Origin of the sequence: Methanosarcina siciliae T4/M (assembly GCF_000970085.1) — an archaeon.
Classification (GTDB): Archaea; Halobacteriota; Methanosarcinia; order Methanosarcinales; family Methanosarcinaceae; genus Methanosarcina; species Methanosarcina siciliae.
Genome location: NZ_CP009506.1, coordinates 230,686 through 346,028, shown reverse-complemented (window position 1 = coordinate 346,028; position 115,343 = coordinate 230,686). Strand labels below are relative to the sequence as shown.

The 115,343-nt window shown below is 44.8% G+C and carries 104 protein-coding genes, 1 tRNA gene and 1 pseudogene; 59 read left to right on the top strand and 47 right to left on the bottom strand.

From position 1 onward, the window contains the following. Positions 1-207: 207 nt before the first annotated feature. The 5 genes from zupT to MSSIT_RS01585 form a co-directional block, all read right to left on the bottom strand. Positions 208-975 (bottom strand): zinc transporter ZupT, encoded by a 768-nt coding sequence (gene zupT / locus MSSIT_RS01605; RefSeq protein WP_048169454.1) that lies wholly within the window; start codon positions 973-975, stop codon positions 208-210. Positions 976-1,044: 69 nt separating this feature from the next. Further along, positions 1,045-1,434, bottom strand: coding sequence for a hypothetical protein (locus MSSIT_RS22730; protein WP_156158767.1), 390 nt, complete (start codon positions 1,432-1,434; stop codon positions 1,045-1,047). Positions 1,435-1,461: 27 nt separating this feature from the next. Then, positions 1,462-1,866, bottom strand: coding sequence for a DUF2149 domain-containing protein (locus tag MSSIT_RS01595; RefSeq protein WP_048169452.1), 405 nt, complete (start codon positions 1,864-1,866; stop codon positions 1,462-1,464). A gap of 25 nt (positions 1,867-1,891) precedes the next feature. After that, on the bottom strand, positions 1,892-2,521 hold the full coding sequence (locus MSSIT_RS01590) for a MotA/TolQ/ExbB proton channel family protein (RefSeq protein WP_048169451.1): 630 nt from the start codon (positions 2,519-2,521) through the stop codon (positions 1,892-1,894). Next, positions 2,518-3,207, bottom strand: a complete 690-nt coding sequence (locus MSSIT_RS01585; RefSeq protein ID WP_048169448.1) for a DUF2162 domain-containing protein — start codon at positions 3,205-3,207, stop codon at positions 2,518-2,520. Before MSSIT_RS01585 ends, MSSIT_RS01590 begins: the two co-directional genes overlap by 4 nt. Before the next feature lie 582 nt (positions 3,208-3,789). Here MSSIT_RS01585 and MSSIT_RS01580 point away from each other — a divergent pair. After that, positions 3,790-4,305 (top strand): winged helix-turn-helix domain-containing protein, encoded by a 516-nt coding sequence (locus MSSIT_RS01580; protein ID WP_048169446.1) that lies wholly within the window; start codon positions 3,790-3,792, stop codon positions 4,303-4,305. Positions 4,306-4,416: 111 nt separating this feature from the next. Here MSSIT_RS01580 and MSSIT_RS01575 read toward each other — a convergent pair whose 3' ends face one another. The 5 genes from MSSIT_RS01575 to MSSIT_RS01555 all read right to left on the bottom strand — a co-directional run bounded on the left by MSSIT_RS01575 (position 4,417) and on the right by MSSIT_RS01555 (position 8,589). Continuing rightward, positions 4,417-5,100, bottom strand: a complete 684-nt coding sequence (locus MSSIT_RS01575; protein ID WP_048169444.1) for a fibrillarin-like rRNA/tRNA 2'-O-methyltransferase — start codon at positions 5,098-5,100, stop codon at positions 4,417-4,419. Next, positions 5,101-6,111, bottom strand: a complete 1,011-nt coding sequence (locus MSSIT_RS01570) for an NOP5/NOP56 family protein (protein WP_048169441.1) — start codon at positions 6,109-6,111, stop codon at positions 5,101-5,103. Beyond that, complete coding sequence (locus tag MSSIT_RS01565; RefSeq protein WP_048174423.1) at positions 6,108-7,073, bottom strand: beta-ribofuranosylaminobenzene 5'-phosphate synthase; 966 nt, start codon at positions 7,071-7,073, stop codon at positions 6,108-6,110. The genes MSSIT_RS01570 and MSSIT_RS01565 overlap by 4 nt, the downstream gene beginning before the upstream one ends. Before the next feature lie 34 nt (positions 7,074-7,107). Then, complete coding sequence (locus MSSIT_RS01560) at positions 7,108-8,046, bottom strand: DUF2953 domain-containing protein (RefSeq protein WP_048169439.1); 939 nt, start codon at positions 8,044-8,046, stop codon at positions 7,108-7,110. A gap of 102 nt (positions 8,047-8,148) precedes the next feature. Beyond that, entirely contained in the window at positions 8,149-8,589 is a 441-nt protein-coding gene (locus tag MSSIT_RS01555; protein ID WP_048169437.1) for a GerW family sporulation protein, read from the bottom strand. A gap of 702 nt (positions 8,590-9,291) precedes the next feature. Between MSSIT_RS01555 and MSSIT_RS01550 the strand changes: the two genes are divergently transcribed. Next, complete coding sequence (locus tag MSSIT_RS01550; RefSeq protein ID WP_197080364.1) at positions 9,292-11,670, top strand: PGF-pre-PGF domain-containing protein; 2,379 nt, start codon at positions 9,292-9,294, stop codon at positions 11,668-11,670. Positions 11,671-11,674: 4 nt separating this feature from the next. Here MSSIT_RS01550 and MSSIT_RS01545 read toward each other — a convergent pair whose 3' ends face one another. Next, on the bottom strand, positions 11,675-14,050 hold the full coding sequence (locus MSSIT_RS01545; RefSeq protein WP_048169433.1) for an ATP-dependent DNA helicase: 2,376 nt from the start codon (positions 14,048-14,050) through the stop codon (positions 11,675-11,677). 514 nt (positions 14,051-14,564) lie between these two features. Here MSSIT_RS01545 and MSSIT_RS01540 point away from each other — a divergent pair. Further along, positions 14,565-15,965, top strand: coding sequence for an MATE family efflux transporter (locus tag MSSIT_RS01540; protein WP_048169431.1), 1,401 nt, complete (start codon positions 14,565-14,567; stop codon positions 15,963-15,965). A 53-nt stretch (positions 15,966-16,018) separates the two neighbouring features. On the opposite strand, the gene MSSIT_RS01535 is transcribed toward MSSIT_RS01540, so the two are convergent. Then, entirely contained in the window at positions 16,019-16,399 is a 381-nt protein-coding gene (locus tag MSSIT_RS01535; protein WP_048169429.1) for a winged helix-turn-helix transcriptional regulator, read from the bottom strand. 143 nt (positions 16,400-16,542) lie between these two features. Here MSSIT_RS01535 and MSSIT_RS01530 point away from each other — a divergent pair, with 143 nt between their 5' ends. The 11 genes from MSSIT_RS01530 to MSSIT_RS23880 all read left to right on the top strand — a co-directional run bounded on the left by MSSIT_RS01530 (position 16,543) and on the right by MSSIT_RS23880 (position 25,981). After that, on the top strand, positions 16,543-17,100 hold the full coding sequence (locus tag MSSIT_RS01530; protein WP_048169427.1) for a flavodoxin family protein: 558 nt from the start codon (positions 16,543-16,545) through the stop codon (positions 17,098-17,100). 276 nt (positions 17,101-17,376) lie between these two features. Further along, positions 17,377-18,141, top strand: a complete 765-nt coding sequence (locus MSSIT_RS01525) for an epoxyqueuosine reductase (protein WP_048169426.1) — start codon at positions 17,377-17,379, stop codon at positions 18,139-18,141. 109 nt (positions 18,142-18,250) lie between these two features. After that, positions 18,251-18,775, top strand: coding sequence for a nitroreductase family protein (locus MSSIT_RS01520; RefSeq protein WP_048169424.1), 525 nt, complete (start codon positions 18,251-18,253; stop codon positions 18,773-18,775). A gap of 41 nt (positions 18,776-18,816) precedes the next feature. Then, on the top strand, positions 18,817-19,392 hold the full coding sequence (locus MSSIT_RS01515) for a flavodoxin family protein (protein WP_048169422.1): 576 nt from the start codon (positions 18,817-18,819) through the stop codon (positions 19,390-19,392). Between the two features lie 72 nt (positions 19,393-19,464). Beyond that, on the top strand, positions 19,465-20,106 hold the full coding sequence (locus MSSIT_RS01510) for an NAD(P)H-dependent oxidoreductase (protein ID WP_048169420.1): 642 nt from the start codon (positions 19,465-19,467) through the stop codon (positions 20,104-20,106). Between the two features lie 171 nt (positions 20,107-20,277). Continuing rightward, positions 20,278-21,093 (top strand): molybdate ABC transporter substrate-binding protein, encoded by an 816-nt coding sequence (modA, locus tag MSSIT_RS01505; RefSeq protein ID WP_048169418.1) that lies wholly within the window; start codon positions 20,278-20,280, stop codon positions 21,091-21,093. Then, the gene (locus MSSIT_RS01500) at positions 21,081-21,941 is read left to right on the top strand and encodes an ABC transporter permease (RefSeq protein ID WP_197080320.1); all 861 of its coding nucleotides are present in this window, start codon (positions 21,081-21,083) and stop codon (positions 21,939-21,941) included. Before modA ends, MSSIT_RS01500 begins: the two co-directional genes overlap by 13 nt. Next, the gene (locus MSSIT_RS01495) at positions 21,938-22,999 is read left to right on the top strand and encodes an ATP-binding cassette domain-containing protein (protein ID WP_048169417.1); all 1,062 of its coding nucleotides are present in this window, start codon (positions 21,938-21,940) and stop codon (positions 22,997-22,999) included. Before MSSIT_RS01500 ends, MSSIT_RS01495 begins: the two co-directional genes overlap by 4 nt. A gap of 121 nt (positions 23,000-23,120) precedes the next feature. Further along, positions 23,121-23,912 carry a beta/alpha barrel domain-containing protein gene (locus tag MSSIT_RS01490; RefSeq protein ID WP_048169414.1) on the top strand — a complete coding sequence of 264 codons (792 nt, stop codon included), beginning with the start codon at positions 23,121-23,123 and terminating at the stop codon, positions 23,910-23,912. A gap of 25 nt (positions 23,913-23,937) precedes the next feature. After that, positions 23,938-24,843, top strand: coding sequence for a Rossmann-like domain-containing protein (locus tag MSSIT_RS01485; protein ID WP_187151844.1), 906 nt, complete (start codon positions 23,938-23,940; stop codon positions 24,841-24,843). A gap of 580 nt (positions 24,844-25,423) precedes the next feature. Further along, positions 25,424-25,981, top strand: a complete 558-nt coding sequence (locus tag MSSIT_RS23880) for a hypothetical protein (protein WP_052721468.1) — start codon at positions 25,424-25,426, stop codon at positions 25,979-25,981. Between the two features lie 267 nt (positions 25,982-26,248). Here MSSIT_RS23880 and MSSIT_RS01475 read toward each other — a convergent pair whose 3' ends face one another. The 4 genes from MSSIT_RS01475 to MSSIT_RS01460 all read right to left on the bottom strand — a co-directional run bounded on the left by MSSIT_RS01475 (position 26,249) and on the right by MSSIT_RS01460 (position 30,212). After that, positions 26,249-27,103, bottom strand: a complete 855-nt coding sequence (locus MSSIT_RS01475; RefSeq protein WP_048169412.1) for a Cof-type HAD-IIB family hydrolase — start codon at positions 27,101-27,103, stop codon at positions 26,249-26,251. Between the two features lie 130 nt (positions 27,104-27,233). Beyond that, positions 27,234-27,848: a phosphoribosylglycinamide formyltransferase gene (purN, locus tag MSSIT_RS01470; RefSeq protein ID WP_048169410.1), complete on the bottom strand. Its 615-nt coding sequence runs from the start codon at positions 27,846-27,848 to the stop codon at positions 27,234-27,236. Positions 27,849-28,155: 307 nt separating this feature from the next. Next, on the bottom strand, positions 28,156-29,091 hold the full coding sequence (locus MSSIT_RS01465) for a hypothetical protein (RefSeq protein ID WP_048169408.1): 936 nt from the start codon (positions 29,089-29,091) through the stop codon (positions 28,156-28,158). A gap of 116 nt (positions 29,092-29,207) precedes the next feature. Next, positions 29,208-30,212: a hypothetical protein gene (locus tag MSSIT_RS01460; protein WP_048169405.1), complete on the bottom strand. Its 1,005-nt coding sequence runs from the start codon at positions 30,210-30,212 to the stop codon at positions 29,208-29,210. A 612-nt stretch (positions 30,213-30,824) separates the two neighbouring features. Here MSSIT_RS01460 and MSSIT_RS01450 point away from each other — a divergent pair. Both MSSIT_RS01450 and MSSIT_RS01445 read left to right on the top strand, forming a co-directional pair. Next, the gene (locus MSSIT_RS01450) at positions 30,825-31,529 is read left to right on the top strand and encodes a class I SAM-dependent methyltransferase (protein ID WP_048174419.1); all 705 of its coding nucleotides are present in this window, start codon (positions 30,825-30,827) and stop codon (positions 31,527-31,529) included. A gap of 181 nt (positions 31,530-31,710) precedes the next feature. Next, a complete protein-coding gene (locus MSSIT_RS01445) occupies positions 31,711-32,718 on the top strand; it encodes a GNAT family N-acetyltransferase (RefSeq protein ID WP_048174418.1) in 1,008 nt (335 codons plus the stop codon). Positions 32,719-33,469: 751 nt separating this feature from the next. On the opposite strand, the gene MSSIT_RS01435 is transcribed toward MSSIT_RS01445, so the two are convergent. The 7 genes and pseudogenes from MSSIT_RS01435 to MSSIT_RS01405 all read right to left on the bottom strand — a co-directional run bounded on the left by MSSIT_RS01435 (position 33,470) and on the right by MSSIT_RS01405 (position 40,594). Then, complete coding sequence (locus tag MSSIT_RS01435; RefSeq protein ID WP_048169399.1) at positions 33,470-34,219, bottom strand: SIMPL domain-containing protein; 750 nt, start codon at positions 34,217-34,219, stop codon at positions 33,470-33,472. A gap of 418 nt (positions 34,220-34,637) precedes the next feature. Beyond that, on the bottom strand, positions 34,638-35,939 hold the full coding sequence (locus tag MSSIT_RS01430) for a formylmethanofuran dehydrogenase subunit B (protein WP_048169397.1): 1,302 nt from the start codon (positions 35,937-35,939) through the stop codon (positions 34,638-34,640). 2 nt (positions 35,940-35,941) lie between these two features. Next, positions 35,942-36,331, bottom strand: coding sequence for a molybdopterin dinucleotide binding domain-containing protein (locus tag MSSIT_RS01425; protein ID WP_048174417.1), 390 nt, complete (start codon positions 36,329-36,331; stop codon positions 35,942-35,944). Positions 36,332-36,341: 10 nt separating this feature from the next. Continuing rightward, a complete protein-coding gene (locus MSSIT_RS01420; protein ID WP_269430798.1) occupies positions 36,342-37,094 on the bottom strand; it encodes a formylmethanofuran dehydrogenase subunit C in 753 nt (250 codons plus the stop codon). 117 nt (positions 37,095-37,211) lie between these two features. Further along, a pseudogene (locus MSSIT_RS01415) lies at positions 37,212-38,965 on the bottom strand (formylmethanofuran dehydrogenase subunit A). Continuing rightward, positions 38,966-40,006 carry a 4Fe-4S binding protein gene (locus MSSIT_RS01410; protein ID WP_048169394.1) on the bottom strand — a complete coding sequence of 347 codons (1,041 nt, stop codon included), beginning with the start codon at positions 40,004-40,006 and terminating at the stop codon, positions 38,966-38,968. Positions 40,007-40,024: 18 nt separating this feature from the next. Next, on the bottom strand, positions 40,025-40,594 hold the full coding sequence (locus MSSIT_RS01405; protein ID WP_231590329.1) for an FmdE family protein: 570 nt from the start codon (positions 40,592-40,594) through the stop codon (positions 40,025-40,027). A gap of 1,258 nt (positions 40,595-41,852) precedes the next feature. On the opposite strand from MSSIT_RS01405, the gene MSSIT_RS01395 reads away from it, so the two are divergent. The 7 genes from MSSIT_RS01395 to MSSIT_RS01365 all read left to right on the top strand — a co-directional run bounded on the left by MSSIT_RS01395 (position 41,853) and on the right by MSSIT_RS01365 (position 48,637). Further along, positions 41,853-42,620, top strand: a complete 768-nt coding sequence (locus MSSIT_RS01395; RefSeq protein WP_048169388.1) for a class I SAM-dependent methyltransferase — start codon at positions 41,853-41,855, stop codon at positions 42,618-42,620. 28 nt (positions 42,621-42,648) lie between these two features. Continuing rightward, positions 42,649-44,289, top strand: coding sequence for an ABC transporter substrate-binding protein (locus MSSIT_RS01390; RefSeq protein WP_048174416.1), 1,641 nt, complete (start codon positions 42,649-42,651; stop codon positions 44,287-44,289). Positions 44,290-44,415: 126 nt separating this feature from the next. Beyond that, entirely contained in the window at positions 44,416-45,357 is a 942-nt protein-coding gene (locus tag MSSIT_RS01385; protein ID WP_048169386.1) for an ABC transporter permease, read from the top strand. A gap of 49 nt (positions 45,358-45,406) precedes the next feature. Next, positions 45,407-46,264 carry an ABC transporter permease gene (locus tag MSSIT_RS01380; RefSeq protein ID WP_231590327.1) on the top strand — a complete coding sequence of 286 codons (858 nt, stop codon included), beginning with the start codon at positions 45,407-45,409 and terminating at the stop codon, positions 46,262-46,264. Next, entirely contained in the window at positions 46,261-47,196 is a 936-nt protein-coding gene (locus MSSIT_RS01375) for an ABC transporter ATP-binding protein (protein ID WP_048169382.1), read from the top strand. Before MSSIT_RS01380 ends, MSSIT_RS01375 begins: the two co-directional genes overlap by 4 nt. Further along, the gene (locus tag MSSIT_RS01370; RefSeq protein ID WP_052721467.1) at positions 47,172-47,879 is read left to right on the top strand and encodes an ABC transporter ATP-binding protein; all 708 of its coding nucleotides are present in this window, start codon (positions 47,172-47,174) and stop codon (positions 47,877-47,879) included. The genes MSSIT_RS01375 and MSSIT_RS01370 overlap by 25 nt, the downstream gene beginning before the upstream one ends. Beyond that, complete coding sequence (locus tag MSSIT_RS01365; RefSeq protein ID WP_048169380.1) at positions 47,876-48,637, top strand: class I SAM-dependent methyltransferase; 762 nt, start codon at positions 47,876-47,878, stop codon at positions 48,635-48,637. Before MSSIT_RS01370 ends, MSSIT_RS01365 begins: the two co-directional genes overlap by 4 nt. Positions 48,638-48,983: 346 nt before the next feature. Here the strand turns inward: MSSIT_RS01365 and MSSIT_RS01360 are convergent, their stop codons facing one another. The 5 genes from MSSIT_RS01360 to MSSIT_RS01335 all read right to left on the bottom strand — a co-directional run bounded on the left by MSSIT_RS01360 (position 48,984) and on the right by MSSIT_RS01335 (position 54,147). Next, positions 48,984-49,325, bottom strand: a complete 342-nt coding sequence (locus tag MSSIT_RS01360; protein ID WP_048169378.1) for a hypothetical protein — start codon at positions 49,323-49,325, stop codon at positions 48,984-48,986. A gap of 1,335 nt (positions 49,326-50,660) precedes the next feature. Then, positions 50,661-51,041: a hypothetical protein gene (locus MSSIT_RS01350; RefSeq protein ID WP_048169375.1), complete on the bottom strand. Its 381-nt coding sequence runs from the start codon at positions 51,039-51,041 to the stop codon at positions 50,661-50,663. Positions 51,042-51,990: 949 nt separating this feature from the next. Next, a complete protein-coding gene (locus MSSIT_RS01345) occupies positions 51,991-52,674 on the bottom strand; it encodes an archaellin/type IV pilin N-terminal domain-containing protein (RefSeq protein ID WP_048169373.1) in 684 nt (227 codons plus the stop codon). 109 nt (positions 52,675-52,783) lie between these two features. Continuing rightward, positions 52,784-53,644, bottom strand: a complete 861-nt coding sequence (locus MSSIT_RS01340; RefSeq protein ID WP_231590517.1) for a DUF5803 family protein — start codon at positions 53,642-53,644, stop codon at positions 52,784-52,786. Positions 53,645-53,889: 245 nt separating this feature from the next. Beyond that, positions 53,890-54,147, bottom strand: a complete 258-nt coding sequence (locus tag MSSIT_RS01335; RefSeq protein WP_048169370.1) for a hypothetical protein — start codon at positions 54,145-54,147, stop codon at positions 53,890-53,892. A gap of 180 nt (positions 54,148-54,327) precedes the next feature. Here MSSIT_RS01335 and MSSIT_RS01330 point away from each other — a divergent pair, with 180 nt between their 5' ends. Together MSSIT_RS01330 and MSSIT_RS01325 are read left to right on the top strand one after the other, a co-directional pair. Next, complete coding sequence (locus MSSIT_RS01330) at positions 54,328-54,633, top strand: signal recognition particle protein Srp19 (protein ID WP_048174414.1); 306 nt, start codon at positions 54,328-54,330, stop codon at positions 54,631-54,633. A gap of 59 nt (positions 54,634-54,692) precedes the next feature. Continuing rightward, positions 54,693-54,962, top strand: a complete 270-nt coding sequence (locus tag MSSIT_RS01325) for a hypothetical protein (RefSeq protein WP_148704700.1) — start codon at positions 54,693-54,695, stop codon at positions 54,960-54,962. 30 nt (positions 54,963-54,992) lie between these two features. Here MSSIT_RS01325 and MSSIT_RS01320 read toward each other — a convergent pair whose 3' ends face one another. The 3 genes from MSSIT_RS01320 to MSSIT_RS01310 all read right to left on the bottom strand — a co-directional run bounded on the left by MSSIT_RS01320 (position 54,993) and on the right by MSSIT_RS01310 (position 57,124). Next, positions 54,993-55,316, bottom strand: a complete 324-nt coding sequence (locus MSSIT_RS01320; protein ID WP_048169367.1) for a ribonuclease P protein component 4 — start codon at positions 55,314-55,316, stop codon at positions 54,993-54,995. A 92-nt stretch (positions 55,317-55,408) separates the two neighbouring features. After that, on the bottom strand, positions 55,409-56,080 hold the full coding sequence (locus MSSIT_RS01315; RefSeq protein WP_048169365.1) for an MBL fold metallo-hydrolase: 672 nt from the start codon (positions 56,078-56,080) through the stop codon (positions 55,409-55,411). A gap of 270 nt (positions 56,081-56,350) precedes the next feature. After that, the gene (locus MSSIT_RS01310) at positions 56,351-57,124 is read right to left on the bottom strand and encodes a TrmB family transcriptional regulator (RefSeq protein WP_048169363.1); all 774 of its coding nucleotides are present in this window, start codon (positions 57,122-57,124) and stop codon (positions 56,351-56,353) included. A gap of 322 nt (positions 57,125-57,446) precedes the next feature. On the opposite strand from MSSIT_RS01310, the gene MSSIT_RS01305 reads away from it, so the two are divergent. The 3 genes from MSSIT_RS01305 to MSSIT_RS01295 are packed head-to-tail and all read left to right on the top strand — an operon-like array spanning position 57,447 to position 61,901. Beyond that, the gene (locus MSSIT_RS01305; RefSeq protein ID WP_231590320.1) at positions 57,447-59,708 is read left to right on the top strand and encodes an efflux RND transporter permease subunit; all 2,262 of its coding nucleotides are present in this window, start codon (positions 57,447-57,449) and stop codon (positions 59,706-59,708) included. Further along, complete coding sequence (locus tag MSSIT_RS01300; RefSeq protein ID WP_048169359.1) at positions 59,705-60,847, top strand: COG1361 S-layer family protein; 1,143 nt, start codon at positions 59,705-59,707, stop codon at positions 60,845-60,847. Before MSSIT_RS01305 ends, MSSIT_RS01300 begins: the two co-directional genes overlap by 4 nt. Continuing rightward, on the top strand, positions 60,840-61,901 hold the full coding sequence (locus MSSIT_RS01295; RefSeq protein WP_048169356.1) for a COG1361 S-layer family protein: 1,062 nt from the start codon (positions 60,840-60,842) through the stop codon (positions 61,899-61,901). Before MSSIT_RS01300 ends, MSSIT_RS01295 begins: the two co-directional genes overlap by 8 nt. A gap of 167 nt (positions 61,902-62,068) precedes the next feature. Here the strand turns inward: MSSIT_RS01295 and MSSIT_RS01290 are convergent, their stop codons facing one another. The 4 genes from MSSIT_RS01290 to wtpA all read right to left on the bottom strand — a co-directional run bounded on the left by MSSIT_RS01290 (position 62,069) and on the right by wtpA (position 65,714). Then, the gene (locus MSSIT_RS01290; RefSeq protein ID WP_048169354.1) at positions 62,069-62,674 is read right to left on the bottom strand and encodes a TOBE domain-containing protein; all 606 of its coding nucleotides are present in this window, start codon (positions 62,672-62,674) and stop codon (positions 62,069-62,071) included. A gap of 14 nt (positions 62,675-62,688) precedes the next feature. Then, on the bottom strand, positions 62,689-63,735 hold the full coding sequence (locus MSSIT_RS01285; protein WP_048169352.1) for an ATP-binding cassette domain-containing protein: 1,047 nt from the start codon (positions 63,733-63,735) through the stop codon (positions 62,689-62,691). After that, positions 63,722-64,540 carry an ABC transporter permease gene (locus MSSIT_RS01280; RefSeq protein ID WP_048169350.1) on the bottom strand — a complete coding sequence of 273 codons (819 nt, stop codon included), beginning with the start codon at positions 64,538-64,540 and terminating at the stop codon, positions 63,722-63,724. Before MSSIT_RS01280 ends, MSSIT_RS01285 begins: the two co-directional genes overlap by 14 nt. A gap of 115 nt (positions 64,541-64,655) precedes the next feature. After that, a complete protein-coding gene (gene wtpA / locus MSSIT_RS01275) occupies positions 64,656-65,714 on the bottom strand; it encodes a tungstate ABC transporter substrate-binding protein WtpA (RefSeq protein ID WP_048169348.1) in 1,059 nt (352 codons plus the stop codon). A 453-nt stretch (positions 65,715-66,167) separates the two neighbouring features. Between wtpA and MSSIT_RS01270 the strand changes: the two genes are divergently transcribed. Next, positions 66,168-68,087: a sodium:solute symporter family protein gene (locus MSSIT_RS01270; RefSeq protein WP_048169346.1), complete on the top strand. Its 1,920-nt coding sequence runs from the start codon at positions 66,168-66,170 to the stop codon at positions 68,085-68,087. A 219-nt stretch (positions 68,088-68,306) separates the two neighbouring features. Here MSSIT_RS01270 and MSSIT_RS01265 read toward each other — a convergent pair whose 3' ends face one another. Both MSSIT_RS01265 and MSSIT_RS01260 read right to left on the bottom strand, forming a co-directional pair. Further along, the gene (locus tag MSSIT_RS01265; protein WP_048169344.1) at positions 68,307-68,864 is read right to left on the bottom strand and encodes a TATA-box-binding protein; all 558 of its coding nucleotides are present in this window, start codon (positions 68,862-68,864) and stop codon (positions 68,307-68,309) included. Between the two features lie 334 nt (positions 68,865-69,198). Next, on the bottom strand, positions 69,199-70,005 hold the full coding sequence (locus MSSIT_RS01260) for a sugar phosphate isomerase/epimerase family protein (protein WP_048169342.1): 807 nt from the start codon (positions 70,003-70,005) through the stop codon (positions 69,199-69,201). A gap of 780 nt (positions 70,006-70,785) precedes the next feature. On the opposite strand from MSSIT_RS01260, the gene mtrE reads away from it, so the two are divergent. The 9 genes from mtrE to MSSIT_RS01215 all read left to right on the top strand — a co-directional run bounded on the left by mtrE (position 70,786) and on the right by MSSIT_RS01215 (position 78,088). After that, complete coding sequence (gene mtrE / locus MSSIT_RS01255; RefSeq protein WP_048169340.1) at positions 70,786-71,700, top strand: tetrahydromethanopterin S-methyltransferase subunit E; 915 nt, start codon at positions 70,786-70,788, stop codon at positions 71,698-71,700. Then, on the top strand, positions 71,697-72,446 hold the full coding sequence (gene mtrD, locus MSSIT_RS01250; RefSeq protein ID WP_048169338.1) for a tetrahydromethanopterin S-methyltransferase subunit D: 750 nt from the start codon (positions 71,697-71,699) through the stop codon (positions 72,444-72,446). The genes mtrE and mtrD overlap by 4 nt, the downstream gene beginning before the upstream one ends. After that, entirely contained in the window at positions 72,447-73,250 is an 804-nt protein-coding gene (gene mtrC / locus MSSIT_RS01245; protein ID WP_048169336.1) for a tetrahydromethanopterin S-methyltransferase subunit MtrC, read from the top strand. Beyond that, on the top strand, positions 73,247-73,573 hold the full coding sequence (locus MSSIT_RS01240) for a tetrahydromethanopterin S-methyltransferase subunit B (RefSeq protein ID WP_048169334.1): 327 nt from the start codon (positions 73,247-73,249) through the stop codon (positions 73,571-73,573). The genes mtrC and MSSIT_RS01240 overlap by 4 nt, the downstream gene beginning before the upstream one ends. A gap of 1 nt (position 73,574) precedes the next feature. Next, positions 73,575-74,297: a tetrahydromethanopterin S-methyltransferase subunit A gene (mtrA, locus tag MSSIT_RS01235; RefSeq protein ID WP_048169332.1), complete on the top strand. Its 723-nt coding sequence runs from the start codon at positions 73,575-73,577 to the stop codon at positions 74,295-74,297. A gap of 5 nt (positions 74,298-74,302) precedes the next feature. Further along, positions 74,303-74,521, top strand: coding sequence for a tetrahydromethanopterin S-methyltransferase subunit F (locus MSSIT_RS01230; protein ID WP_048169330.1), 219 nt, complete (start codon positions 74,303-74,305; stop codon positions 74,519-74,521). A 17-nt stretch (positions 74,522-74,538) separates the two neighbouring features. Beyond that, entirely contained in the window at positions 74,539-74,760 is a 222-nt protein-coding gene (gene mtrG, locus MSSIT_RS01225) for a tetrahydromethanopterin S-methyltransferase subunit MtrG (RefSeq protein WP_048174413.1), read from the top strand. 12 nt (positions 74,761-74,772) lie between these two features. After that, the gene (gene mtrH, locus MSSIT_RS01220) at positions 74,773-75,723 is read left to right on the top strand and encodes a tetrahydromethanopterin S-methyltransferase subunit H (RefSeq protein WP_048169328.1); all 951 of its coding nucleotides are present in this window, start codon (positions 74,773-74,775) and stop codon (positions 75,721-75,723) included. Positions 75,724-76,957: 1,234 nt separating this feature from the next. Continuing rightward, positions 76,958-78,088 carry a hypothetical protein gene (locus MSSIT_RS01215; protein WP_048169326.1) on the top strand — a complete coding sequence of 377 codons (1,131 nt, stop codon included), beginning with the start codon at positions 76,958-76,960 and terminating at the stop codon, positions 78,086-78,088. A gap of 96 nt (positions 78,089-78,184) precedes the next feature. Here MSSIT_RS01215 and MSSIT_RS01210 read toward each other — a convergent pair whose 3' ends face one another. The 4 genes from MSSIT_RS01210 to MSSIT_RS01195 form a co-directional block, all read right to left on the bottom strand. Next, entirely contained in the window at positions 78,185-79,687 is a 1,503-nt protein-coding gene (locus MSSIT_RS01210) for an RtcB family protein (protein ID WP_048169324.1), read from the bottom strand. A 361-nt stretch (positions 79,688-80,048) separates the two neighbouring features. Beyond that, the gene (locus tag MSSIT_RS01205; RefSeq protein ID WP_048169323.1) at positions 80,049-80,489 is read right to left on the bottom strand and encodes an archease; all 441 of its coding nucleotides are present in this window, start codon (positions 80,487-80,489) and stop codon (positions 80,049-80,051) included. A gap of 27 nt (positions 80,490-80,516) precedes the next feature. Further along, complete coding sequence (locus MSSIT_RS01200; RefSeq protein ID WP_048169321.1) at positions 80,517-81,128, bottom strand: CDP-alcohol phosphatidyltransferase family protein; 612 nt, start codon at positions 81,126-81,128, stop codon at positions 80,517-80,519. 307 nt (positions 81,129-81,435) lie between these two features. After that, positions 81,436-81,996, bottom strand: a complete 561-nt coding sequence (locus MSSIT_RS01195; protein ID WP_048169319.1) for an aldolase — start codon at positions 81,994-81,996, stop codon at positions 81,436-81,438. Positions 81,997-82,176: 180 nt separating this feature from the next. Here MSSIT_RS01195 and MSSIT_RS01190 point away from each other — a divergent pair. Beyond that, positions 82,177-82,250 (top strand) — tRNA-Thr (locus MSSIT_RS01190). Positions 82,251-82,333: 83 nt separating this feature from the next. On the opposite strand, the gene MSSIT_RS01185 is transcribed toward MSSIT_RS01190, so the two are convergent. Then, positions 82,334-82,762 carry a hypothetical protein gene (locus MSSIT_RS01185; RefSeq protein ID WP_052721466.1) on the bottom strand — a complete coding sequence of 143 codons (429 nt, stop codon included), beginning with the start codon at positions 82,760-82,762 and terminating at the stop codon, positions 82,334-82,336. 1,063 nt (positions 82,763-83,825) lie between these two features. Beyond that, positions 83,826-84,005: a hypothetical protein gene (locus MSSIT_RS22725; RefSeq protein ID WP_156158766.1), complete on the bottom strand. Its 180-nt coding sequence runs from the start codon at positions 84,003-84,005 to the stop codon at positions 83,826-83,828. A 262-nt stretch (positions 84,006-84,267) separates the two neighbouring features. On the opposite strand from MSSIT_RS22725, the gene MSSIT_RS01180 reads away from it, so the two are divergent. Further along, positions 84,268-85,164: a right-handed parallel beta-helix repeat-containing protein gene (locus tag MSSIT_RS01180; protein WP_048169316.1), complete on the top strand. Its 897-nt coding sequence runs from the start codon at positions 84,268-84,270 to the stop codon at positions 85,162-85,164. 300 nt (positions 85,165-85,464) lie between these two features. Here MSSIT_RS01180 and MSSIT_RS01175 read toward each other — a convergent pair whose 3' ends face one another. Together MSSIT_RS01175 and MSSIT_RS01170 are read right to left on the bottom strand one after the other, a co-directional pair. After that, positions 85,465-86,400, bottom strand: coding sequence for a YlbF family regulator (locus tag MSSIT_RS01175; RefSeq protein ID WP_048169314.1), 936 nt, complete (start codon positions 86,398-86,400; stop codon positions 85,465-85,467). Between the two features lie 190 nt (positions 86,401-86,590). Continuing rightward, complete coding sequence (locus tag MSSIT_RS01170) at positions 86,591-87,334, bottom strand: HesA/MoeB/ThiF family protein (protein WP_048169312.1); 744 nt, start codon at positions 87,332-87,334, stop codon at positions 86,591-86,593. A 562-nt stretch (positions 87,335-87,896) separates the two neighbouring features. Here MSSIT_RS01170 and MSSIT_RS01165 point away from each other — a divergent pair. Both MSSIT_RS01165 and MSSIT_RS01160 read left to right on the top strand, forming a co-directional pair. Beyond that, entirely contained in the window at positions 87,897-89,411 is a 1,515-nt protein-coding gene (locus tag MSSIT_RS01165) for an AAA family ATPase (RefSeq protein WP_048169311.1), read from the top strand. Then, positions 89,377-91,179: a vWA domain-containing protein gene (locus tag MSSIT_RS01160; protein ID WP_231590317.1), complete on the top strand. Its 1,803-nt coding sequence runs from the start codon at positions 89,377-89,379 to the stop codon at positions 91,177-91,179. The genes MSSIT_RS01165 and MSSIT_RS01160 overlap by 35 nt, the downstream gene beginning before the upstream one ends. A 27-nt stretch (positions 91,180-91,206) precedes the next feature. Here the strand turns inward: MSSIT_RS01160 and MSSIT_RS01155 are convergent, their stop codons facing one another. Further along, complete coding sequence (locus MSSIT_RS01155; protein WP_197080362.1) at positions 91,207-91,932, bottom strand: hypothetical protein; 726 nt, start codon at positions 91,930-91,932, stop codon at positions 91,207-91,209. Positions 91,933-92,341: 409 nt separating this feature from the next. Here MSSIT_RS01155 and MSSIT_RS01150 point away from each other — a divergent pair, with 409 nt between their 5' ends. From MSSIT_RS01150 to MSSIT_RS01115, 8 genes are all read left to right on the top strand, one after another. Beyond that, the gene (locus tag MSSIT_RS01150) at positions 92,342-93,715 is read left to right on the top strand and encodes a COG1470 family protein (RefSeq protein ID WP_048169309.1); all 1,374 of its coding nucleotides are present in this window, start codon (positions 92,342-92,344) and stop codon (positions 93,713-93,715) included. A gap of 527 nt (positions 93,716-94,242) precedes the next feature. Beyond that, the gene (gene acnA / locus MSSIT_RS01145) at positions 94,243-97,041 is read left to right on the top strand and encodes an aconitate hydratase AcnA (RefSeq protein ID WP_048169307.1); all 2,799 of its coding nucleotides are present in this window, start codon (positions 94,243-94,245) and stop codon (positions 97,039-97,041) included. Positions 97,042-97,453: 412 nt separating this feature from the next. After that, entirely contained in the window at positions 97,454-98,521 is a 1,068-nt protein-coding gene (locus MSSIT_RS01140; RefSeq protein WP_048169305.1) for a citrate/2-methylcitrate synthase, read from the top strand. A 244-nt stretch (positions 98,522-98,765) separates the two neighbouring features. Further along, positions 98,766-100,034, top strand: a complete 1,269-nt coding sequence (locus tag MSSIT_RS01135) for a UbiD family decarboxylase (protein WP_048169303.1) — start codon at positions 98,766-98,768, stop codon at positions 100,032-100,034. A gap of 229 nt (positions 100,035-100,263) precedes the next feature. After that, positions 100,264-101,469: an aconitase X gene (locus MSSIT_RS01130; RefSeq protein ID WP_048169301.1), complete on the top strand. Its 1,206-nt coding sequence runs from the start codon at positions 100,264-100,266 to the stop codon at positions 101,467-101,469. Further along, entirely contained in the window at positions 101,456-101,890 is a 435-nt protein-coding gene (locus MSSIT_RS01125) for a DUF126 domain-containing protein (protein WP_048169299.1), read from the top strand. Before MSSIT_RS01130 ends, MSSIT_RS01125 begins: the two co-directional genes overlap by 14 nt. 108 nt (positions 101,891-101,998) lie before the next feature. Then, on the top strand, positions 101,999-103,105 hold the full coding sequence (locus MSSIT_RS01120; protein ID WP_048169298.1) for a site-2 protease family protein: 1,107 nt from the start codon (positions 101,999-102,001) through the stop codon (positions 103,103-103,105). Positions 103,106-103,175: 70 nt separating this feature from the next. Further along, complete coding sequence (locus MSSIT_RS01115) at positions 103,176-104,300, top strand: TIGR04013 family B12-binding domain/radical SAM domain-containing protein (RefSeq protein ID WP_048174410.1); 1,125 nt, start codon at positions 103,176-103,178, stop codon at positions 104,298-104,300. Between the two features lie 904 nt (positions 104,301-105,204). Here MSSIT_RS01115 and glmM read toward each other — a convergent pair. After that, positions 105,205-106,551 carry a phosphoglucosamine mutase gene (gene glmM / locus MSSIT_RS01110; RefSeq protein WP_048169296.1) on the bottom strand — a complete coding sequence of 449 codons (1,347 nt, stop codon included), beginning with the start codon at positions 106,549-106,551 and terminating at the stop codon, positions 105,205-105,207. Positions 106,552-106,872: 321 nt separating this feature from the next. Here glmM and larE point away from each other — a divergent pair, with 321 nt between their 5' ends. The 9 genes from larE (at position 106,873) to MSSIT_RS25170 (ending at position 115,306) form a co-directional block, all read left to right on the top strand. After that, positions 106,873-107,736, top strand: a complete 864-nt coding sequence (larE, locus tag MSSIT_RS01105) for an ATP-dependent sacrificial sulfur transferase LarE (RefSeq protein ID WP_048169294.1) — start codon at positions 106,873-106,875, stop codon at positions 107,734-107,736. 80 nt (positions 107,737-107,816) lie between these two features. After that, on the top strand, positions 107,817-108,278 hold the full coding sequence (locus MSSIT_RS01100) for a GNAT family N-acetyltransferase (RefSeq protein WP_048169293.1): 462 nt from the start codon (positions 107,817-107,819) through the stop codon (positions 108,276-108,278). Between the two features lie 156 nt (positions 108,279-108,434). Continuing rightward, entirely contained in the window at positions 108,435-108,989 is a 555-nt protein-coding gene (locus MSSIT_RS01095) for a DUF531 domain-containing protein (protein ID WP_082088837.1), read from the top strand. A 374-nt stretch (positions 108,990-109,363) separates the two neighbouring features. Continuing rightward, positions 109,364-109,522, top strand: a complete 159-nt coding sequence (locus tag MSSIT_RS22720; RefSeq protein ID WP_156157235.1) for a hypothetical protein — start codon at positions 109,364-109,366, stop codon at positions 109,520-109,522. A 42-nt stretch (positions 109,523-109,564) separates the two neighbouring features. Beyond that, the gene (locus MSSIT_RS01090) at positions 109,565-110,746 is read left to right on the top strand and encodes a cysteine desulfurase (protein WP_048169291.1); all 1,182 of its coding nucleotides are present in this window, start codon (positions 109,565-109,567) and stop codon (positions 110,744-110,746) included. A gap of 102 nt (positions 110,747-110,848) precedes the next feature. Continuing rightward, the gene (locus tag MSSIT_RS01085; RefSeq protein ID WP_197080319.1) at positions 110,849-111,163 is read left to right on the top strand and encodes an ATPase domain-containing protein; all 315 of its coding nucleotides are present in this window, start codon (positions 110,849-110,851) and stop codon (positions 111,161-111,163) included. A gap of 326 nt (positions 111,164-111,489) precedes the next feature. Beyond that, complete coding sequence (locus tag MSSIT_RS01080) at positions 111,490-113,151, top strand: type II/IV secretion system ATPase subunit (protein ID WP_048174408.1); 1,662 nt, start codon at positions 111,490-111,492, stop codon at positions 113,149-113,151. Between the two features lie 24 nt (positions 113,152-113,175). Next, positions 113,176-115,164: a type II secretion system F family protein gene (locus MSSIT_RS01075; RefSeq protein ID WP_048169287.1), complete on the top strand. Its 1,989-nt coding sequence runs from the start codon at positions 113,176-113,178 to the stop codon at positions 115,162-115,164. A 37-nt stretch (positions 115,165-115,201) separates the two neighbouring features. Continuing rightward, complete coding sequence (locus MSSIT_RS25170) at positions 115,202-115,306, top strand: type IV pilin (RefSeq protein WP_148706155.1); 105 nt, start codon at positions 115,202-115,204, stop codon at positions 115,304-115,306. Positions 115,307-115,343: the final 37 nt, after the last annotated feature.

Below are 115,343 nucleotides of genomic sequence, written 5' to 3'. Positions count from 1 at the left end.
AATTATTTGTTTTCTGAGTTATTTCGTAATATACCCTAAAAGTGAGATTCAGACCCCTAAAAACCTGATCCTGTTGGAGGGTCTCCTAATTATGAATATGCCCTATTCTAGAAAAATCAGGAATACTGGAGAATAAGAGAAAAGATGCATAAAATGCAGCTCCTGACTCATGATTGTTAACCGTTAGGGTAAAAAGCCTCAAAAATCTCAATACATAAAATAAAGGCTCAGGGCAACCACAAGCATCCCAGAAAACACTCCCAGGAAAGTCAGATGCTCATTTCCATACTTTATGGCGATTGGCAGCAGTTCATCAAAACATATAAAGACCATGACCCCGCCAACCGCAGCAAGCATGAGGAAGAGGGATTCCGGAGTCAGGAAGCGGAAAAGAAGAAAATATCCGATCCCCGCACCCAGGGGTTCGGTGAGCCCTGAAAAGAAAGAATAGGCAAAGGCTTTTTTCCGGCTGCCACTGGCATAGTAGATAGGAATCGAAACCGCAACCCCTTCAGGAATGTTATGGATTGCTATGGCTATTGCAACCGAAAACCCCAGATAAGTAGAACTGAGGGACGAAAACAGAACGGCCATGCCTTCGGGAAAGTTGTGCATGGCAATCCCCAATGCCGTTAACAAGCCCGTTTTCCTAAGATTGTGGTTTTCACTTATGGAAAAAGTGTTCCCGTCATGAAGAGTATCCATGTGGATGTGCTCGATCATACGGTCCAGAAGAAACATCCCGAAAATTCCCAGGAAAAAAGCAACATTTGCCTGGAAAAATCCCACCGTACCAACAGACTCAGCAAGTAGTTCCACGAAGGAGATATAAATCATGGCTCCCGCCGCAAAACCAAGTAGTACGGACAGCCATGAAAACTTCAGGTTGGGAACTAAAAAAGCTATAAGACTGCCCAAACCAGTAGAAATTCCTGCAAATGTTGTAAGAAAAAAAGCAGTTGTTACATCTGCCATGCCGCTTCCCCAATAAAGAAAATATGCGGGATAAGGTTTAAAAAAGATGTAGAAAAAAAGATCAAGGAATCAATATTCTGCAGAGATACCCGGTTCCGCAGAATATGAAGAATTGATTTGCCTTATCCCAAAAAAAATACGGCGGTTATATTGCGCCGTATTCCACCGGAGATTTAAAACTTCTTTTTCCTGAACCCCGGATAAATTCCCCCGGCTGCTATCACTGGACTGCTGAGAAGACTCCATTGCCTCCTGCATCAATTCCTTATATTTTTCTGCCGTTTCCTCATCAACAACACCCGGAACGGACATTACACCCTCAACGTATTCTTCAAGCAGGGAGTTTCCACAGGTATGGTGGCAGCCAGGGTTTTGAGGAGTTATAATTTGTGGGTGGGAATAAAGGGAGTAACTAAAGAAACCTTTGGGGGTAACTAAAGAAACTTTTAGATAAAACAATTCAACTTGCGCAGAGTCCGGAAAAAATTAATCTGAAGCGGATGTACCGGTTGAAGTAGCTGTATCACTTGAAGTGTTTCCTTCGGCGTCTTCAGGCACGTAAATCACTCTACCGTCAGCCAACTTATAAGCCGTTCCCAGAGCTTCACCTGTGCCTCCCCCGATATTGTCGGTCATGTTAAGGACTTCGATGGGTTTTCCCTGATCCTTGATGATTATCTTCATGTCTTCAGCTCCGGGATTTTTTACAATGGTAATATCCTCATTCGAGCTCAGAAGTTCGGGGAGGTGGTAAGACATCACAAGGGCTACGAGCAGTGCCACGGAAAAGACCATTGCAACATCAAAGAGGTTGGCAACCCCGGTCATGGGGTTTTGGTCTTCAGGGTCGTTTAAAAGCCCGGTCCGCCTGTATCTTCTGGATTTTCGCATAATATTCCTCCTATTTAAAAAGCAGTCAATTTCCGCTCTTCTCCTCAATGATATCCAGAATATAATCGATATCCGACATATCCTCCCAGTACCAGCGCCTCCTGACCTGGCTAAGCACATAGGCTATCCCGGCAGAAAAGAGCCCTACAACGGTAGTCGCAAAGGCGATCATCAGGTTCTGGGCAAGGGTTTCGAGGTCTCCCTGTGAAAGCCCTATCAGAGCAGGCCCTAGAGGGATAAGGGTCCCCATAAGCCCGAGCATGGGAGAAACAGTTGATATTATTTTAGTGTGCTCAAGGCGCTTTGCCATTTTTATCTCATATTCCTCGGAGAGCTTCCCGATTGCAGGAAAATTCTGTTCTTCAAGGTATTGTGCAGACTCTTTTGCAAAGGTCGTGACCAGGTAATTTTGTTTTATATTCAGAAGAGCCTTCGATGCTTCCGAAAAAGCCGAACTATGAAGACTTTGCCTGATTTTTTTGCAGCTAACTTCCAGGCTGTTCCGGTCCCTGCCCCGTTTTGAATATTCGGAAAGGAATTCTCCTAACTGAATAAGTGAAACAAAGACCAGGAGAGTCAGAAGGATCATTACCGGATACAATAAAGCCGACGAAAATACGTATATAGTCCGGAATAACAGATCCATATTGCTCATTGGTTAGACCTCACACGGTCAAGGAAAAAACCTGCAAGGATTATTATCCCGAAAGCCAGAAGGGGAAAAAGACCTGATTCTCCGGTTTGCATAGGAGCCAGGTTCATCTGTTTTGATTTCATGTAGGCAGGGATTAGCAGAGCTCCCAGAAGATAATAAATTCCGAGAAGCATCATGGCGCTTCCCATAGTTTCGGGGGTCTTACCACACCGGACTTTCCCGAACCTGAAAAGAAAAGAAGAAGCTACTACTGCAATAAAAAAAGCAATTCCTACAAGAAACCCTATTTTTATTCCGGAAAGGTTGAGGCTTTGTGAGAGAAGCATACAGGAGACCGCAATAGCCCCAAGGCAGACCGGGCAGGGCATTGATATGGCCAGGAAAGTATGTCTGGAAACATCTTTTCCTGAATTCCACTTTTTCTGGGTATAGATGCCAGCCCCTATGAGGAGCAAGGAGACAAGAACATGTATTCCCATACCCATTGCGGAAAGGCGCTCAAAAGCATCAAGGCTCAGGCGGTCAGCAACACTTCCGAATAGAAGAGCAAGAAAAAAGTAACTTCCGCCAATTGTAAGAATCTCTCGAGTAGTAATATTCGAAAATCCACAACCTAATCCAGTTTTAATTCCGAAGATAAAAATACCTATCAAAATACCGATAACAGTCAATGTCGAAGAGTCCATAAGTACCTTCTGAGCATCTATAGTAGAATTAAATAAAAACTGGCTTTTGGGTAATGATTGTTATCTTTTGAGGTAACAATGGCTATTGATTACATTTTTACAGAACAAAGTTTAAATCCCCGGTTGTCACCCCCATATGAACGAGAAAAAAATATGGAAAAAGGAATAAAAATAACCGGGAGAAGTTAATATAAAATAATTTTTAAAAAAATAAGATTGTATGGTACTGATAGCAAATGAGAATCGGAATTTAACAAAAATTATGCAACAATTAACTCTGTGAACCCGGGAGATTTTTCACGAAAGAAAGGAGAAAATGTGAAAAAATGAAAGTAAACTTGTCAAAAGGAATAATTGAATGGAAAGAATGAAAAAAGTAAAGAAAGTAAATTTGATAAAATATTTAAAAAAAAAAGATATCAATTGAAAGATCAATAAAGTAAATTTGTTAAAATTTAGGAAAAAAAAGAAAAGTATAAAAGTAAAGAGCATAGATTACTTGTATTAAGTAAGGCAATAATTATAAGTATTTGAGCTAATATAGAGGATCATCATGGTAGTCAGTACTAGAGGGATTAAAGAATGAATGGTGGCGGAGAAAACCTATTCAAAGCGATATCAAGCGACACACGCCTCTCAATTCTTGAAAGCCTGAGTGAAGGGGATAAACATATCTCAGGGATTGCAAGAGAAATCGGGATCTCCGTACCCGTTGCTGCAAAACACGTTAAAGTGCTTGAAAAAGCCAAACTTATAGAGCGGAAAAAATTCGGAAATACTCACATGATAGGCATAAAGTTGAACAATGTCTACTCTTTCCTGGACCGCTTTGCAGAAAACAAGAAACTTGAGGTAGAGGAAGGGACTAGTTTGCTTGAAGCCCTGAAAAGCGTAGCTGCCGTAGAGGTAAGGAAAATGGGAGACAGGACAAAAGTTGTCTCTACGGACGGGGAAGAGGGTTTTTATGTCTATGAAGTGGACGGAAAATTATCGGACAAAACTGTAGATGAATATGAGTTTTACGAAGATGCCATCGTTGAATGGAAGAAGCTAATTCCGGTCACGAAAAAAAGGTTGTTTGTGAATATAAAAAGATGAACCGGGTTGAAAAAAGATAAAAGAGGATAAAGCAGCTCCCACTGGAGCAGCTTTTACCAGAATATTTCTCTAGAGATACACTTATTTTAGAGATATACTATTTTTAGAGATTCACTCCTTTAACTTTGCCAGGACCCCAAGGTGGTCTTCGTGATAGGGCATAAGGTCCCTGGCAGCAAGGATTTCGAATCTGGATTCAAACGCCTGCTCAAGCTTTTTTACTTCTCCCTTGAAGATCTCCTTCGGGCTTGCCGCAGTATCGATGCTGCGGGCCTTAATCGAAAACAGGAGATATCCACCTTTATTCAAAAAACGTGCCGCGTTTCTTGCAGCGATTTCCGCCTGGTTGGGCTGGGCAACGTCCTGAAAGATAAGGTCCACGGGCTCAACGATATGAGCATAACTGCCCGGTTTTCCCGCATCGGAAAGAATAGGAAAAATGTTTTTGCGCCTGGAAGCAAGCCCTATGAAGTCGCGCATACTTCTTGGGGCAAATTCAACAGCATAAACGGCCCCCTCGGGAATAATATCGGAGACGTGGCTGACCGTTGTCCCGGAAGCTGCCCCCAGATAGAGAACCTTTGAATCTTTGCTCAGAGGAATATTGAACTTTTTTAGCACCATGGCTCCGAGCTTGCTCCTTCGAGGGTCCCAGGTCCGGTATTCAACCCCTTCAACCGAGATCAGCTTTTCTCCGTAAACCACTTTTCCGGGGTCAAGGTTCAGGGTAGCAAGCTGCCTTTTACCCTTTGTAATCTCGAAAATTCCCTCGGAAAGCAGTCTTATATCGGGCATTTACTTCCTCCTCTTCTTCTTTGGTTTTGCCCCGCCTTCCTGTTTCCTCTGAGGTGGCTTCGGGTTTGCAGCCCTGATCTTCCGGACTTTTTCTTCCAGTTCCCCTGCAAGGGAAAGGTCTTTTGTTGCAGAGTAAAAGTCAATTCTTGCAGCAAGGGAAATTTTTGCTGCAAGGGTTCTTGCAACTTTTCCTCTCACCCACCAGGGAGATGTATTGATAAGGGGATGGCTGTAGATCACTCCGTGCTTAGGGGATGGAGCCCGGGCCCGCAGGTGTTTGAAGAGAGCTTTATTTGCCCCTATTACCTGAATGGTACTTGAAGGAAAAGCAGCGAGTTTTTCAAGGCTGCCTGCAATACTTATGAGCCTTGCCCCGAGCATGGGGCCCGCAATCGTGGCCAGGTTGGGGGCGAGGGCTTCCATACTGCTCTCGATGTAAGCTTCTATCTGCTTTCGCCGGGAATAGAGACTGCGTACGCTTTCTGCAAAACCCTTAAGAAGCGCTTCATCTGTTGCTTCGAGTTTTGCCCCCATAGAATCCCTGGCTTTTAAGTAAAGCGGGTCATCAGGAAGGACATTTTCCCGGGAGCCGTATTTTACGATAAAAAGGGCAAGGGCTTCTCCGGTAAGCCCACTTTCGGGAAAATAACCCCCATACCACTCAAAAAGTCTTTCCGAAAGGGAATTGGTGGTTTCGTTGATGTCATCCAGAGCTTCTACCGCCTGGACTATGCGCTGGTCGGGGGTAAGAGCCTCTGAAACCTGGATTTTTGCAGCTTCCAGCGTTACTTCATGTAAAAGGGAATAATACTCCGAAAGAGAAACTACAAACCCGCATTCAAGGGCTGCAGCTTTCAGGTCAAAACCTTCAGGAGGGAGATTCTCCCTACTGCTCCTTAAAGAGAGAGAACGGAGCGCAAGCTCTCTTATGTCTTTGGGGAAAAGATCGGAGGCAAGGATTTCTCCGATACTACCGACCTCAAGGCTTCCAAACCAGGTGTTGATTTTCAATCGGAGCCTCCGAAGATGTCCGCACCCCGGTTCTTTGCTTTTGTAAGCATTACTTCTCCGCCAAGGGATTCGTCAAGCATACGCTGGACTTCCTTCTGGAGTTTTTTGCCTTCACCCTGACTCCCTACAATCCCGTAGACGACAGGCCCGAAAGAACTGACCCCTGAACCGCTGGCCCCGTTGTCCTGCATATATTTCATTGCCTTGAGCACGGGTTCGGGCTGAAGTTCTACTTCCCGCTTTTTAAAGCCCACAGTCTGGACATGGTCGATTGCCCTGCCGAAACTTTCCAGGTCCTCTTCGATTATCGCAGGGAGCATCTGCATGAGAATCACATGAGATACTTCCTGGACTTCCCGGAGAGGAACGGGACAGACTTTTTTGAAGATATCGACTTCTTCGGCATCATGGGCACCCTTGGTATCGGGAATTGCAAGGACGATATGCCAGTCAGGGAAGTCCCTTCTAAAAAGCACAGGACCCGGAGGCATATGGCTGGCTGCCGATGGAGAAAATGCCCCTTTATCCCTGAACCTGTGCCCGCCATCCAGGATAAAACCTCCATTTTCAAAAGCAGCAACCCCGATTCCTGAGGTTCCGCCTCGACCCACGGCAACTGCGAGTTCCCGGACACTTTTCCCAAGCCCGTAAATCTCATTTACGACTGTTGCTGCCGAGAGTGCAGCCTGGGTCCCAGAGCCAAGCCCTACGTGATCGGGAAGGTCCCTTATAATATGTATCCTGATGCCTTTCCCTTCCGGAAGCAGAGTTTTTGCTGCTTTTTCCATCCTGCCTGCGAGAAGAGAATCCCCTACAATTTCGACCGCATCAGCTTCAGTTGCCGAAATTTCCAGGCCGGGTGACTCGAGAGTAATCCCTACCCCACCATCGACCCTGCCGATCTCTGCATTGAGGTCGATAAGGGTAAGATGCAGTCTGGATGGAGACACTACATTAATCATGTTCATCTGTATCCTCATTGCTTATTCATAAAGCTTAGGAGTTTATCTTCGAACTACCCCGAAGTTTTTCCTTAACAATCGAATAAGTGAAAGATAAAGTTTTCCAGTTAAATATAAATTTAATGAATGGAAAAATCAGCGAATATATTTTTATACGGATCTCCGCGCTCCCCCGTAAATCCAGTAGTGTCTCCATAAACACGGGACATACGGAAAAGCTGCAGTCCCGACAGCGGCTGTAAACCGTTCCCAGAAGAGCATGTATAAACCCGCAAAGCATCCCCGTATCTGCGGGATCTGAAAGCCCGAAAGTAAGGTCAGCTTTCAGGTTCTTGATTTTTATTGCGGAAAGTGTGTCGGAAAACAGACGGAACAGAGGTTTTCGAAGGGCTTTGTAAGCTTCCAGGCCCCAGTGAAGTTTTTCCCTGGTGCTCATGCCTTTCTTTGCCTCAACCTCAACTTTCGGACCGGTTCCTTTTTTCCTTCTTAGCCGGGCAAATAGTCCTCTTTTCTCTTTGCCCCCGGTTTTTTCTTTCAACGTGATTTTTTCTTCAATCCCGGTTTTCTCTTTACCCCCTGGGATTAAAGTTTCCTCCTCAGGGGCCTTTCCTCCGTCCTCCCTATCTTTTTCCATCTGCATATTAAGTTCTGCTTTTAGAAGGTCTTCTTTTCTGCTTTCAGCCTGTTCAGATCCTCTTTTCCCCTGCGGAGTTCCGGTTTCTACGACCGTTTGTCTTTCTGATTCTGCTTCACCAGGCTCCGATTCCGGTACTTCGGGGAAGCATTTTTCTTCCCCGGGTTCTTTGATTGAAAACGTATGGGAAAAAAGCAGCCATTTTACAGTAAATATACCTCCCAGCTCTTTTTTTTCGTCCACACTCAGAACCTTGAGCTTGAAAGTGAGACCTATTGCTGTAAAAAGCACGAATAAAACAAGCAGAAAAACCAGAAGAAAGAGATAGATGACAAACATGCTAAACAAGTTGATGGAAAAAGCTAGCCCTGACTATCTGAAGACCCTAAAGTTTAATTCTGCTTCCTGGGAAATCCCTTAAAAAGGTTTAACCCGGAGGATTTACTGGAAACAGCCTCCTTTCTCTTCAGATTCCATATGTTCTTTAATTTCCGTTTTGCCGGCTTCCGAACCCTCTCCTTTTTTGTGTTTGCCGGTCTTGCCTTTGACCTTCTCCAGAATGTCAGGCACGACTTCCTGAAGGGAACTGAGGATTGCCCCTACATCACCTTTCTCAGAGATCCGGAAGATTTTTGCATCATCTTCGGAGAGCATAATAAACGCAACAGGCTCTATCTTCGCACCTGCACCTCCCCCGCCTCCATATCCGGATTCTTTCTCCTTCTTACCTTCCCCGCCTCCGCCTCCGAAACCCATTGTGAGTTTGGAAACAGGAATAATTGTTTTCCCGGCGGCTGTAATAGGATCTCCTACAACAGTTTTCGTAGTTGCGATTCTTTCAAGTTCACCTGCAATTTCTTTAATGGTTTCTTCTACGCCCATCTTTTTATCCCCCGATGTTTACGGTATCATTTGTTTATATGAATAATAAACGTTGTCCATCTTCATTAGATTTTCCATCTAGTCTCAATAAATATCAACTTCATTATATTTGAGTAATCCTGTAATGAAGATATGAGAAATATGGGAAAGAAGTTGCCCAGAGAGTGGTATGAAGAGAAAAGACACAAACTCAAGAATTCAACATCGTATGAAGAATAATTGCCCGCTCTCAGGGGCATACTATAAAATAAAAAGAAAAATGTTAGGACTACAAAAAAGGACAAGCTGGTCGAAAGCTGAGTGAAGATTTTGATACAGATAAATTGACAGGTGAAGGTTTCTCTTGCCACCTATTTTTCAGGTTTTCAGGCACGTAAGAACCCTTTAGATCAATACGTATTTTGTAACCCTATTATATAAAAGGGCTCCGGATTTCAACATCAGATGGCATATTTTATCTCTATTTAAAAGTATTAATCTAAACCAATATATTTATATCGTTTCAAATGATTCCCAATTTAATTAAAATCCTTAATATAAAGAAAGAAGTCTGTTTATAAAAAATAACTATGTTGACTAATAAAAGGTCAAAGACATACATCGTTAGAATTTAATAGAGGTTAAAGTGACCCCCAACAAATGGAATTTTATCCATAATACAGATTTCGCCCCCAATTTCTTGAATAAACGGAGGAATTAGAAATTAAAAATAGATTAACCTTTTCACTAATTGCTTTTCTCATTTTAATATTAATTTCAGGAATCGGAGCTGCGGATGAGTTCATCGTCCAGCCAGGAGATTCAATACAGGATTTTGTTGACAATGCAAGTTCAGGGGATGTAATAACCATTCAAGCCGGGACTTATACCGAGAATCTCAAAATATATACAGATAGCCTCACGATAAGATCGGAATCCGGAGACCCTGATGATACAATAATCAAAGCTAAAAGTTCAACAGACAATGCGACCTTTGTGGATGCAGACGGGGTCAAAATCAGCGGCATAACAGTTACCGCAGCAACCGGGTCCGGAGTCTCAGGAATCTGCCTTTCCGGATGCAGTAACTGTAGGGTTGAGAATAACAAACTCACAGGCGATTCTCAGGGAGTTTATCTTGAAAAATCCAGAAAATGTACCGTCTCGAATAATCTGGTAAAAGACAATAGAGCGTATGGAATTTATCTTTTGGGCTCCAGTATCAATAACATTTCCGGAAATACAGTTACCAATTCCGGACGAGGCATCTATATAGGCAACTCTGACGATAATACCATTTCAGGCAATACTGTAACTTCGAATAGTGTTTTAGGGCTCTATGAATGCAGCCTGTGCGATTATAATACCGTGTATAACAACTATTTCAATAACACCAGGGTAACCTTAAACGGCGGAACAGGTAATTCCTATAACATTACAAAAACCGAAGGCACCAATATAATTGGCGGCTCTTATCTGGGTGGAAACTACTGGGGAAAACCTGATGGAACGGGATTTTCCGATACGGCAAAGGATGAGGACGGAGACGGGATTTCCGATTCAGCATATGATATAAACAGCAAATATTCAGATTACCTCCCTCTTGTATACCCAACGCCTGAACCTGTGCCCCCTGTCGCAGACTTCAGCAGCAGTGTTGATTCGGGAGAGGCACCACTGGAGGTCACATTTACCGATAAGAGTACGGGATCTCCAACAGCCTGGAGCTGGGATTTGGGAGACGGAAACACTTCAACAGAACAGAACCCCGTACACACATATACCTCAGCAGGAAATTACACGGTAACGCTCACAGCAAGCAATGCGGACGGGGAATCTTCAAAAAAAGGGACGATAACTGTTCTTCAAAGTGTTGAACAGGTAGTTGCAGACTTCACCAGTAGTGCTGATTCGGGAGAGGCACCACTGGAGGTCACATTTACCGATAAGAGTACGGGATCTCCAACAGCCTGGAGCTGGGATTTGGGAGACGGAAACACTTCAACAGAACAGAACCCCGTACACACATATACCTCAGCAGGAAATTACACGGTAACGCTCACAGCAAGCAATGCGGACGGAGAATCTTCAAAAGAAGGGACGGTGACTGTCCTTCAAAACCCTGAACTGGTACTTCCTGCTGCAGACTTCAGTGCAAATGTCACCAGCGGTTATTACCCTCTTACAGTCCTATTTACCGACAATTCGCAAAACGCAACAGGTAGGAGCTGGGACGTTAACGGTGACGGAATTGAAGATTCTAATGAATCCAGCTTTGTTTATACGTACAGTTCCAGAGGGACTTACGAAGCTAAACTGACCGCAACCAATGAAAACGGCACGGACACAAAAACTATGGAAATAGATGTAAAGAAGAAGAGCAGCGGAGGAAGCAGCAGTGGAGGTGGAGGTGGGGGAGGGGGATCCCCCGAACCTGCAAGAAACGTTGAAACTAAAGAGCTTGCTCAGGTCTTTATCATAAACGGCAACGCTGTGAAGTTTGATTTCACAAAGAATGCAACCTGTGTTGCTTATGTCGGGTTCGATGCGATCAGAAACGCAGGCAAAACCACGACTATTGTCGAACAATTAAAAACGAAATCCACTCTTGTTTCGGAGCTGTCCAAAGGAGAGGTCTATAAGTACTTTAACGTCTGGGTAGGAAACAGCGGGTATGCGACCTCGAAGAACATAGAAAACCCGGTGGTCTGCTTCAAGGTTGAAAAGTCCTGGCTGCAAAATGAAAGTATAGATCAGGATTCGATTATCCTTAACAGGTATGGTGATGAGAAAAACTGGGAGCAGCTTACAGCCAACCTGACAGCTGAAGATGATGACTACCTCTACTACACAGCCAACGTCTCAGGGTTCTCTTTCTTTGCGGTAACGGGTACGGCTACAAAGCAGATTGAGGAAGGAAATAAACAGATTCCTGCCGAAGAAAGATCAATAGATGATGTTCAATCAGAAAAGGAAGAGACTGAAGCAGCCGAATCGAATGAGAGCATCATGGACTTTAATACCATAACCATATTAAGTATAGTAACCGTGATCGGATTTCTAGGGCTGGCTGGACTGATGCTTAAGAATATGAAGGAATGATAAGTTAGAGCTTTTCTGCAAGACTTCCGAACTCCACCCTACCTGAAACCGGAGACTCTTGCCCCTCTTTTCCATTCCTTTTTGTTCCTTTTTCCTTTTTTTCTGATTTGCAAGGAACTAGATTTGCAAAAAAATCTTCTACAAGACTTCCGACGTCCCTTGGAGCTACATCCAGAAACTCCTTACTTTCCTCGGGAGGGAAATATCCAAAAACCGAAAACTTACCCAGCTTACGAATCTGAGAACCCTGGTAGCGGGCATCAAGGAGAATCCTTACCCCGAAATCTCCAGGGGAGCGGACGATTCTTCCCATTGCCTGCCTGACCTTCCTTATAGTTGGCACCTGGACTGCAAACTCCCAGCCGTCCCCACAGCCAAAAACAGCATCATAAGCTGACTCCACAGCTTTTATTCTATCGTTCAGAGCCGGGTATCCAACCCCCACAACAATCACGGTCCTGCCGCGAGAGTCCCGGAAATCAACACCTTCACTCAGGGTTCCCCAGAGATAGGTTATGAGTACGGCTTTTCCTCCCTGCTCCCCTATTTTGAAAAACTTCTGCCTGATTTCCTGGGCTGAGACTCCGACCTCGTCAAGGAAAACAGGGACTGAAAGCTCTGGTTCAAGGAGTTTTTTATAGCGGTGGGCTTCCGCAGAACTCTGGAAATAAATGATCACATTTCCCAGCGATGCAGCCGTAGCAGAAAGAAGCGCTTCTTTCAAACTTTCCAGGGTTTCGGGGCTGTCCCTGTTTTTTGCGAAGAGGGGAGGGACCGAAACCACAAGAGTCAGCCTTTTTTCCTGTGGAAAAGTAGTCCCGTAGGTAATTTCTTCTACTTCCCGGGTAATGCCCAGCGTGGATTTGATCATCTCGAAAGGCCGGAGAGTAGCTGACATAAGCACAGCCGAATAGACGGAATCAAGCAAAGGCTGGGTCACATTTTTGGGAATACAGGTGAAAAGTTCAAGCCTTCCGACTGCCCTGTTGCTTTTGAAGTCCCTGCGCATGTTCAGGATCGGATAATAGTTCTGCCTGTCCGAAAGCACAAGATAGGAAGAAAGGAAATCAGCAACATACCGTATCTGGGAACGTTTGGGCACGGGAAGCAGTCCTTTTTTGTAATTTTCGGCATAGACATCTTCCAGCCGGGCTCCGAATTCCCCGATTTCTCGCAGCCGGGTCAGCACTTTTTCTTCGTCTGCAAACCCTTCTTTCTTTGCATCCCGCAAAAAACGAGCTTTCAGGACGTCAAGGCGCTCATAAGGGTCGCTGATCTGGATGTCCTGCCAGTGTTTCCCAAGCCTGTTTCTCTCCCCGAATTTCAGCTTTGAGTTGTAGGTCTCCCTGACTGCGGCGAGAAGGCAGGAAAAGAGCCTTTTTGCATAAAGACGGGAGGCATAGTCCTGGTCAAGAGGAATCCCGAGCCCCTGTCCGGAGCCTGTCCCGGGCGCACCTGTACCTGCTCCGAATACCGGAGAGTTGTCAGGTTCGGGAATTTCCCCTACCTCGGAAAGGGCTTTTTCAATGGTCAGCTCGGAGAGCGTTATGGAGGAATGAGACCTGGCAGAAGCCTCGATGTTGTGGGCCTCGTCAAAGATCAGAATAATATCTTCAGGGTCTCGCTCAAGCCATTTAAGGAGAGTCATGAAGATGTCAGCATTGAGTACGTGATGGAAATTGCAGATAAGAAGCTCCGTATTTTTTAGTTCCTTTTTGAGCAGCTCGTACCCGCACATACCTCTATCCTCCGCATATTCCATAATCTCCTCGGGGCTTCTTACGTCCGAAAAGAGCCAGGAAGAAAACTCGTTTCCTTCGAACCTGAGAACCTCATAAAGCTTTGAGCAGGAGTGACCCCTCAGAGACCGGGCCTTTTTTCGGGCTTCTTCGAGTTCTTTTTCAAGCTCGGTCCTGAGGGCGTAAAGGGCAGGGTCTTTTGTCCGTTTGTATTTTTCGTAGGCGTCCTTGAGATCTTTTTCCTTTGAAGAGATCTCACGCTCAAACTCAAGCAGATCATAGGTGTTTTCCCCTTTCAGCCTGCACTCCTCGTAGTCGAGGTTATCGGGACACATAGAGGTCTTGCCCTTGAAAACAGTTGTTTTTATGCTGTTGTCCCTGTTGATGTCCCTGGCTTCGTGGATGAACTGGACCATCTGCTGGTGGACATTCGTGACTATGATTACGGCCTTGTTGAGCTTCCTGCCCACATGAAGGGCAGGAGCAAGGGAGCTCAGGGTCTTGCCTGTCCCGCAAGCCCCTTCAAAAAGTACGATTTTCTGATTCAGGAGAGCAGAGTGAATCTTCTCCATGGCTTCTGCCTGGTTAGGGTAGCAGCTTTTTTTTGTAAAGTACCTCATGTATCCGTTCTTCTGTTCCATGCGCTTAACCCTGTTTTTTGTCTCTGAGATTTAAAAATTTCCAGATCCTGAGCCCTTCATCAGGCTCCCTTAAATCTTTTTTGTCCCTTCTTTAGCCCTTACTTTTTTAACCCTTACTTTCTTTAGCCCTTATACCCACATAAATTCAAGCCTGTACAAATCAAACAAAAGGAATATTGCAAAGTTCAGAGCCCCATACTTTTTTCATCCAGATAAATGTAGGAGCCTCAACTTATGCAGGCGTACGAGTGGAAGGCTTATGTACTTGTTGAGTTGTATATTCCTACCTGTAAAGTGGTATTATTTATACCTGTTTGGGGAAGGGTTTCTCATTGTATTGGCAGCCGAATGTATTTTTCGGAGATTCTTCTGAAGTTTTAATCCCGGTTTTCCCTGGATACCGACCTGTCGCCAATACATCCCTAGATAAACCTTATATTATATAGGTGATTTTGAGAGTATTCATAACCCAATATAAAAGAAGAATATATGAAAAAGTTAGAGGAATTTTCAGGTGGACGAAAGAAGTCAGATGCTTGCAAACGAGAAAATAAGTAAACTTCTCCTTAGACTTTCAGTGCCAGCAATGGTAGGAATGCTGGTGCAGGCTTTTTATAACCTCGTAGATACGATATTTGTAGGTCATGCCTATGGGGTAGACAGTATCCAGGCTATCGGCGGAATTGCCGTAGCTTTCCCAATCCAGATGGTAGGGATGGCTGTAAGCCTTGCTATAGGGATAGGAGGTTCATCCATAATCTCCCGCCGCATGGGAGAAAGGGATATGAAAAAAGCCAATAAAACCTTTTCAAACCTGATATTCCTGTCCATTCTTTCAAGCCTCCTGATTACGGGAGCCGGGATTTATTTCATAGTTCCCCTCCTGAAACTATTCGGAGCTACGGACACTATTCTTCCCTACTCCCTCGAATATCTGGAAGTAATCCTTTGGGGTACAGTACTTTTTTCCCTTGCAATGGTGACAAATTCCGTTGCCCGTTCCGAGGGGAATGCAAAGGTCGCCATGAACTCCATGATGATGGCAGGAGGCCTGAACATAATACTCGACCCCATCTTTATTTTTGGTTTCGGGATGGGAATCAGGGGAGCTGCCGTCGCAACGGTCCTGGCCCAGGGAATAGGAGTACTTTACATTGCCCGGTACTTCCTGAGCGGGAAAAGTATACTCAGGTTTCATCCTGCTGACCTCAAGCCGGAAAGCAAAATCATAAAAGAAGTCCTGGCAATAGGAGCGTCTCCCTTTGCACGCAATGTATCAAGCAGCTTCATGGTAATAATCCTGAACAACCTCCTCGTCTTCTACGGAGGAGACATAGCCATTGCCGTTTTCGGGATCATTAACAGGCTCATGATGTTTACCTTTATGCCCATGTTCGGAATTATCCAGGGCCTCCAGCCGATTGTAGGTTTCAACTACGGAGCCAGAAACTTTGAGCGTGTCAAAGAGTCGGTAAAGCTTGCTATCATTATCACCACAGGCATGTCCATTGCAGGTTTCCTGGTACTCTACCTGTTCCCGGAGCAGCTTTTCGGAATTTTCAGCGGAGACCACCAGCTGATAGTCGAAGGAAAAAACGCCGTAAGAATTGTAGTGCTGGCAACTCCCCTGGTAGGCTTTCAGGTCGTCGGAGGAGCTCTTTACCAGGCTCTCGGAAAAGCGAGACCCTCACTGTTTTTATCCATGTGCAGACAGGTGCTTTTCCTGATCCCCCTCGTGCTCATACTCCCGAAATATCTGGACCTATCCGGGGTCTGGGCAGCTTTCCCTCTTGCAGATACCCTGGCTTTTGCGGTAACCCTGATCATGGTTATCCGGGAGTTCAAACTGCTTGCTGAGAAAGGAGAAAATATGAGAAACGACCCTCTGAGAAACGACCCGCTCGCAGGGAATTAACCTGCTTTCGGAATTTCCCTTTTTTTAAATTACCTGCTGATAAAAAACAGTTACTATGAAAGCCTCTCAGAGGTTTTTACTCCCTCATTTTTACCAAGAATGCATTCCCTGCCGAGGTAGCCGTTTCCCCATTCACAGAGCGCTTCAAGGACCGGAATTACGGTTTTCCCAAATTCGGTAAGAGAGTATTCAACCCGGGGCGGGATCTCGGGATAGACCTCCCTGAAAACAAGCCCGTCGGCTTCAAGTTCCCGAAGCTGTTTTGTAAGCATTTTGGGAGAAATACCCTGCATATTCTGCCGCAGTCCTGAAAAACGCAGTTTCTCTGCTCTCAACTGCCAGAGGATAAGGGGTTTCCATTTGCCCCCTATGACATCAAGGGTAGCTTCCACGGGGCATTGATAATGTTTTTTGTTGTTCCTCTCACTAACCATAAAACCTCATTCTATCCTTTTTGTTACTAAGTATCCGGATTGTATGTATGGTATATAAGTATAGTAGTCGCAAATAAAATAGCAGCAAGCGTAGATTACGTAATGCAAAAAGAATATTAAATCAGTTGAAAGGTGTGAACAAAATGAAAGTCATAGGTATTGTTGGAAGTCCCCGAAAGAACGGAAACACAAATACGCTGGTCCAGCAGGTCCTCGACGGCGCGGCCGAAGCAGGGGCTGAAACCCGGAACTTCTTCCTCAACGAGATGGACTACAAAGGCTGCCAGGGCTGTAACTACTGCAAAGCCAATGACAAATGCAAGCTTGAAGACGACCTTGTGGAGCTTTTCGATGAACTGTTAGCAGCTGACGGAGTTGTCTTTGGATCCCCTATTTACTTCGGCCAGTTTACAGGCCAGATGCGGCTTTTCCTTGACCGCTGCTACTCTCTCATAAACGCAGACTTCTCCTCCCGCGTCCCGGCCGGAAAAAAGGCCGTAATCATAGGAGCCCAGGGAGCCCCTGAAGCTGCAGCTTTCAAAGGGGTCTTTGAGGAGTTTGCGGGGCAGATCTCAAACTTCATGGGCATGGAAGTAAAGGATACGATAGTAGGAATCGGATACCACGCCCCCGGAGAAGTAAAGAACGATGCAGAACTTATGGAAAAAGCAAAAACCGCAGGTTTAAACCTGTTAAAATAAGCAGAAGCTAAAGAAAAAAAAATCAAAGATGCGCTGGCACACCCCGCGATAAAAAACGGGACATGTTCGCGCTCTCATTCTAATGCCGCAAATCTATACTTATTGATTCCCGGACATATTGATAGGCTAAATATTCGAATTCGTAGAAAAAATAGTAGAAGAAATAGTAGAAAAAAGTAGTAAAAAAACGGCCCCCTGTGGCAATAAGGAATTATAAAGAAGGGATGGACCACGACTGAAGATCTGAAAAAAGCCCTCCTCCAGAAATGTGAAAGTATGGATATACCCATGGTCGGGGTTGCCGGTATTGAGAGGTGGAATAACCCTCCTTTTTTGCCGTGGATGCCTGAAGAATTCTATCCTCAATCCATATATCCGGAAGCAAAATCAGTGATAGTTATCGGGTTGCCGATTCCTCTGCCGGTGCTTGAGGCATCCCCCTCGATATATTACCGTGAACTGTACAATACCGTAAATACCTTACTGGATCAATACACATATCGACTTGCCAATTTCCTGACCGAGAAAGGATACCCGTCTATTTTCGTACCGAGAGACGGGTATGGGAACGTTCAGGTACTTCTGGAAACCCCGATTGCATTCTTTTCTCACAGGCATGCTGCTTTGCTCGCCGGCCATGGAACCTTTGGGGTAAATAATACGATCCTTACACCGGAATATGGCCCCAGGGTCCGCTTCGGTTCAATTCTGTCCACCGCCGAACTTCCTCAAGATCCGATGCTGGAGACTCAGCTTTGCACCCGCTGTATGCGTTGTGTAAAGATGTGCCCGGCAAATGCTCTGAACGAGGAAGATTACCCCGACGGACTAACCGACAGGAAAGCCTGTTCTTCTTATAGTGCCGAGTTAAACAAACGTTACATTTCACCGTGCGGAATATGTATCAAGGTATGTCCTGTAGGAAACGATCGAGTGCTATATAAAAGGGACAACGATGCAATATATGTAGATAAGGACCGTTTTGCCAACCACCATAAAGCCTGGAAGCATGTCAGGTCTTATGGCGGAAAAAATCCGTAATTACCTGAATTCAATAAACAGGTAAAGACAGTAAAACAGGGGGTGAGAGAGAACTGCAGAGGTATTTTCTCACCCGGGTCTTTCAGGAATGAACAGGAGGAGTCTGAACATGGAAACTCTTGAAGCAATCCACACTCGCAGAAGTATCCGAAAATACACTGACAGGCCAGTTCCGAAGGAGCTTGTAACCGAACTGTTGAGAGCCGCAATGAGTGCTCCGTCCGCAGTTAATGCCCAGCCCTGGGTTTTCATTGTAATTGATGACCGGAAAATCCTCGACGAGATTCCCACATTCAGCCCCTATGCCGGCATGTGCAGGAAAGCCACTCTTGCAATCCTGGTCTGCGGAGATACGACCCGGGAAAAAGCTCCAGGGTACTGGGCTCAGGACTGCTCGGCAGCCATTCAGAACCTCCTGCTTGCAGCTCATGATGCAGGGCTCGGAGCGGTCTGGACAGGGATTTTCCCCATGACAGATAGGGTTAAAGGTTTCAGGAAAACTTTCGGACTGCCGGACCATGTATTTCCCCTGGGGCTTGTACCTGTCGGCTATCCTGCCGAGAAACCCGGACCTCGGGACAGGTACAGGGAAGAGAAAGTTTACCACAACAGGTACGGCCAGAAAAGAGAATGAGGAATAGGGAGAGATAAATAATGAAAGGGGAGAGATAAATAATGAAAGTCGTTGCATTTAACGGGAGCCCGCGAAAGGAAGGCAATACAGTCACTCTCATAAAACACGTCCTTGCCGAGCTTGAAAAGGAAGGAATCGAAACCGAAATGGTGCAGATCGGGGGAAAAAGCGTCCACGGCTGTACAGCCTGTGCAAAATGCTATGAAAACAAAGACAAAATGTGTGTAATTGACAAAGACATTGTCAATGAATGTATTGAAAAAATGCTTGAAGCCGACGGCATAATCCTTGCTTCGCCCACATATTTCTCAGACCTGACCCCTGAACTTAAAGCCCTTATAGACAGGGCAGGCTTTGTCGCCAAAGCCAATAACGAAATGTTCAGGTATAAAGTGGGTGCGGCCGTTGTTGCGGTAAGGAGAGCCGGGGCGATCCATGTTTTTGATTCCATCAACCATTTCTTCACGATTTCCCAGATGATAATCCCGGGAGCCAGTTACTGGAACATTGGGATAGGACTTGCTGAGGGGGATGTCGAAAAAGATGAAGAGGGTGTCCGGACCATGCAGGTGCTGGGCCGGAACATGGCGTGGCTACTGAAGAAAGTAAACGCATAACTCTACGAAAGAGGGAGCCTTACTTTTTTATTCCGGGAAACGAATTCCATAGTTAGAATAAGGGGGAATAAAATGAAAGTTTTGTACGTTTACGCACACCAGGAACCGAAATCCTTTAACGCTGCCCTGAAAGAAACAGCTCTTGCTGCCCTGAAGGAAAAAGGCCACGAAGTAAAACTGTCAGACCTTTACGCAATGAACTTCAATCCCGTACTTACCGGGGAGGACTTCACGGATCGGAAAAAGCCGGATGTTTTCAAGCCTTTCCTCGAGGCGATTCAAGCCTCAAAAACAGGAGCTTTTGCTCCCGATATACTGGCTGAGATGGAGAAAGTAAAATGGGCCGACCTCCTCATCTTTCAGTTCCCGATTTACTTCACATCCATGCCTGCGATCCTTAAAGGCTGGATAGACAGAGTTCTTGCTCCGGGCTTTGGCTTCAATCCTCTCATAAACAGCGCCTACGAGACCGGGCTCCTGAAAGGAAAAACTGCAATGATCACCACCACCACAGGGGCTTCGGAGGAATGGTATTCCGAAGGAGGGGAGCACGGAGACCTGAACAGGCACCTTGAATCGGTTACCCACTGCGTTTTTGAGTATATGGGGATGAAGGTACTGCCGTCCCATATTATCTACGAGGTGAGCAGCCTTTCAAAGGAAAGAGGGGCAGAGAAACTCGGTAAATACAGAAAGAGAATCTCAGAACTATAAATAGGGAAGAAAACGCTTTTTTTACTTTTTTGAAATATCAGTAAGTGGAGACGGCACGAACCATCAACTACTTTTTAATTATATTTATGAGAGGGTTTTTTATAAAAAGGTTTATTAACCGTTGTGCGAGATCAGACATAACATTAAACTTCCATCTGAAGAGGTTTTTAAATGAAAAAAGTCTGCGCATTCTTAATTATCATGATGCTGGCAATTACCCTTTCTGGCTCCGGCTGTGCTGATAAAGGAACATCTACGGTTTCGGAAACCCAGGAAAAAGAGTTTTCCGGGCAGCAGATTACGGTTTGCTCCGGTGCCGGGCTGATAAAACCCATGAACGAATTGATTGCAAATTTTGAGAACGAGACCGGAGCGGAGATTGAAGTCCGATACGGAGGAAGTGCCGAACTCTTCGGAATCCTGACATCAAAGGAATGTGATGTTTTCATTCCCGGGGATTTCTACTACACAGGACAGGCTATGGAGAAGAATTATGTTTTCAATGAAAGCGTAACCAACCTGACCCTCCACATTCCGGTAATTGCAGTTCCCGAGGAAAACCCGGCAAACATCAGCACACTCGATGACCTGGGAAAACCCGGAGTAAAACTGGCTCTCGGAGACCCTAAAGGCCCTGCTATAGGCAGAGTCTCGGAAGCAATATTTACAAAGGAAGGCATCCTTCCTGAAGTTGAGAATAACACAATTGTCAAAACTGCAACCGTAAACCAGCTTCTCATTTACACTGTATCCGGAGAAGCGGACGCGACAATCATCTGGGAGGATATGGCAAGCTGGAGTGAAGCCAGCGGAAAACTCGAAACAATCCCTATCCCTGAAGAACAGAATAAAATAAAGACCATCCCCACAGCGGTTTCAGTTTATTCAGAAGACACCGAACTGGCAGAAGCATTCAACACTTACATTGCAGGCGAAGAAGCAAAAGAGGTCTGGGAAAAATGGGGCTTTGAGCCATGCGAGCCTTAAAATCCCCGGACGTCTTAAAGTCTCTGGATATTTTGAAATTTTCAGACCCCTTAAAACCCCAGGGAATGAACCAATCCTGGTTCAGGAAACTCACCATAGGCATCGCCTTCTTCTTCACTTTACTTCTTTTTTTATCCGTAGGAGTCCTGCTTTTTGTCCTAACGCCCTCGGAAATCCTCTCAGCCCTGCTTTCGGAAGAAATGTTCTACTCCATGAAGCTTTCCATGCTGACTTCATTTGCTTCGACCTTTTCGGTCATGTGCTGTTCGATCCCGACAGCCTATGCCCTTTCCCGCTTTTCATTTCCGGGAAAAAGCCTCATAAAGGCGGTACTCGGGCTTCCGATGGCGTTTCCCGAACTGGTCATGGGGCTTGCCCTTCTGCTCCTTTTCGGGCACGGTTTTCTCGGGCCTTACCTTGAGGCAGCAGGGATAAAGGTGACTTTCACAAAGCTCGGGATAGTGGTCGCCCAGTTTTTTGTCGCCTTTCCTTATGCTGTAAGGGTTATCTACTCCACCTTCGAAGACATCAACCCGCGGTACGAGCAGGTTTCAAGGAGCTTCGGGTACGGGGAATTCGAGACATTCAGGCACGTAACCCTGCCCATGGCCAGAAGCGGGCTCTTTGCTTCAAGCGTAATTACCTTTGCCCGTTGCATTGGGGCTTTCGGGGCCGTGCTCGTGCTTGCAGGAGGTTCTTACATGCACACCGAAGTCCTGCCCGTGACCCTCTACCTGAACATCTCCTACGGAAACCTGGAAATGGCAGTGACAAGCGGGATTTTGCTTATGGGGATTGCTTTTCTTGCAATCCTCAGCTTTGAAAGGTTTGAAGGAGGAAAGCTGTGAATTTCCTGGAAGTCAGGGACATCTGCCTTGACATGGGGAGCTTTGAACTCAAAGGCATAGACCTGAAAGCCGAAAAAGGAGACTATGTAGCCCTGATCGGGCCCTCGGGCAGCGGGAAATCTCTCCTGCTTGAAACCATAATAGGATTTTACGGGCCCAGGCAAGGAAACGTTTTCCTTGAAGGCAGGGACATAACCTTCTTTCCCCCCGACAAAAGGCAGATCAGCATAGTGTACCAGGACAACATGCTTTTCCCCCATATGGATATTTTTGAAAATATCGCATACGCCCTTAAGAAAAAGCTGAAGGACAAAAAGCAGATCGAACTCGAGGTAACACAGATTGCCGGGGTCCTCGGGATAAGAGAACTTCTTCACAGGAAACCGGATACCCTGAGTGGAGGAGAAAAGCAAAGGGCATCCCTTGCAAGAAGCCTGGTTATCAGGCCAAAGCTGCTCCTTCTGGACGAGCCTTTCAGTGCCCTTGATGCAAGAACAAGGGAAAAGCTCAGGGAAATGCTGAAAAAAGCAATTGCGGAGTACAGCACCACCATTCTGCACGTGACCCATGATTTCGAAGACGTCTGGGCCCTGGCAAACCGGGTGGTTGTCATAAGAAAAGGGGAAGTTATGCAGACAGGAGACCCCGAATCAGTCTTCAGGCGGCCTTCTCCGGATTTCGTGGCCGAGTTTCTGGGCACCAACGTGCTGAAAGGGACGGTAAAGGCTCTCGAAGGAAAAATCACAGTTATTGACGCCGAAGGCATGGAGATCTATTCCGCAGACCCCGCCGAGCCCGGAGAAGATGTCACGGTCTCCATCCGCCCGGAAGAAATCATCCTCGCCGGAGGAACTGTGGAAAGTTCGGCCCGAAACAACCTGAAAGGAAGAGTTTCGGGAATTTTCAAAAAGGAACACCTTGTCGTAGTCGAGGTGAAGCTGGGGAATGCAGAAATTAAAGCCGTGGTTACGCCGACATCATGTGAAATGCTCGGGCTCGAACCGGGCAGGGAAATGTATGCTGTGTTCAAAGCTTCGAATGCCCGGATAATAAGATAAGGTGAACACCGATAAGGAATTAAATGAACATAAACCGGGAAAAGGCTAACAGAACCGGAAACAAAGTTAACACGGATCGGTAATAAAGAAAAACGTAAAACAAAAATTGTTGAGGCAAAGCATGATGGACCTTTTAGACCTTTATTTTTATGAGGACTGCCCCTACCAGGATGAAAGTGCGGAACTGCTCAAGCTTGAAGGCAGGGGAAAAATGAGGATATTATCAAGAGAAAACGGAACCTGTGCCTGTGCAGGGGAGCTGGCGGAGTATTACGAAAGAAAAAGCTTGAAAACCCCGAATTACCTCGGAGACGGAGAGACTTTCAAGCCCGGAGATGAAATTTTCGAAGCAGAAGGAGACCTCAAACTCCTGTTCAGGTTCTGGAGAGTCACCCAGACCTTCCTTACCATCACGTGCGCGATTGCCACAAAAACAGCTTCCATGGTAAGTGAAGGAAGAAAGGCAAACCCGGACCTGATTATTGCAACAAGCCGAAAAACCCACCCGGGGTTCCGGATATTTGAGATGAAAGCCGTCCGGGCAGGAGGAGGTGATATCCACCGAAATTCCCTCAGTGATTCCATCCAGTTCAGCCAGAACCACCTGGAAGCCGTAGGAGAGTTGGGAAAACTCAGAGCCGTAAAGAAAATAGAAATCGAGCCCCGAACAAGGGAAGAAGCATTCAAATATGCCGAAATGGCAGATATAATGCTCCTTGACCACCTTTCACCGGAAGAACTTCAAGAACTCGGGCCCGAACTAAAGAAGCTAAACTCCAAACTCGAACTTGCAGTCGGAGGAATCGAAGCAAAAAAGATCCCCGAATATGCTCCCTTCGTTGATATTATCGTCATAAGCGCTCCATATTACGCAAAACCCCTTGACTTTACAACGAAGATCAACAGAATATAAGAAAAAAGAATAAGCAGGTAGCAGCATGCCGGAAACAGAATATCTCGGAAGGGTAAAGCTCCCGGAAAAAGAAGAAAAAGGAAAAAAGGAGAGAAGAATGACAGGAATTGAAAGAAGGGAAAGGGCAGAGGAAGGAATGGGGGAAGAAACAGGAATCCTGCCCGCCCTTGTAGCTGCACTTAAAAACGACCTGGGCCCTGCCCTTGAAGAAATCGAAGTAAAGGATGTCAGGATAGGACTTGCCTATACAGGAGTCCTGCTTTCCGAAAACTACGGAGGTGTTGCCTGCACCCCCCTCTACGAGTTTTCCTGCTGCCCTGCCCTGGGTTTTACGGAAACCCTGAAAGGAAAAACTGCGGATAAGTTGCTCGAACTTGCCCTGTCGGGAAAAACCCTTGAAGCCGCGGTCGGGATTGCAACCGCAAATGCGCTTTCCCACATGCTGCGGGACCTGGAACCCGAACACTTCCGGCGCTCCTACTCGGACATCCTGGACCTTGTAAAACCTGAAGACAGAGTGGCAATGGTAGGTTATTTCGGACCTCTCGTCCCGAAAATCCTGAAAATAACCGGGAAACTCACGATCCTGGAAAAGCGTGAAATCGAATCTCCTCAAGCCAGGACACTCTCTTCGGAAAAAGCCAGAGAAATCCTCCCCTCATCGGATGTGATCATCCTCAGTGCAAGTACCCTCGCCAACGGGACCTTTGATGAACTCCTTTCCTTCCGTGGGGCAGCAAGAGAAGTTGTCCTGCTCGGTCCAACTGCTCCTCTCTACCCCGAACCCTTCTTCGAAAAGGGAATTACAGCAGTGATGGGGACCCGAATTATTGACCCCCGGACAATGCTAACAGTGGTCAGTGAGGCGGGAGGCACTAAGAAATTACACAAATACTGCGGAGAGAAAGTGGCGTTCAGAAGAAACGAATAACAGGTCAAAAGTCCTTTTTAGAAAGGACAACAGCCTAAAAGGACCGTGAACTGCAGAAGTACAACTCCGCAAATCGCCCCCTAGTTGACCGGAATGGGTCCCGCTGACAAAGAATAAAGCTTTAATAAGGATATATTAAGATTTAAAGCTAATTATTAAGGTTTATTCTGGCAAAGTCACCACAAACGCCAATGGAGCAAATGCCGTATTTACCACGGGCTCCGGGTCTTCAATCACTCTCTCCAATGTCACGATTGAGACCAGCGAAGACGGCTCACGCGGAGTAGATGCAACCGTTGGAGGTACTATAACCTGTACGGATGTAAATATCTCCACCCAGGGGCAGCACTGTGCATCCATTGCAACGGACCGCGGAGGCGGAACAATAACCTTTACAGACGGAACTCTGTTCACCGCAGGATCCGGATCTCCATGCATCTATTCGACCGGAGATATTACGGTTTCTGATACCACCGGCGTCTCGGCAGGATCGGAAGCTGCAGTAATAGAAGGTAAAAACTCCATAAATCTGACAAATGTTACCCTATTAGTCCAGTCGGACGATGCAAGCTGCGGAGTTATGCTGTACCAGAGTTTCTCCGGAGATGCCGAAGTTGGTACCAGTGTCTTTGAAATGAACGGCGGTTCCCTCACAACATCAATTGGACCCCTGTTTTATATCACAAACACAGACTCGGAGATCAAATTGAACGGGGCTGAATTAAATGCTACATCAGGCATTCTCCTGTCAGCAAGTGCCGACAGGTGGGGCGATACAGGCTCAAACGGCGGAATTGTGACCCTGACAGCAGAGGACGAGCTCCTCAACGGGGACGTTACCTGTGATAATATCAGCTCTGTCACGGTTATACTGCAGAACGGTACTTCCCTGACCGGAGTAATCAACGAGGAAAATGCAGGAGGTTCCGTGGCCCTGACCCTGGACTCAACCAGTACATGGAACGTGACAGGAACCTCTTACCTGAAGAGCCTGATAGATGAGGATACTACTCTGTCCAACATCAAAGACAACGGCTACACCATTTACTACGACTCAAATGAAAACACGAACAACTGGCTTGGTGGAGAGACATATACCCTGACCGATGGAGGAAAACTGATTCCCCTTACAGCCTAAGTAAGGCCGGACCAGGAAGAAACATTCAGGTAGCCTTACAAAGGCTACTCTTTTATTTCAAGGAAATTGTATTTCCCGCAGGAACCGGAGGAATTTTCCAACCCTGAATTCTTACCCTTGTCCCTCGCAGCAAATTGCAATTATATGGAGCTCACCCCTAAAATACATCACCCTGCACCTGAAATTGCAAAACTCAGTTCTATGAAATATGAGGCATAGACCGTGAGGCATATGAGGCATAGACCATGAGGCGTATATTCCTAATCTTCAGCGCGGGAATGGACTACCGTCCTTATAATTACCCATAATGTACTTTACAACACTATCTTCTTCGTTTGTTCCAATAATCCGAGTTGCATATTTCTTTAACTCCGGTTTTGCATTACTAACGGCTATTTTATGCCTGGCTAATTTGAACATCTTGATATCGTTTGCGTTATCTCCGAATACAGTTAAGTCGTTTAATCGAAATCCATATTGCTTTAGAAGAAGACCAATCGCCTGGTCTTTTGTTGCCTTGCAATCGTGTATGGTGAGCCAATACCAGCCCGGAGAATATTGGTTTTCCATTAGATGGATTTCAATCTGTCTTGTATATTTTTCTTGTAGCAGATTTGTTAGCTCAAGCAAATTATCTAGTTTATCCACAACAGTAAAGCATACAACATTCTCAACAAGGGTTTCTCGCAGAATCGCTTTCCTTAGTCGCTTATCGTTTGCCCTTATCCTGCTGTTTACATACCATTCCATACCTTCATTTTCAACCTGTTCATAATATAAGCAATCTTCAGTACCATTAAAACTGGATATGAAGGGAGTAAGATTATACTGTAAAATATGCTCGAATATCTCTTCCTTAATATCTCCTGGAATATCATTAATAATTAAATGTCTGCCCGTCTCAAAATCACTGATAAATGCCCCATTGAACTCTATGACAGGAAGCTTCAAAGGTAAATACTTTAATATTTGTTGAACAGAGACTACACTTCTTGCTGTGGCAATTGTAAAATTTAAGTCCCCATTTAATAATCTCGTCAAGTTTTCTGCAGCAAAATCTGATAATGTAGCATTATTCTGAAGCAAAGTACCATCCAAATCAGATATATAGATTTCAGGCATTCGACCATTCCTTTCTCAGTTGAACCCGCTTATCCGCACTAATGCACGAAGACGTTGTATATGCCCCTCGGCTGCCAGGCTGCAAGGACACCGGGGCTGAAAGAATCACCTGTCATTGCCGTTTTTATCATTACAGTTTAATTACACCTTCACTTATTAGTTTCAAGGTCTCCACATAGAAGGCGTGTTCTCTTTCAAGAACCCTTTTTGACAGGGTATCTATCGTATCACCCCCCAGGACCTCAATTTCACATTGCCGAATTATTTTTCCCGTATCATATTCCTCTTCTACCAGATGAATTGTAACTCCCGTTGTTTTCTCTCCCGCACCGATAACCGCTTCGTGCACGTAGGTCCCATACATCCCTTTGCCGCCGTATTTGGGCAAGAGTGAAGGATGAATGTTGAGTATACGTCCTCTGTACTGTTTCAAAACCTTAGGGCCCAGCTTTTTCATGTACCCGGCAAGGGCAACTATGTCTGCACCACTTTCAGTTAGTACTTTACATATTGCTTCATCCAATTCATCTTCTTCCGGATACGTTTTATTGCTTAGGTGATATTCAGAGACTCCTGCTATTCTTGCCTTCTCCAGTGCTTGCGAATTTGAGTTGTTGCTTATAACAGCACATACTTTCCCATTCAAATCCCCTCTTCTGCAAGCATCAATAATTGCCTGCATATTGGTTCCTGTATGGGAAGCAAATATTGCGATATGCAGTTTCGCTGTATTTTCACTTATCATAATTTATAACCCCGGCTGTGGGATTTAATCAGCGCCAGACAGCACGGTCATATTTGCAGCCGATGTCATATATCTTTCATCTGGCAGGCGAACTTATAGATTAATATCACCGGTCATCGGCTAAATTTTCTTGTCTGTATGCTATCGATTTCGAACCCAAAATAGCCCCGGATTACAACACAAATCCTGAAACCGATATTCAATACCAACTTCAAATCAATGAATATTTTGGGGAACTTCTGTGAAATAGGGGAAATTTATCCTGATTCATCACCTAACCGAAGATGCATGGAAAATTATGTGCTTATTATATGGAACTAAGGTAAAAAAGCTTGCTGAATTCTGCGTTTGCCTGATAATAACTGCCATTTTCCATATATCTGCAGCCAGCTTCAAGACACGGCAAATCTTTTTCAAATTGTGTAATGACTCCACAAATTTCAATTGCCCCTACTGAAATTTCCGAGTACTCTGAATCTTTAAGTTTTTCCAGGCTTTTCTTCGATTCGGAAAACTTTACAGAAGAGTTAGCAAACTCATCAGCAGCTTTATCCCATTCTTCAGCTTTGAGATATTCTTCCGCATCGAATAAATGCCCGGCCCCATCCAGGTATGGATACATTCCATTTGTTATTTCCTTAAGTTCCAAGCCCATTTTCTCGCTAGTTTCGATACTATCTTTTAGAATAATAATGTAACTTTTCTCTTCTACAGGTACTGAATCAGGGTCAATAGGAGAAATTTTTTCTTTTGCCGAACGCAGATAAACGATAGAGTTGTTTAAAGCTTCATTTGCTTTGTGAAGCTCTTTTCTGCTCAGGTCGAGATCTTCCGAACTTAAATATGCTATACATTTATCAAGATGCTCCGTCGCAAGAACGATATTTTCGGAAGAATTAACACTATCCAGCCCAACCTCTGCAAAAGTCGTATATCTTTCAATATACTGAGTTTCCTCTTCATAATCCGAAGAAGCATTATTGAGGATTTTTAAAGCCTCCTCATAATCCACTCTTGCAGCCTTGAGTTTGCTCTTTGCAGAAGTATAGGTGCCGTCATCCATATCTGAAATTGCACTTTCAACTTTTAAATCAGCGTTATTAATAAGTAGAGAAGAAGTATTGAGTTCTTCAGCAGCTGAAACCTTATTTTCCGCACATCCGGAAAAAAATATCACCATTGCAAGCCCCAGAATAATTACCAGGCAAACTTTATCCAAAGGTAGTTTATTACGCATATTCATTCGATCTCACCCCAAATAATTATTTACTGTAGAGAATCCAGTATGCAGAGTATAACTATTTCAGCAATAACTATTAAAAAAAATCCTTTTTGAGGAACCTGCTTAATATGCAAGTTCTACTTTCTTGTTTTAACCAAAAACAATAAGCTCAGGACTAGCATTATTGAAGTAAAGCCAGGTGTTTGATTGGTTGTCTCATTGCCAGTGCTCTCGTCTTTATTACCTGATAAGTTAGTATCATTGCTTTCATTCACATACGGTCCTTCAACCGCTATATCTTCTGTTATGTATCCTATATACTCAAAAACGACCGGTACTTCACTTATGCCTTCCTGCTCACAGCTTTCGTCTATTACCTGATATATTTCATCAATTAACGATTCATTTACTTTTTCTGAACTGTATCCTTCGAAACCTACTGCTAAATATCCATTTATATCGGTTCCAAAACTACTCACAGGACCCCCGAATTCGACAAAATACGGCATAATTCCTGTATCGGTATTATAAGGGTCACCAAGTGACCGACTACACTGGACAAGTGAATCTGTCCATTCCACTTTTTCACTCGCATCTGTAATTACAGGCATTGTCCCACGAGCAGCTACGAACAATGGATTCTTCCTAGCTTCTTCAAAAATCTGGGGCCCATAGTCCGGTAACGGGAGATCCTCTTCATCCCATGCCCACATAAAGACCACAGGGATCTCACTTATTCCCTCCTGTTCTTCACAATAATCCTCAATTTTCTGGTACATCTCGTCAATTCTTGAGTCATCTACTTCTCCTTTATAAGCAGAGCCCAGTTCAACTATAATTACATCACTGGCAGCAACGCTTTTTATAGCGCGATCAAATTCGGAATATGAAGGCCCTATTCGGTTAAGATTTAGCCAGCAATCTACAATTGAATTTTTCCACTCCTGGTCAATTGTTTCCGGTATGGTTCCCCTGTAGGCTATGAAAGAGGGGTCATTTGCAAATTCCTGTATAGAAGCAGAGATTTCATTAGCTTCGGAGTCATTCAATTCGTTTTCATCGGCACTTGCAGAACCAGATAATAAAAAACAAATAAATAATGTAAGCACCAGCCATTTGCCAATGTTCCTTCTTTTGAGCATTTTAACCAGACCTCAGGGTTGTTTTAGAGTTTGGACTTCGATTATTGCTTAAAAAGAATTTCAAAAGCAATCCCTCGCTAGTTTGTAAAAATGAAATGTTTAGACAGGTTGGAGTTTTATGTTACTGGCTTTACATCTCAACTGCAAGAGTTCCTTAAATGAGATGCTGGTAGAGCATAAAATACTTTTTAAATTTTCTAATTATATACTAATGCACTTAAAACGAGAAATTATGACTCAAAAGATACACATTTTTTTGAAACTAGATGGATTCAAGTTCTGGACAAATTGGGAAGACATTAATATTTATAAACGAGGAGAAAGATGAAGTCGGTGAATAATGAGTATTAAAAAACAAATTTGAAGATACTTCAGCCACTAGAGAAATTTATATATACGAATATATAAAATAAAACTTTTTAGTATATTTTTACAGTTTTCAGTTATTTTGGGGAGAATAACTAAGAGAACTGACAATATGGCAATTTTAGGGTGTGTGGAAGGGGTATAAAAAAGCAAAATTTGGGGGCATCTAAAAATATGTTGGTGGGGCATGAAAATGAAGTGTCTGGAGTATATGAAAAAAACAGGTCCGCAGGATATGAAAATGAGATTTTGAAACCAAAAAATGTATGGGAAGAGTTTTTTGCAGATAAGAGAAGCGGAGGCCACAGATCTTCAGCTGAGGAATTTCTTGCTATGGAAGCAAAGGAAAAATTATTCCACCTGGATGGCGGAAAAATCCTTCTTGACTTTGGGTGCGGAGCCGGAGAGCTTCTGGTTTATTATGCACAGGAATATGAAAAGACGATAGGAGTTGACTTTTCCCCCTCCATGCTTGAGGAAGCAAGCAAAAGAATAAGGGCCAGAAATTGTAAAAATACAACTTTAATCCTGGCTGACGACAAAACTGTCTGGGACAAGCTGGACTCTTCCTTCGATAGAATAACTGCAGCCGGAGTATTTCAATACCTGACATATCAAGAAATTGATGATTTTATTTTCAATGCATCAAAATATCTTAATGAAGGAGGTAAAATAGTATTATTTGACATGCTGGACCCTCGCTTATACCCCTTATGGAGAATGGGACTGTTTTCACAGGATAAAAGTTGCCGGAAAATATTATCCAAAGCGGTTTGCGGGGTTAAAAATTCAATATCGTCAAGCTTGAAAAGACGCCCAAGAGATATTTTGGGGTATTCCCATTATCCCAATAAAATTAAAAAAATTTCAAATAAAAATGGTTTTGAAATGATTTGTGTACAATCAATGTATTACGAATACAAATATCATGCAATAATATTCCGAAGTTAAACGCTATTCAGATGAAGATCGAATTAAACTTGCCTTCGGCAGATGAACTTAAAAATTCATTTTATTTTTTGTTAACGAATAGCATTCACTTTACCACAGATATCGGAACTGAGTCATTCATCACAGATAAGAATATTATCTATTTGTATGGAGCTTATCACCTATTTATATGGAGCTTAAAATGGGCGAAATTGAAGTCAGGGAATTATTGCCATCCGAATACAAAGAATGGAACTTGCTTGTAGAAAAAGCTCAAGCCGGTACGCTTTTTCACACAAGTGACTGGCTGGAAATCTGCAGGGATGCCCTGTCAAAAGATTTTAAAATCTACGGTTGTTTCAGAAAAGGAGAGCTTGTGGGAGGATGCCCTCTTTTTATAAAAGATATCAAAGGAATGTTGAAAGTGGCAACTTCAACCTGTAATATGACCAGCTACAGTGGACCTCTTATGAAAGAGAGTGCCAGCTCCAAAGCAAGTAAACAGGCACAGGAAACTCACGAAATCCTCAATTCTCTCAGGGAATTTCTCTGCAGGCAGGGATTTGACAGCATTCATCTTACGTTCTCTCCGGGATTTGAGGACATAAGACCGTTTACGTGGAATGGATGGAATTCTGCTGTACGTTATACCCATTATCTTAATCTTAAAGAAAACGCAGACAACAACCTTTCAATGGAAAGGCGGCTGGAACTTAAAAGTGCAGACGAAGCCGGGCTTAAAACGAGAATCTCAAACGACCCTGAAACATATTACCGTCTGCTTTCATCGGCTTACGAAAAACGGAATTTAAAACCACCCTTACCAGGAGGGTTCTATGAAAGAGTTTTTAATTTGATTAAGGCAAAAGACATTGGATACATGTTTGTCTCAGAGACTCCCGAGGATGAAGCTGTTGCAGCCCACTTAAATCTTTACGGAAAGAAATGCGCTGTAATCTGGACCTCAGCCCTGAACCCGGATTTTGGCCATCTGGGCTCAAATGCTCTTCTGTATTATAATGAATTTCTTGACCTGAAATCCCGAAACTTCGAATACATGAACGTAATGGCAGCAAATGTTCCCACATTTGTGGATTTTATAATGGGTTTTTCCCCGAAGCTAATTCCATACTATAACGTGACCCTGGAGAGCAAAAAATATTCAATCGCGAAAACCTTGTATAAAACCCTTCATAAGGAAACTTATTGATAGAAAACGAAATTTCCGGTCATCCACCATTATATGGTTGATATCCCTAGTTGCGCCACCCGAATTGCGCCTCGGGAGTACGCGGTCCGTTTCACTCGCTTTCGCTCGTTCAAGCGGACTAAAATTCAGGGTATTCTGATTCGTACAACCATATTCACTATATTCTGCCGTTCTTGTCCCGCTCGACGCAGGAGAGCGGTCTTTCCCAAATAGACTAAAAAGAAAAAAGAAGAAATAAAAGCTAGCAAATAAAAAAATTAATGGAACGGAAAATAACAGCTAAAAGTGACCGGAAAGCCCTATAATTCCTGTTTTTTGCTTTTTTCCTTTTGTGAAGGCCGCCAGACAAGCTGGTGGAGACGCTTACAAGCTGGCGGAAGCGCTTATATGTATCTGTGAATTTTAATGAAATCCCCCGGGTCAAGACATGAATTAGTCTGTTCCTCTTTTATGGTGCAGACGAGACAGGTTCAGCCTGCAAGGAGTAGAATCAATAAAACAAAAAACCCCGGTTTCGGATATCCGGATAATGTCAACCGATTAATAAGGGACCACCAAATTTCCTTAAAAAATATAAAAGTAGGGATTTTGACCCCATTCCAGAATCCAGTAATTTTACATTTTTTGATTGAAATATTCAAAAAGACACATTGACCTGGGAAGTTGCAAACAGCATTCGTTGTCTGCAACTTCTGATCACCTGTACGCTTGTGTTCAAACCGCTTAGCCCAATTTTTAATGATAGGATTTCTTATTCAATATAATACGTGACCTGTACTGACATTGAAACAGTAGACTCGCCTGGCTGGACAGGAGTGGAAACCGCACCTGAACCCATTTCTTCCGTTGCAATATCGTAATCGTAATAGACTCTGGAACCGCCGTTTTCACTTATGGACGAGGCTTTCACGCCAGTAACCTCAACCCCCAGGCTCTTAGCAAGTGCAGTGGCTTTTGATGATGCATCGGTTACTGCCTCGTTCATCAGGTCTTCACGAAGCTGCTTTTGCATATCATCTGAGACCGAGAAGGAAATGCTTCCGATTTCATTAGCTCCGGCGGCTGTGGACCTGTCAATGATCTCACTCAGGTTGTCGAGATTTGTGGTTGTGATCTGCACGCTGTTGGATGCAGAGTAACCTGTGATTGTTCGTTCGTTCTCGTAGTTATATACCGGGTACACGTAAACATAGGAGGTCTTTATTTCCCTGTCCTGAAGGCCCATTGCTTTGAGTTCTGCTATTACGGCGCTCATAAGGGCTGCATTTTCATCCGATGCTTCCTTTGCAGTTTCAGACTGAACTACAACCCCTATGTTCAATGTTGCCGTGTCAGGAACAACTTTCTGTTCAGCATACCCACTCATGGAAATAGTATTTTCCGTGCCCTTTTCGGACCCGTTCTGTGAAATGGCGTATATCGTTGCTGACATTAGCACCAGAACAACTGATAGCGCAATGATAACATAATAAGATTTATCGTTTTTATTTTCCTGTGACATTTTCACATACTCCTTTTTCAATGCTTTTTAACTTTTGACTGACAATTCAGCTAGTTCTAGCAAGTAATAAATGTACCCGCACATATTAAAGAATTACCTAAACTTCGACTACGGCCGCAGTTATGGCAGTCGCCTGATATCGAAGGAAAAAATATACAGAAGTAATGAAAAGAGGAAATTGGGTGAAAGATAGAAAAGGGGATTTGTAAAAAATTTATCAGAATTTAGGGAGTTTGTACAAAGCCAAGATCTTACTGAACAATATTACTTACTGAACAATATCAATCAGGATCCGTAGTTTTGGTATTGTATCCACAGGAAACTGGAAAGAAAAAAAGGTGAGAGCTTTTCATCACTCTCACACCATCTGTCTGTTTGCACTATCCTTAAATAGAGAATCCGTGAAAGCAGACCTAACTTACTTTCTTGTTTTTATCTTCTCAAAGAGCTGCTTCAGGGTATCTTCGTTGCTCTTCGTAAACTCGAAGGGAGAGCTTGTGAAGGGTTCGAAGTGCACTGCGACATCGTCGAGCCTGTAGAAAGTCCCGTCACATTCCATGGCGTCAATGACTCCCGGGAGCACAACATCCGAAGCGGCTGTACTCGGACAGGGAGCAATGTCCAGGCAGACCATCGGGATTTCGGCAAGATAGGCTGCACAGTCTGCAGGGATGTGGCAGACAAGGTCGGCACACATCACAAGGGCCGCATCCACGTCTTTTTCCCTCAGCACGTCCACAGTTGTGTATTCTCCGGGGTTGTACCGCGGGTGTCCGCGCATGAAGTCGAGCCCGAAGGGGTAACCGTACATGTAAGAAGCGACCTGGTTAAAACCTGCAACGTTGCAGTGGCCTCTGAGAGCTCCGAGAGTGAACTTGGAGTAGTTGTTCAGCTCCTTTACCAGGTTCATTGCAATTTCGGCATTCCTGTGCTTTCCAATGGAAGAGGAGAGCCCGAGACCTACGGAAATGGCTCCGAAGTTGCAGTTCTTCATCATATCGAGCATCTCTTCCATGACCGGGATCGGGACTCCTGTGATTTCTTCTACTGAAGGGTGAGGAGTTTTCCCGTGGAGCATGGTGAGGAGAGCACTTGCAAGTTCGTAGTCCGAGCTGGGTTTAAGCTGCACGTGCAGATCGGAAGCAACAGCCGTAGGAGTTCTTCTCGGGTCCACAGTGATGACCGTACGGTCAAAACGCCCGCGTTTGGTCCAGTAACCTCTCGGGAAAACCCCGTACCTGGACATCTGCCTGGGCATGGACTCGAGAGGATTGGTTCCCCAGTAGACAATGAGGTCGCCTCTGTTTTTCTTCTGCCCTTCGGTTGCACCGACTTTTCCGGACTCCTGGATCCCCATTGCTGTCGGGCCATGGCAGATAGTTGCGTTTGAGTCAACAAGTGCACCCAGGTATTCCCCGATCTTGAGCCCGATTTCATGGGCTTCGCAGGAAGTCTCACTGCCCATGAAAAGGAGGGGGCGCTTTGCCGAGACGAGGATATCGGCAGCTCTCTCGAGAGCTTCGTCCCAGGCTGCAGGGGTCAGTTTTCCACCATCTTTGATAAGAGGCTGCCTGATTCTGTGGGAACTTACGACTTCCTTGAACTTGGCATTCCCCATTTTACATGCGTTTCTGGCCTCAATCTTTCCGTCCCCGTACTCAACCTGGATATCATCACAGGCTGCCCCGCACACAGGACAGACTATGTTTTTGTAAATCATGCTCACTGCCCTCCGATATAAACTTTCAGCACTACATCTTCGGCGCTGAGAACCTCTTCTCCCGATGGCTCAACATTTACCGGGGCACCCTTATAGAGAGGGGAACCCGTGGAAAGGGTATCGGGATCGATGACAACATTCGACCAGATAGCCCTCGGCATGAACACCTGTCCAGGCTGGACCGAATCCGTACATTTAGAATAAACAACAATCGAATGTTTCCCGTCCCTGCTTGTTACCTTTACTTTAGCAGGGGAACAGAGGGACACGAAATCCGCAGGAGAAATCCAGCAGGATGCACATTCCATGGTGTAATCATCCGTGAACTTGTCCCCCCCTTTGGCAAGCCTGCCTTCGTCAATCGTACTTCCGGTAATGAGTAATACTTCCATAACTCTCACCTCAGAGCTCCGGGTTTGCATCTGCAGACACATAGAGAGCTCCTTTTGCCCTCTTGCTGATCGCATAGTCCCCTGTGAACTTCTTAAACTCGCCTATTATCTCAGTCTCACCCGAAGTGACTTTGTTTTCCATGGACACAAATTCGAAACCCGGGGAGAAGCGCTGAATTTTTCCCCCGACAACTATGGTTCCGCCTGCCATTTCCACTCCAACTGTGCGAAGAGCCCCGCCTTTTACGACAATGAGCCCGCCGTTCTGGCGAATCCCGCAGAAGCCTTCAACATTGCCTTCCACCAGAATTTCGCCGCCGTCCATGCCACCGCCGAGCTGGTGCCGGGCCGAGCCTCCGATAATTATGCACCCGCCTTTCATGCCGTGCCACTTGCCTCTGTAAGCACAGCCCACATGGTCCCCGGCATTGCCCTTGATGTGAAGGAGCCCACCAAGCATTTCCATGCCAGCCCAGGAATCGGCATCTCCGTAAACGACGATCTCGCCTCCTTTCATCCCGGTCCCGACATGCATACCTGCAGAGCCCTCAATTTCAATTTTACCTGCACTCATGCCTTCTCCGATCCTTTTGATCCTCATTGCATCGCCTTTTATGCGGACCAGGGTCTCGGCGGCAGAACTGCCTGCATTGCCTGTTACTTCAAAGAAATCGGAAAGAGGATAGGTTGTAGGCCCCTGCCAGACGGAAAGCATTCCTATTTCTTCTGCACTTTTGCCTGCAAAGGAGTCAGGAGTAATCACGTCTGCTTCCAGTTTAATGTCAATTGATTTTTAGGAATAAGCGTTACTTCTTCCATTTCTCCGGCACTTTTTCCGGTTTCGGTCATTTTATTAATAAGTACTCCCTCTGTCATGCCTTCACCTCTCACAATTTACCTGTATGGGAGTCGGGTTTGCCAGGTATTTCTCTGGAGTAGGGTAGTTGGCAAAGCCAGGGTATAGTACGTGAACCATTCCTTCACGTCAGCCAGCATCTCCTTTTCCCGCTCATTTTCTACGTGAACTTCGGAATAGTAAGTCCGCTTCTCAGGCAGGGAGACAATCTCTCCTTTAACCGCCACGATTTCACCGCCCTTTACAGTGTATTCCGCCTTTCTGAAGGCCTGGAGGAGGGCTTCGTAGTTATTTGCGTCAAGCTGTTGCGGGTTTAAGTTGTAGACTGTAACATCTCCGTCCGCGCCCACTCCGAGAGAGCCTTTTCTGTGAGCCATGCCAATTGTCTTGGCAGGATTGGCCCGGGTCAGGATCGCAAGGTCATAGAGGGAAAGCTCACGGTTTACGCCTCCGAGTGCACTCCTGTCATTTGCCCACTTGTGGCATTCACCGAAGGTCTGCTTCCTGAAAGCCTCGGACATTATCCAGGTCATCACCTCAGGATATTTGGTAAACGGCCCACCGTTGGGGCTGTCCGTGGTCATGATCGTCTTCCAGGGGTCATTGATAAGCAAAAGACATTCAAGCCCCATTGCCCACTGCAGGCTGTGTACAGGGTTGGACTTGAGATAGGTAAAGGGAATGACACCTGACCCGCACTCCATCTCAATGTCGGTGTTTGACCACTTGTTTCCTGTAAGGGTGTAAAGGTCGTGAATGGCGGGTCCGTCTCCTGTCATAACTGTGGCTTCTCCGAAAGGGGTGCAGCCGCTATCAATTACTACGTGATCCCTGTTATTGATGTAATCTGCAATGTCTTTAACACCGGACTCACAGTCTGCCCAGGTAGTGCCTGCAAAACTGTTAAACATCAGGTGAGTAAGGTATACGGAACGATCTCTTGAAGGGTCGATTTTGGTTTCTGCCCATTCCACGTCCATACTCTGCTTTGTCTTTACGCCATCAGGGATTTTAAGAGAATCTTTGGTAATTGCATAGCAGCCGGGGTGTCCCAGGTTGTTTGCATGCAGGTGGACTGGCATTGGCATCCCGAGGGTTTCATTGATCTCAGTAAGCCCTTTAATGACCTCTCTTGGAGTAATCTCAAAGTGAATGTTGGCTTCGTCAAGATCGCTTACGTTTTTACCCCAGGCCCAGTTTTCGACGCCTGCAGGGTTAACACATTTGATCCCGTAGGTCTTGTGGGTCTTCATCATCCAGGCCACATATGCAGCAGCTTTTTCCATGTCCCCGTTACGGATATAGCGCATCAAAAAGAAGTTGTTTCCGAGAACAAGATAACCCCCCATATCAAGGAGAGGGGTTGCACGCATCTCTTCATGAGTATGGCGAGCCTCAAGAGGAGGGACCGCAGCTTCAAAAACAGTTGTATAGCCCATTGCTGCGTAATCATATCCCTGTTTGAAGACGGAAGGAACAGTATAACCCGAACCTGAATGGGTGAGTGCGGTTTTATTAAGATTTGCTTTATAATGGTCTTCAGGACGCATCGACCTGCCGGCATTAACTTTTGCCCCCGCAACGTGGGAATGGGAGTCAACCCCACCCGGCATAACGGTCATGCCTGAGGCATCGATAACCTTTGCCTCTTTCATCTCGGCGGCCGAAAGCTCTTTTACGACTTTTCCGTCTCTGACGAAGATGTCCATTTTCTCCCCGTTTATTTCGTTGAGGGGATCAAAGACGTATCCGTTCTTGATTGCAATTGTTCCTGCCATTTATTCCACCTCTTTTTTCACAAGCCAGATAGCATTTACAGGGCAGATAAGAGCGCAGGTCCCGTCTCCTCCGCACACGTCCTGGTTTACAACCGAAACTTTCCCGTTCCTGACCTCAAGGAGAGCTTTTTCGTCCATGTCGTTGAGGTACCCTGAAGCAAGTTCACGGTTATTGAGAGCGTTTACAGGACAGACGATCACACAGTTCCCACAGCCCAGACATGCAGCTTCATCCGTTTCCAGGCGAGTGCGGAGCAGGGCTTCGGGGACCGGGGCGTCGAGCAGTTTTTTCTCGAGAGGACCTTTTTTCTCCATCTCCGGCAGAATTGCGGTTTTTCGGACATCAATAGCATCTACAGGACAGGAAACCGCACAGGCCCCGCAGTAAATACAGGCATCGGGCCGGTGAGTAATCTTTTCGACTCTTTCTCCGGATTTGGCTTTTTTATTGAATATGGCATTTGCAGGACAGACATCAATACAGGTGTGGCAGGTCTGGCAGACATCTTCTGCCCGGGTCCAGGTCCCTGCAAAGGGTTTTTCCACGGAAATGGCGTCTACGGGACAGACCGCAGCACACCAGCCACAGTGGACACAGCACTCTGTATCAATATCGGTCTTTCCGACCAGTTTCAGGCTTCCATCCCCTGAAATCTCCCGGATTACCTCAATACAGCCCTGAGGGCAGATATCCTCACAGAGCCCGCAGTGGACACAATTTTCGTTTACTGAAGTCGGCTTCACGGCCTTTGAGATATAGGATGTGTCATTGAGGGGCTTACCTTCCTGCCTCAGTTCAAGGGCTCCTGTGGGGCAAACCCTTGCGCAGATCCCGCAGACAAGGCATTCGTCTCTTTTCGTCATTTCCAGAAAGTCCGCATCCAGAAGCCCTCTAGCTACAGCTCCCACGGCTCCTACGGAAAGGACACCTTTGGGGCATGCCTGTACGCAGGTCCCGCAGCCAATGCATATTTCAGGCTTATAGACCAGCTGCCTGTCTTTTTTTTCGGAAAAGACAGACAATCGCATATCATCTTGCATTTTGCTTACCTCTCAGCGTTATTCTGTGCATCCGCCGCACAGCAGCTCATTATCATATTGAACGAACATTTCACCGCACTTTTTACAGCACATTATCCTTTTTTTCTTCCGGACCGGGACTTCCAGCTCCACAGGTTTCCAGGAATACACCTTTTCTCCTGCAGCCAGAAGGATGGGCACGACCTCTTCATGAGGAAGCTTTTCAGTGTTCAGGTACCAGGCGTGGAGTTTGGGATAGTCCTTTGTCTTCTCAGGGTCGAGATAAATCCGGACACCTTTTATGCCGCGAACCCCCTCAGGCGCCTGTTTATTTACCGTTACCGCCATCTTTCCCAGGTTATTGATCTTCAACCCGTTGTTTCCGATAGTAGCTCCGGCAAGGATCTGGAAAGGATCAGGCATGCAGCTTTTTGTTTCGCAGGTCACGTATATGCGCTCCCCGTCCCGGACATCGAGCTCCCTTTTTGCAATATTGAGCATCTGGATTCCGATTAATGCCCCTGAGGTAAGGAAACCGTGAAAGGGGACGACCTTTTCAATCTGCGAAAGCAACTCAGGGTCCTTCACCTGCTTCAGAATCGCTTCCATATTGGTTTTTTCTGAATCTGAATTCTTATGCAATGTATACACCGCCACAGGCTTACCGTTATGTTTAAATAAACATAACGACAGAGATATCAACGTCAATACAGAGTAAATGCCAGACAACTGTGTTATCTGAAGGCACATTATGTAAATTCCAACATAACACAGAAGGATGCACTTTACTTATAATTGACTTCTTGACAGAAATTCTTCATTTTTGGATGATTCAGACGGACGAAACTCCATTAGGAGAGATAGGACTCTCCGGGAGGTCAAACTCCCCTGGCATCGGAAAGAAACCCGGCCAGAATACACTCTGCAGCTTCCAGATATGCAAGGATAGACATATCTATAAAAACGGAAGACAGGACTCTTGCGCTCAAAATATATAAACAGGTATTTTATAAAATTATCGATTGAGAAAAGATTTTCCCCCAAAGAGCAGAAAAGCAAAAAATAGAGTTTTAAAAAGGTCCTTCTCAGCGAAAAAGCCGAAAAAGAGGATTTTTTGAAGCAATGGATCAAAATAATCAGGATTTTTAGTCCTGCCCCGGAATCTTTTGTTTTGCGATTCTACTTCCAGCAGAGCTGAAATCGTCTCACCCACAATGAAAAAAATATCCGAAGATACTGTTCTTACCCTGGGAACATCGTGTTTTACTAAGAAAGTTTTACTAAGAAAGTTTTACTAAGAAAGTTTTACTAAGAAATACAGTGCCCTTGTCAGCTTATCTGGTAGCCCTTCACTCTCCTGCGGCGAGAGAGCGAAACTCACTATTTCTCATAATCGTCTGCTTGAGCTTAGCTCCCAACCCTTACTCTAATATAAAGTAGTATAAAGTAGTCTGCTTGAGCGGCGCGAAACATACAGAGTACTCCCGAGGCGTAAACCTATCAGGTAGTCCTCTTGAGCGAAGTGGAGCGAAGCGAAAAGGACCTCGTGCTGTTGCGATTACATCGCAACTCCCAGAAAATCTCCGATTTTCTGTGATCCCGAAGCGAAATTCGGGAAGCGAAACTCGGGTGGCCTGAGAAAGAATTCTTTTTTAGATAAGGCTTGCAGTAAGATCCTCGCGTCATTAAGACCTCCGGGAATCATTACTATCCTTTAAAATCAGTAATACCTTAAAAGAAATTAATATCATTTTTGTATCTTTTAAAAAATAATTACTATAATTTAGTAATACAAAAATATATTTTAATTACAACTAGTATTACAAAATAGAAAATTATTAATTGTAAGATATGTAAGTACTGGTTGATGTCTTCATCAGAAATCCAGATTAAAGAAATGGTGGCCAATAGGTGGGACCTTGCGTCCGAAACTTTTGATACCCATACAGGACACGGGATCCAGAGTCAAAAAGAAAGAGATGCCTGGAAACGTGCTTTTCGGGAGGTTTTTCCGGGAAAAGACTTGAAAATTCTTGATGTCGGCTGCGGAACAGGAGAGCTAAGCCTGCTCTTTGCGGAGATGGGGTACAGAGTTACGGGAATCGATATTTCCGGAAAAATGCTAAAAACCGCGAAAGCAAAGGCTGAAGCCTGTGGGGCTGACATAACTTTTGGAGAAGGAGATGCGGAAAACCCTCCTTTTGAGCCTTCTTCTTTTGATATTGTATTCAGCCGCCACCTGCTCTGGACCCTTCCGGACCCGAAAAAAGCTGTGGAAAACTGGGGCCGGGTGCTCCGAAAAAATGGGAAAGTTGTGATCATCGACGGAGTATGGGACAGAGGAACCCTGAGAGACAGGGCTCGCAAAAACGTAGGCGCCTTTTTGACCCTGCTTCTTGAAAGAAAAAACCCCAGAAAAGGACACGCCGGATATTCCGAGGAACTCAAAGCCCGGCTCCCCCATGCCGGAGGAGCTCCCCTTGAAAAAGTGAAAGAATACCTGGCAGCTTCGGGTTTTGAGGAAATCCGGATTTTTGACCTGAAAGAGGTTCGGAAGGCCCAGAAAGAAAACATGCCTTTAGGTGAACGGGTTGTACGCAATTATCAGTATTATCTCATCTGCGGCCGGAAATAAAAATCACAAAAACAGTGGAGATTCCGAAATGAAGAAAAAAAATTCCCCCCTGCTTATATTGTTAATTATCTCGCTGACCTGTGCCGTCCTTGCGACTTCCGGGTGCAGCAGCACCGAAGAAAGCGGAGCACAGGAAGAAGTCTCCGGGATGGACCTTGCCTCCGGATCGGAAGGAGCCTCCCAGGTAGAAGAAGACTCCGAAGCGAATACCCTCATACTTGGAGAGATGTGGGAAATAGACACGATCAATACTATTGACGGAGATGGCGGAACGCTGATCTGCGAGAAAGCTGCCGTGACCGAGACTCTTGTCGGAGCAAACGAAGATTTTTCCCTGAAGCCCGGGCTTGCTACTTCCTGGGAGCAGCTTGATGAAAATACCTGGGAGTTCAAACTAAGAGAGAATGTCACATTCCATGACGGAAGCCCGATGACTGCAAATGAAGTCAAATTCACCCTGGAAAAAGTCATTGAAGCAAACCCGAGGGTCGATTCCATGCTCAAGATAGACTCCATGGAAGTCGTTGACAACCATACCCTCAAAATCAAAACCACGGAAATCAATCCCATCCTGCCCGGAATTCTCCACTACCCCGATACCGCCGTAATAAGTCCCTCTTCTTTTGACGAAGCCGGCGAGTTCGTAAAGCCCATAGGAACAGGCCCGTATAAGTTCGAATCCTTTGACGAGCAGACCAGAGTCCTCACTGTAGTCAAGAACGAAAACTGGTGGGGAGGAGAAGTCGGGCTTGATAAGATGATCCTTAAAGGGATACCTGACCCGAACACAAGGGCGATGGCAATCGAAAACGGGGAAGTTGACTTTACCGTAGATGTACCCTACAGTGAAACGGACCGGATTGACGCTATAGAAGGCATTAATGTTGAGAAGTACAAGACTCCCAGGGTTTACAAAATCGATGTCAACCTGAACCATGAGCCCCTTGAAGACGTAAGAGTCAGGCAGGCGATGTCCTATGCAATTGACAGGGCCGGGATTGTGGAACACGTGCTCTACAATGTAGGGGAAGCCGCTGCAGGCCCCTTCCTTCCCACGATGGTCTGGGCAAATCAGAGCCTGAGCCCTTACACCAGAGACCTTGAAAAAGCCGATGAACTCCTGACAGCCGCAGGCTGGGTAGACACCGATGGGAACGGGATAAGAGACAAAGACGGAGAACCCCTCAAGCTCAACATGATGACCTATTCCGCAAGGCCGGGCCTTCCTCCGATGGCTGAAGCTATGGCTGCCCAGCTGAGGGAAGCAGGCATAGATGTGGAGACAGAAGTAATGGAGATGGGGGCAATCAATGACAGGAAAGAAAAAGGCAACTGGGACCTTTACCTTGCCGCCTACAACATTGCAATGGTCCCGGACCCCGAATATATCCTGACAAACTGGTACATGACAGACGGACCTGACAACGGACCCGGCTATTCCAATCCGGAAGTAGATGCCCTGATTACGGAAGCCAGGAAGATAACGGACCTTGAAGAACGCTACAAGAAGTTCAATGAAGTCGAAGCTATTGTGTACGACGAACAGCCCATGATCATTGTGGCTTACTATGGCTGCGCAATAGTCAAGAAGGACTATGTAAAAGGGTATGTCTTCGACCCGACAGCTCATGACTACCGGATAAACGCCGATATGTATCTCGAGAAGTAAAAAAGGAGTGAAAAGAGGAAATCTCAAAAGGTTACGGGTTTCAAGCCCGTACCCTGAGTTTCTCCCCATTCAAAGTAAAACGTAAAGAACGAGGGGGGTTGCCCTCTGTTCGCATGAGGATAAAGCATGAAATATTTTTTGAAAAGGGCGGGTTTCATGGCACTTACGCTTTTTGCAGCCTGTGCCCTGACCTTTTTTCTTATGAACGTGATTCCCGGGGGTACAGCCGAGCTGATTATCAAACATACTTTCGTAGGGCTGGAGGAGAGCGTAACCGAAGAACAGATTCAGCAGATCTCAAGCAGATACGACCTTGATGACCCTCTTTACCTGCAGTTCTTCAGGTGGATAAAAGAGGCCGTATTGAGAGGAGACATCGGGACTTCCTATGTCTTTAAGAAACCTGTCCTTTACCTCCTGGCTTTGAGGCTGCCTGCAACGATCGAGCTTGCGGGAGCAAGTATGGCCCTTTCAGTGCTTGTTGGACTGAATCTGGGAATTTATTCCGCCCTTCGGGAAAACCGGATTTCGGACCACGTCCTCAGGATTGCAACGCTTTTTGGGGTTTCAATGCCCGGATTCTGGGTAGCTCTGATTCTTATCCTGGTATTTTCCCTGAAGCTGAAACTTGTCCCCGTTTCAGGGTACGGGAGCCTGGAAAACCTGCTTTTGCCCGCAGCAGCCCTGTCCCTCCATTCCGTTGCTGCGGTTATGAGGGTCACCAGGACAAGCATGCTTGAAACCCTGGGACAGGAATACATCAGGTTTGCAAAAGCCAAAGGGCTCCCAGTATGGAGGGTCATAAGCCTACATGCCCTTAAAAACGCCATGCTCCCTGTTATCACGGTGATCGGGTTTCAGATGGGAAGCCTGCTTGGAGGAACAGTTGTGATTGAAAAGATCTTTGCCTGGCCGGGGATAGGAAGCCTGCTTGTGGATTCGATCTCGGCCAGGGACCTGCCAATGGTCCAGGGCTGCGTGCTTGCCATTGTTACGATGTTCCTCCTCGTGCATTTCTTTGTGGATATGCTCTATACGCATCTGGACCCACGGATAAGATACGGCTGATACTATGGATAATGCATTTGCTGACAGATTAAGGAAAAAAAGTTTTCTGATGCCGGAAACTTACGGAAGCGAATTTGCAAAAAGAGTCTTTCAAAGAAAAGATATGCTTTTTGCACTGGCAGCCCTTTTGCTTTTTTCCGGGCTTGCCCTTTTTGCACCCCTGATTTCCCCTTATGACCCAAATGCCATAGACCTGGAGAACAAAAACCTGAACCCTTCAGGAGAGCACCTTCTGGGTACCGATTACCTTGGGAGGGACCTGCTCAGCAGAATCCTGATAGGGGCACAGACTTCTCTTTCCATTGCCTCGGGAGTGGTACTGATTTCTCTCATTCTTGGAACCGCTCTTGGCTGTGCGGCAGGTTATTACGGAGGGGTTGTTGACGAAAGCGTTTCAAGGGTTATAGATATCTTCCTTTCTTTTCCGGGGGTCATCTTTGCCCTCACCATTATGGGAGTGCTCGGGAGCGGGGTTTTCAACCTGATGCTTGCCCTCTCGATTGTCCACTGGGCAAAATATGCAAGAATGATGAGAGGACAGGTCCTTTCCATAAAAAAACAGGAGTTTGTCCTTTCTGCCGTAACAAGCGGAGCCGGAGACCTCCATATAATCCGCAAGCATATCGTACCCAACGCAATTGCCCCTCTTCTCGTGCTTGCTACAATTGACTTCGGACACGTAATCCTCTCAATTGCCACCCTGAGTTTTCTTGGAGTGGGGCTGCCTGCGGATGTTCCGGAATGGGGAGCAATGCTTTCCGCAGGAAAAGAGTTTATGAGAACAGCCCCCTACCAGACGATCTTTCCGGGACTTGCCATAACCTTCATCGTGGTCATTTTCAGCATCCTGGGCGACGGCATGAGGGATATCCTTGACCCGAACCATGACGGAGGGGAAATCTATTGAACCTGCTTGAAATAAGAGACCTCTCCATAGATTTTCCTGCAGGGGAAGACAGCGTAAAAGCCGTATCCAGGGTCTCTTTTGAGGTAAGAGAAGGAGAGACCTTCGGGATTATAGGAGAAAGCGGGTCAGGAAAATCCGTGATAGGGCTTGCCCTGCTCAGGCTTCTTCCGGCAAATGCAAAGGTGGAAGGAACCGTCTTTTTTAAGGGACAGAACCTTTTTTCCCTTAAGCCTTCCGAACTCCGGAAAATCCGGGGAAAACGCATCTCGCTCATGCCCCAGAACCCGGCCGGAGCCCTCAACCCTGTCCTGAAAAACGGGGTTCAGGTGGAGGAGGTCTTCGAGAGGACGGAAAGAAAGGAAGGAATGAAAAAAGCCCTGAAACTCATGAAACAGCTCTTTTTGAGAGATCCCGAAAGACTCTGTAACCTTTATCCTCACCAGCTTTCCGGAGGCATGAGGCAGCGGCTGCTTGCCTGTATGTCCCTTTCCTTTGAGCCCGAACTTTTGATTGCGGACGAACCCACAAAGGGTCTGGACCCTGAGGCAAAAGAAGGAGCGGTGAAGCTTTTCACTAAAATCAAAAAAGAGTATGGGAAGACAATGCTCCTGATCACCCATGACCTCGACCTGGCTCTTGAGGTCTGCGACCGCATAGCCGTGATGTATGCAGGAGAGATTGTGGAGCTGGACGAAGCTTCAAAAGTCCTCGGCACACCCCTTCACCCTTATACAAAAGGGCTTATCCGGGCTCAGCCCAGAAACGGGCTTGTCCCTCTGAGTGGACAGACCCCCAGCAGGATAAAGCTTCCAGAGGGCTGTTTTTTCCATGAAAGGTGCAGATATTCACGAGCTGAGTGTTCCAGGAAACATCCTGAAATTAGAAACCACAAAGGAGGGTGGATCAGGTGCCACTTCCGGTCCTTGCAGTAAACGAACTGGCAATGAGGTTCGGGACTTCGGAGGTGTTCAGAAACGTCAGTTTCTCGGTAGCCCGCGGAGAAACCCTGGGACTTTTCGGGAAAAGCGGGTCAGGAAAAACCACTATTGGAAGATGTATTGTAGGGCTCGAAAAACCTACAGGAGGAGAAATTTTGGTCAAGGGAGAAGATATTCTGGGCATGGGCAAAAAAGAGTTCAGGAAATTGCGCCCTAAGCTCCAGATGATCTTCCAGCACCCTGAAACTTCCCTTGACCCCCGCATGAAAGCCTTTGAAAACCTTATCGAACCCCTGAAACTTCATTCCGGGCTCAAGCAGGATGCTCTCCTGAAACGAGGAGAAGAGCTGGCAAAACTCACCGGCCTCCGTCCGGAACACCTTGCCCGCTATCCAGGCCGTCTCAGCGGGGGAGAGATCCAGAGGGTAGTGCTCGCCAGGATAATGGCTTTATCTCCTGATTTTATAGTCGCCGACGAGCCCACTTCCATGCTTGACGTCTCGGTCCAGGCCCAGATCCTGCGCCTTATGCAGAAGCTCCAGAGAGAAACAGGGGTTTCCTACCTGCTGATTTCCCATGACCTTGAAGTGTTAAGGAAAGTCTGCCACAGGATCGCCTACCTTGAGAACGGAACTATTACCGCAATTGAAAACATGAACAGAGGCATTAAAACATGACAATTCGGGAAAACCGGATCAAACAAAATATTGCTCGTATCTGGGATGTCTCATCCGAGACCTACGACAGCCATGAAGGACACGGGATTCAGAGTGAAATGGAAAGGGAAGCCTGGAAACATGTTTTTAAAAGCCTGCTCCCTCCAGGCAGGTTAAAAGTCCTGGATGTGGGCTGCGGGACCTGTGAAATCGGGCTCCTGTTTGCGGAGATGGGATACCAGGTTACAGGCCTTGACCTTTCGGAAAAAATGCTTGCAAAAGCCAGGGAAAAAGCGTCCAGAAAAGGGTTTGACAGCGTATTCGAAAAAGGAGATGCAGAAGCCCCTCCATTTGAAGAGGATACCTTTGATGTTGTTGTCAACCGCCACCTACTCTGGACCCTTCCGCACCCTGATACCGCAGTCATGAACTGGAGAAATGTGCTGAAGAAAGGGGGAATGCTTATTGTTGTTGACGGGGTCTGGGATGACGGTTCCTTTGAAACGAAGGCAAGGAGGTTTGTCAGCGACTTCTGCACTTTGCTCGCCGAAAGAAGGAACCCCAGAAAAGGGCACTATTCCAGAGAGATAGACAACGAACTTCCCAACCGACATGGAGTCCCTCCTGAAAAAATGCTTGAATATTTCAGGGCTGCGGGATTCAAAAATGTAAAAGACCTGGATCTGAAAGATATCATGGAACTTCAGAAAAAGAAGATGCCTTTTCGAAAAAGGATAGCCTACAACTACAAGTATCACCTGATCTACGGAGAAAAATAGTTTGAGAAGAAAAATTCATGAAAATAGAGTCGAACTTATGTACCTGGACTGAGAAACCAATAGCATGAAATACCAATGAGTCTAAAATCATTATATTTTTGACAGACTTTCATGTTTTATTTTTATGCTTTATTTTGTCCCAGGCACATAAATCCGATCAGATTTTACGGATAAGTTCTTTAGTGTAGTAAGTTCTTTAGTGTAGTAAGTTCTTTATTGTATTTGGCAAGTAATTTTTGCCGGCTCAGTGCCACACTGGTCCAGTGTATTTTACATTCAATCCTCATTACAGTCAATATTCACTGGTTCAGTGCACCGGTTCGGTTTATTTTGCAGTCAATTCTCATTAGTTACTGCTTACCCATGAATTATAACTTACTACCCATACCTCGTACTTGGTTTCCCATGAGCTATATTTGTTTAGCCATGTGTTATAATTATTTAACCAGGCCTTATATTCGTTACAATTTTTATCTTTCTTGTCCCATTCCTTTTTCTCATTTTCCCATTTCGTTTTCTCTGATTCCCATTTCAGTTTTTCAGTCTGCCACTGCTTCAGTCCTTTCTCCCATCCTATCTTCTCTTTATCCCACTGATTCTTTTCATTCTTCCATTTTATCTCATTATTTGAGCCTGCGCTTGCTGATGCAGCTGTTAATGATGAGACAAAGAAGACCAGTGTAAACATACACAGGATCTTTTTTATTCTGTCAAATGTTTTTTATTCATAGTTAATCCTCTAATTTAGGTTTAGTTTTTAGCTAGTACAATTTGAGACTATTTGGAACGATTTTTTCGGAACGGTATTTTCATTGTTTATTTTTACAGAACTTATGCAGATGAGGCAAAAACAAAGCACGTCCAAGCCTGTCATATAACATACGATTTAGACTCTTTAAAGTTTATACTACCATATTCTCAGCTCAAAGGCATGAGTCCTATTTCGTTCTAAGTTTTGTTACCGACTTTCGCCGGTTACAATCCATGAATTAGCCGGGTTAAATAAAAGGATACTTACAAAAATAAAGAGATTAAACAGAATTAATTTAGAAAAAAAACGTTATTAGAGATTTAATTCAAGAAATAACACTAATAATAGAATTTCATACTTACCTGAGCATTAAAACTTCGTATTACACTATAGAAATGAACAAAAGATTCAATGAAGGAAATTTTGAGATTCAGGATCAGTTTCTCATGTTCAATAGAAATTGCATACGGAGTACGTGAAGTATGCATAAGAATCAAGTGCAATAGACATCATATTAAAATATATTAATTCGACCGCTGATTTTTAACGCCATTAATTTTTTAAATCCAGCTTGCCGATCTGGTTTAAGAAAAAAGCCTGAAACAATGTAAATAAAGCTTTTCAAGGACAATAAGTTCCAAAAAATACAATTAAAAGTAATTAAACGGATAGACGGGAAATAAAATACCTCTTAAAGAGAAAAAATTAAATTTAATCCCGAAATATGCATGAAAAAGAAAACATACTTTTATCTCCAAATACGGATACATCGCCCCTATCAGGGACAAGCAGAATTTCAGACCAATATCCCCAGATTAGAAAAAAGACATGAAATTTCTTCGAATTACAGGCACCAGGAAATGAAAGTAATAAAAAGTGCTTTCATGCCAGATGAAAAAGCCGGGCTTAACGAAAGAATTTATAGTCAATTAGGGCTTACGTAACTGAATAGGGGAAAAAGTAGCATGAAATATCAGAGGGGTCCGGATCACACTATGACAAATCTCATCTTATGACAAATCTCATCTTATGACAAATCTCATCTTATGACAAATCTCATCTTATGACAAATCTCATCTATGCAGACCCTGTATGCAACAGATCTCGTCTATTCAGACGGCCTATGACAGATCTTCATGCTTTATCTGTTCCCCGAGTGTGTAAGTCCCGCAGGAATCTGGTTTATCTCGCATCCAGATTCTTCAGTTTATTTCATAGCGCAATTTTTCAGTGTATTTTACAAGTCAACTCTCAAGGTTTTTCAATCAACCCTCAATGGTTGTTTCTCCATTTATTGTACTTCGCTTCCCATTTCCTGTGATTGCCATCCCATTTGTTGTACTTGTTGAGCCACGTGTAATAGTTATGTAACCAGGCATTATATTTATTTAACCAGATGTTATATTCATTTCCCTTTTTCTTCTTACTCCACTTCTTTTTTTCGTCTTCCCACGTCTTCTTCTCATTGTTCCAGCTGTTCTTCTCTTTATTCCACGTCCTCTTCTCTGTATCCCATTTTTTCTTCTCCTGGTTCCATTTACTGGCATCATTTGACTCTGCACTTACTGACACAGCTGTAAATGACATTACGAAAAAGACCAGTGTAAACATACACAGGGTCTTTTTTAGCTTATCAAATGTTAGTTTACCCATATGTTCTAACCCCCTAATTTCTATAATATTTAATACAATTTGATACACTTTAGAGTAGTTTTTGATACACTTTAGAGTAGTTTTTGATACACTTTAGAGTAGTTTTTGATACGCTTTAGAGTGGTTTTCGTCTTTTAGGACTTTCTCTCATAGAACTTATGCACTGAATAGTATGCACATGAGGTCAAAAAGAAAGCACAGACAATTCTGTCACAAATACTAAGATTTTGACATTATGGTGTCTTATGCTACCATTTCCCCAATTCAAAAGCATAAGTCCTGCTTTGCCCCAATTGTCTTGCCGACTATCCGCCGGTCGACATTCCTGAAATTATCCGGATAAAATAAAAGCATACTTATAAAAACCAAGAATATTAGTGGGATTGATTTATAAAACAAGCTTTATAATACGACCAATTTGAGATCGAACTTAAAATGATGGGATTAAAACTTATCGAAGCCTCTAAATGTCTTATATTTTAACAGGAAAAATTAACAAGGACTCAAAGAAGTAAATTTTGAAGTTCAGCATAAGAATTTAAATTTAGTATCAATTGCACATATGAAATAAAAAATCAAGCACAATCGGGATTATGGACAAAAACCCTAATCCAACAGGTGATTATTATTGCTATTGAACTCTTATCCCCATCATATAAGTCCGATTGAAGAAAAAAGTGCGAAATAATACCAATGAAGCTTTTTGGAGATACGTAACCCAGAAATGCTAATGTTGAGGAGAATTAAATAGCCTGATAAGAAAAAAAATGGCACTTAAAGAATGGATCGGAAATTTAACCCAAAAACCAACCTGAAAAAGAAAGAATACTCTTATTTCCAAATCCATACACGATATTCTGTCAAAAACAAGCTAAGTTTCCGCCCGAAAAAATGTTAATCTTCAAATTTCGCATTTATCGTTTAATTCCTGCCACAAGCTTTTGGGGTATCAATCGGCGAGTTTGACAATAGCTTTTCTTTTGGCGATCACATTTCTGCCTTTACTGTCAACAACATTTAGAGTTATTTCAGTACCTGCTTTAAAACCGTAGTTGTCAGAGGTGTTATAGTTCCCATCCACGCCCACTTTTACGCTGGATTCTACAGCTGCTACTGCACTGTCCTGCCCGCAGAGCACAAGTCTTTCTCCGACATCCCACAAGCCGTCCTCAAGAGTAGCGCTGTTATGAACAACGTAGCAGGTGGAATTTTTCCCTCCGGAACCCAGATCCCTGTAGAAGACGGAGAGTTCCCCGCTGAGAGGACTACCCCCATTTCCGGGGATACCTTGATAGGAGTTCCCGTAACCGAAAATCTTTATAGAGACAGAGTCCAATGGGAGGGGATCTCCCCCCTCATGCATGAGGACAAACTGATTTTCTTCAAGCCGTGCTCTCTCCGAGTCCGGACCGACCCCGTAGAGCCCCCCTTCACAGGATTCAAGAGTTATTCTCGCCATAGGATACTGAAAATTTGTCCTGGAGCCGGAGAGATTAATGCTGCTTGCAATTGCGCCCGCAAGCACAAAAACCATTAGTAGAAGGAGAAGGGAACCGACAATAGGAGAGAGACCTTCGGGTGAAGATTTTAGGAAATACAAATTTCTATGCCGGAAACTTCCCCATTCCTTCATAGTAGAATAATATGCCTAGCTTGAATAAATAGTTAAGTGTTTGACGAAAAATCGACCTTATTTGAAAAAGAAATCTTAGCAAAAAATAAAAGGAAATACTTGCCCCTGTTCATTTCTTTTTCCGACGTTCTTTAGCCTCATATTCTTTTTCGAGTTCAAAGACCTCTCGAACACTTTTCAGTTCTTTTTTGCTTTGCGAATAACGCGAAAGCACCACTCCGACCCCAAAGAGCAGAGCTACAATTGCAGCGAAGAAATACATGGGAGCGGATTCGGCATAATATTTAACCTGAATAGCCTCTTCCCGTTCTCCCATCTTGGAGGAGATCCACAAAAGAGTCTCCCTTCCTTCCTCATCGACGCTTACATCATAAGGTTCGGGCCTTGCTATCCCAAATACTCTGTTCCCTGTGGCAAACCCTACCGGAAGGACTACCCTGATGAACTCGGAGTCAGGTTTCACAAAGGCAAAACTTTGAGTTGCCGGAGTATCAAGGGTATATGCAACAAAACCCGTAACAGGTTCCTCAAATTCAAGGTTTATCACCTTCATGTTCCGGGCGATTTCCTGTGTAAGGGTATAATTGAGGTCCGAAACGTTGCTACTGTTTGCAAGCCGCATAAAAGTTTTTGAACTTGCTACGGTTTCGTCTGCAGGCTCTACCAGAAGCACGAAATTTCGAATAGGCTCTTCACTTGACCCGCCCCCAAGGGAATCGGGAGGGTAAATCTCAAGCTTACTGCTGTTTATGACAATGTGGACGACCTGTACTTCGGTTTTGTCTTCCAGAATGTAATATGTGGTGGTATTTGCCGGAATATTATTGTCCCAATCATCCAGAAAAACCTCAAATTCATAATTCGAGATATTGCCGGACTCATCCAGAACTATCTCCTTTTTTTGATCAATACAGCCCGACATGAAGACCACCAGCAGGGCAAGGAGTATAAATATACTTTTTGTTCTCATTTTCACGGAAGAATTCTCCCTTGGGCTTGAAGAGATCTCTTTTCAACCTCAGCAATTTTCTTCTTTAATACTCTTAATGGAGTCTCCTCCCATATGGAGAGAAACTTGCAGGATCTATAACAGGTCAGCCTTTATCCTATGCTCTCTCTTCTTAATAAACAAAGCGGATAACCTCACAGAAGAAAAACACAAAATAGCTCAGATTTAGCTAACAGAAAGGTAAAAACTTATAGTGTAAAAACAGCTCAGGTTTCTGATTCTCCTGAAGCATTCAGATACCTTTCTACCATAGGCCAGTCAATTTTTTTGATATATTTGGCCTGAAGTTTGGAAACGTAAAGAACATTACTCCCAACAAGGAGTTTCATGTCAGAGGGTTTGGAGGAGGATTCCCCAATAGGGAGAAGTACAGGGCCATCCGGAGAAGTAGAAAGCCGGAAGTCCTGCCCGCTTTTCCTGATGTAAGCCCTGACTTTTTCGTCAATTGAAAACGCCGGAATCATATTAATACACCGTGCAGAAATTGTTCGGGGAAGATAAATAGTTACAGGTTATGGGAACAGGAGAAAACCCGGAACCTTCATATTGATACATACATTGGGGAAAAGAACTTTCGGAACTTCAGAAGCTGCCGGGCAGTTTTAAATTTGATGAAAGCAATTTAGGACGAAGATAGCATGATGATGAAAGATAAGGGAAAACTTGTAATCTGGCCTGCATACATCGACCAAACCAGATCCAGAAGCAATGGAAGGATAATCTCTCGAAAAAATGCCGTAAAGGAGCCGCACCTGAATGAGATTAAAGATGCTGCAAAGAAGCTGGGCCTGAACCCCGAAGTGGAGCCTGAAAAAGCTTATCCCAAATCCTGGTGGGAGGTCAGCGGGAGAGTGCTCGTAGACGACAAGGCCCCAAAATCCGTTATTTCAAAGCAGATCGCTCTGGAGATAAGAAAAAAGAGAGGGAAGGGAGTACCTGCAAAAACATGAATAATAATGTTAAGAACTAAAAAGAACATTTATATTATTTGAAAACAAAACCTGCAGATATGTCTGAAAATAACAAAAAAACGCTACCTGTCATAACTAACGGATCAGGTAGTCCCAAAAAAGTAGTCCATCCCCCATACAAAGAGATAACTCTCGGATGCGGGTGTGGAGCTGCTTCCTGTGAAAACTGTCCCGGTGCCATGGGAATAAAAGCAGGATCAGAGAAGGATGTAGTTTACAGAAACGTTTTTGTATACCTTATGATCGCGGCAGTGATCCTGATTGCCACCTATGCTGTAAAAGAATTGTTGACAGCACTGCTAGTCTGATCCACAATGATAGGCGACAGCCCATAGTCTTTACTTTAACTTTTTGAAAGGATATCTCATTTCTTTTCCGCATTGTTCACAGGATATGACTAGATACCCATCCTTCAACCTGTGACGGGCATTGTTCCCTGACACCAGGAACGCATAACAGTGTTTACAGATTCTGCTTTTGATTTCCCTTGGAATGCTTATCCTGTTTCGCATAGAGATATTTCGTATGAGCTGCACGTAACGCCTGCTACGCTCAGGGTTTTCTGGGAATTCGGCTTTTGCAAGCTCAAAAAGCCTCTGCATGCGCTGGATCGCTATATTCTGGATAAGGTTTTTTTGCTGTTTTCTGGCTAGTTTAGGCATTGTAAGACCGGGCCCTGAGTTTATTTAGTCTAAGGATTCTGTCTCAGCCTTGCTCAAAAAGCAAAATCAAGAGCCAAGATTATGCATCAAGATCAGGAGTCAAGATATGAATCAAGAATAATTACGCTAATATTCGGGTTCTTGCTGTTCACAAGGGCTTTAAACTTTTCGGGGTCTCCATCGATTCCTTCTGAACCGTAGTGCATTGGAATAACAGCCTTCGGATAAATTGCCGTAGCTGCCCTGGAGGCCTCTTCTTCATCCATTGTATACGTACCTCCTATAGGCAGAAGAGCTATATCGGCCCTGATACCCTCCATCTCCGGGAAGAAATCACAGTCTCCTGCATGGTAAATCCTAAGCCCCTCGAGCTCTACGATATACCCGACTCCAAGTTCTCTTGGGTGGTAGGGCTTATCAAGGTTATAAGCCGGAACAACCTCAATCCGAATCCCTTTGATCTCAAGCCCATCCGCAAGGATATCCCCTTCGGCAACCCTTCTGGCATCACCTCTGAACTCAAGGGAACAGCTCTCAGGGATCAGGGTAGTTGTATCCGATCTCCGGACTTTCCGTATATCCTCAGGGCTGCAGTGGTCAAAGTGCTCGTGCGTAATGAGGAGAATATCTGCCCTGTCATCAAAAGCCGGTTCTACACCGATCTGATAAGGATCAATATAGATTTTTTTGCCATCTCCTTCAAGCAGAAAACCGGAATTTCCGAACCATTGAATATTAACGCCTTCGATTTTTACACTATTCATATTTATACACCTTTATACACCTGCTAACAATAGCCCCCATACACATAAAAAAACATGATAAAGAACTCTATTATCATATCAGATCATATCATATCAGACCATATATATCAGACCATATACCATATTATAGTGTAGAATTCATATTAGACATATTAATAGCATCCAAATTCATATTTAGACAATATTAATAATACAAATAATAGTATCCGAAAGTAGAACTTCAATGGGTATGCAAGCTGTTAAGGTTCTCGGACAGAATTTAGTTCCTTTTTAAGGAAGATCCTTTCCAATAAAATTCGGCTCAAGCACTCTGTCGTAGATCATCTTCTGCATGTAACAAACAACCGGGAGCTTGATTACGACTGCTTCCCTTTTGTTTCCCACACTGTGGACTCCAATTGATTCTTTTCCGTCTGCAATCATAAAGAACTGTTCATCATACTTAACTCCATCAATAACAATATTATTTATGGAGTCCGAAAACTCTTTTGTAGGCTCTCTGAACTCAAAGGGCAGGGATTTAAATCTCTCAAGATCATTCACAATGAGGGTTAAACGGCAGTTTTTTTCCAATCTTTTGAGTTCAGCCTCAAATTCCCGGAAGAACTCCGTACTGGAAGAAAAAACAATCAGTTCTTCCTTTACCCCGATGAGAATTTCCCGGATTCTGTTTTTAATTCCCCACTCACTCTGGATACACCAGACAGGAGAAGTTTTAGGAAGTTCGTAACTTAACTCGTTGAGCTGGTCAAGCGTTTCTATCGCACAGTTGATGAATTCGTCTTTTATCTTGCCTATTACCTGTTTGGGATCAACAGCCCGGAAATAGGTTGGAGAACCCTGACGGATTTCCAGATAGCCCTTCTTTGCCAGCACTTTGAGGACATCATATATTTTGGCTCTCGGCACATTCGTAAGTTCATGGACTTCCCGGGCTGTAGCCTCCCTCAGACTGACAACCCCGACATAGGCTTTCGCCTCGTTTTCAGTCAGCCCTAACTTCTCCAGATTGCGAATTAACTGAGGATTAAGTGGCGAAAACATCTGTTACCCCTAAAGTAACAATAGATTTAAATCTTTTCTACATATACATACCAAACAGATAGAGAACAGTAAATAACTATTCATACAGTAAAGAAGCAAAAAGATGGATATTAATAAGCTTGAGAGGTAGTTAATAAGTCTTGAAAGGCAAATCTCCTGCAAGAAGGGAGCAGGATGCGCGTCAAGGGCCCAAAATTGTACTTCATACTAAAAATTATGAGGGGAATCCGCTATTAAAAATGCTTTTGAAAAACTGGGACTTTTTATTCAGAATAACCGTTTTTCCATACTCCTGGTAGCTTTCCTGTTTATAGTCATCTCAATGCAGGGTGCACAGAAAATAGAGATGGCTTCAGGGACAGAGACCTTTGTAGGAAAAGACTCCCCTCTCTATCAGGACTATGATCACCTTTATCAAAAAATATTCCAGACACAATCGATTGTGGTGATGGTAGAGGGGAATGAGGTAAAAAACGCCGAACTGATGAAAGCCGTAGACAGGCTCGACCATCAGCTCCAGTCCACGGAGGGGGTCATCGAGACCACAAGCCCTGCTTCTCTGATCAAAACAGTCAATTACCAGATGACAGGAAGATATGTGATTCCTGAAACCGATGAGGAAATCGAGAGCATAATAGACCAGAACCCGGATGTCTTCAGCCAGATCATTCCTGATGATACGCATATGTTGATTTCGGTGGTTATGGCCGGCTCTGCCAGTGATACCGCACAGGAAGATATCCTTCATGCTACTGAAGATGCGGTCTCATTTGCGGAATTTCCGCCTTCATACAACATTATCGTAACAGGTGATCCGGCTTTCATGGTCAACATGAATACTGAGATGAATTCAAGTATGGGCCTACTGCTGGGGCTTTCCGGCATTTTCATGGTCATTGTACTGTTTTTCGTATTCAGACACGTCCGCTGGGGGCTACTTCCTCTGCCCGTGGTGCTCCTGGGAATCGTTTATACCTTCGGAGCCATGGGGTACATAGGAATTCCTCTTTCCATGGTTTCTATGGCTGCATTCCCTGTCCTCATAGGCGTGGGGATAGACTACGCCATCCAGTTCCACAACAGACTCGAAGAAGAACTGCACAAAAACGAGGATAAAGGAAGAGCAGTTGTAGAAACCATAAAAAATACCGGACCTGCTGTCTTAATAGCCCTCGGGATGACAGGACTCGGGTTTGTTTCACTTTTTACATCCTCGGTGCCAATGATCCGGGACTTTGGAAAACTACTCCTGATAGGTATTGTTATGTGTTACCTCTCGTCCATATTTGTAGGAGTCGTAACAGTCTCGCTCTTTGACAAATATTCAGAAAAAAATCCTTTAAGGAAAGTTGCTCAGAGGATAAAACCGGCAGGGATAGGGAAAAAGGAAAAGCCGGAAAAAAAGAGAGCCGGAAACAGCAAAGAGATACTTCTCCAGAAAACTACGGACCTGACGATAAGATACGATATTATTGTATTAGGGATTGCGGGCCTGCTCTGTATTGGGGGCCTTTATGCTGATCAGTCCGTAGCTATTCAAACTGATGTCGAGACCTTCGTGCCGCAGGACATGCCTGCCCTTGTAGATCTCCAGCATATGGGAGATGTCATGGGAGGAACTGAGGAATTAAACCTTATCATCAAGGTTGAGGATACAGCCAACCCGGATGTCCTGAAATGGATGGACCAGTTCTCCGAACATGAAGTAGCAGGGAGAGACCATATTCACAGTGCTTCAAGCATCGTATCCCTGGTAAAGGAAAGGAACGGAGGCACAATTCCCGACACAAGTCAGGAAATAGAAGATATTTATGCCGAGATCCCGGAAGCGCAGAAAGAGCGCTACATGTACGGGAAGAACATGCTCCTTCTTAACTTCAATATAGGAAATGCGGTTGCGGACATAAAAATAACAGGAATCCAGGAACTGACAAATATTGTCAAGCAGGACATGCAGTGGATGCCTGCCCCACCGGGAACGACTGTCACAGTTACCGGAAACAACGTTGTGTTTACAGAGGTCATTACCGCCCTTACAAGCGGGAGAGTAGCGATGACTTTCCTCGGGCTTGCCCTTGTACTGGTAGGACTTTATGTGATTTACAGAGACTGGCTGAAGGCAATAGTCCCTATCATCCCCATGTTTATAGTGATCGGCTGGTCAGGAGGAGTCATGTACTACCTGAACATAGAGTACACACCCATGACAGCAACTCTTGGAGCTCTGATTCTTGGGGTGGGTTCCGAGTATGCCATCCTCATGATGGAACGCTACTTTGAAGAAAAGGATGCAGGAGCAAGTCCTATGGAAGCGATCCATATGACCAGTTCCAAAATAGGAACTGCAATCATTGCCTCAGGAGCCACCACCGTGTTTGGGTTCCTGGCCCTGGTCGCGTCCCCCTTCCCGATGATCAGCAATTTCGGAAAAGTTACGGTTATAGATGTCCTGCTGGCACTCCTGGCAACCTTTGTGGTCTTCCCCCCGCTTATAGTCCTGCTTGATACCTGGAGGGACAGGAGAAAAGGAGCCGCAACGGTAGAAAAAGAGACCAAAAAACAAATTCAGGGGGCAGAAATATGATTCAAGCACCCGGAAAAACCAGAAAGAAAATACTGAGAAAAACTTCCATAGTTGTATTAATCCTGTTAATAGTCTCAATCACTGCATTTCCAGCCTTCGGGGAGGATGATGAAACAGACTTCATTATTCCTGACTATGGGTACACCGTAGACTATTACAGGAGTTACGGAGAGCCGGTCCTTCAGGCATCAGTCATAGGAGACCCCGAGTTAAACAGGGGAGAGACTGCAACCCTGCAGATCAAAATTGTGAATGAGGGAGTGATTGAAGGATTTCAGAGGCTGAACGTAAATCAGACCTGGGTTAGTGATTCCTCTGAAGAACTGCTTGCAGTGGAGGAGATGGGAGAAGAAAAAGAATGCACAACGGCAAAAAACATTAATGCCCACCTTGTTTCCGAAACAGAGTACATTGAGGTTGAATCCGCTACCAATTTCCAGAATGTGGAAGAGCTTGAGACAGGGCATCCCTCAATGCTTCAATACACCATAAAAGTCGATAGCGATACCCCTGCCGGGAATTATGTACTCCTCCTGCCTGTAAGCTATGACTACCAGGCGAATGTCCGGACTGCAACCGGGGCAGTAGCAAATCTGGGGCTTACGGACACGGAATATACCAGAGAATACAAGACAAAAACAGAGACACTCAAAATACCCGTTTCCATAAAAAGCGAACCGAAGTTAGAGGTAGCAGAGGTTAAAGGCACCCTAAAACAGGGAGAAAATAGAGTCATTGAGGTCACCTATACGAACACAAGAGAAAGGGTAGCACAGGATGCAATGGCCCGAATAATCGTAATGAGCCCCCTGAGTACGGAGAAGTCCATAGTTAGGCTCGGCGACATAGGGCCCGGAGAGAATAAGACTGCCAGCTTCGAAATCGCTGCAACCAGTGACGCTACCGTAAAAAACTATGGAATTGATAGCGAGGTAAAATACGTTGATGAAGACGGAGAAACCGCCTTTTCAGATAACATGAAAGTACACGTGCCTCTTGAAGCTGCTGAGAAAAAGATCAGCACAACAGGCATAGCAATTATACTGATTATCCTTATCGCCATTTACCAGATCGTAAATATGCACCGGAAAAGAAACAAGAATGATGATGAGAACGCGTCAGGTGATGAGAATGAATAAAAATGGACTTTTTGCTACTATCACAGCCCTTCTGATCCTTTGCTCCGTTGTCCTGCCCGCACAGGCAGCTTTCCCCGAGAACTTCGATATCAGTGAGAACTATTACACAGTTTACGGAGGACCTGACCTTACTGCGACACTCATTGGAGACAACGAGTATTCAAGAGGAGATACGGTAACTCTGAACATAAATATGATGAACAAGGGAGCAGTGACCGGGTTTAAATCCGAAAGTGACGTAGACCTGGGAGATTATACTGAGGAGATGCTCCAGCAGGCCGAAATGCAGTACGAAGCACAGGCTGTAACGGCAGTGGGTATTCTTGCAACCCTCAAGTCAGACGACCCTAATATCAAGGTGAAATCCGGACCCCAGGAAGCAGGCACCCTCAAACAGGGAAAACAGAGCTCCAGCCCGACAAAATTCACCATTGAGATCAACAAGAACACCACAGCCGGAACTTATCCATTAACTCTCGAACTTACATATATATACCAGAACAATGTGCAGGTCGGCGGGGATGATTTTGACAGTACTGTTGGGCTTGTAACAAACAAGGAAGTAGGCATCTGGTACGAAAACAAGACCCAGACCCAGACCATAGATATACAGGTCAAAAAAGAGCCTTACTTTGAGGTAACGGAAGTGAAAGGAGAGCTCTATCCGGATGAAGGAGGACTGCTCTATGTCACATACAAGAACACGGGAGAAGAACCTGCAAAGGATGCAACTGTCAGAGTCAGTGCAGGAGATCCCTTCAGTACAACCGATGACCAGGCTTACCTTGGAACCCTGAACCCGGGGAAAACAGCTGTTGCCATTTTTGATATGGATGTGGACGAGGATGCAACCCCCAAACCATATTCCATCACCAGCGAGATCCTCTATGAAGACGTTGACGGGCACGACCAGGTCTCAGATAGCATAAAAATCAACACCGAAGTTCTTGCTGCCGAAAAAGGCCTTCCCGGATACCAGCTTGGAACCGGGATAGCATTCATGGCTCTTGCTGCCGGATTCATCCTATTCAGGAAAAAACAGCAGAAAGAATGAACGAAAAGCTGGAAATGAAAAATCAAGCAAAAGTGCCTGTAGATATAATACAGGCACACAGGTACTTTTTTGATCACGTATCTTAAACTGAATACCTAGATAATAGTCAATTGCACAGATCAAAAAGTATACCAGGTATAAAAAGAAATATTCAGTCTGAGAGACGCTCAGTCTGAAATATCGGACTTTTGCAAACCCGGGCTTGAAGGTTCTTTTCCACCGACAGGTTCTTTTCCACCGACAGCTTTTGCGACCATTACCTCAGTGGATTTTATAACAGCATAAATCCGATCTCCGGGCTTTACATCCAGCTTTTCCACCGCCTCTTCCGTAACTACGGAGGTCATGACTGAAGGTTCCAGTTCAATAGTGATCTTGGACACAAGCCCGCTTTTCTCTACATTAAGTACCTTTCCGGGAAGCTTATTTCGGGCTGAAAGTTTGAAGCCCACATTTTCCCACGAAGTTTCGTCTTCTACGGCATCATTAATCAGTTTTTTGTTCGCATCATATTCAGCCAGCAGTTTTCTTCCGAGATCGGTCAGGAAGGTACCCTGATCCTTCCCCCCTCGAATAGTAATTACTGCCGGTTCGTCGAGAGCTTCATTCATTTTTTTAAGCATCATCCAGGCGTGCTTGTACGAGATTCCGAGTTTCTGGCAGGCTTTCCGAAGGGATTTTTCCTCATCAATTGTTTTCAGCAACTCGGCTCTGCCAGCACCCATAACCGTTCTTCCATCTTCAGTAAACCAGAGCTTTGTTTTCGCTTTCACAGACCTTCACCTTTTCAACGGAGTACATGGACAGAACTTGCCTTGAACTGAGCATAGACCCGGACCCCCGGGAAGAGCTCCATCTCCTCTGCCGACTGCCGGGTTATGAGGACGTTCAGGGAGACCCCACAGTCGATCTTCACCCGCACGAGCGCTCCAAGTACCCAGACTTCCGTAACCCTGCCCTGCAGAGAGTTTCTGACGCTGGATTGCGTGGAGCTTTTACTTAAAGCTATGTTTTCAGGCCTCAGAAAAGCATAGACCTGGTCTCCAACCTCCATATCCCCTGCAGCATCGATCACTACTTCCCCGACCCTGATCCGGAGAAGCCCCTGATCGGCAGAGATAACCCTGCCTTTCAGCACATTCTCAAACCCTACGAAACTTGCCACCCGGCCTTCAACAGGTTTTTCAAAAATCTCTTCAGGCGTCCCTACCTGTATAAGTTTTCCGTCCATTACGACTGCAATCCTGTCAGCCATTATGCGGGCTTCAGTCTGGTCATGAGTAATATGCAGCACGGTCAGTTTATTCTTTTTGTGGAGAAACGAAAGCATCTCCCTGGCCTTTTCCTGCGTACGGGGATCAAGTGCACTCAGGGGCTCGTCCAGAAGCAGAATATTAGGGTTGGTAACAAGGGCTCTTGCAAGGGCAACTCTTTGCTGTTCTCCTCCGGAAAGCGTCAGAGGGTTGCGGTCAAGAAGATGCTCGATTTTCAGATCCCGGGAAGTATCCAGAACCCTTTTCGGGTCTTTTATTTTTTTCATTTTCATCCCGAACTCGATGTTCTTTTTCACGTTCATATGAGGAAAAAGCGAATAATTCTGGTACACGAAAGCAAGGTCATGCTTTTCCGGAGGCAGGTCAGACACATCTTTTCCGTCAAGCAGGATCCTTCCCGAATCAGGCACATGAAAACCTGCAACCAGTTCGAGGAGGAGGGTTTTTCCGGCCCCCGTAGGGCCGAGGATCACAAAATACTCTCCGGATTCAACTTTAAGGCTAAGGTTATCCAGAGAAAAGTTCTTCCATTTCCGGGAGAGGGATTCAATCTCTATCATATATACTCCAGCCTGCGGAAAGGATTCTTATTACAAGGAATATCGAAAGCGTAACCAGAATGAGCAGTACGGCTATAGGTCTTGATGCCGAAAGCCCGTAAGAGATAAAACGGTCATAGATGAGCGTGGGCCCGATCATCGGGTAGTAGGCAAGAATCACAACTGCCCCAAACTCGCTTATCGCCCTTGCCCAGGTCATGACCGCACCTATTAAGAGATGCCTTGCCGAAAGCGGGAGAGTTACAAAGAAAAAGGCTTTCCAGAGGGGAGCTCCCAGAGAACGGGCTGCATTTTCAAGCCTCGGGTCCACACTTTTGAAGCCTTCCCTTGCAGAATTTGCCAGATAGGGCATGGACACGAAAAGCATTGCGACAACAATTCCCGGAAGGGCATCACGGAACTGGATATAGGATTCAAGGGGCCCGCCGATAAGACCCCTTGAGCCAAAAACCGTGAGGAGGGCGATTCCTGCAACCGTGTGCGGGACTACAACCGGCACATCAATTATGCTCTCAACCAGCCTTTTCCCCGGAAAATCGAACCTTGCAAGAATATAACCTGTAGGGGCTCCGAGGATGAGGGCAAGCAGGGTGGCAAGAAAACCCGCATAGAGAGAAAGGAAAATCGAACTGATCACCGAGCGGTTTCCTGCGGCTTTTATCAGGCCTGAAAAGTCCTCCGTTATTTGCCCGAAGATCATGTTTGAAAGAGTCAGGAAAATAAAAAGAAAAAGTACCAGCAATAAAAGGGAGAAGACGAAAGTCAGGGGCTCGAATTTGCGGGTTCTTCGGATTTTGGCTTTCATTCTTATACCTTTTTACTGCTGTTTTTATTACTAAGTGCTTCCCTGGGGTCTTGAGGGTTGAGGTTCAACTCAGTTGTTTGAAACAGCTTTTCGGACCCGGGAGAAAGCTTCATTTTCATACTACAAGGGCCTGCAATTCTTCGGGCATTGAATCCTTTCCTTCGGCAATGGCAGGGACAATAGGCGGCTGTCCATTCTCAATGAAAATCTGCTGACCGGTCTCACCAAGGAGCAGGGCTACAAACTCGGTAGCAAGTTCCGGGTTTTCGGCATTGGTGGGGATGGTTACCCCGTATACGATAGGAGAGCCTGTAACCACTTCTCCGTTTACCATTTCAACCTGCACCTTTGAATAATTGTCAGCATATTCGATGGAGCTCAGGTCAATTGCAGGTGGGAGCTCAACATATTCAAAACCGTGCTGTTCAGCTACGCTCCGGTAAATATAGAGATAATCTATTTCCCCGGTCTCAAGGGCAGAAGAAAGCTCGACTTCCATGCTCCTGAGCATAATTTTACTGGTATTCGGAGATATTTCTTCGGATGCAGGAACGTGTATAAGGGCTGTCCCGTTTTCTTCGGTGGTAAGAGTCATCCCCGTATTAGCCAGCATCAGGTCATCATAGATCATGTCATCATTATAATAGGACTCGGCTAACTGGGTTACCATCTGCGACCTGTAGCCTGCAGGGTCATCGTTAGGGTTGGAAAAACCATAGCGGACATCAGGGCGTCTCAGGATTTCATACCAGTTATCCGTATTGATCTCATCCCCGTACTTGCTTTCGCTCGTGTAAGCAAGTATCATCTGGTTTCTTGCAAAAGCGGCATACCAGTCAGCGTACTCAGGCACCATCAGGGACGGAATAAGGGCATAGTCTGCAGATGCGAGCACATCAGCCTTTTTCCCAAGTTCGGTGATCTTTCTTACACTCTGTGCACTGCCTGCAGCTTCCCGCTGAACATCGACACCAGGGTGCTGAGCTTCGAACTCAGCTTCAAGCTCCTCAAAAGGCACACTCAAGCTTCCCGCATGGAAAACGGTAAGGACTTTCCCTTCACCTGCAGAGGTATTCCCGGGCTCTGGCTGGTTATCAACGCAGCCAGGGCTGGCAACTACTACAAGGGTCAAGAAAACCAAAAAGAACCTGAAAATTCCGGAATTAACACTCATAGTTATGTCTTCTTGAATATAACATATATACGTTTGGAAGTCCGGAAAACTGTTTTTTACATTAAAAGAGTGGAATTCAGGGAAATAAAAATAATTAATACCAGAATAACGACTTTTTACCAATATAAACTGTAAAAATAAAAGAAAAGAAAGAAAAGAACCTGAAGAGAATTTCAAGGATATAAATTGATATAAGTAAAAAAAATAAAAAAATGATTTAGATCAAGTTGGCTTGTATAGAAAGTAGAAAAGGAGTTCATCAAGCAGAAAAGAAGTAAATAAAAATTATAAGTAAAGTAAAAGTTTATTTATATATAAGTCGATACAATGAGGATATTTAAATAGTCATAAATTATAGAAATAGAAATTGAATTTCAGAAATAGAAATAATATTCCTTGTTTCGATAGGTAATAAACTCGTAGACATTAATTAACCTTTCTTGGTGTGTCCTTATGGATGGTTATAATATCTTCTTAATACTACTTGCAGTCTACATAGCCGGACTTGTGGCTATTGGCTGGTACTTTAATAAAAAACAGAAATCTGTTACGGACTTCTGGCTTGCAGGACGCAGGATCGGCCCCTCAGCCCTTGGATTTTCAGCTGCAGCCTCCTGGCTGACAGCGGGAGGAATTCTTGCAGTTATCGGGTATTACATGCTGCAGGGAATGGGGTCCATATGGGCTTTTGTTGCCCCGAACATCCTTGCCCTCCTCATCATTGCATTGCTTGTAGGGAAAATCAAGAACTTGCCTGCAATCACACAACCCGAACTTCTGGAACAGCGCTATGGCAGTGCAGTCCGATGGCCGATTGCCCTGATCATTACCGTGGTGATGATTCTTTTTGCGGTAGCCGATGTTACAGGGTTCTCCCTGGTGCTTCAGGTCTTCTATGGCGTTGACCCGCTTTATGCTGCTGCTATCGTTGCAATTGCGGTCTCCCTTTACGTAACCCTGGGAGGACTTTCGGCGGTAGTCTGGACCGATGTCGTCCAGTTTTCTTTCCTCTCCATATTCACAATAGCAATGGCTTTTGCCGCAGTAGGTACCGTAGCTGACGGAGGCCTTAACACTCCTGCAATGAGCAGCTCCGAACTTTTCGGGAACGTATCTTATGACTGGTGGAACCCCCTCTCCATCGGCATTCCCATGGTCCTTATATTTGTGTTTGCAATTATCCCGGGATGGATTACGGAACAGGATCCCTGGCAGAAGGTCTGGGCTGCAAAAGACGCTAAATCAGCCCGACTCGGGATGGTCTTCGGGTCCCTCATGATCACTGTGGTTTTCGCGGCATGTGCTGTAATCGCAATAGCCTTTAACAACATTTACCCTGACATCGCAGGCATGGGTTTCCCTGCAGGCATGGCTCAGGCAGAACCTGCACTCCTTGCTTTTGTCAGCGAACGTTTCGTCTCAGCCCCCCTGATAGTAGCCCTCAGCGCAATAGGGCTTGCAGCAGCCTCCATGTCATGTGCGGACACTTTTGCAACCTCCGGAGCTTCCTGTATCTCAAGGGACATTTTCCAGAGGTATATAAAGCCTGATGCTACAATGAAGGATATGATGGTTGTAAACCGGATTAGCGTGCTCATTATTGTGCTTGCTGCAACCGCAGGCTCCTTTGTTATCCCCAATATTATTGATGCGATTCATATTGCAACCTTTATTGCAAGTGCTTCCTATTTCTTCCCCCTCATGGGAGGCCTTTACTGGAAAAGAGCTACGAAAGAAGGAGCTTTTGCAGGGATGGTAGTCGGATTTGTTGTTCAGGCCACCCTTGTATCCCTGGACCTGATAAAGACCCCCCCTATGGCAGCTAACTACCTTGAAAGCGTCCATCCAGCCCTGATGAGCCACGGTGTTATAGTGGGAATGGGGCTGAGCGCCATTGCTTTCTTCGGAGTTTCCCTTATGACTAAGCCCTCAAGCAGAATTAACCTTGCACCCTTCTTCGAAGAGGAAGCCGAAGAGCTTGCCCGCTACGAGGCACGCGAGATTAATGAGAAAGATCCTTCATACGGTGCTTTCCTCAAAAACGTCGATGAGAAAGTTGCAGGAGAACGCGCCCACCTCCAGCTCAACCTCCGGGCATCAGGGACTCTCAGCTGGCACGAACTTGTAGAAAAGCTGAAAAGCAGCTCTCCTGCATGGGTCACTCCAACAGGGCTTGATTCCGTATACAGGCTCACTCATGGAGACATGCTCGCCTGCGTCACTGTTACAAGGGGGAGCGAAGAAAGAGATATATGGCTCAAAGCCGAACCAAGACTTGAAACCGTGGGGAGGCAGAAAAAAGAGCTTTTCACAGCTTATGAAGAGCTGAAAAAAGTGCTTGGCCAGAAAGGGGTTAATCTGGACTTCTACTAAAAAAGATAATTAAAAGGTGAAGTACTGAAAAAGGCTGAGGTTCTCAGAGGAACACGGCCATAAATTTCTTTTTTTAGATTTAATTCCATTGGTCATCGGTTAAGAACTTGTTTCCCTCTACTAATAGTGTTTGTCATTTCATTTTTTCATCTCCTCTTCCGTACTTCCCGATTTTGTATGTGGTATCCTTTACGAGTTTACTAGACTTTTAGGACATGTTTAACAGAGAAGTCCTAAGTTGTCGAACTCTTTTCTGACGATCCGTAGACCCCCATTACAATCTTCCTCACATTTTCCACCTGTGATTACCAGCTTGCCAGAGCTGAACACAAGCACTACTACCCTGGGAGCCTCGACTCTATAAATAAGCCCAGGAAACACCTCTGGCTCATATTCGACATTCTCCAGGCCAAAAGCTATAGCAATGGTGTTCAGGTTAAGGGTTGTTTTCAAATCAGCACTGGCCACAATGTTCTGAACATGTATCTCAGGTTCGAGATTTATTTTATCGCAGCCGATGTCCTTTAGTTTGTTAGCCAGATTGATTATGGCTTTATGGGCATTATTGATAGTCTTAGCTCCAGTGCATACCACTTTTCCGGAGGTGAAAATTAGAAAGGCAGCTTTGGGGTTATCAATTCTGTATACGAGGCCTGGGAACTTCGTTTTGTTATACTCTGCACCTTCCAACCCAGAATCCATTATTTTTACCAAGTCGAATTCTGTCGCCAACGCGGTAGATGCCACCACGTTCTCTATAGTTATTGTGGATTCCATGCCACACGTATTTGTAAGTTCTATAGTTCTGATTGTCGGTTCAAGGCAAGAAATAAAAATCTGCGGTATTCAATCTATTGGTCTGCTTCCTAATTTTACTGCATGCGTCTTCGGTTAAGTGAGGAATCATGGCAAATTACCTCTATTTGGCAACAGTTCTCAAAAATTGTATCCCATTGTTGATTGGAACTGGGTTTGATTTCATGTAATAAGGCCAAAATTTAAGGTGACTTTTGGTGCAAAATCGATAGCTTTCAGGCAAGAAAGTTCCTTAACCGATGACCAATGGATTTAATTCTAATTCTGAAGTTAATTCTAATTCTGCGGTTTAATATTAAGATAGAGCCTTTTCAATGATTTGTTTTCCAAACTTGACATCTTCCAGGGAAAAAACTTCCAGATTATAGATGCCCCTGTAGCCGGAAAGCAGTTTAAGGACCGAAAAGTCAACGCATCCTTTTCCCGGGGCCATATGTTCGTCTCCATCATATTTTTCAGTCCACTGTCCGCTATTGTCATGCAGGTGAAGGTGCATAATATGTTTCTGCAGAGTCCGGACAAAATTCCTGAGTTTTTCAGAGTCTCCCCCGCAGGTAAGGTTTGCGTGCCCGATATCAAAGGTAGCTCTCAGAGGGTCGGAGTTTACAATTTCAATGGTTCTGGCGAGTTCCTCAGCTTCACAGCAAAAGTTCAAGGGATCCGTACCCTCCTTATTCTCCAGTCCCAGCGTAACTCCATAATCTTCAGCCCTGGAAGCAAGAAAGCTGAGGTTGTTGACCATTGAAGCAAAGGATTTTTCCCTATCAGGTCCGATCCTGCCAGGATGTAACACCACTACATGAGCCCCTATCCTGTTTGCAATTGTCATGGACTCTTCAAGGAGAGTAAACTCCCTGTTTCCCATTTTTGCAGTATCTACCTGCAGGGCTGCAGGATACCTGGGATCTGCTGCGAAATATGGAGCGTGAACAGTGCCTGCAAAGCAGTATGCTGACATTTCATCAAGGATACGTTCAAGTTCTTTCTTTTCAAGTACAGAACCGTTATAAATTCCCAGTTTGGGGATATATAATTCTATAGACCCTACATTTTCCTTCAGTTCCGGCAGGGAACCGGCAAAGGATGATGCTCCGAAAATCACGCATTAAGCAAGGAGCCCATATATAAAGTTCTTTTGCGAGGCCCGGAACAATCAGGACACCAACACTATATAAAGTTATGAGAATTGATTGAACCCCGATAGAAACAAAAATCCGATTTACATTTAACCTGGGGAAAAAAGCTTTAGAGAACTGTAAATACCGGGAAATAGCCAACATATTTATATATAATAAATTGTTATCAAAGTGACTCTTAAAAATAATATATATATACTATTAGGACAAATATATAGTTTAATCGAATAGATTATACTCTCAATGAAAAGAACGACAATAAAAGTAATTTGGAATAGTAGAAGTGAGAAAAATGTCCTTTTTGTCCCTGAAGAAATGAAGAAAATCATGGGTATTTACATTATATAAAATTTAGAAATATAAAAACCATATCAAGATAACTTATTATTATAAAAATGGTTAATATATTTTTAAAAATAAATAAAAAAATTCATTAGTAATAATCGGAATCTTTATATGATACTGGTAGAAGTATAATTTATTTTCTTTTATATATATGGGGTTTTGTTTATTTTAACCAGCACCCCACGTCTTATAAAATTGATTGTATATTATATAGAAATATAATAATATTTTAAAAGCACCCTTATTTCGAAAGGTTTATGAATGATCCTCTCTAATCCAGATTTTAACGCTCGTCATCATCATTTTTCTTTGCAATGATGTGGCAGACGATTTTAAAAAAATGCATTGTGTTTTTGAATCCAGCTTATTAACATGTTAATAACTATAAAGGAGGAAAATGAATGGAACCACTCATAGGCATGGGAGTGCTGGCACTTATTGGCGTAGCTGCAACCATTGCAGGTGCCTCAGAAGACCTAGAATCCGATGTCGGATCCCAGAGTAACCCGAACTCACAGGTCCAGTTAGCTCCCCAAATGATGTTTCCGCACAGAATATTTAACAAAGCGGTATCAGGGGAACCCCCCTCAAACGCATTAATGTGTTCGGTCGGTGCAGCCGTCGCTACAGTATTAATAAGTGAATTCACTTTGTCTCCCCTCTTTGCACTGGTCTTGGGATCTCTTATTGCAGCATGTGTCCACGGTACCTTTGCCGTCACATCTACAATGGGACGCGCAGCCAGTCAGAGTCGCTTCAAACAGCCAGTTTATCTGGATATGATCAGAAGCCACACCCCCGTAATTATGGGATACGCTTTCATAACGACTTTCTGTATCCTTGTGGTGTCATATCTGATGACCGTTGTACTTGGACATCCGTTCCCGCTAACCATGCTGGCCTTTATCTGGGGTATTACAGTAGGTGCAATCGGCTCTTCCACCGGTGACGTTCACTACGGTGCAGAGCGCGAATTCCAGCAGTTCGAGTTCGGTTCAGGGCTCAACGCTTCCAACTCGGGAAACATTGTCCGATATGGAGAATCCGGGGTCAGGGACGGGTATGATAATTCCTGGTTCTGTGCCAAGTTCGGAGGTCCTGTCACAGGTATGGCTTTTGGTATGACCGTGTTCCTTGGAAGCTGGGTTACCACTGTTTTTGATCCTGCAGTAAGCATTTCCAGAGGCTGGCTCTCTGTTGTCGCTGGTATCATTATTGTTCTTATCTTAATTTACTGGAACTGGAAGATTGAAGTCAAAGCCCGTAGTGCTTACGGACCCTACAAAGAAGACAAAACCGAGGAGGCTTCAGCATGATTGACGCTCTCATGGCAAACATCATGTGGCTGGTATTTATTATAATTGGTGGTGTCCTGATTTCCTGGAGTGTCCACTTCGTGCCTGTGGGCGGTGCGCCTGCAGCTATGGCTCAGGCAACCGGTATCGGTACAGGTACCGTACAGCTGGCAGCCGGAGCAGGTCTGACAGGGCTTGTCAGTGCCGGATTCATGATGAACATAACCGACAACCTTCCACTAATTCTCGCATCGGGTGCAGTGGGAGCAATGATCATGATTTCCGTAACCATGATCGTCGGAACCTGGGTCTATGTATATGGTGTTGGCTGTGTGCCTTCATCAGCAAAAGTAAAGTACGACCCAATTACAAAATACAGGCAGGACCTGTACGTATCCCAGGGTACTGAGGGACACGGACTTCCAACAGTCTCTTTTGTCAGTGGTGTTATTGGCGGCTTGCTTGGTGGAATCGGCGGAGCCCTAGTATACTATTCTCTTATTGAAGTGGGCCTTACTGCAGGACTCAGTACAGGTGCAAGCTCTTCTGTCACAGGACATGAACTTGTAGGAATTGCTGCTATGTTTGCAATAGGTATCTTCTTCGTAAACGCTGTGATTCCTTCCTACAACATAGGAGGTACAATCGAAGGGTTCCACGACCCGAAGTGGAAGAAGTGGCCAAAAGCGGTGATATCTTCCTTTGTAGCAACTATACTTTGTGCCATAGTGGCAGTAATCGCAATTTCACAACTCGGAGTGGTCTAAATGTCTGCAGGTGGAGCAGGAGGAGAAGCTAAAGGCGGGTATCCCCCACAAACAATAATGGCTATCGGTGCAATAGGCGGCCTTGCAGGGATTTACCTCGGCAACTTCATGCCAGCACAGTTTTCCTTCTTCGGAGGGCTTGGAGCAATCTGCGCCATGGTCTGGGGTGCTGATGCGGTCCGCCGTGTTGCAAGCTACGGGCTTGGGACAGGAGTTCCGTCTATTGGTATGATTTCCCTTGGTATGGGGATTGTCGCTGCCCTCTTCGGACTTTCCGTAGGAGGTATTGCAGGACCTATCGTATCCTTTATTGCAGCTGCAATTATAGGCGCTGTTATCGGTGTCCTTGCAAACAAAGTAATCGGGATGGGCATTCCTATAATGGAACAGGCCATGGTGGAAATTGCAGGTGCGGGAACTCTGGTAATTATCGGATTAAGCGTAGTCATTGCCGGAACCTTTAATTATGCAGATGTTATCGAATACGTCGTCGCCAACGGATACATTGCATTGATTTTTATCATCGGCGGTATGGGAATCCTTCACCCCTTCAATGCAAACCTCGGCCCTGACGAGAAGCAGGACAGGACTCTTTCTGTAGCTGTTGAAAAAGCAGCTATTGCATTGATAATTGCAGGGTTTGCGTCTTCACTCCATGAAGGACTAATGGCAGCCGGATTAAACATTGCTATAGGGGTTATTATCTGGGCTTATGCCTTTATGAAGTACTATGGATTCGTTAAGAGAGATGCACATGCAGTCGTTGGAACCGGGCTGTTGCCAAGCGCGGAGGAATTAGAATGAGCATGATTCGCATAGCTCCCGAAGTACATCTGGTCCTGGACCCTGACACTGCGGTTGTGGCAGAAGAAAGGGAAGACTCGATTCTCTATTCCATGGACCCTGTCTTTGAGAGAATGGACAAACTGGACGCAATTTCAGATGATCTGGTAAACTCACTTTCGCCCAGCAAGCCGCTCATGAATTCCTGGCCCGGCCGTGAGAACACCTCCTATATGGCAGGAATTTACGGGAACGCTTTCTATGGAATCGTTGTAGGTCTTGCCTTCAGCGGGCTACTTGCCCTGATCATATTCATACAGAGACTGATCGAGGGAGGTATGTAAAATGGCAGACAAAAGAGAACCCGCATCAGGATGGCCAATCCTGAAGGGAGAGTATGAAGTGGGTGATGTAAAGGGCTGTGTTGCAGTTATTACCTGTGCATCGCACCTCCCCGGAAAGCCAGTACTCGATGCAGGAGCAGCAATTACCGGATCCTGTAAAACCGAAAACCTGGGCATAGAGAAGGTCGTAGCCCACGTTATTTCGAACCCGAATATCAGGTACCTGGTTGTAACAGGAGCTGAAGTCAAAGGACACGTTACAGGACAGGCAATGCTCAGCATCCATGCAAACGGTGTCAAAGACCACAGAATTGTAGGTGCGGTTGGCGCTATCCCTTATGTAGAAAACCTGAACGATGATGCAGTTGCCCGTTTCCAGCAGCAAATCGAGACCATAGACCTGCTGGACACGGAAGACATGGGCGCAATCACAGCCAAGGTAAGGGAACTTGTATCAAAGGACCCCGGAGCCTTCGATGCAGAACCACTGGTTGTGGAAATCAGCGAAGAAGGAGAAGAAGAAGAAGAAGGCGGTGTCGTCAGGCCGGTCTCCGGTGAGATTGCAGTCATCCGCAACAGGCTAAAAGCCGTTGAAGCCCGGATGCTTGACATCGGAAACTTGAACAAGTTCCACTCAGGGGTTCATGCAGGAAAGATTGAAGGTGCCATGATCGGATTGACAGTAACCATATCCCTGCTTGGGTTATTACTGCTCGGGAGGTAAGGAGAATGGCAGAAGAATACGGAAAAGGAGTCCCAATGGTGCTCAACCCTCAGATGGGCGCAATAGACGCTACTGTTGAGAGCATTCGGTACAGAGCACAGCTGATTGCGAGGAACCAGAAACTGGATTCCGGGGTAATGGCCACAGGAATAATTGGCTTTGCAGCAGGCTTCATCTTTTCACTGCTGATGGTGATTTTACTCCCGTTATTGGCCGGTCTCTAAGCTTGAGAGGTGAAAATATGGATGGAAAAGCACCAGCAGCGTATGTAGATCCAGCTGAGTTTAACGAAGTAATGAAAAGGCTCGAAAAGATCGATGAAAAAGTTGAGTTTGTCAACAGTGAAATTGCACAGAGAATCGGAAGGAAGGTAGGAAGAGACATTGGAATTCTGTACGGCGCAGTTGTAGGACTGCTTCTCTTCCTGATCTATGTCTCGGTATCATCAATGTTCACAATATAATGAGGGATCAAAATGTTCAAGTTTGACAAGAAACAGGAAGTTTTCGAAGTAGGTGGAGTTAAGTTCGGCGGACAGCCGGGCGAATACCCGACCGTGTTAGTCAGTACCATGTTCTATGCAAGGCACAAGATCGTGACCGATGAGGACAAAGGGATTTTCGACAGGGCAGCCGCAGAGACTCTCTGGAACACCCAGGTATCACTGAGCGATGCCACAGGAAACCCCTACGTGAACCAGATTGTGGGAGAAACCCCTGAGTCCATCAAGAAGTATATCGACTGGTTCATAGAGATCGACGACAAGACCCCCTTCCTTATCGACTCTTCAGCCGGAGAAGTGCGTGCAGCTGCTGCCCAGTACTGTACCGAAATCGGTGTTGCTAACAGGGCAATCCACAACTCCATCAATGCAAGTGTCGAACAGAGCGAAATAGACATCCTCGCTGAGAGTGATGTGGAGGCTGCCATCGTTCTGGCATTCAATGCAACTGACCCAACCGTAAAAGGAAAGCTTGACATCCTTGAAGTCGGTGGTTCCGGACAGGAAAAGGGTATGCTCCAGGTCGCCGAGGAATGTGGAATCAAGATCCCATTGATCGACGTTGCAGCAATGCCCCTGGGTGCAGGTTCCGGTGCAACGATCCGATCGGTTCCGACAATTAAGGGGAAGCTCGGCCTGCCTGTAGGTGGCGGATACCACAACATGGCCTCTGCCTGGGACTGGCTCCGCAAGTTCAAGAAGACCCAGCCTGACCCGAAGTCAATCTACATGCCCACCGACATAGGCACTAACCTTGTCGCCCAGATTGCAGGTTCTGACTTCCTGCTCTACGGTCCGATCGAGAACGTTGAGAAGGTATTCCCGGCTGTCGCAATGGTCGACATCATGCTCGGAGAAACCGCAAAAGAACTTGGCGTCGAGATCGCGGATGCAGACAACCACCCTGTTACCAAATTGACATAAGTTCAAAATTTATTAAAAGGATCTCAAGATCCAGAAGCAAAGGGAAATTTTCTCTTTGCTCTTTCTTTTTTACTACCGGAATTTTGTAATTAATTTTAAATTCTTTTTATCATCGGTTTTTTCATCATCAGGTTACCCATCATTAGGTTCTCACCATTAAATCCGGCGTCCTTGTAAGCAATTGTGGATTTATACAGCCCCAAGTCCTTAAAATATCTCTTTAAAGATCCTTGCCTTGTAGAGCTCATACAATATTTATACAAAGTTGAGGTCGAGACAGAAGAACTCAGTCATAAAAAAATGAGATGAGTTATTGAAAACGATTGGAGAAAAAGATGAATGAAAAACAACGTGAATAAAAAACAACGTGAATAAAAAACAACGTGAATAAAAAACAGCGAAAAGGACTGGAACTTAAAGAAATTTTAGCACTCTCATATTTTTTGGAAGGAAAGTACCTGGCAGGTGAGGAAGTATAAATACCTGCCAGATACGATGAATCCACTCCCAACTCGCTTTTTAGGGGAACAAATATACTCTGGAAAAATCAGATTATTGAGGATGTTGTAGAGACCTGAATGAGTGTATACAGAACCCCCCACTCAATCAAGGCACACAAATCCATTTCCATACTCACATTTTTGGAGTTAAATAATGTCTTCCGTAACTCAAGAGGACAACAAAGACATGCAAACTGTGAGCATACCGGGAATCAGTAACCTGATTTTCAAGGCTATTTGTGCCCTATTCACATTTTAATTTATTTGATTTACATTGCGTACACTGTCTTACATATATATATAAAGAATTGTGAACTGATATTACCTGTTTTAGACACTTTACCACTTCTCCACTTCAGTACATAGGTTGAAAGTTGTACCTGATACGAACCATAAAATAACAAGTGGAAAAACAAAATAAAAAAATTTAAGTAAGTGTGTAACAGGGGATATTATGTGCGACGGCAGATAATTGACCTGCCTGAAAAACAACATAAGTTGACAAAAATTCTCAAGAAAATAACACTAAACAGAAACATTTAATATTTGGTAGCACTTACCAATATATAAGCTACTGACTAATGTTTTTAGGCTTATTAATTATATTTTGCACCTTAAAAAAACAACTATTCTAAGCTTTGAGTCAGAAGAGATAAAAAAGCCATTATACCAGGGGTACAAATCATGGATCGTAGCATAAAGGAGCGAAAAACCAGATCATCTCGGGTGAAAATATGCTGATCAGAAAAAACATATCCCTTGATGATAAGTACCTCAAAAAGTTGCAGCCCCTCCTGGATGCCAATGACGGGAATCTTAGCGCCGCAGTCAGGGATACAATTGAAATTGCAGACACAGCACTTACATATCACAAAAGCATTGACGAAGCGATCAAATTTTTAAAAGAAACTCCCGCAAAAGAAGAACTGAATGACACAATAAAAAACGGGGAAAATACCATAATAAATCGAACAATGCTCGAATGGCTTTTCAGGTATACGAAAGGAAGGCTTACGGAAGAAGAGCTGGTAAATGAGCTTATCAATCCTTTTGAAATCAGTGATATGAAAGAACTTGAGGATTACCTTAACCAGATCTCCAAAAACTATCAATGGACAATCAGAACATCAATCAAGTGTGAAGATATCCACAATCCTGACTCTGCTCTTTTACTCCTTTCCAATTCCACTATAAATAGCAGGGAATTTTTTGCCCAGCTAATAGCCCATTTTCTGGCCAGATGGAAACAGCTGGACGTGGAACACATATTCAGGCGGGCAAATTCAACCCAGATCTCATTCAAAAAGAACCTCTCAGTTTCTCAGAATGAGACTATGCCTGGGATCCGAAAACACTTTGGCTACCTTGACATCATATGCAGGGAACTTGACGATAATACGGAGTTCTGGACCCAGCTAATGTATACATATAATGTTGAAAGGTACAACCTTGTGACTCTGCACAGAAACCAATTCGAAACTTTTGCAGCCGGGGAGGTCCCGAATCCGACAAAGATACTGGAACGCCTGTGCAAACAATCCGTAAACGAAATGGCTCTTCCCGATTTACTGATGTACTTCAGGAAAATGTACCTTGCAACCCAGCTGGTAAAGAATATAGAAATCGGCCTCAAACCTGGAAACGAATCAGTAACTATCTTCCATGATTTCAAAAATGAGAGAGTAATCAATAACCTCGTTGAATATTTCTCAAACATATTTATGGAGCAGGGGACACCTTTCGTAACTATTTCATATTCAAGCATGATCGTGTTCAGGTTTTATAAGGAACACGAACCTGCAGACAGCTCTGACTTAACCGAAATGGAAGAATTCAAAGAACCTGACTTCTTTTCAAAGGAATGAAGCTCCTGGGAAAGAAAAGTGGCTCAAAGAATCTGGAAAAATTGAAGAAAAAAAAGGTAAAAAAGAAAACTGAAGAATTCTGGAATTCCAGTCAGTTTAACCCTTTGCGACCCCAAGAGGGATAACTCTTGCAACCTTGCGGGCAATACCAAGCTCGTGCACGACATTTACCACCTCACTGCTGGACTTGTACACCCCGGGAGCCTCTTCGGCAATTACGGAGGGGTGAGTTGCCCTTACAGTGATTCCGTGGGCTTCAAGGTTCTCTTTTACACTTTGTCCGTGGAACTCTTTCTTTGCATGAGCTCTGCTCATAACTCTCCCGGCTCCGTGGCAAGCACTACCGAAAGAAACGTCCATAGAATCTTTTGCCCCGCAGAGTATGAAAGAAGGCGTGCCCATGCTTCCGGGAATTAAAACCGGCTGTCCCACATCCCTGTATGCGGCCGGAACTTCCGGATGCCCGGCAGGAAATGCTCTTGTTGCCCCTTTTCTGTGCACGTAAACCTCTTTTTTCCTGCCTTCAATGTTATGGTCTTCCAGTTTTGCCACGTTGTGAGCAACGTCATACAGAAGGCTCATTCCCATGTCATCGACATCCCTGCCAAATACCTTTTCAAAAGATTCACGTGTCCAGTGAGTGATCATCTGCCTGTTAGCCCAGGCATAGTTTGCAGCGCAGAGCATAGCTTTGAAATAGTTCTGGGCTTCCCTGGACTGAGCTGGAGCACAGGCAAGCTGCTTGTCCGGGATTTCAATCCCGTATTTCTTCACAGCCTGGGAGAGTTCTTTTAAGTGGTCAGTGCAGATCTGATGCCCGGCGCCTCTGGACCCGCAGTGGATCATGACCGTAACCTGCCCCTCTTCAAGCCCGAATGCCGATGCCACTTCCCGGTCATAAATCTCATCCACATACTGGACTTCAAGGAAATGGTTGCCGCTCCCGAGAGTCCCTAACTGGGGTTTTCCGCGTTTCCTTGCCTTTGTACTTACATGAGCAGTGTCTGCTCCTTCCAGGTAACCATTCCCCTCACAGTGTTCCACATCCGCTTCAACACCATACCCGGCATCTACTGCCCACTTTGCTCCCTCGAGAAACGCACCGTCCAGTTCCTGGTCAGAAGCCCTGAACCGGCTTTTTGACCCGACTCCGGCAGGCACATTGGTAAACAGCTCGTCGGTCAGCCTTTTGATTTCAGGAACCACATCTTCTTTCCGGAGGTTTGTACGGATTAGCCGAACCCCGCAGTTGATGTCAAAACCCACTCCACCCGGGCTGATAATTCCCTCTTCGGTATCAAAAGCTGCAACGCCCCCTATAGCAAAACCATAGCCGAGGTGGGCATCAGGCATTGCCATGGAATATTTCTGAATGCCAGGAAGAGTTGCCACGTTTGCAATCTGGTCGATAGTACCGGGCTCGATACCATCAAGCAAACTTTCGGATACAAACAGGCGCCCTGGAACCCTCATATTGGGGATATGCCCTTTCGGGATTTCCCAGTTATTATCGGAAAGCTTCCGGACCATACATCTTATATCCCGGTGTTCGCCTTCCATGCTAGACTCCTCAGTACAGATGTCTTCCTTCTCTACCATAATTGATGCTCCCTCCTCCTTTACTATTTATGAATATAATTTGAATATTATAACCCTGGTATAATATAATCCTGGAATTACTCATTTACCTTGCGTTCCCCTGAGCATCTGCAAATTACTCCGGAAACCCGTAAGATACATTTTCAGACCGCGTAACTCACTTAACCGGTTAAAGCGTGAGAGGTTAATTTGGAATATCAAAATTTCTCCCGGATTTATAGCGCAGGATAGGATAATAATTCACGTACATGAAGATTTGTATGGCATAAAGTAACAGGAATGAACAGGAGACAGAAATGAGAATTATGCGGAGCAGCCATACATTCGAGTCGTACACAGGAAAATCAAAAATAACTGCTTCTTAAATATCAACAACAACCTGAGCTTTCCAGCCTTCTGCAGTCTTCTCGAGTTCCAGCTGGTTATAGGTGACAGCCTTAATTTCAGTTTCAAAGGGATGGCTCTCAGGATAGTATTGTTCACCGGATGCTACGGCTTTGATTGAGCACTCCCCTTCTTCTTCCCGTATTTCCTTTACCCGGAACTTCCAGAAAACAATCTCATCGACCTCGAAAAGATACAAAAGCTCGGAAAGCCAGTCCACAAGCAGATATTCAAGATCAGGGGATGTAAGGCAAACCTCTCTTGCCGTCTCTCCTGAAACCTCCCCTGTATCAATTATAACATTGAACATGGCAAGAGCTGCGTTTTCAAATACCTCTTCCAGAGTATTTCCATAGGCCAGGAATTTTATGTCCGCGGTATGTTCCAGATACTCATACTTTTTTCCTTGAGACGGCATAACTAAACCTCAAAAAGCTGAAAGATATCAGTCCAGCCTTCTCCAGATATACATAATCCGCTGGATTGCAGTAATATGGCTTGTCACAGCAATCAGGATAACAGCCCAACCCAGAATGGGAAAACCTGCAATCGAAGCAGGATAAACCGAATTAGCAAAAGCGGCAAGGATTATGACTACAAGACGGTCAGCCCTACCCATGATCCCGCCGTAGTACCTCCCGAGATTAAGGGCCTGGGCCTGAGTCCCGAGGTAACTCGTAAGAAGCACACCCACGATTGCCGCAACCCCTATCTGCCAGGACACATAACCTGCAAAAAAAATACTGCAGATGATGAAAACGTCCGAATAACGGTCGATTACGTGGTCTAAGAAATCTCCTCTCGGAGTTGCCCTGTTGGACTTGCGGGCAATTACCCCATCCAGGGCATCGAAAAGCGAGTTAAACACTACCATGAGACCTGCCAATAGGGCAAGTTCCTGGTATGCAGGAGAGTAATAAAAACTGAGCCCCGCAAAGAAAGCACAGATAAGGGAAACTATGGAAACCGCATCAGGAGAGACCTCATATCTTATGAAAAAATCTGCCAGCGGGTCGATAACTTTCGAGGCAACAGGTCTCAGGGCATTAAACGTCATGGTACTTGGAATCTTCCTTTTAGTTGTATTTCCGTTATAGAAGACAGGCCTGAAAGAATAGCAGCTTTATCCCGTGTCTTATGCCGGGTCGGAGCCACCTGGGTTGGATCTACTTAGTTGGATCTACTTAGTTGGATCTACTTAGTTGGATCTACTTAGTTGGATCTACTTAGTTATATCATTCCTTTGTGTACCTGTCTTTTGATATTTATACTTAAGGCCGTATGTTTGAATATCGGTGCACTCCATAGATAATACTTACTTGTATCACTTTTTACTTCATATTTTTACTTTTTACTACATATTGTCACTTTTTTACGGTTGCAAGTTCATATAAGTACTTTACCCTGCAGGAATGTTCAAGCTGCGTAGTCACAATATAAGCCTCTCCGAGAGTCTTGCCGACGGCAAAAGTCCCGTGGCTGAAAACCACAGTCCCCCTGTGTCCCGAAAGCGCACCTGCCAGGTTTTCGGCAAGTTCGCGGCTTCCTATCCCACCGCCTACTACCGGAATATTCCCGAGAAAATACTGTCCCTCACTGTCCACAGGAACAATTGTTCCCGCAGGACCGGCAAGCAGAGACTCAACCACCGAATAAGGGCAGTGAGCGTGGATTATTGCCAGTGCAGGGGTTTTCCTGTATATCTCCCTGTGCACTACCGTTTCGGAAGACGCGATTATATCCAGGGATGAGATATCACCAATCTCCACCTCAACAACGTTATCCCCGGTGATTTCATCAAGGGCGGTTCCGCTCCGGGTAATAAGCATCCGGTCTCCGGCCCTGACACTGATATTCCCGAAGTTTGATTCCACAAGCCCGTGTTCAACCAGCTTGCGCCCGTATTTTGCCATTTCCTGCCACATCTATGCGAGATATGGATGAAGAATGCCATAAGCTTATGCACCGTCAGAACCGCAGAAAGCTGCAAAAGCAGATCAAAAGCATACAGTCGAAGTAGTTTAATATGTAGGAGAGGGAGGATTCTGCCATAAAGTTTATCTGTGAGTATTGTATTTAGATAAGTCTGCAATCAGCTTCATTGCGCCTCGTTGGCTCAGCCCGGTAGAGCGAGTGACTTGTAATCACTAGGTCGCGTGTTCAAATCACGCACGGGGCTTTTTACTTTCTCTTTTCTTTTGGTTTAGAACTTCATCAAGTTATTTTGTATCTTTGTTTTTTCATTTAGCCCATTTGCTTGATCTAGCAATATTCCGTAGTTACCATGAAAACAGGTATAATTTCAGGAGATCCGTACTCATTGTAGTATAAATAGATATAGACAAAGGTGTGCCTATCAGGGATCTCTGCTTTAACTGTTTTTGTAATTTGTTTATCCATTGTTACCTTGAATGTATACTCTTTTTTTTCCTGATAGTATCGTGAGATAAACGGCCGTGACTGTGACACATCGCCTTCAGGTTCCAGATTGTATGTCTCATTCACTATTAATTTCTTATTTTGATCAGAGACCTCAACTGTCACTTCATGACCATTAACATCAAGATTGTTTATTACAAATAATGGTGCCGTAGGTCCCTTGAGAATGAAATTAAATGAGGCATAGACAAATAAAGAGACTATAAGGAGAAAACCTAGAATCATAAATTTAGTTCTGATGTTGTTTGCCAATAGATCATCTCTAGGATCTTGAATTTCAGTAATTTCTAAGTTAAGAGTTGACTGAAACTTTTAGTCAGATAAGCCTAATACTCAAGATTTACCATAGAACTTTATAAAAAAAAGAATATTATATAACCTTCTATATTTGAAAGTAGATTATTGATGATTATTTCAGCTATTTAGATAGAGTCGTAAAAGTATCTAATGTTCAGCCATCATAAAATTTCAGCGCAAAATTTTGCACTCCATAAATATTCTCCAGTTTTTGGAGTAATTTTCACCAAACCAATTCATTCTTTTCATCCTTTTCTTTCATTCTTTTTACATATTTTATGATGCCAGTTGATAGCCACAGCTATTCATTGTGATAAATCTGTTTACGTTGACCACAATTGCACTCATTGTTGCTTGTATATTCATTTTTGGAAGTCCCCAATATTTTGCCCTCTCCAATCAATGATATCTTTTCATTTCTCCTTGTTTTGGTACACTGCCCACACTACATTATTAACATCAATAGCAGGCTCAGATCCGCTATCAATTTTTGTATATTGATCTGTTGACGCCGCAGTCGATGTTAGAATCAAAAACATAAGAGCCGACGAGATAGGAAAAACTACGGTTCATCTTTTTCCCACCACAGGATAATAAGGACAGATCTCCTCGCTTATGATGACAGCATAAACCAGTATGTAATATGGGAATATTTATAAAAACTCGATTTATATCTCGACTTGTTTTGCCACGGATAACATTAGAAGAATTAGTCGCCAATTTTGAGATGAGTCAATATTTCGTTTCCAGGTACAATTCTTTTTAGAAAGCTACAGAGGTTTTTTGACATCCATTACTCTGCAGAGAATAAGGACAAATTTATAGAATTGGCTTAATAATACATGTACTAACCCATCCAAAGTTCCACCCAACAATCCACTCAAACGCCTACCGTTGCCGAAAAAAGCAAGCAACTGTTTGAATTTTATTACGAAAATACCAAAAATATTTTATAACAGGACTGCGTAGACTTTGCATGTCAGCTCGGAGATTCAATAACAGGTGAATGAAAACTTTTTCAAGAAAGAGTTGACCTGGCTGAACGCCATGAATAATCGGAACAGGAGGTATTGACCGGAGGAATAAGATCCAGATGGTCAGTAGCAAAGTTTGATTGGTAGAAGTCAAAACTTCTAACTCCGCCACCTCCAGTACTGATCCCTATAATGTGATTGGAGAGTGGAGACTCTGTGTGCACGTGTTCGCCCGCATAAATCGCAGAGAACCGAATTGGATAGGTTCAAAAGTATTACGCAGACGTAATATGAAATTTGGAATAAAAACATAGAGCCGACATACCTGGTTAGAGAAATTAAACCAATCTAATTGGAGATATCGGAAAAAAAGTATTACGAGTACGTAATATGGAATTTTAAGAAATACTTAGGGAAATAGAGAATTACCCTATGAATTTTGATTTTACTTAAATCCCTACAAAAATCCAACCCAAAGGTGATACGATGCTAAAAAAACAGCTAGGAGCCCTATTCCTGGCAACATGTCTTATTTTAACAACCTTACCTACTGTATTAGGTGGTTCGAGCACACAGGTGATAACTGTTGCCGGAGATGGAAGCGGAAACTACAACTGTGATGGGAAAGACGATCACGTCCAGATTAACCAGGCGCTGGAATATGCAGCAAAAAACCCGGGCACAACTGTTCACCTTAAAGGCCCGTTCACATATGTCATAGGCGACAGTCTTCTGATAGGCAGCAAAACAATCCTTGAAGGAGAGTCAGATGTGAAAATTAAGCTTGCTTCAGGATTACCCGTATGGGGTGGGCATGATAGCAGTATTGTAAATAAGAAAGCCATGCTTATGATTAGAGGCAGTTCTGCAAACGATATCACAATAAAAAACTTAACTGTTGACGGAAGCCAGAGCGACTATTATCCTAAAGTCAAGCTTGGAACTTCCTGCTATAACATGGCAACTATAGTAAATTGTAATGGATTAACAGTAAAGGATGTCACATTCCAGAATGGATGCAATGATGCCATGCTTATTTCAAATTCCAGCAACATATTAATAGATACGGTAGCCGTAAACAAATGCGGGCATGATGGGGTATACGCCTATCACGTAACAGGCATCACAGTTAAGAACTCCAAATTTATTAACCGAACTAATTCGTCCGTTCGGTTTGATTCCGTTACCAACGGAGTTATGAAAAACAACGAATGTACTACGTCCGGCGGTGGATACGCAGGCCTGGAATTACAGGGAACTCTTAAAAACATAGAAGCTTCCGGCAACTATTTCCATGACTTATCTGCTCCTGCAATAGTACACTTGAATACGAAAGAAACAAGTGTGAACATCCACGACAACAGAATTGAAAATTGTGCATAAGAAACTTAATACCTGGAAAATTCTCAGTTCATTAACTGGGAACCTCCACTTATTTTTCAAATAAATCATTTTTGCAGGTCCAGTTGCAATCATTTATGGAGATTTTATTTTTTCAGACTTTTTTTCGGATTTCTCTTTTCCTTCAGGTTTTGCATCGGTCTTATTTTCGCTTTCCTTTTTGTTTTTTTCATTGAAAAGTCCATGTTTGTCAAGTATCTCAGGACCTCTATGGTTCAACTTTTTTAATTTCTTGGAATCATAGGTTGTAAGTCCTGAAAAAAATAAGAACGCTTCTCCGGCTCAACGCAGCAGCGTATCAATCCCTTTATACAGCCTTCTCAGGGCGATGCTGAGCCTGCGGATTTCGACTTTCCACACATTTCTACTGACCTGGACGTCCCCTCCGGCTTTGACCCCTGCAACCCAGGCATATTTCCGGGCTAATTTTTCATTGTTAGAAGAAGAATGAAAAACCTTTCCCGTTTTCTGGTTACTGTATTTTTCATTAATAAGAAACTCATAGATCTCCTGAACTCTTTCGAGCAGGGTCTGTTCGCTTTCGGACCCTTCGGCTCCAAACAGGGAGAGATTCCAGAGGCGGAATTGTACCTCATGAAATTCGGAAATAAGTTTATTTGAATTTGAGATCTCAAGCATCCGCCTGAACTCAAGATAGATATCCGTATTTCCGAAATCTGAAGGCAGGGTGTTTCCAAGCGAGATCATAAGATGAATGCACTCATGAAAAAGGATTCTGGCTATAAGGAATTCAATTCTTTCCTGCAAGTTCCAGAATCGAGCCACAAGAGTCTGATCCCAGAGCTGGTAGGGGTTAACAAGGATTACGGACCTGTAAACAATCTTTTTTTCATCCCGGGAAACCAGACGCTTGGGGTAAAGAACAATCCCCTGCATTTTCCCGAAAAACTGAATCCTGACTGCAAGATCCCAGCAGTATTCCCAATCCCCGGAGCTTACACACTTTACCCTGTAGTATTTTCCATCAAAATGGACCTTCTCAAGCAGCCGGTACATATCTTTGCTGTGGGATCTGATCAAAGACTTAACCTGGGGTTCCCGGCAGATCCCAAGGTCAAGATAAGGAAAATTCGGGGCTGAAGCAGAAGAGAAATATGGGGCAGATGGGTTAAGATCGTAAAATCCATCAGGCAAAGAGCCTGAACAGTCTTGCCGGTTAAAGCCTCCGGATTCAACTGATGGAGCCTTCTTTTTCATGAGATCTCCTTCTATGACATATAACTCATAAGATATTATTACTGAGGATATATAAAAAATGATCAATAGGGAGGAAACAAAGGTTTATACTCCCTTAGAAAAGGAAAAAACCACATTTTTTTATTTATTTTAAGTTATCCACATGTATTCCCAGATATTTTCTGAGATCACCCCTTATTTCCGGCCACATTCATTTAGTTTCATTTGATTCATTAAGAGATCCGCAAACAGGACAATTATTTAACTTTGAGAGAGAGATTTCACTGAAACTTCCCGAAAGCCCGTTCCAGAACAGAAGGCGGCCTTCAAGGAGTTTTCCTTTTCCTGTAAGGAATTTAATTACTTCATTTGCCTGGATAGAACCTATAACTCCGGGAATTGCTCCTAAAATTGGGAATACTTCTTTTTTGGAGATCCGCGGGAAAATACAGTAAAGACAAGGAGTTTTCCCGGGAATTATCGTAGTTGCCTGCCCGTCATACCCGGTAACTGCCCCATGAACCAGAGGAATTCTCCTTTTTACGGCAAGCCTGTTGAGCAGATGCCTGGTTTCAAGGTTATCAAGGGCATCGACAATAATATCACATTCGGGAATAAGGGATTCGATGTTGGATTCGGAAATCATTTCCCCGATGGTTTCAACCTCAATCCCGGGGTTCATGGAAAGAAGCTTTTCCTTTGCAGATTCTATCTTAGACCTTCCGATATCCTTTTCGTGATGCAGAAACTGCCTGTTCAGATTGCTGAGCTCCACCGAGTCAAAATCCGCAAGAATAATTTTCCCGACTCCGGCTATTGCAAGATATGTGGAAATAGGGCTTCCGAGCCCTCCTGCCCCGACAACCAGCACCCTGGCATTCTTCAGCCTTTCCTGCCCCTCCTCTCCAAAAAGAAGGATCTGCCTGCTGTATTTCTCACGTTCCAAATCATTCATTTAAGATCTTCCAAAATATTCCTCTTGAATACTGATTCTACCGGCCAGTTCCGAATAACGCCAGTAGGGCCCTAACAACTCTATTATCCAGAGAAGTTAGAACCGTTCCAGTAATGATTGACTTCCTTATGCATAACATCTTCGGGAAGCAGAGGACAGAAAAGGGCAGGAAAGGATGAAGTGAACGCGTTGATCAAACTCTGACAGGTATTAAACCTTAAAATGGATCAGATTTTGACGGGATTAAACTTTGCTTCAAGTGAATACTCCAGCTGAGTACTCCGGGTTTCAGTGCTTGAAGGCAAAAAAGCATATAACCGAGAAGGATATATAACCCGAAGGCATATGAAAGATAAGAATTTGGATTATGAATCAGAGCTATAAAATAAAGGCTCGAATTAGAATTTTTTTGGAAAAAATTAATTAAGGCAAGACCCATAAAAATGGTTGATTATTTTTAAGATTTCTTAAGCTGGGTACTGCTGCTTATTATTGCATAACCCTTTTTACATAATTACGGACAAGATTCCGGAAAAGAGAGATATAAAAAGGTTTGAAATTCATGAAAGTGCTGGATTTGAAAAATACTATCCTCAATATTAAACAGGAATTCTCTGCTTACTTTAAAGAACGAGACGCTGAAATCAACGGATCTCTGCTGGCGCTGCTTTCGGGAGAACATGTTCTTTTGCTGGGCCCGCCGGGAACTGCAAAAACCCTGCTTGCAAACAAAATCTGCGAAACTATCGAGGGAGGGAACTTTTTCCATTACCTCCTTACCCGTTTTTCCACACCGGAAGAAGTATTTGGCCCGCTTTCCCTGAAGGCACTTGAAAAGGACGAATTCAGCCGGAGAGTGGAAGGCTACCTACCGACTGCCCATATAGCTCTTCTTGACGAGATTTTCAAAGCGAACAGCTCTATCTTAAACAGCCTCCTGACAGTCCTGAACGAAAGGAAATACCATAACGGCAAGGAGGTCATGGATGTCCCCCTCTTTTCCGTTTTCGGGGCTTCCAACGAACTCCCCGAAGAAGACGAAAGCCTCGAAGCCCTTTACGACAGGTTCCTTTTCAGGTACAGCGTGGACTACATCCAGCATGAGGAAAACCTTGAAGCCCTTATTTTCGAAAACACCGAAGACTTCATGCCCTCAACGAAACTCTCGGTCGAGGATATAAAGGAAATTCAGAAGAAAGCCAGGGATATGCGTGTGGACCCTGAAGTCCGGGCAATTATCCGGGGGTTGAGAAAAGAGCTTAAGAACGCAAATATATTCGTTTCGGACAGGCGCTGGAAGAAGATTATAAATGTGCTCAGGGTCGCTTCTGCCGTAAACGGGCACGAAAACGTAAACAGGATGACTGTTGTCCTGCTCCAGCACATGCTCTGGGACCTCCCCGAACAGAAGGAAACTATCAGGAAACTTATTCTGGACAGGGTCGTCTCCGGGGGTACGGATACAGGAAAACTCAAACAGGATGTGCTTGACCTGCGAAATTCCGTCTACAACTGCCTGCAGCAGGAACTTCCGGACCTGATATCCTGCAACAAATGCTTCGAAGAAGAGAAAAAAACAACAGGTGGCATGAAAAGCTCCAGGTTTACGGCAGTGAAAGCCCCGAAGAGTCTCACATTCAATAATGCCCTTGATTTTTTAAAGCACCATACAGAGTTTCCTACCCACACCTACAGTTTCGGGCTCGAATACAGAAACAACGTTAACGGTTCACTGAGCTTCGAAGCCGTAGCAGAGCAGTTCCGCCGGAGATACGGATTTGAGTTTAAGCTCAGCCTGGACTACGGAGACAAGAAACTCTACGAAAAAGAGTACGAAAACCTTGAAGAAAGGCTGAACTACTTCAGAAAGCATGTGCAGGAAGAAGAAAAAGCCCTGGAAGATACCCTCAGGGAAAACATCTGGGTTTCCGGACAGGACAGCAAGGAGATCCTTATGAAATACCGCTCCAAAAACACGGATATTTACGAGATTGCAGGCTATCTGAACGAAATCCGGAACCTGCTCGAAAAACCGAAGATATTTGACCTGGAAATCGAAGAAGCAGAAGTTGCCTGAAAAAGGGCTCTCAAAAGCCCGAAAAAAAAGGAAACAGGAAAATATGCAGAACCTGAAAAGCCCGAAAAGAAATTTCAAAGCCATCTCCGGATCAAACCGGGAGTTAGCTTTTGACCAGGCATTTAACCCTTCTACGATATTGAATATCGAACTCCGGGAATTTCTGGCAACCCCCAGAAAAGTCCCTCACAGGCTCAGGGAAGAGATTGCAGAAGTACTTATTTATGAACTCCTCTCAGGGAAAGAATACGAAATAAAGGACGAAAAACTTTTTATGGAGAAATTCGGGGTTTTTTATCCTATCTTCCTGAGCATGAGAAACCAGCAGGTCTGGGAAGAAATAAAAACCCTGGCAGAAAGCAACCGGATGGCAGGAATTTTTATCCTTAGAAGCCTGCTGGAAGACCTTTTTACGCTTCTTGGAGAATACGAAAAAATAGAACCTGATCTGTTGAAGAAATCCCGGAAAGGGTTGGAAAAGAGCCTGAAAACCCTGAAAGAACTGATCAGTGAAACTCAGGCCGCATGGGAAAGAAACAGGCTGGAAAGGCCTGAAAGCCCGAAATACTCTGACTGGCAGAAAAGTCCTGAAGAATTTCAGGAAAAAAAGAAAGAAGGCGAGAATAACCGGGAAAATTTCCTTAAAAATTGGGAATCCCGGGAAGAAAAAGACCCGGAACTCAGGCATGAAAACAGAGAGGGAGCGGAAAGACTAGCCTCAATGACCCGGGAATTCATGTTCAGTGAAAAAGCCGGGGAGGCAGTTGACTCTTTAGTAGAGGAAAAAATAACTGTAAAGCTTGAGGAGCTTATCCCTGCCCTTGAAGACCACCTTGAAATGCTTGAGATCCTCTCCATGCTCTTTCCGGGGAGAATGTGGGACTATTCCTTACAGGCCCTGCACAGGGAATACTTTGAAAACCTTGAGAAATATGCGGCAATCCTCAGGAAAAGTTTCGACCTGCGGAAAATTCTCGAACAGGTTGGCAGGACGGAGCTTGAGTACGGCTCAAAAAAACTGCAGTTATCGCCGCACAGCAGAAGTGAAGTACACTCAATTACCTTCTCAGGGGAAATACAGACTCTCCTTCCGATAGAAGCCGTAAAACTCAAAAACCCTGTCCTGAAGCGCAAGTTCTATGCTGACATGCTCGAGGAAAAGCTCCTTACATACCAGCTTCGAGGAAAAAACTGGAACTCGAACTTTGCAGGCAAAAGGAGAAAAGGTCCTGTTGTCGCCCTTGTCGATACCTCGGCTTCCATGCGGGGAGCCCCTGAGATCCTTGCAAAAGCCGTAGTCCTGGCAATTGCGAGGAGGATGTTAAGAGAAAACAGGGATGTCAAAGTAATTCTTTTTTCATCGAAATGGCAGACGGTTGAGATTGAGCTCACGGATAAAAAACGCATGGGAAAAGAGTTTCTGGATTTTCTCAGGTATACTTTCGGAGGCGGGACAGATTTTAACACTGCTCTCCGTTCAGGGCTAAAAGCAGTAAAAGTGGAAAAAGCCTTTCAGGGAGCAGACCTCCTTTTCCTGACCGACGGAGCCTCCGAACTCTCGGAAAGACCCCTGATCCGGGAATGGAATGAAATAAAAACCGAAAGAAAAGCCCGCATCTTTTCTCTGATAATAGGGAACTATGATGCAGGAGGGCTGGACCAGGTTTCAGACCAGACCTATATCATCCATCATGCCGGGAACTGGCAGGTTGAGGAAAGCCCTGCCAGGTTTATAAGGGCAGTCAGCAGGCCTGCGAGGATGTTTTAAACGGAGCAAGGAAGGTTGGTTAGTGGGTTAGTGCCTGCGCTTAAAACGCCTGCTCACCTCGTCTATGAACTCTTCCAGATCGTTCCTGCCCGGGGGTTGATGCCTGTAGATGCTTGACAAAACAACAAATGCAGCCCTTCTACCTCTTGAGGAATTCCTGAGCAGCCCGACCTCGATCACCGTGATCAGGACCTCGGAGATCATCTTGCGGTCGTTGGGACTCAGGTTACTCCACCTGTCATTGAGTTTTTTCGAAGAGATTTTTACCGACTCCTTGCCCCCGGAAGCTATTGTTGAAGCCTTTGAAGAGACGGTTTTTGAAATCTTTATTACCCGGGACTTTCCGCAAGAAGCTGTTTTTGAAAACGTCCTGAAAGCTCTTCCCGGAATCTCCTTCACCCGTATTTTTTCGTAGGCAGAAGAACCTCCAATTGAGTCTCCCGAAAACCGGCCTTCGGAAGTTCTGCTTTCCAGGGTTTTGCGGATTTCATCAAAAATTTCGGTGATTTCCTCTTTAGACCTCGTCCGGAGGTATTCCCTGAGATATCCCAATAGTTCGGGATCCAGCTCGGGAGAATCGTCTTCTTCAGAGGCTTCGCAGGCCTCAACAAAATCAGCATCAAATACAGGACAGGACCACATTAGAGAGTCATGTAAGGAATCCTTCCCGGACCCGGGACTCTTCCTGACCCTGTAGCCAGAGCTCGAAAATTTCCTGAATATGTCCTGTTTGCTTTTGAGCAAGAAAATCACATCCATGCCTGTGTCAAATCAAGAATTACTCGGTTTCTACTAATTTCTTCTGAAAACGTCCGTAGTTGAAAGTGGTTTCAGTAAAAGATTTCCCATTATATCTTTGCATATAGGCACATATATGGTTTGACATAAACAGGTTTGATTCAGGGGTTAAATATCTTTTTCTGTTTACACTGCCACTAAATCCGGATATCGTGCCGGGATTCTGTAAAAACAGTACTTAAGGAGGAAACTGAAAAAAGCACAAAAATAGTTTTTTTATTGAATAAGCAGCTAAAATAAATTTACATGTGTTAAAAAGCGCTTAAAATCCTTATTTTTAAAAAATAACTTCAGATTGATTCGTAGTTTAAGTAATTATTTTATAAGTTCCATACCCTAGTGAGTATCAGGTGAGGTTAAAAGCATGAGTATACAGAACATAAAGACATTGAAGATGGCCATATGCGGACTCCTTCTCGTATCCGTTCTCTCGATTGCCTGTGCAGGGACAGAGAACAGAGCCGTGGCTACGGAGCCTGCAGAGATTGGAATTATAGAGACAAAAATGGTAGCCGGTTCTGGGGTTGTATCCGCGAGTTATGCTGAAGACTTTTATCCCGAGTTTGAAAAAATCAGTGTAGATCCGGCCTACCAGTATCTTGAACTGAACCCCGGAGACAGTAATAACTTTACCGTAACTGTTGAAAACAAAGAAAATAAAACCATTGCACTGGACCCCAGGCTCGTAATCATCCCTTATACTGAAAACTTCATGGATGAAAGCTGGGTCAGCATCAGCCCCTCCGCAAAGGACCTGGATCCGGGAGAAAAAGAGGAGTTCGAGATCGAAGTAAACATACCTGAAGATGCGGACCTCGGGAACTATGCTGCCCTCATCTCCTTTACGGAAAATGTACCTGAAGGAGATGTAGCAGGGTATTATCCGAACTTCCCGGGCACAATGCAGCTTAACCTGCAGGTTTGGACCCCTCCCGCAGTCCAGATCCTTACGCCTTACGTCAATGACCTTATAAAAGCGGGAGAAACCTACACTTATGAGATAAAACTCCGGAACACGGGCAATAAGGATATTGCAATCTCCCCCGAGCTTACAGAGGAAGGCAATATTATCTATTACGATAGCATCTCCCCTTACGGAGGAGAAACGTATGCCTTCGAAAATGATGCGATAAATGTCGATGCTCCGGATAAAGTAAAAGCAGGAGAAACTGACATCGTAAAGCTTACCCTTAAGGTTCCGGCCGATGCAAAGGGAAGTTACGCCGGAAGCCTTGACCTCAACATCGATGATCCGGGAATCAGAGACTACGCAGGGAAAGTTTCGCTGAATTTCCGTATTCTGCCTATCCCTGAAGAGCCTTACGAGACCACCTTTAAAGCCGGGACCAACGGGACTATCAGCATAGAGGTCAGCGCCTACCAGTATGGATACGGCATCTACACAGCAGGAGGAAATCGGGACCTTACTCCCTCTTTCGAGGTAAGCCTGAAAGACCCCTCTGGAAACGAGGTAACACCCGCTCTCGTAAGCACGAAATACAGCGGCTCGGTAAACATAGTAGACGATACATACCCGCAACCCTATCTTTCATATGTCTCCGCAAGAATTGCAGGCAGCACGGGAACTTCCAACCAGGGAAGCTACCAGGGAGGGACCACAACCTTCGTGGAGACCTATTCGGTTCCGGGAGCTGTAGGCGACTGGACGCTTTCAATCCTGCCCAAAAACACTGAAAACTTTGAATATTCCGTCACAATAGGGGCTATAGAAGAATAAGCTGCCCCCCTTCCTTTTTTTTGGTTTATGTCTCTATAAAAGGCTCATTTCCTTTTTTCGATTGATTTTCCTTCTTTTTGATTTATAATTCTATGAAGCCCTGTACTCTTTTTCGGACAATTTATCCTTCCATCAGAGATTCAGAAAACTCTGGGTCCCTGAAACTATTTCCCGGCCTCTGAACTTCATATCCCGGAACTTGACGGATAGGGGTGGGGGATCGAGAAGCCAATAGTAATTATATGGTGCATCGTATAATATTCAATAGCATATAATCAAAAGTGGCATATAAATAAATTAGTTTAATTTCCAGGAAAATGTAGAGGACAGAGAATCAGTCGAAGAGAGGAGGGATAAACTTCCTGCCTGCAAAAAAATGGAGATAAAAAGCCCGAAGGAATAAAATAGTCTCAGGGATAAAAGGGAGGAAGTTTCATAAGATAAAGATTTAATGAGTGAATTAGTCACGATATCTTTAATCCATTACTTATCTATACTTCATATTTTTGCTGGAGGTAAAAAGTACAATGAGAGAAGGTCCGGACCCCTTTGGGGTAAGAGATAGCATCGAAACAACTGCCGGAAAAGCTACGATTTACAGACTGAGCAAACTGGAAGAAAAGGGCTTTGAAGGGATTTCCCTGCTTCCCTACTCTATAAGGATCCTGCTGGAATCCCTGCTCCGGCATGCGGATACTGAAAAGCACCTGATGGCTGCAGAGGATGTGGAAGCCCTTGCCCGCTGGAGTCCTGAAAACATAAGTGATAGGGACATTCCGTTTATTCCTTCAAGGGTAATTATGCAGGACTTCACAGGTGTGCCTGCGGTAGTCGACCTTGCAGCCCTCCGCTCGGCAATGGAGCGCCTTGGAGGAGACCCTGCCAAAATCAACCCTGTAATCCCTGCCGACCTGGTAATTGACCACTCGGTTCAGGTCGATTCTTACGGGACAGCATACGCCCTTGAGGAAAACGAGAAAAAGGAGTTTGAACGCAACAGGGAGCGTTATACTGTCCTCCGCTGGGCACAGAACGCCTTTGACAACTTCAGGGTCGTACCCCCCGGAAGAGGGATCATCCACCAGGTTAACCTCGAGTACCTAACCCCACTCGTGCACCTGAAAGAGAAGGAAGGCGAATTATTTGCATTCCCTGACACCCTTGTAGGGACTGACTCCCATACCACAATGATCAACGGGATAGGAGTGCTCGGATGGGGTGTCGGCGGTATAGAAGCCGAAGCCGTAATGCTCGGACAGCCTTACTATATGCCTGTTCCTGAGGTAGTGGGCTTCAAACTCTACGGGAAACCGGCACCCGGAGTTACTGCGACGGACCTTGTCCTTACGATCACCAAAATGTTAAGAAAACACGGGGTAGTCGGCAAGTTTGTCGAGTTCTACGGGCCCGGCCTGAATTCCTTAAGCCTCCCGGACAGGGCAACGATTTCAAACATGGCTCCCGAATACGGAGCCACCCTCGGGATTTTCCCGCCTGACACGGAGACTTTAAACTACCTGAAGAGAACGGGCAGGAGCGACGAGCAGGTCGAACTTGTTAAAAAGTATCTGGAAGCCCAGGACCTGCTTTACTCGATCCACAAACCCGAGCCTCTTTTCAGCAGCAATCTCGAACTTGATATGGGGACTGTAAAACCCTGTCTTGCAGGTCCGAAACGCCCGCAGGACCAGCTCTTCCTGAATGAGGTCCCGGAAAATTTCCGTGAAACAATGAGGCAGACATTTATAAGAAAGAAGGAAGGAGGCGCTAAGCTTGCAAGAGACCCGGCTTATCAGCGCTGGTTGGGGGAAGGAGGAGCCCCGGTAGAAGAAGCCGAAATAGAAGAGGTAAAACAGGTTGAACCCCATGAGAAAGGCTTCAGGGTCACGCACGGGTCCGTTGTTATCGCGGCCATCACTTCCTGTACCAATACCTCCAACCCCTCGGTCCTGATCGGGGCCGGGCTGGTCGCAAAAAAGGCAGTTGAAAGGGGTCTGAGGGTTAAACCTTTTGTGAAGACAAGCCTGTCTCCGGGCTCAAGAGTGGCTACCGAGTACCTTGGAGCCGCAGGTCTTCTTCCCTATCTTGAAGCCCTCGGTTTCCACCAGGTAGGGTACGGCTGTACTACCTGTATAGGGAACAGCGGCCCTCTGCCCGAACATGTTGCAAAGGAAATTGAAGAGAAGGACCTTACGGTTGCAGCCGTACTCAGCGGGAACAGGAACTTCGAGGGCAGGATCAATCCCCATGTAAAAGCAAACTACCTCGCCTCCCCACCGCTTGTCGTTGCATATGCTATCGCGGGAACGGTAAACATAAACCTTGAAACCGAACCCCTTGCCTATGACCCTAACGGGATCCCTGTTTACCTCAGGGACATCTGGCCCGGAAATGAAGAGATAAGGGAAGCTGAAAAGAACAGCGTTAAACCTGAAATGTTCAAAAAAGAATACTCAGGAGTTCTGGAAGGGGCAAAACTCTGGAAAGAGCTGGATGTGCCTGAGGGCACCCTTTATGACTGGAGCCCTACCTCCACTTATATTCAGGAACCGCCCTACTTTGTGGATTTCCTGCATACCCTGCCTCTGCCCGGAGATATACAGAATGCCAGGGTCCTTGCCCTTTTCGGAGACAGCATTACCACAGACCACATCTCCCCTGCCGGAGATATCCCGACAGACAGCCCGGCAGGCAGATACCTGATATCCTGGGGTGTGGACCGGAAAGACTTCAATTCCTACGGTTCACGCCGGGGTAACCATGAGGTAATGATGCGCGGGACTTTTGCGAACATCCGGCTCAGGAACAGGCTTGTAAGCAGGGAGGGAGGCTGGACTGTCTCCCACCTCAGAGGAGAAGACTTCCCGCCTGAAGCCTGCGAGGGAATTCCGATCTATGATGCCTCTCTGCTTTATGCGGAAAACGATGTACCCCTGATTGTACTCGCAGGAAAAGAGTACGGGACAGGCAGCTCCCGCGACTGGGCAGCAAAAGGTACATTCCTCCTTGGAGTAAAGGCGGTTATTGCCGAGTCCTTTGAGCGCATCCACAGGAGCAACCTTGTGGGTATGGGAGTCCTGCCCCTGCAGTTTAAGCCAGGAGAAAACGCAGATACCCTCGGGCTCACTGGAAAGGAAAGCTACGATATCTTTGGCATTGAGCAGATGGAGCCCCATGGAGAGCTTACCGTAAGGGCAAAGGACGATGAAGGGGAAGAAATAGAGTTCAGAGTAACATTGAGACTGGACTCTGCCGTGGAGATAGGGTATTACAGGAACGGCGGGATATTGCATAAGTTCCTGCGGGATTCGGTGAAGAAAAAATAACGGGTTGAGTATGCCAGTATTGCAGACAAGAATTTTTAGAGAGGTTCCGCAAGCCTTGTTAAGGTTTCTTCTTTTTTCCGGAACCTTTTTTATTTGATCCTGGAGACTCGGTTATTTTAGTTAAATAGGTATCTTGAAGCTAAACACATTACAAAGAATATTTGAATTTACATTTAAGATATGGGGAGAGACCCAGATGGCAGGAATTTGAACTTCAGTAAATATATTTAAAATGATTTAAAGGTACAATTTCAACAAATTTAATATACTTATTCGATGATAATACAATTGCATTGTGATCCTATTTTTGGGCCCAAAAAGGTCCTCGTGCGAAATCTTTCACTTATAATCAGAGGATTCCCCAATTTCAAAATTTTTTGAAAATCCTCTAGGCATAACTGTGAGGTAGAAAATGAGTAAAAATATATGTTTCATCGACGGGCTGGAGGGTGTTCTGAAATACAGGGAAGTAGACATCAAAGAACTGGTTGAACTTCCTTACGATGCAGTTTCCTATCTGCTAATCCGGGGTGAGCTCCCCGGAGAACAGGAACTTGCCGAGTACTCGGCCCGCCTGCATGCGGAACGTGGAATCAACAGGGAGGTTCTGGACATCATCCGCATGTGCAATTTCAATATTGATGCTATGGAAGCACTGCGTACAGTTATTTGTTTCATATCACAATTCGACCCCGACCTGAATGACAGTTCCCCCGAAGGAAACATGAGAAAAGCCATAAGGTTAATTGCTATAGTCCCGACCATTGTTGCTACTTATTATAGAATGGCAAATGGAAAGGAACCTTTACCTCCGGACCCTTCCCTTTCCCACGGAGCCAATTTCCTGCACATGATAAAAGGCAGCAAGCCAGACCCCCTGGATGCCGAAGTCATGGAAAAAGACTTTATTCTCAGTGCCGAGCATGAGCTGAATGCATCCACCTTCTCCTCCAGAGTTACAGCTTCAACCATGTCCGACCTCTACTCTGCAGTTGTTTCAGGGCTCTGTACCCTTAAAGGTCCCCTTCACGGAGGGGCAAGGGCAGAGGTTATGACCATGCTCAACGAAGTTGCAAGCCCCGAAAATGCTGAGAAATTTGTCCTTGGAAAAATCGCGCAGAAAGAAAAAATAATGGGTTTCGGGCACAGAGTTTACAAGACTTATGACCCAAGGGGCGCAATATTCAAACAACTCGCAAAGAAACTGGCCGAATCCAGAGGGGACATGCACTGGTACGCAACCGCCGAAGCAATCGAAAATGTTGTTATCCGCGAGCTTGTGGAAAAGAGAGGAAAACCGATTTATCCGAACGTTGATTTCTATTCCGGAGTCATCTACAAATATATGGAAATTCCTCCGCAGCTTGCAACCTCGATTTTTGCAATCGGGAGGATCTCAGGCTGGATAGCCCATTGCTTTGACCAGTATGATAGAAAAAAGATCATAAGGCCCAGGGCCTTCATGCTCGACGAATGTTGAAACCTAAAAAACCTGGCTCTGCCCGAAACCTGCAGGACAGGTTAACAAACAAATTTTTAAGAATAGACAATTTTCAAGAGGATAGGGTGTTTCAAGAACTGAACCCCTCTTTCATTACATTTTAAATCGAAAAGACACTGATTATCGGTTAACAGGAAATGAAGCTGTTAAGTCCCGGGATCAGATAATCCTTGGATCAGATAATCTTTTTATCATCTGACAGCTTTTTGGTATCCAGATACCCATGACTTATAGAAGTTTTATAGGCCAGTTAAGAGAAAACGGAAAACTGGTAGAAGTTCCGCAGCCCGTTTCCCCGAGATTCGAAGCTTCAAGGATCGCAAAAAAAACAAAAGCTCCTATCCTTTTCCACGACATTTCGGGTTCAAAGGTCATCATGAACCTGCTTGGCTCCAGGGACGAGCTTGCGTCCATGCTCGGAGTCCCCAAAGAAGAAATAATAAAGAAGCTTTCGAAAGTATCCCCTGGAGGAGAAATCCGGATAGTTTCGGAATCTCCTACTCTTGAGGTCATAGAAAATGAGGTTGACCTCACAAAACTGCCTATCCTTACCCATTTTGAAAAAGACGGCGCTCCATACATAACTGCAGGGATTGTAGTTTCCGAATATGGAGGTACCATTAATGCTTCCATCCACCGCCTTATGCTTGTGGGGAAAGAAAAACTCGCAGCTCGCCTCGTCCCTCCGAGGCATACATACCTCCTGCATAAAAAGGCTGCAGAAAAAGGCGAACCTCTGCCCGTTGCAATTGTTATCGGCTGCGACCCCACGATTACTTACGCAACCACTACAAGAGTGCCCGTAGGAAAAGAATTTGAATACGCAGCTGCCCTGAGGGGAGCTCCTGTAGAACTTTTTGAGTGTTCAAACGGGGTAAAAGTCCCTCACTCCGAAATTGTGCTCGAAGGGTACGTTGACCCTGTGGAAAAAGTTGATGAAGGACCGTTTGTGGACATTACGGGAACATACGATGTTGTAAGGAAAGAACCTGTGATCCGCATTACCCGTGTTATCCACAGAAAAGACCCGATCTACCACGGAATTCTGCCGGCCGGCCCCGAGCACCTCCTGATGATGGGAGTTCCTTATGAGCCCAGGATATACAGGGCTGTAGGGGAAGTTACGACCGTTAAAAACGTGGTCTTAACAGAAGGAGGATGCTGTTACCTCCATGCAGTCGTGCAGATCGAAAAGCAGACCGAAGGAGATGCGAAAAATGCAATTATGGCAGCCTTTGCAGCCCATACGAGCCTGAAGCATGTGGTGATCGTGGATGAGGACATAAATATCTTTGACCCTGCCGATGTCGAGTTCGCAGTTGCTACAAGGGTGAAAGGGGATATGGATATCCTCATTATTCCCAATGTCCGCGGCAGCTCCCTTGACCCGAGAGGAGCTCCTGACGGGACAACCACGAAAGTGGGAATCGATGCTACAAAAGTCCTTATTGAAAAAGAAAACTTCGAAAGGGCAGTGATTCCTGAAAAATAACTGAGATGAAACTTTTAAAATACGGAACTTTTAAAGGGCAGACAAACTTAAAGGGACTGCAAACAGGGGATATGGAATACCCTTACCTTGCTTTAGGATTTTATACTCACTTCAGTGTTCCGTATTTGTTTTAATAGTTTGTACATCAATAATTATTCTGCCTCAATATATCTTTGCTTCAATATATTACATCCCTGTTTACTACCTGGCAACTAAAGAGTGAATTTTCATGTATCTTACAAAAGAAGAAGAACAAATCCTGAACGGAGAGGCAGGAGAGACTCTCAGGCAGGCAATTGAAATCCTTGTGGCTCTCGGAGACATCTACGGAGCAGACGGGCTAATCCCTATCAAAAGCGCCCAGATTGCAGGAGTTTCTTATAAAACCATAGGTGATGCCGGACTTGAATGGATCTCGGACCTGGAGGGACAGGTAAAGGTTCCCGCAATCCTGAACCCGGCCGGGATGGACCTTGAAGACTGGGAAAGGTTGAAGATCTCCCCCGAATTTGCAGAAAAGCAGAAGGCAATTGTTCAGGCTTATAAAAAGCTCGGCATCCGCTGTGAATGTACCTGCACTCCCTATACCCTCGAGGGCTTTTCCGTGGGCTACGGCGACCATCTGGCATGGAGCGAATCGTCAGCCATCTCCTACGCAAACTCCGTAATAGGGGCCCGGACGAACAGGGAAGGAGGACCATCAGCTCTTTCGGCAGCGCTCCTTGGAAAAACTGCAAACTATGGGTTCCATCTTGAGAAAAACCGTGTTCCTGAAGTCTCTATAGGGGTGGAGTTCCCGCTTAAAGAATCGGATTACGGAGCACTTGGTTACGTGGCAGGCAAAATCATTGGAAGCAGGGTACCTATTTTCCGTTTGAAGAATACACCGGAAAAAGACGAACTTAAAGCCCTTGGAGCTGCAATGGCGGCATCCGGTGCAGTGGCGCTTTATCATGTTGAAGGAGTGACCCCCGAAGCCTGCAGGCTGGGTTTTGAAGAGCCCGAAGAAAAGATAATTATCGAGAGAAGCCAGCTTGATGAAGTTTACGAGAGCAGAGGAAGGGCCGGTAAAGAACCCGAACTGATTACTATAGGCTGCCCCCACTGCTCTGCAGCGGAACTTAAAAAAGCGGCTGAGCTCCTGAAAGGAAAAACGGTTTCAAAGGAAACCTGGATCTTTACCTCGCGGGAACTTGCAAACCGCTACCCCGAACATATTAGAACAATTGAAGAAAGCGGGGCCAAGGTCGTTTGCGATACCTGCATGGTAGTTTCCCCGGCAACCAACAGCTACTCCTGCGTCATGGTGAATTCGGGAAAAGCCTTTGCCTACGTGCCCGGGATGTGTGGGACTGAAAGTGTATACGGGAATATGGAAGCCTGCGTCGAGGAGGCAACCGGAAGGAAAGGAAAGAAGGCAGGTGGTTCCTATTAAATTCAAAGGCAGGGCAATTTCCAGGGGACGTGCAGAAGGGGAAGTTTTGATTTCCAGAGACCCCATATCCTTCCTTGGCAGTGTGGACCCTAAAACTGGAATTGTTGTCGAGGAAAAAAACTCTCTCGCAGGAAAATCAATCAAAGGAAAGGTGCTTGTTTTCCCTCATGGGAAAGGATCGACTGTCGGCTCCTATGTAATGTACCAGCTGAAGAAAAACGGAGCTGCTCCGGTGGCGATTATCAATTTGGAAACCGAACCTATAGTAGCGGTAGGGGCAATTATATCTGAAATCCCTTTAGTTGATATGCTGGAAAAAAGCCCGTATGAATTTTTAAAGGATGGAGACATTGTTCAGGTAAACGGCAGTGAGGGATATATCGAATTGCTTGAACCGAAAGGCAGTAAAGTAGAAGAATAATACAGGTTAAACCTTAAGCCTTAATACCTGCCGCTTAAGCGTAAAACATGGAAATCGTATTGGTAGAACCTAAAAGAAACCCCAAGCTCCAGAGACGTGAAACTTAAAATGAAACAGGGAAGAAAAGGTCAGGAGAATTCGGATACTGAAGAGACGATTTCACGCATATACCCTTACATAACGAGGGTATTTGACGTATATGAAATCCAGAAGTCCGGAGAGATTATCTATTTTTTCGGCACCCCTAAAATTGATACCGAAAATGTGATGGGGGAACTCTGGACTCCCCTCGAACAGCAAGGATTCGGAGGCACTCTGAAGTACGAGCTTGGGGAACACGTTCTTATTATTTCCCCCGTAAAAAAGGCAAAAGAAAAACACTGGGTAAACCTTGCGCTTTTCATAGCAACAGTTTTTACAACTATGATCTGCGGAGCCTGGATGTTTGGGGTTGATCTATGGAGTGCCCCCATGCAGATTATCCAGGGCTTGCCCTTCACCCTTGCAATACTGGCTGTGCTCGGCTCCCATGAGATGGCCCATTATGCAATGGCAAGGCACCATGGGATGAAAACGTCTCTCCCTTATTTTATCCCGTTTCCGACTTTCATAGGTACTATGGGAGCGGTAATCCGTTACAGAGGACCAATTCCTGACCGGAAAGCCCTCTTTGATGTGGGAATAGCCGGACCTCTTGTAGGGCTTCTGGTCTCAATTGTGGTTACCATAATCGGGCTGAGTCTTGATGCGCCTGCAATCAAACCGTTGCCCGATTCTCTGATGTTTGAGCTTGGCCTCCCCCCTCTTTTTGTGATGCTCCAGAAACTTGTCGGGGTTACGGGAACCGACTTGCACCCTGTGGCTTTTGCAGGCTGGGTGGGGATGTTTGTAACCCTTCTGAATCTCCTTCCTGCAGGGCAGCTTGACGGCGGGCACGTGCTCAGGGCAATGCTCGGTAAAAAAGCGAATTGGGTATCTTCAATGATGCCCAGGGTTCTTTTCCTGATAGGTATTTATGTGGTTTACGGGTTAAGAGGAGACGGCTTTATCTGGATATTCTGGGCGCTCTTCCTCTGGGCCTTTGCAGCAGCCGGGCACCCATCCCCCCTTCATGATAAAATGAAGCTGGACAGAAAACGCATCCTTATAGGAATCCTTACCTTTATCCTCGGGCTTCTCTGCTTTACCCTGATTCCTTTTAAACCCATAACATGAGAAGAAACGGATAAACTGAAGAGAAATGGAAAAACTGAAGAGGACTAAAAAGGCCCGGGAAGAGGAAAAAATGGATGTGAATTTTCGGTACAGCAAAAAAAACTCATACAGTTTTGCGGTCCTTTCCCCCTTACTTCCCGAAGCAGGGTTTACGGACAAACCCCAGAACGGGATCATGATCTACAGTTTTACTACACGGCAGGCAGCGAAAATCTTCAGGGAGGTTGAAAATGCAGGGACGGATTCGATCTTCATTGCAGGAGGACCGCACCCATCCGGGTCCCCTGAAGAGACACTTGAGTATTTTGATTACGTGGTTATTGGTGAAGGGGAAGAAACCCTTCCTGAACTCGTGAAGGTCCTGAAAGAGGGAGGAGACCCAGGAGAGGCAAAGGGAATCGCTTACAAATCAGCAGACACCGGCAGAGTGATCAAAACTCCGGAAAGACCGCATGTGAACCTGGACGCATACCCCTGTTTCGATCCGAAAAAACTCCGGGCTCCCATTGAGATCAGTCGCGGATGCCCCTGGGGCTGCAAGTACTGCCAGACGCCCAGGCTTTTTGGAAGAGAAGTCAGGCACAGGAGCATTGATTCCATCCTGAAGAATGCACGGTACTATGACGACCTCCGTTTCATAGCTTCAAATGCTTTCGCATACGGAAGCGATGGAATTCACCCGAGGTTCGATAAGGTAGAAAAACTGCTCTCTGCCCTCCGTGAACTGCCCGATAAAAAGATCTTTTTCGGGACTTTCCCCTCCGAAGTGCGCCCCGAGTTCGTGACCGAAGAATCTGTAGAACTTGTGAGAAAATATTGTGCAAACGACAGCCTTAGCCTTGGAGCCCAGTCAGGGAGTGACGGTATCCTTAAAGAAATAAGGAGAGGGCATACGGTTGAGAACAGCATTTCAGCTGTTGAGTGCTGCCTGGAACATGAGATTGTTCCGGCAGTCGATTTTATTTTCGGGCTTCCCTCAGAAACTGAAGAGGATCAGGAAAAAAGCCTTGAACTTGTCCGCTGGATCTGCAAAAGGGGCGGAACCGTCAGGGCTCATTACATGACCCCCCTTCCGGGAACTCCGTACGCATCAGCTGTTCCTTCGGAGGTTAGCAACCGGGTAAAGCGGGAGCTTGGAAAACTAGCCCTTGGAGGAAAACTAACAGGTTACTGGGAAAAACACAGGAAGATATAAAAAAGAAAGGAGAGTAGGATTGAGGAAAGTCGGCATAACTCCGGTACCAGCTTTAAAACCCCGATCCTTTGTTTGCTTTGAATCTGTTTTTGAATTTAACCGCACAAGGAGCCTTTGTTTTTGATCCTGTAAATTTACCCTGATGGCAAAATTCCGTTAATCGGAATCAAATCTCAGGTCTGTAGTCTGTATTTAATTTTCAAGAACTCTTTTCAGGAATCCGTTTAAGGAATCCGTAAAGAGCTCTTTTATTTTCAAGAATCCTTCGTAAAAATGTTTTATGTTTGCAGGTTTGATCTATGCCCGTTTTTAAATTATGTTCACCGATTTTTCAGGTTTGACGGTTCGTATATTTCAAAGGTGTGCTGATCCCTTATTTATTTCTCTTTTTGGGATACTTATCGAGCCTGTAATGCTCTTTCTGTTCTTCTTAGCAGGTGACTTCGAACCTTCTCTTTTTACATTTAGGAGGTGTATGTTTTTCCGATTAGGAGACTCTCAGACTGACACATTTATCTACAGGAAAAATGCATCTGTTTTAATTCCCAAAAGTAAGAAATACTTCAATCTATTTATAATTTGTTGTTACTTATCTTAATACAATACATAATAAATCATAATTAAGCAAATCGAGAATTAGATAAGGAACTCAAGGCCAATTCATTTTTCTGACCTCAACTTCCGGCATCATGCAGATGGTAATCAATGAAAAAGGAACGATTAAAGGAGCGATTAAGTTAGAATAAAGAAAGGGAAGATAAAGGCTCAGATCAATTTGAGCCCCCCATGAATTTGTAATCTACCCTTTTGACCCAATTTCCTGAAGATTCAATTTCCTGAAGATTCAATTTCCTGAAGATTCAATTTCCTGAAGATTCAATTTCCTGAAGATTCAATTTCCTGTTCAGGTTTTTTCGGCCTTTAAGACCATTTCCAAACCTTCATGCATTAATTCTTCTGCCCTCTCCTGTTTCTTTGCCTCGGCAAAGATTCGGAAAATAGGTTCGGTACCTGAAGGACGTATAAGGACCCATCCATCTTCATACCAGATCTTGACCCCGTCAATAGTATCTATTTTGAGCCCCAGGTTTGAAGTCTCATTTCGGATTTTTCCCATAGTGCCCGCAACATCCCTGGAAGGCGTTTTGGTCTTTGCATTGAAGTACACGGGCACGCTTTTGGTTGTTTCGGAAAGCTTTTTTCCTCCGGAAAGGATCTCAAGGATTTTAGCGCACGCCATTGCTCCGTCCCGGCAGTACTGGTGCTTGGGGAAAATAAGGCCTCCATTACCCTCACCCCCAAAAACGGCACCTGTTTCCATCATCTTTCGGGCGACATTGATTGAACCTACAGCGGTCCAGTGAAGTTCAACCCCTTCTTCCTTTGCGACGTCAGCCATGCGCTGGGAAGAACTTACCGGAGTAACTATCGGTCCTTTTTCACGCTCAAGTATATATTTTGCCATCATGGCAAGCAGGACTTCCTCGTTTACGAATTCTCCGTTTTCGTCCATAAAGACTATTCTGTCCGCATCCCCGTCATGTGCTGCCCCGAAAGCTGCCCCGGTCTTTTTAACAAGGTCCGAAAGCTCGGTGAGGACTTCCGGCGTGGGTTCCGGGTTTCTCCACGGAAATGTCCCATCAGGCTGGGCCCCGAGGGTGAGCACCTCACAGCCAAGTTCCCCGAGCAGGAAAGGAAGGGTAAGGGAGCCTGCACCGCAGCCCGTATCCACAACCACTTTAAATTTCCGGCTGCGTATGGCTTCGGCATCTACTGCGCGGATTATGTTTTTAATGTAATAATTATTAACTGACGGATCAATCCTGAAATTTCCTGTTTTTTCCCACGAAACCGTCGAAAATTTGCCTGAGAAATAAATTTTTTCAATATCCCTTTCCCCATCCCTCGGGAATTCGGAGCCATCTCCTGCAATAAACTTGATTCCATTATACTCCCTGGGATTGTGAGATGCCGTAATAACGATCCCGGCATCAGCATAGTCGCGCACATAATACTGAATGGAGGGAGTAGGGACAGTCCCAACATCAATCACATTCAGGCCTGTTGCAAGAGCTCCGGCAATTGCTGCTGATTTCAGCATATGGCCCGAAATCCTGGTATCACAGCCTATTGCAACCGTACCTTTTGAGCCCATGTACGTACCCAGGCTTTTGGCTAAATTGACTGCCAGTTCAGGATTTATAAATTCATTGGCAATACCACGTACACCATTAGTTCCGAATAATTCCATCTAAGATCTCCATCTCATCATTTGCATCAAAATTATACTATTATAGGGAAATTAGGTTCTAATTAGATTTATTCCTGAAACCAGAACCCTGATAGGAAGATAAAGCTTCGGTACAGGGAGATTAAAGCATGAGAGATTAAAGTATATTAATTAAAGTAGTGTCTGGAATGATGTTGTTTCGAGAGTCTATACGGTAGGAAAAATCCTGACCAGCCCCGATTAGAGTACACCCATATATCCCTTTATTATGGCTGCTGTAAGGAACCTTCTGACTATAGGAATGGAAAATACATATATCTTATTAGCCGAAACTCGTAATTAATGGATACCGCAAAGATCGGGATGATAAAGGAGGCTATAAAAGCCAGAGAAAGTGCAGTCATTGCGTTTTCAGGAGGAGTGGACAGTTCTACCCTTGCTGCACTTGCTTTTGAGGAACTGGGGGAAAAAGCCCTGGCCGTAACTATAGATTCTCCGCTGTTTCCCAGGAAGCAGCTTGAAACCGCTGCCCAGACAGCCTGTGAAATCGGGATTCAGCATAAGGTCCTCCCGTTCTCCCTGACCAGTGTGCCCTATTTTTCCTCAAATACGATTAACAGGTGCTATTTCTGCAAAAAAGCCCTTATTGAAACCCTGGTAGAGTTCGCTGAGAAAGCCGGATACAATGTCGTGCTTGAAGGGACAAATGCTTCGGAAATAAAAGGGGAAAACCGTCCAGGATACAGAGCAATCAAGGAAGCCGGAGAGAAGATATTTTCCCCGTTTGTAGAGTTCAATGTTACAAAAGAAGAGATTAGGGAAATTGCCTCAAACCGTGCCCTTTCAGCAGCAAGCAGGCCTTCAGCAGCCTGCCTTGCAACCCGTATTGCTTATGGGCAGCCTATCACCCATGAAACTCTCGAGAGAATAGAAAAAGCCGAAGACTATCTTTTAGCTCTGGGTTTTACGCAATTCAGGGTAAGGATGCATTCAAATCTTGCCAGAATAGAAGTTTCCGAGGATGAATTTGAAGACGCAATCCGCAAAAAAGAAAAAATATCCAGACACCTTAAAAGCCTCGGCTTTGACTTTGTAACCCTCGACCTTGAAGGTTTCCGTTCCGGGAGTATGGACGAGCCCCACCTGCGGAAAATAACTGAGAAAACAGAAGAGAAAAAAGAGGAAGAAGAAGCAGAAAGGGAATAAGCTAAAAGGAATAAAATATCGAATAACCAGACTTCCGGGATGAGCGTGATCGACCTTAAAAAAGCTGCTGCTGAAAAAATATGATAGAAATCGTAATCCGAAAAGCTGAAAAAAAAGACCTGCCTGCAATCCAGAAACTCCTTTCCACTTATTTTCTGGACATAGAAGGACTCAAGCCCGAGGACTTTGTGATGGCTGAAAATGAAGGAAAGGTAGTCGGGTGTGCTGCCCTCATCAGGAACCGATCAGGAGAGAAGACCGTTATGGAGCTCCACTCCATTGCCGTGCATCCAAACCTTAGGGGAAAAGGAATCGGAACGAGGCTTATGGAGTACCTAATTAATACTGTGGATTTTCCGCAGGCCCCCGGAGACCCTGCACATGAATTATATGTACGGACAACTGCTCCGAGTTTTTTTGAAAAACTTGGTTTTATAAAAATGGAAGACGCTGAAAAATTACTTCTCTGGGAAGATTGCAGGAATTGCGAGCATTTTGGAAAGTGTGCCCAGCATTCCATGAAGTATTTTCGAGTTTCCTGAAAAGAGTTTCTGGGAAAAGGAAGAAGTCCTGAGAAAAGGAAGAAGTCCTGAGAAAAGGAAGAAGTCCTGAGAAAAGGAAGAAGCCCTGAAAAAAAGAAGAATTTTTGAGAACAAACCTGAAAGAAACTAACGAAACATTATATTACAAAAAAACATATGAAGAAGCTTATGCTCACTCTCGGAATAGTTAATACTTACGACAAGATCAAAGTTCTCGATGCGCATTACCGTGCAATTGCCAGGGCCGCTCCAATCTGCCACGCTTTCGGGTTCCATCTTGCCCTTTACGACTTCCCGTTCAAAATGACCGCCGAAGAGCTGGTCTCTTTTGTAATGGAGAAGACCACCATCGGAGAATCGGGAAGTTATCTCAGGACTCTTTACGAAAAAAGCCACCTTTCAGTTGCCGACCTTCCAAAGAAAGGCTTTCCTTCTCAATTCGGAGATGTCGTTATTACCACTTCAAAGCCAGACCCAAAAAGGAAAGTTTTGCCTGCGGAAATTGCCGAAGAAGCGTTACGCAACCGTTCATTTCTATTTCTTGTGGGTCTCGGGCACAAAGGACTTCCAAAAGAACTATTTGAGAGAGGGAAATACCAGCTTGATATCACCTCTAAAGGACTTTCCCTTGAGACATGCACTGCAATAGGAGCTATACCTGCGCATCTCTCAGGGCTCATGGAAATCTTGGAAATAAAAAAAAGAGCTTAGGCTTAATATTCGCAAGATCTGAATACAAAAGAACTGATAGGGCACCCAACCAAAAATTCGAATGATTCAAAAAATTTTAAGGCAATTTAAAAAAAAATCCGGAATGGATATATATTGCGAAATACAATTAATATTTTGTTGTGGATATGAACGACACTCGCTGCGCTGTAGCGGGCCGGGAACCGGGAGGACTGGAATCCTAGCCTGCATTTAAAGGGCTGACATTCAGAAGCGCGGAACTAAAATCCATTCTGGAGGAATTTATTATTCTGGAATACTGGAAGATTTACCTTAATCTGGAGGCTTGCATCCGGAAAGAACGAAATTCCAGCCCTGAAATAAGCGCAAGCATTGAAGAGACAGGAGGAAAACTTATGAGTGAGCTGAATCACGAAGAAAGAAAAAGAAGTGAATATAAATACAAAACCCGTAAAAACGGCTACCACACAGTTGTAAAAGGCTGTACAGACAGCCTCGACTCAGATGAATTAGACCTTTACCGCTTTATGATTGGCGGTGTGCAGGGTAAATAACCTGCATAAGCTTTTTTTAGATCTCATTCCTAGAAGGGAAGCATGTATGATGTATATGCGGTCCGTGAAGATTTTCCTGTTCTAAAAAAAGTCGTGTATCTCGACAGCACGGCAACCACCCAGACCCCGATTCCGGCTGTTGAAGCCATGGTAGAATATTTTTATAAATATGCTGGCAACCACGGGAGAGGAGCACACCGCCTTGCAAGGGAAACAACAAACCGCTATGAAGATGCGCGGGAAACTGTTGCCCATTTCCTGAATGCAGAGCCTTCGAAGACCGTGTTTACGAAAAATACGACCGAAGGGATCAACCTTGTTGCAAACAGTTACCCCTGGGAAGCAGGTGACCACATTGTTACAACCATGCTCGAGCACCATTCAAACCTCCTTCCCTGGCTGCGCCTGCAGAAGAAAGGAGTAAATGTAACGGTTGTAAGCCCGGACCGTAGAGGCATAATTGATCCCCAGGTGATAGAAAATGCCCTCACTGACAGGACAAAACTCATTGCTGTAACGCATATCTCAAACGTTTTCGGCTCTGTCCAGGATGTCATAAGGATTACGAAACTTGCCCACAGAAACGAAGTTAAAGTCCTGATCGACGGCGCTCAGTCTGCAGGCCATATTCCAGTGGATCTGAAAACGCTCGGATGTGATTTTTTTGCAACTGCCGGACACAAAGGGCTGCTCGGTCCGCAGGGTACCGGTATACTCTACATCAGACATCCAGAGGTGCTTGAAAGCGCCTCAGTAGGAGGGGGAACGGTTTCGGACGTCAGCGGACTTACATACATGCTTGAACCGTCCCCTGCCTGTTTTGAAGCCGGGACTCCGAACATCCCGGGGGTCATAGGGCTTGGGAGAGCAGTAGAGTATGTGGAAAAAATAGGAGTTTCCGAGATTGAAAAGCACGAAGCGAAACTCTCCCGGGAAGCTGCAAAGAGACTCTCCGAACTCGAACATGTAGAGGTTTACGGGCCTGAAAACCGGGCAGGAACCGTACCATTTAATGTGAAAGGACTGCATGCTCATGATGTTGCCCTGATCCTCGACCAGACAAAGAAAATTTGCATCCGAAGCGGGCACCACTGTGCAATTCCTGTTACCCGCTTCCTGGAAGTGGAAAGCACTGCCAGGGCATCTTTTGCACTCTATAACACCGAAGAAGAAGTAGATATACTTGTAAATGCCGTCAACTCGCTCAAAGCCCTGGTGTTCTGAAAAATTATATTGTAGACCCCGGAAATACCTGTATTATAGAAATACATGTATTCTGAAAGTATCCCGTAATTATCCATATCCTGAACTGCTCTGTACCCGAAATTGCATGTATCCTTAGTCCTGAAAGCTGCCCGAACTTGTGTAGTGGGTGAAGTCCTCAACAAATTTGATGATATTTACAGTATCCTGGCAAGGTATGGTTACACTTCACTTTTTCTTATGGACGACCGTGACCACCACCAGTACCGGGGTTTTGCAGATTATCTCGTATTCGGAAAAATAGGGTTGAAACGCGAGGAAGATGCCGCAAACGAAAAAATGTTACATTTGCTTACGGTTACAAAAATGAGGAGGATGGCGATTTCTAGCGAAACGCTCTTCTTTGAATTTACTCCTTCGGGGATAAAAGGCATATAGGGTTTTGAGAACAAATTTGAATTATTTACGGGCGCTAATAATGGCTCTAAGAACAGCGATGACAGCATAGGAATTATTAAAACTGTCTCCAAAAACTTCATTTAAATTAAAACCAGACTTCTTTAGAAGAAAAATGAGCATTTACAATATAATAAAATTTAGCTAAAAATAATCTAATTAAGTGAAAAATGCTTGAAAGAAAGATTAACTGTTTTTTATGAGAGATAACTTAATTTCAAAATCCATAAAGATATGGACACATCATAGGAATATTTTATAATATGTTTGGCCCTATACAGCTTAAGGAGAAATCTGAAGGTGAGAGTATGGATGAAGTGACAGAAATCTCGGAAAAGAAAAGTTTTATTTCGGGGTTATTCGGAAAAACAGGCGATAGTAACTCCATCTCAGATATACTGAAAAGGGCTAAGAGTTATTTTGACAAGCCTTTGAGAAGTATGCCGGCATACGACCCGGAAGAAGACGGACCGCTTGTAGAGTTTGAAGTACCCGGAGGAATGAAGGAAATAGAAAGGTACTGGCTCCAGGAGCCTTATGCCCTTGTATCAATCCTCGAAGACCGTAGAACAAGGTACTACAAGCTTATTGAACCTGCCCTCACAAAATTTGAGAAAGAAGTACTTGAAAGAATTTATGAGGATTTTCAGGACATCCTGATTTTGAACCCTACAACATCTAAAATAGAAAAAGACGCGCTCCTTGTAGACAAAACTCTTTTACTTCTCGAACGTTACAAAGCTGAAGTTTCTTCCTCAGCCATCCACAGGATAACGTATTACCTCAGAAGGAACATGCTCGGCTACGAAAAAATCAATCCTCTTTTTTATGATCCTTATATTGAAGACGTATCATGCGATGGTGTCGGAATTCCGCTCTATATTTACCATACGAGGTATCTCAACATTGAAAGTAATATTTTTTTTGAAGAAGAAGAACTCGACTCCCTCGTAATCAAGATGTGCCAGATGAATAACAAGCATATATCTGTCAGCCATCCAATCGTTGATGCAACAATCCAGGACGGGTCAAGGCTTCAGGCTATGTTAGGGAGGGAAATCACCCCTCGCGGCAGTTCGTTTACTATCCGCAAGTTTAGAAAAGATCCGATAACACCCATCGACCTGCTCGGCTTTAAGACATGTGATATGGAAATGCTGGTATACTTATGGATGGTCATTGAAAACGGTTACAATATGCTTTTTGCAGGGGGGACGGCTTCAGGAAAAACCTCAATGCTTAACGCCACTTCCCTTTTCATGCCTTCCACAGCCAAGATAGTTTCCATAGAAGATACAAGGGAACTCTTGCTCTATCACAACAACTGGGTCCCGGGTATTGCAAGGGAAAGCTTTGCCTCGGAAGCTACAGGGGAAGTTTCCATGTTTGACCTTTTAAAAGCGGCCCTGAGACAGCGCCCGGATTTCATCATTGTAGGTGAAGTCAGAGGCAGTGAAGCTCTTACGCTTTTCCAGGCAATGTCAACAGGGCATGCAACAAGCTCAACAATGCACGCAGGAGATGTGCGGACAGTTATAAACAGGCTTACCCACGAACCCATAAATGTACCTCAGCTTATGCTCCAGTCGCTTGACGTACTATGTATCCAGGAACAGGTGTACATCGAAGAAAAAAGGGTAAGGAGGACAAGTAGCCTTGTAGAAGTCATTAACGTTGACCCTGAAACAGGAGACCTGGGCATAAATGAGCTTTTCAACTGGGAACCTTCCGAAGACAGTTTCCTGAAAGTTGGGGATTCATATCTCATGCAGGAGATCATGCATGTCAGAGGATGGGATACAGGCCAGTTAAGAAGTGAGATAGAGAACCGGAGAAAGATCCTCACTTACCTCTATGAGAAAAATATGAGGAGCTACATCCAGGTATCTCTTGTTGTGCAGACATATCAGAGTTATCCGAAGATGGTTCTGGAAGCTATAGAAAACGATACCCTGCGCAGTATGATATAGGATATGATTGCTTAAGAGGGGAGCATGACTTACACTTCAGCGGACGAACTGGCATACAGGATTTTCGGAGACTTTTTTTATAAAAATAAAGAAAGTTTCCAGGAGCTCAAAGTAAGGATACGACACTCCCATATTCCAATGTCAGTGGACCAGTACCTGGCTTCAGCCTTCATGTACTCGCTCTTCGCAGGTATAATAGGAGGGATCTTCGGGTTATGGCTGGGACTGAAAACTTTAGGAGACCCACTCTCTCGCCTCAACCTTTTTGTGGATTCCACAAGAGCAGGCTTTGCAGAAGAATACCTTTACTTGCTTGTGATATTAGTCGCCCTTTTGGTATTCGTTATAAGTTTTCTTATCGTCTTTGGGATGATATACATCTACCCTTATCTCCAGGCAGATATCCGACATGCCTGTATAGATAAGTCCATGCTGCCGGCGGTAACATACATGTATGCCCTTACCAATGGAGGCATGTCAATATATGATGTTTTCAGGTCCCTGAGCAGTTATACCCATATCTTTGGCACAAGCGCGGAAGAAATCTCCTATATTGTGCGGGACATGGACTACCTGGGAAAGGACTTTATAACGGCCCTTAAAGAAGCAAAGGAACGCACCCCTTCTGAGCGGTTCAAAGATTTTGTTGACGGCCTGATCCTCGTTTCAAGCGGGGAAGCCATAACCGATTACATAAAGAATAAATCAGAGCAGTATCAGGAAATGGCAGAGCTTGCAAACCGCAACCTGTTAAAGAGACTGGACGTCCTTGCAGAAGTCTATGTGACCGTGCTTGTTGCAGGCCCGTTATTCATAATGACGACCCTCGTAGTGCTGCAATTTTTCAGGCAGGCCTCAGTCCAGATCCTTTACATGCTGATTTATGTCATAATACCCCTTGCAACCCTGCTCTTTATCGTACTTCTCGATACAGTGGGAGAACTCTCCATGAGTCCGGAAAAGGGCAGTGTTCCCGGGTATCCCATAAACCTTTACGATATCCCGGAACTCAGCTCTGAACTCAGTGAAGAAGAGGAGGAAAAGAGAGACAAAAGGTTAAAGCTTTACAGGCAGCTTTACAATATCAAGAACCTTGTTTTGAACCCGTACAAAACTATCCGTAACGAACCCAGGTACACCTTCTTTTTTGGGGTTCCTCTCGGGCTTTACTATCTTACCCATCTTCCGAAAACTCTTAAAGACAGTATTAATTTTAGTTACCACTGGAACCCTAATTTTGCACACATCAGTGACAGCAGCGTCCAGTTGATCAGCTCTATTGACGATTACCTGGTCATCTTCATCGTAATCGCACTCATCCCCTTTATCATATTTTACGAAATCAGGGCATGGAGGATGCGAAAGATCGATGAAAGAATGCCTGACCTGTTGAGAAACCTCTCAAGCATGAACGATTCAGGGATCTTGCTCTCGAATTCCCTAAAAATAATGGCAGAATCCAAGATGGGAATCCTCAGCAAAGAACTAAAAAAGCTGAATGAAGACCTCTCATGGGGAACTTCAACTTCAAGAGCCCTGATGAAACTGGAAAATAACATAAGGACAGCAACATCCAGCCGGATTCTCCATACTCTCATAAAAGCAAACGAATCCACAAGTGACATTAAAAATGTGCTCTCCATTACCTCAGAACAGGTCAAGAGCGAAGAAAGGTTAAAAGAAGAACGTTCTTCAGAAATAGTCGTCTACGTCGTCACCATCTACGTTACTTTCTTTGTCTTCCTTTTCATAGTTTATATACTGGTAGTGTACTTTTTCCCCGAAAGTGCCTCATTTAAAAACTCTTCTCAGGGGATGGGATACGGAGGGATCGGAAACGGTTACTTCAACGTAGAGGAGTATACGATGCTTATGTACCATTCAGCCCTTGTCCAGGCCTTTACTTCCGGGCTCATTGCCGGGAAGATGGGGCAGGGTTCGGTGTATATGGGCCTGAAGTACAGCGTCAGTATGATGATAATTACTTACATAGTTTTTACAATGTTCGTTTAAGGTTTTTTTATGCAAAAAAACTCCCGGAACAAGCACTATAAAAGAAACTGCGGTTTCAGAAGTAATGGGAGTCGTACTCCTTACAGGTATAGTAATTATCATGCTCAGCATCCTCAGCATATCCTTTTTCTCTCTGGACTAGCCAGATCGATGGGTTTACCTCACAAATTTGCCGAAAG

What these genes read in the sequence shown, in the direction of transcription:
- MSSIT_RS01585 (WP_048169448.1), bottom strand. Translation starts at nt 3,207, where the DNA reads ATGGACTCTTCGACATTGACTGTTATCGGTATTTTGATAGGTATTTTT.
- MSSIT_RS01485 (WP_187151844.1), top strand. Translation starts at nt 23,938, where the DNA reads ATGCCGGAAACAGAATATCTCGGAAGGGTAAAGCTCCCGGAAAAAGAA.
- MSSIT_RS01515 (WP_048169422.1), top strand. Translation starts at nt 18,817, where the DNA reads ATGAAAGTCGTTGCATTTAACGGGAGCCCGCGAAAGGAAGGCAATACA.
- glmM (WP_048169296.1), bottom strand. Translation starts at nt 106,551, where the DNA reads ATGGAATTATTCGGAACTAATGGTGTACGTGGTATTGCCAATGAATTT.
- MSSIT_RS01075 (WP_048169287.1), top strand. Translation starts at nt 113,176, where the DNA reads ATGACTTACACTTCAGCGGACGAACTGGCATACAGGATTTTCGGAGAC.
- MSSIT_RS01140 (WP_048169305.1), top strand. Translation starts at nt 97,454, where the DNA reads ATGAGTAAAAATATATGTTTCATCGACGGGCTGGAGGGTGTTCTGAAA.
- MSSIT_RS01240 (WP_048169334.1), top strand. Translation starts at nt 73,247, where the DNA reads ATGAGCATGATTCGCATAGCTCCCGAAGTACATCTGGTCCTGGACCCT.
- MSSIT_RS01135 (WP_048169303.1), top strand. Translation starts at nt 98,766, where the DNA reads ATGACTTATAGAAGTTTTATAGGCCAGTTAAGAGAAAACGGAAAACTG.
- MSSIT_RS01090 (WP_048169291.1), top strand. Translation starts at nt 109,565, where the DNA reads ATGTATGATGTATATGCGGTCCGTGAAGATTTTCCTGTTCTAAAAAAA.
- MSSIT_RS01120 (WP_048169298.1), top strand. Translation starts at nt 101,999, where the DNA reads ATGAAACAGGGAAGAAAAGGTCAGGAGAATTCGGATACTGAAGAGACG.
- MSSIT_RS01575 (WP_048169444.1), bottom strand. Translation starts at nt 5,100, where the DNA reads ATGCCCGATATAAGACTGCTTTCCGAGGGAATTTTCGAGATTACAAAG.
- MSSIT_RS01460 (WP_048169405.1), bottom strand. Translation starts at nt 30,212, where the DNA reads ATGCTCAAAAGAAGGAACATTGGCAAATGGCTGGTGCTTACATTATTT.
- MSSIT_RS01095 (WP_082088837.1), top strand. Translation starts at nt 108,435, where the DNA reads ATGAAGAAGCTTATGCTCACTCTCGGAATAGTTAATACTTACGACAAG.
- MSSIT_RS01265 (WP_048169344.1), bottom strand. Translation starts at nt 68,864, where the DNA reads ATGGAATCCACAATAACTATAGAGAACGTGGTGGCATCTACCGCGTTG.
- MSSIT_RS01385 (WP_048169386.1), top strand. Translation starts at nt 44,416, where the DNA reads ATGAAATATTTTTTGAAAAGGGCGGGTTTCATGGCACTTACGCTTTTT.
- MSSIT_RS01300 (WP_048169359.1), top strand. Translation starts at nt 59,705, where the DNA reads ATGATTCAAGCACCCGGAAAAACCAGAAAGAAAATACTGAGAAAAACT.
- MSSIT_RS01390 (WP_048174416.1), top strand. Translation starts at nt 42,649, where the DNA reads ATGAAGAAAAAAAATTCCCCCCTGCTTATATTGTTAATTATCTCGCTG.
- MSSIT_RS01590 (WP_048169451.1), bottom strand. Translation starts at nt 2,521, where the DNA reads ATGAGCAATATGGATCTGTTATTCCGGACTATATACGTATTTTCGTCG.
- MSSIT_RS01555 (WP_048169437.1), bottom strand. Translation starts at nt 8,589, where the DNA reads ATGGGCGTAGAAGAAACCATTAAAGAAATTGCAGGTGAACTTGAAAGA.
- mtrA (WP_048169332.1), top strand. Translation starts at nt 73,575, where the DNA reads ATGGCAGACAAAAGAGAACCCGCATCAGGATGGCCAATCCTGAAGGGA.
- MSSIT_RS01425 (WP_048174417.1), bottom strand. Translation starts at nt 36,331, where the DNA reads ATGGAAGTATTACTCATTACCGGAAGTACGATTGACGAAGGCAGGCTT.
- mtrE (WP_048169340.1), top strand. Translation starts at nt 70,786, where the DNA reads ATGGAACCACTCATAGGCATGGGAGTGCTGGCACTTATTGGCGTAGCT.
- MSSIT_RS01365 (WP_048169380.1), top strand. Translation starts at nt 47,876, where the DNA reads ATGACAATTCGGGAAAACCGGATCAAACAAAATATTGCTCGTATCTGG.
- MSSIT_RS01205 (WP_048169323.1), bottom strand. Translation starts at nt 80,489, where the DNA reads ATGCCGTCTCAAGGAAAAAAGTATGAGTATCTGGAACATACCGCGGAC.
- MSSIT_RS01200 (WP_048169321.1), bottom strand. Translation starts at nt 81,128, where the DNA reads ATGACGTTTAATGCCCTGAGACCTGTTGCCTCGAAAGTTATCGACCCG.
- MSSIT_RS01445 (WP_048174418.1), top strand. Translation starts at nt 31,711, where the DNA reads ATGGGCGAAATTGAAGTCAGGGAATTATTGCCATCCGAATACAAAGAA.
- MSSIT_RS01270 (WP_048169346.1), top strand. Translation starts at nt 66,168, where the DNA reads ATGGATGGTTATAATATCTTCTTAATACTACTTGCAGTCTACATAGCC.
- wtpA (WP_048169348.1), bottom strand. Translation starts at nt 65,714, where the DNA reads ATGAGTGTTAATTCCGGAATTTTCAGGTTCTTTTTGGTTTTCTTGACC.
- MSSIT_RS01215 (WP_048169326.1), top strand. Translation starts at nt 76,958, where the DNA reads ATGCTGATCAGAAAAAACATATCCCTTGATGATAAGTACCTCAAAAAG.
- MSSIT_RS01465 (WP_048169408.1), bottom strand. Translation starts at nt 29,091, where the DNA reads ATGAATATGCGTAATAAACTACCTTTGGATAAAGTTTGCCTGGTAATT.
- MSSIT_RS01500 (WP_197080320.1), top strand. Translation starts at nt 21,081, where the DNA reads ATGCGAGCCTTAAAATCCCCGGACGTCTTAAAGTCTCTGGATATTTTG.
- MSSIT_RS01210 (WP_048169324.1), bottom strand. Translation starts at nt 79,687, where the DNA reads ATGGTAGAGAAGGAAGACATCTGTACTGAGGAGTCTAGCATGGAAGGC.
- MSSIT_RS01180 (WP_048169316.1), top strand. Translation starts at nt 84,268, where the DNA reads ATGCTAAAAAAACAGCTAGGAGCCCTATTCCTGGCAACATGTCTTATT.
- MSSIT_RS01165 (WP_048169311.1), top strand. Translation starts at nt 87,897, where the DNA reads ATGAAAGTGCTGGATTTGAAAAATACTATCCTCAATATTAAACAGGAA.
- MSSIT_RS01565 (WP_048174423.1), bottom strand. Translation starts at nt 7,073, where the DNA reads ATGATTAATGTAGTGTCTCCATCCAGACTGCATCTTACCCTTATCGAC.
- mtrH (WP_048169328.1), top strand. Translation starts at nt 74,773, where the DNA reads ATGTTCAAGTTTGACAAGAAACAGGAAGTTTTCGAAGTAGGTGGAGTT.
- MSSIT_RS01325 (WP_148704700.1), top strand. Translation starts at nt 54,693, where the DNA reads ATGTCTGAAAATAACAAAAAAACGCTACCTGTCATAACTAACGGATCA.
- MSSIT_RS01380 (WP_231590327.1), top strand. Translation starts at nt 45,407, where the DNA reads ATGCCGGAAACTTACGGAAGCGAATTTGCAAAAAGAGTCTTTCAAAGA.
- MSSIT_RS01475 (WP_048169412.1), bottom strand. Translation starts at nt 27,103, where the DNA reads ATGCCTGAAATCTATATATCTGATTTGGATGGTACTTTGCTTCAGAAT.
- MSSIT_RS01405 (WP_231590329.1), bottom strand. Translation starts at nt 40,594, where the DNA reads ATGGAAGCGATTCTGAAGCAGGTGAAGGACCCTGAGTTGCTTTCGCAG.
- MSSIT_RS01350 (WP_048169375.1), bottom strand. Translation starts at nt 51,041, where the DNA reads ATGGGTAAACTAACATTTGATAAGCTAAAAAAGACCCTGTGTATGTTT.
- mtrG (WP_048174413.1), top strand. Translation starts at nt 74,539, where the DNA reads ATGGATGGAAAAGCACCAGCAGCGTATGTAGATCCAGCTGAGTTTAAC.
- MSSIT_RS01280 (WP_048169350.1), bottom strand. Translation starts at nt 64,540, where the DNA reads ATGAAAGCCAAAATCCGAAGAACCCGCAAATTCGAGCCCCTGACTTTC.
- purN (WP_048169410.1), bottom strand. Translation starts at nt 27,848, where the DNA reads ATGATAAGTGAAAATACAGCGAAACTGCATATCGCAATATTTGCTTCC.
- MSSIT_RS01340 (WP_231590517.1), bottom strand. Translation starts at nt 53,644, where the DNA reads ATGAGAACAAAAAGTATATTTATACTCCTTGCCCTGCTGGTGGTCTTC.
- MSSIT_RS01315 (WP_048169365.1), bottom strand. Translation starts at nt 56,080, where the DNA reads ATGAATAGTGTAAAAATCGAAGGCGTTAATATTCAATGGTTCGGAAAT.
- mtrC (WP_048169336.1), top strand. Translation starts at nt 72,447, where the DNA reads ATGTCTGCAGGTGGAGCAGGAGGAGAAGCTAAAGGCGGGTATCCCCCA.
- MSSIT_RS01175 (WP_048169314.1), bottom strand. Translation starts at nt 86,400, where the DNA reads ATGAAAAAGAAGGCTCCATCAGTTGAATCCGGAGGCTTTAACCGGCAA.
- MSSIT_RS22720 (WP_156157235.1), top strand. Translation starts at nt 109,364, where the DNA reads ATGAGTGAGCTGAATCACGAAGAAAGAAAAAGAAGTGAATATAAATAC.
- MSSIT_RS01435 (WP_048169399.1), bottom strand. Translation starts at nt 34,219, where the DNA reads ATGTCACAGGAAAATAAAAACGATAAATCTTATTATGTTATCATTGCG.
- MSSIT_RS23880 (WP_052721468.1), top strand. Translation starts at nt 25,424, where the DNA reads ATGCTGTACCAGAGTTTCTCCGGAGATGCCGAAGTTGGTACCAGTGTC.
- MSSIT_RS01115 (WP_048174410.1), top strand. Translation starts at nt 103,176, where the DNA reads ATGGATGTGAATTTTCGGTACAGCAAAAAAAACTCATACAGTTTTGCG.
- MSSIT_RS01230 (WP_048169330.1), top strand. Translation starts at nt 74,303, where the DNA reads ATGGCAGAAGAATACGGAAAAGGAGTCCCAATGGTGCTCAACCCTCAG.
- MSSIT_RS01310 (WP_048169363.1), bottom strand. Translation starts at nt 57,124, where the DNA reads ATGTTTTCGCCACTTAATCCTCAGTTAATTCGCAATCTGGAGAAGTTA.
- MSSIT_RS01335 (WP_048169370.1), bottom strand. Translation starts at nt 54,147, where the DNA reads ATGATTCCGGCGTTTTCAATTGACGAAAAAGTCAGGGCTTACATCAGG.
- acnA (WP_048169307.1), top strand. Translation starts at nt 94,243, where the DNA reads ATGAGAGAAGGTCCGGACCCCTTTGGGGTAAGAGATAGCATCGAAACA.
- MSSIT_RS01100 (WP_048169293.1), top strand. Translation starts at nt 107,817, where the DNA reads ATGATAGAAATCGTAATCCGAAAAGCTGAAAAAAAAGACCTGCCTGCA.
- MSSIT_RS01305 (WP_231590320.1), top strand. Translation starts at nt 57,447, where the DNA reads ATGCAGGGTGCACAGAAAATAGAGATGGCTTCAGGGACAGAGACCTTT.
- MSSIT_RS01530 (WP_048169427.1), top strand. Translation starts at nt 16,543, where the DNA reads ATGAAAGTCATAGGTATTGTTGGAAGTCCCCGAAAGAACGGAAACACA.
- zupT (WP_048169454.1), bottom strand. Translation starts at nt 975, where the DNA reads ATGGCAGATGTAACAACTGCTTTTTTTCTTACAACATTTGCAGGAATT.
- MSSIT_RS01520 (WP_048169424.1), top strand. Translation starts at nt 18,251, where the DNA reads ATGGAAACTCTTGAAGCAATCCACACTCGCAGAAGTATCCGAAAATAC.
- MSSIT_RS01330 (WP_048174414.1), top strand. Translation starts at nt 54,328, where the DNA reads ATGAAAGATAAGGGAAAACTTGTAATCTGGCCTGCATACATCGACCAA.
- MSSIT_RS01525 (WP_048169426.1), top strand. Translation starts at nt 17,377, where the DNA reads ATGGATATACCCATGGTCGGGGTTGCCGGTATTGAGAGGTGGAATAAC.
- MSSIT_RS01395 (WP_048169388.1), top strand. Translation starts at nt 41,853, where the DNA reads ATGTCTTCATCAGAAATCCAGATTAAAGAAATGGTGGCCAATAGGTGG.
- MSSIT_RS01285 (WP_048169352.1), bottom strand. Translation starts at nt 63,735, where the DNA reads ATGATAGAGATTGAATCCCTCTCCCGGAAATGGAAGAACTTTTCTCTG.
- MSSIT_RS01535 (WP_048169429.1), bottom strand. Translation starts at nt 16,399, where the DNA reads ATGGTTAGTGAGAGGAACAACAAAAAACATTATCAATGCCCCGTGGAA.
- MSSIT_RS01080 (WP_048174408.1), top strand. Translation starts at nt 111,490, where the DNA reads ATGGATGAAGTGACAGAAATCTCGGAAAAGAAAAGTTTTATTTCGGGG.
- MSSIT_RS01580 (WP_048169446.1), top strand. Translation starts at nt 3,790, where the DNA reads ATGAATGGTGGCGGAGAAAACCTATTCAAAGCGATATCAAGCGACACA.
- MSSIT_RS01430 (WP_048169397.1), bottom strand. Translation starts at nt 35,939, where the DNA reads ATGATTTACAAAAACATAGTCTGTCCTGTGTGCGGGGCAGCCTGTGAT.
- MSSIT_RS01130 (WP_048169301.1), top strand. Translation starts at nt 100,264, where the DNA reads ATGTATCTTACAAAAGAAGAAGAACAAATCCTGAACGGAGAGGCAGGA.
- MSSIT_RS01545 (WP_048169433.1), bottom strand. Translation starts at nt 14,050, where the DNA reads ATGGAACAGAAGAACGGATACATGAGGTACTTTACAAAAAAAAGCTGC.
- MSSIT_RS01150 (WP_048169309.1), top strand. Translation starts at nt 92,342, where the DNA reads ATGAGTATACAGAACATAAAGACATTGAAGATGGCCATATGCGGACTC.
- MSSIT_RS01195 (WP_048169319.1), bottom strand. Translation starts at nt 81,996, where the DNA reads ATGTGGCAGGAAATGGCAAAATACGGGCGCAAGCTGGTTGAACACGGG.
- MSSIT_RS01345 (WP_048169373.1), bottom strand. Translation starts at nt 52,674, where the DNA reads ATGAAGGAATGGGGAAGTTTCCGGCATAGAAATTTGTATTTCCTAAAA.
- MSSIT_RS01595 (WP_048169452.1), bottom strand. Translation starts at nt 1,866, where the DNA reads ATGCGAAAATCCAGAAGATACAGGCGGACCGGGCTTTTAAACGACCCT.
- MSSIT_RS01360 (WP_048169378.1), bottom strand. Translation starts at nt 49,325, where the DNA reads ATGTTTACACTGGTCTTCTTTGTCTCATCATTAACAGCTGCATCAGCA.
- MSSIT_RS01560 (WP_048169439.1), bottom strand. Translation starts at nt 8,046, where the DNA reads ATGTTTGTCATCTATCTCTTTCTTCTGGTTTTTCTGCTTGTTTTATTC.
- modA (WP_048169418.1), top strand. Translation starts at nt 20,278, where the DNA reads ATGAAAAAAGTCTGCGCATTCTTAATTATCATGATGCTGGCAATTACC.
- MSSIT_RS01510 (WP_048169420.1), top strand. Translation starts at nt 19,465, where the DNA reads ATGAAAGTTTTGTACGTTTACGCACACCAGGAACCGAAATCCTTTAAC.
- MSSIT_RS01410 (WP_048169394.1), bottom strand. Translation starts at nt 40,006, where the DNA reads ATGCAAGATGATATGCGATTGTCTGTCTTTTCCGAAAAAAAAGACAGG.
- larE (WP_048169294.1), top strand. Translation starts at nt 106,873, where the DNA reads ATGGATACCGCAAAGATCGGGATGATAAAGGAGGCTATAAAAGCCAGA.
- MSSIT_RS01490 (WP_048169414.1), top strand. Translation starts at nt 23,121, where the DNA reads ATGATGGACCTTTTAGACCTTTATTTTTATGAGGACTGCCCCTACCAG.
- MSSIT_RS01320 (WP_048169367.1), bottom strand. Translation starts at nt 55,316, where the DNA reads ATGCCTAAACTAGCCAGAAAACAGCAAAAAAACCTTATCCAGAATATA.
- mtrD (WP_048169338.1), top strand. Translation starts at nt 71,697, where the DNA reads ATGATTGACGCTCTCATGGCAAACATCATGTGGCTGGTATTTATTATA.
- MSSIT_RS01170 (WP_048169312.1), bottom strand. Translation starts at nt 87,334, where the DNA reads ATGAATGATTTGGAACGTGAGAAATACAGCAGGCAGATCCTTCTTTTT.
- MSSIT_RS01295 (WP_048169356.1), top strand. Translation starts at nt 60,840, where the DNA reads ATGAATAAAAATGGACTTTTTGCTACTATCACAGCCCTTCTGATCCTT.